Origin of the sequence: Moorena sp. SIO4A1 (assembly GCF_010672065.1) — a bacterium.
In the GTDB taxonomy this organism is placed as follows: domain Bacteria; phylum Cyanobacteriota; class Cyanobacteriia; order Cyanobacteriales; family Coleofasciculaceae; genus Moorena.
Map to the genome: position 1 here is coordinate 1 of NZ_JAAHHX010000009.1, position 115,343 is coordinate 115,343.

Sequence of the window (115,343 nt, forward strand, 5' to 3'; positions counted from 1 at the left end):
GAAAATCCGTTCTAGAGGTACCAATGTCAGTGGTTCCGTTTGATGAGGAGCCGGATGATGTGAAAATGTCACGTCCGGTTCTGAAGACGAGTCGGTGAGGCGACTCACCGGCTTAGTTTAATAGTGGTTAGAGTATTTCGGCCAAAAGTTTGGTCGGATAACTGTCGCAGTTAATCCAGGCTACACAAGCCAAAATTGTTCCAGCTGTGGTGAAGTGGTCAAGAAATCTTTATCGACTAGAACCCATGCCTGTAAATGCGGGTGTCGGCTGGATCGTGATGTTCCTTCGGAACCGCTTCGCGAACACAATGCTGCTAAAAATATCCTAACCAGAGCCTTGGGTACCGTGGGGCACACGGGAACTTATCAAAACGCTTGGGGAGATCTGTCCTCTACTCTTCCTGGTTCCGGCCTGGTTGAGCAAGACGGGTCTGTGAGCCAAGAATCCCCTGCCTTCTAGGCATGGGGAGTGTCAAGAGATTTATTCCGCTGCCTACGAGAAGATCTGATCAGTAATGCAGAAAATTCCAGGGGCTTCTTCAAAATGGCGTGAGTTCACTAATATCTAACGACTAAAATAAACACAACAAGCAGTGACTTGCTAGAGCTTGTCAGCTGGTAGCGCCTTGTCTTTCGTAGTGATCCTGTAAAACATGGAAATTTTCTGCACCCGTCCTGGCTGCCCAAATCCCCATAATTACTTTGATGATCTAGATAACAGAACCACTCTAACCACCACGGAGCAAAGGTATTGTAATAGCTGCGGCATGCCCCTGATTGTAGCAAGTCGCTACATTCCCTCCCAGCTGCTGCGCAAAGGAGGATTTGGAGCGGCATTTCTAGCACGCGATCGCTATACCCCTACCTTGCGTCAATGTGTCGTTAAGCAGTTCCAACCGTCTGGGAGAATTAGCCAGAGGGAACTACAAACTGCCCACAGATTGTTTGAGCGGGAGGCAACGGTTTTAGAGAAATTGGGCAGGCGTCACCCCCAAATCCCCGATTTGTATGCCTACTTTCCGTTGACGGTGCCGAGTCGGAAACCGGGTAAACAAGACCAGTTTTTCTATCTGGTACAGGAATATATTGATGGACAAAACTTGGAGGAAGAACTCAACACCTTAGGAGCATTCTCTGAAGCCAAAGCCATAGAAGTGTTAACAGAAATTCTCAAAGTCCTCCAATTTGTCCATGACAATGGCTCCATTCATCGCGATATCAAGCCTTCCAATATTATGCGCGATCGCAATGGGCTTCTCTATCTATTAGACTTTGGTGCAGTTAAGCAACAGGTAAACCCAGGAACAACAGCGGCGAGGTCTACTGGTATTTATTCCATCGGATTTGCACCACCGGAGCAAATGACCGGTTCTCAAATTTACCCTTCAACGGATTTGTATGCTCTGGCAGTGACTGTGATGGTTTTGATGACTGGCAGAGAACCTAATGAACTCTACGAACCTGTTACCCATGAATGGAACTGGAGAAGTTATATCCAAATCAGCAATGAACTTGAGAGTATTTTCAATCGACTACTTATGCCAATGCCCAATCAACGCTTTCAGTCTGCTCAGGAGGTTCTTGATGCCATAAATAGTTTAAACATTGCTCAGACAACCCCTCAACCCCGTCACGGATCAGTTCTACCAGTATCCCCACCCTCCCGGCCCCACACCAGGCAACCACAAACCCACTCACCCCTATCCAAACCCCTTAGAGCAAAATTCTCTCTACTTGAGGTACTAGGGGCGGCTGCTTTTACTGGATTTGAGGGAGCTTTATTATTCCTTGCGGCAACTGCTTTTGCTACGCTGGTCTCCTCCAACCCACTCGGTATGCTTTTATGGGGAATGAGTTTGGGAGGGCTAATTTATGCTCAATATCGCAGGTTTATTGAAAAAATTGACCTAGTGATTATAGGAGGCATCAGCTTGGCACTGTTGATACTTTTCCCGGTGTTGCGAGTCCAGCAGTCAATCCAGTTAGTTATCATAATATCAGTTCTAGCAGCAGCAGCAGCGATCGCTCTGACGGCACTTTTCCGGCTGGTATATCAACTGTTATCTCGAATACTATAGCAGGGGCGTTGCTGATTAATGGAATGATGCAGGGTAACTGACAACGGAACTTATGTCCGATGAAAAACGAAACGAGTGTTCTTTTGCTATCGATGGTGATTACGGTAGCTATGGTGTTGGGAGGCTTATGGTGGCTTCAGAAAAGTCAGATAATCACACTGCCATTTCCGGAGGAAACGGAGGAAGATGAACCTAGGGCTAAGGTAACTCCAAAAACTACAAACATTAAGCCTGAGATAATCATCGCAGAGCACCTTAGTGCCGGAGATAGAACCTTAATATCAACAGAGGTAACACCAGCCAAACAGGCAGCAGTCAAAGCATTTGCTTCTGGGAATTATGGTAAAGCGGCTTCCTTACTGGAGGCATCGCTCAAAGCTAAGAAAAACGATCCAGAAGCTGTGATTTACCTCAATAATGCTCGGATCGGTACATCTAAGTCTTATACAATTGCGATCTCAATACCTATTGGTGTAGAGGTAAATGCAGCCAAAGAAATGTTACGGGGTGTTGCCCAAGCCCAACAGGAAATCAATGCTACGGGTGGTATTAATAATGTACCCTTAAAGGTGCTAATTGCTAATGATGACAATGATACCAAGGTTGCTAAAAAAATAGCTAAAGCTTTTGTGGATAATCCAGATGTTTTGGGGGTTATTGGTCATTTTAGCAGTGAGGTCACCCTGGCAGCCGCAGAGGTTTATCAAGAGAATCAGTTGGTGGTGATTTCTCCGACTAGTACCTCAGTAACTATTTCAAGACTGGGTAATTATGTCTTTAGGACTATCCCTAGCGATCGCTTTTTTGGTAGCGCCCTGTCTCGCTACATGCTCAATCAATTAAATGTACGCAAAGCAGCTGTCTTTTTTAATTCCCAGAGCAACTACAGCCAATCTCTTGCCGATGCATTTACCACTGCCTTGTTTGCTGATGGTGGCGAGGTAGTGGCAGAGTTTGACTTTGCTAAACCTAACTTTAATGCTGGTGTTGATGTCAAACAGGCGATCGACAACGGTGCAGAAGTGTTGATCTTAGCTCCCAATTCCGCCACCCTTAACCAAGCGTTACTAGTCGTGCAGGTCAATGATGGACGTTTACCCATGCTAGCAGGGGATAGTCTTTACAAACCCAAGACCTTGCAAATCGGTGCTAAGGATGCGCGTCGTATGGTGTTGGCAGTCCCCTGGCATATTTTGGGCGCTCCAAATTCCCCCTTTCCCCAAGCCGCCACGAAATTATGGGGTTCAGATGTGAACTGGCGCACTGCCTTAACTTACGATGCTACTCAAGCTTTAATCGCAGCCCTCAAACAGCAGCCAAGCCGTTCCGGTGTACAAAAAGCCCTATCCGGATCAGGTTTTCAGCCCCAAGGAGTATCCAGCAAAATTCGGTTTTTACCATCAGGCGATCGCAACCAGGCTGTCCAGCTTGTCAAGATTGAAGCAGGTAATCGTTCCAGCTTTGGTTATGACTTTGTGCCGATTCCTAGCAAGTAGAAACCGGGCAATATAGAAATAAGAGCGTTGCCCAATTTTGGAATAACTGATCAATATTTTTGCCATTTTGTCACCTGATCAGTGGTCAAATCTTGTACCATAAGTTATTTAGCTAAGTTATTTAGCTAAGTTATTTAGCTAAGTTATTTCCCTAATCAGGAGTATCCAACAAGGGCTTTTGTTAACTAGTTGTATTTAATTGTATTCAGTTGTATTCAGTTGTATTCAGTTGTATTCTACAGGGTCACTATGTGAACCACCGTTGATGGTTTTTCGTTGACCTTCAATTGTCAACGGTTAACCATCAACCATTCCACTCATCAATTACCTTGAAAGATTACAAAACAAATTAGTATTAAGCATTAGTCCGGGTAATCAACAGGGTTTGCCTGTATAAAAATTAGCACTAGCGTATGTATCAGAACAACGAAACTAAGCTTCTTGGGCTATCATTGATGATCTCCTTAGCTTTGGTATCTGGGTGTCTGTGGTGGTTTAAAGTGACCACATCTCCCTTATCTATGCTGGTATCGAAAAATACATCTTCAGAGAAAGCAAGCATACCAAATTACCTTAGTAGGGGAGACCATATTTTATTTTCTGATTCAACAACACTGGAAAAACAGCTAGGAGTAGAAGCGGTTACTGCTGTTAATTACGACGAGGCAGTGGTTAAATTCACCGAATCCTTAGACCTCCACGCTGATGATCCAGAAGCTCTCATCTACCTTAATAACGCTCGTATTAGGGACAAACCCTCTCACACCATTGCTGCTGTTGTGTCCATTAGTGATGACTTAAATACTGCCAAAGATATACTTCGGGGTGTGGCTCAAGCTCAACAGGAAATCAATCAAGCTGGTGGAATTAAAGGTATTCCTCTCAAAGTACTGATCGCTAATGATGATAATAATCCAAAGGTGGCAAAAAAATTAGCATCAAAGTTGGTGAGTAATCCAGAGATTTTGGCAGTTGTTGGTAATTTCACAAGTAAGGTGACCCAAGCGACAGCAGATAGTTATGAATCCGGTAAATTGGTAACAATTTCTCCCATTAGTACCTCAGTAAAGTTATCAGGAATTAGCGACTTTGTTTTTCGTACTGTCCCGAATGATTTCCTGGCAGGTAGAGCATTAGCTAAACACATGGTGCAAGACCTCAAGCAGCATAATGTTGCTGTTTTCTACAATTCTCAAAGTGAGTCTAGTCAGTCTCTTAAATCAGAGTTTGTAACCGCTGTCTTCTTGAAAGGAGGACGAGTAGTTAGTGAGTTTGACGTGTCTGATCAAAATTTTAGTGCTGCTAAAAGCTTTAAACAAGCGATTAATCGTGGTGCTCAAGTGCTGATGTTAGGTGCTGATTCTAGCAGCCTTGATCAGGTACTAAATGTGGTTCAGCTCAATAGCAAACACCGCAATAGCTTGGGTCAACAATTAGTGATTTTGGCGGGAAATCAAGTTTACAGTACCAAGACATTGACAGTAGCAGGTAAAGATGCTGAAGGTATGGTAGTAGCATTACCCTGGCATCCCCTAGCCAAGCCTGGTTCTGAATTTCCCAAAACCGCTTATCAGCTTTGGGGTATTGATGTTAACTGGCGCACAGCCATGGCTTATGATGCTGTGCAAGCCTTAAGTGCTGGGATTAGACGTAATCCTACTCGCACCGGAGTTCAACAAGAACTTTCAGCACCGAACTTCTTTGCTAGAGGTGCTGCTGCTCCGATTCGTTTTTTTCCATCAGGCGATCGCTATCAACCGGTCAAATTGGTGACAATTGAACCAAGTAATAGTTCTAGCTTGGAGTATGAATTTGTGCCAATTCCTTAACCCTGATACCAATTTTATTTATGCCTGCTAGGGATGATGATGGGGAGATGGGGAGATGGGGAGATGGGGAGATGGGGAGATGGGGAGATGGGGAGATGGGGAGATGGGGAGATGGGGGGATTATTAATCTGTAGGAATATTTTTTATAATTGGTAAGCTGATGTGTATTGAAATTGGTTATTTCCCGTTCCCTGTTCCCAGCTCCCCTGTGTGGAACGGGCATCTTGTGTGGAACGGGCATCTTGGTGGAACGGGCATCTTGCCCGTTTCAATTTATTGTTTATCTCAACTCCCCAATCTCATACTTAAATCCAACCAACTAGAGCGAGTAATGGGAGCACTGCTGGAGATGTAATCTACTCCTGTTTCGGCCACTGCACGAATCGTCTTTAAGGTCACATTACCCGATGCCTCAATTTTAATGTTGTTGTTGCTTACACGAATTAGCTTAACTGCTACCTCCATCTGCTCAACTGGCATATTATCCAACATGATAAGATCAGCATTGTGGGCGATCGCCTCTTCTACTTCCGCGAGAGTTGTTGTCTCTACTTCTATGGTCATAGGATAGGGAATAGTATTACGAATTCGAGCGATCGCTTCCCCAATTCCCCCAGCGGCTTGAATATGATTATCCTTAATCATCACCGCATCATCCAACCCCATGCGATGGTTAATGGCTCCTCCCACTTGAGTTGCATATTTTTGCAATAGTCTTAAGCCTGGAGTAGTTTTGCGAGTATCCACCAACTGAGTAGGCAAATCAGCAATTTTTTCGGCATACTGACGGGTTAGGGTAGCAATGCCACTCAGACTCATAGTTAGATTTAAAGCTACCCTCTCTCCCATCAACAAAGCATCAAAAGGTCCGTGAAAACGAGCGATGGCTTGGCTTGGCTGACAACTTTCTCCTTCTGCTACTAGCGGGATAAAGCTGACCTTTTCATTTAATAAATAGAACACCCGCGCTGCTATTGGCAATCCCGTGATTACACCTGCTTCCTTAGCGATCCATTGTCCGTTTCCAGAACTAGCTTCTTGAGTGAACAAACCTTGGGTGGTGCGATCGCCTCTACCAATATCTTCTTTGAGCCATTGATGCAGTAGAGGGTCTAACACTATTGGGGGAGGTAATATCGCCATAAGTCTTACCAAAAAACCTGGTTATTTTTTTTAGTTTTTAGTTTAACGAGTTATTATCTCAAGTTATCCAATAAATCATTTAATTTAATGTTTTATTAACTTCATCCTTGTTTTTTAAAATTTTTTCTACCCAAATTGTATCAGCTTTTGATAAACCAGGAATATTTTTTTGTTTGTAGTCAATCATTAAATCATAGCGCCCTTGGTCATAAACTTGATGTAAAATCATTTGTAAATCTAGAAGCATTTCTGGATCTTCTGGACATAAAGGTAAAGGAAAAACAGGAATCACATCTTGAAGGTTAAAAGCATATAGATAGGCTTGAGGCCGTTGATGACTAGGACTAACTAAAATGTGATAGTCACGCTCGATATTCTGATTTAAATTAATCAGTGAATTACCTTGACGTAGTAAATCTATTTCTACGAAATTTGTTTTACTATTTAAAATAAGCTGACGTTTGTTTTCATATTTTTTCCGACCTTCTCCTACATTTTTATTGATAGGAGAAATAATTTCAATAGCCGTAACCACTTTTCCGGTACCAACTCTCCTAACTTCTAGATATCCTTGCTTAATAGTTTCTGTCAGAGCAAGTTCTATCGTTAAAGGTTCGGTAGAAGGAACTGCAACAGCTACATTAGACTCGGGATATCTGATCGTATTTTCAGAGCTTTTAGCAATGACATTATCAGGAATACCAATAAGCGTGGACTTTTCTCCACTAGTTTCGTAGATTCGCACTTCTACCGCAACTACATATTTAGGGGCTAACTGTTGGTTTAATAAGCGAGCAATTTCCGTAATTAGCCAATGATGTACGCTTGACCAATAGGCTGAATCTTCTAAATAGGGATTCATTCCAGGGAATGGTGAGGGCATGGTTATTTATACTTAAACTTACGGGGTAACATAGAAGCTAAAAGGAAGAAGATAAAAAGACATGAAGGCTGTTAAAAAAAGGTTAGTTTTACTTAGTTTTGAACTTGGGATTGGTCACATCAAAATTGTAGAAGCAATGAACGCTCCACGCTCTGCCATAGTGTATAAACCAACGTGATGAGCAATTTTCTGGGGATGAATTGCCGTCTTTGGCAAACCCTGCTGGGCTGCCATCTCTGCCGAGAGGTCGAAGGTGGAACAGCCTTCGGTATAAACGGTAATGTCTTTTAACGTTGGTACCATATCATGATTGCGTGCTGATAGCATAGTAACCACGAAGTCCATGACGCAAATATCGGTACAGATTCCTACGACTACTAAGGCTTCCAGTTTGTGCTGGTTTATCCAGCTAATTAAACTATTGTTGCCAGTATCTACATCAATGGAACCGATAAAACCATTGATGCAGTCTTTTTGAATTAAAGTAGCGTGGGGATGAGTTTCTAGCCATTCCAGTTCAGGAACGAGCTTTTCTTCCCCAGACCCTTTTTCACAATGAGGAGGATAGGGAGGTTCTGGTTTGCCTGGTTCGTGGGTATCTAGAAAAGCTAAGACTGGCCAACCTTTGGCGGTGAAAGCTTTTGCTAGGCGATCGCTTTCTGATACCATGGTGGCTATTTGCTGATTTGGTTCTGTTGGAGCCAAAGGACCAAAACCAACAGTGCAAAAGCCATTGAGCACATCCACAACGATCAAACCGGTGGGACGATCGCCAATAGTATAGGGCTGAGGGTCAATGGGTAAGGCGGCTTCAATTGCTGCTAAGGTGGCATCGGGAGTAGTTAAAGAAGTTACCATCAAAACCTCCTGGTTATTCTTGGTATCGACAATTTAAAAAGCTAAGTTATGATTTCTTACCCTACCGCGAATTCAGTAAATTTCCTAAGGTAAGGGGCATGATAGGCCAGAACAATATCTTGGTGAGGGACACCGCGTTCAACTAAGACGTTGGCAATCCCAACTTCTGTACCATCATTTTGAATCCAAATCTTATTATCTTTAAGGTCAATGTGAATTGTGGAACCATAAATACGGCGACGATTACTCCATCCGGCATGGACAAGCTGGTAGCGGTCTCTTTCGGTATCAAAGATTAATTCCACTTCTACCTCACCATAAGCGGGTTTGTGGCTGCTGTATTCGGTTAGAATCTCTTTGACGAATTGCCGATATTGCTCTAGTTTTGCCATTGAACAATTTCCTCCTTAGTTGGCTCGAATACAATCAATTTTAGTTGATACTCTTGGGTAATAAGTTGAACGAAGCGACGGGCAAAGAAGGTCTCGTAAATTTCAAGAGGAATAGCTAAATACAAGAATCTATCTGGTTCTTCTGCTTTGAGGGCAAAGCGATAATTAAGGAATTGTCCCAAAACCGTATGGAATTCAGAAATTGCCGAAGGCTTGAGAAAGGTTTTAATTTCAACAGCTATTTTTGCTTCATCTTTTTCGGCTGCAATGAGTCTTTCGGCACCCAAATCGATGTAAATTTCAACTTCAGCAAAATTGATGTAGAGAGGATCGTGAGTAATACACCAGCCGTCCTTCTGTAAAGCTGATTTTACGGCTTCATGGAAGGTATCTCTGGCTGCCATTGTTGACCTCTACTTTAAAGTTGTGGGAATTAGCGATCACTCTAAATTATATCAATTAGATAGAGCCTCTTCTTGACTTATTACTTATTACAGGGTGACTTTAGGCAACTGCAAACCCTGTGTGCTTCCTGACTCCTGGTGATTTGAAGCCTAGAACAATACGCTCTTTAGGAATGCCTGCTTGTAGGAGTTCCCCAGCGATGCCATCCTCTGTCCCATCCCGATGAATCCAGATTTTGCCATCGATAATTTCCACATGAATGATACAGCCGTGAACTTGACGTACTCCCTCCCAACCAACTATCATTAATAGGTAGCGATCGCGATTAGAATCAAACACGCTATTTCGTTCAATTTCTCCATAAGAATAAGGAATTTGTGCGTAGTCAGAGATAATTTTTTGAATAATCTGCCGGTATCGCTCTAAAGTGTCCATCTAATAATATCCTCCGCTTCAGAATCAAAAACCAAAAGACGAACTCGATTGTTTTTTATCAACAGCTCACCAATAGGTTCTTCAAACAATCCACTGGCAACCTCTTGGGATACGGCTAAATAAAGCTCTCGGTCCGGTTCAACTTCGGCGAGAACGTCATGATATACAATATACTGACCAATTGCTTTCTCAAGATCGTTCATTTCCGATAGACCCAGAAAACTTTTAATTTCAACAGCGATTTTGCGTTCGGCTCTCTCGGCTGCTAAGAGTTGCTCTGCTCCCAAGTCAACATACATATCCTTCTTACCCCATTTTAAACTGAGGGGATCGTCGGTAATTGTCCAACCATCTTTAATGAGAGCATTTTTGACACACTCGTGGTAAATGTCTTTAGCTGGCATATCTCCTTAAACACCTCATCCACCTTCATATTACAGTGCGATCGCGTAGCGTAGCCCTTCGGGCTAATCGCCTTTGGCGCGCTCTGAAGAGCGATCGCTAATAGTATTGGGATTAGGGTCAATAGGATTTTATTTTTTGGATCGATTAACCAAGCTACAGCGGTTTTCAATTCGGTGAGGTACAAACTTCTGGGTTTTAGGGAGCAGGGAGCAGGGAGCAGGGAGCAGGGATGTATTCGGGGGCATCTCACTTTTGCAAAAATACGACCATTGAAGGCTAAAACACAACTCCTGTTCCCTGAGTTATAGATTTACAACTTTGAGATTCACCCTCTGTATTCTGGCATCAGCTTGATTTTTGAAAGTAAACGGCTCTGGAATTATGACTTAGATACTGTAAACTTTAAAGCTGCATAATCTCCATCTCTATTCAATCAGCGTTAAATTATCAATTAAGATTTCGCATTGATTTAAAGCCTACTGGCTGGTTATTTTGTTACTAATTTTCCAAGTCCAACAACGTTACTCTCACTTTAACAAATACTTTTTTGCTTCATCAAAACTTTACGAAAGTTATCCTGATATTTGACTGTGTATTGTGAAAAAGTAACTAAGTAAACATATTAAATTAAATCTGAGAGATATTTTAAATGCCAGTACCACAAGACTTACAAAATTATTTAACAGAGATTCAAGATTTCTTGGAATCACAGAAAAATAGATTAGAGGAAAAATACAAAAAAAAGAAAGGAAAGTCACCAACAAAAGATACATTCAAGGAATTAACTCAAGCTATCAACTGTGTCAACAATCTAAAAGAAATCCAAAACCAGATTTATAAATATTTGAATGATCTAGAAAGTTAGTTATTGTCCCTTTACCGAACTTGCTATGTAAAACTTTTATAAACTAATCATAATTAGTGGGCAATAAGTGTGTTTTTAGGCATACTAGATTCGGTATATATGTTAGTATTATTATACAGTATTAATTATTACATTAATTAATACTGTAATAACTTATTTCAATATTAGTCAGCAAAAGATACTGCTATTATTTTCTTATAATAGGGATCAATAAATCTATACAATTTTGAAGTTCCTTATAAGCAGAATGGCTTATTTGACCGCCAATGAGTCTGTCCTTAATATATATGAGTACATCCACATATTCTTTACTACATACACTCTTTGTATCTTCCCTAAAAGAACGATCAGATTCAATACCCCTTCCTGATTCTAGCATTATAGTTAAACGTTTTAAATACTGTTCTGTACTCTTTTTAACTTCCTTTTTAACTTCCTCATCTGTACTATTTTTAACTTCCTCAGGAGGTGCATCTGTTCTCTTATCCAAGATATATTCTGCTACTGAAGTTACTAAATAATCACATTGTCTGTCTAGCCAATCCGCTGCTTCAAAACGAAACTTCTGGCTATCAACTAAGCCCACTTTAATTTCCATTTCCAGATATTCTTGCATCTTTTTTACCTCTTCACTTAAAGCATCATCCTTATCCCGGACTCGATTTTCTATATATTTCAGTAATAGTTTAAGCTTTTCTAAGATAGTAGTTCCTTTGTCTATATCTGCAAAGTTTATAGCATAAAAACTCTCCATTCTTTTGATTCTGTTTTTGAGATGTTTTATATCAAATTCTTTTTGTTTTAATACCAGTTCAAGAGCTCTTTTTTCTGCTTCATAAGATTTTTTTACACTATCCAAATTTCTATCAAATCCTTTTGTGTACTGGTCAAGACGAGCCTTATACACATCTGATTGGTTTTTCCATGCCGCAATAAGTCCAGTAAACACACCCATCAAAGCAGTCACAGCAGGAACAATAGCACTATATTGCGTAGACTGTGTAGCTTGTGATGCAACTGCCTGCGGAGTTTGAGTAGACTGACCTAGAAATAAAGTAAATAAATTAATATATTCGCCCATAAAACTTTCATTAGAATAAAATTTATCTCTCTTCTGTCACTGTCGGAACTAGCGATCGCCACAACCATTATGGTAACAAGGATTCAGTGATTTGAGCCTAGTTTTGATTTATTATTAGGAAATAATGTTGCGTTCGCGTAGGGTCACCTACGGTCAATCCCTTGTTGTGTAAGAGTTACAGAACCAAAGAAATTGCCAGGGTTATACCCAGTTTGACAGAAGAGGGATAGGTTTGCACTGTTATCAGTGCTTTTTAATAAGTGCTATTTATACCGCTATTTCCTTGGATTCTAACATTAGAGAAAGTTGTGCAGATTTCCACCAACGCTCCCCCTGTACTAAGGTATGAACTTGCCAACTGGGTGAAGTTTGGGGATAATCCCTGCGGTAATGTCCGCCCCGACTTTCAGTACGCAATGCTGCACTTTTGAGAATTAAATGGGCGATATCCAGGAGATTGAATGTTTCTGCAGCCGTTCGCAATTGCTGCTCCGCTAATGGTGACTCAAATTTAACGGTTTGGTTGGGCAGTAAATCAAGCAGGTATTGACTCACTTCTAAGCCAGCCAATTCAGAGCGCCAAGAATTAACTTGGGCAAGGGCTGACTCTAAAACTTCCTGGGAGCGACAAATTCCTGCACTTTGCCACATCAGGGAGGGCAAACTTTGCCTTACTGAGGCTATCTTCTCGATGTCCCTTTCCCAGTCACCTTTCTCTTTTATAAAGGGTAGGGATTCCGCCAGAACTGGATTAGGAGCTGTTTGAATCTCAGCTAATTGAGCCGCAAAAACCAAGCATTCCAATAAGGAATTACTCGCTAAGCGATTGGCACCATGAACCCCTGTACTAGCCGTTTCGCCAATGGCATATAGCCCTGGAATTGAAGTGCAACTGGTCAGATCGCAAGCCACTCCTCCCATCCAGTAATGGGCAGCAGGTGCAACGGGAATGGGCTGCTTTAAGATATCAATGCCCCAATGTTGACATACGTTAATAATATTGGGGAAACGATAGCGAATTCGCTCTGGCTCAATGGGTTGCAAGTCTAAATAAACATGGGCGTGGCTAGGATCGCCGGAGGTTTTTTCTAAGTGACTAAAAATTGCCCGACTTACCACATCTCTAGGAGCCAACTCCCCGGCTGGGTGGTAATTAAAAGCAAAGCGATCGCCTTTGTGATCTACTAAATGTGCCCCCTCTCCCCGGACAGCTTCTGTAATCAAAAAGCGAGGTGCCCCTGGTTTGGTTAAAGCTGTGGGATGAAATTGGAAAAACTCCAAATCTCTGACAATTGCGCCAGCCCGCCAAGCCAGTGCTACTCCATCTCCTGTACTTACGGCTGGGTTAGTGGTCTGGGCAAAAACTTGACCGCCACCACCTGTGGCTAGGATTACCGCAGAGGCTTTTAGCCAAGATATCTGACCTTGATAGAGGAGGCTAATCCCCTGACAATGACCAGTTGCTGGATTGAGCCATAAACTCAAAGCCACTGCGTGAGAAAGCACCTTAATATTGGGACGCTCTAAAACTTTGGCAGTGAGCGTATCTACAATTGCTCGACCTGTGGTGTCTGCCGAATGGAGGACGCGGGGACGAGAGTGAGCTGCTTCTAGGGTCATGGCTAGCTTTTTGCCTTTGCGGTCAAAGGCTACCCCCATCTTGACTAGAGAGTCAATGGCAGCAGAGGCATTTTCTACCAGAAACGTTACCGCCTCGCGATCGCAAAGACCAACACCCGCTCGCAGGGTATCCTCTAGGTGAAGCTCTGGGGAATCTGATGGGTCAATCGCCGCCGCAATCCCTCCTTGGGCCCAGTTGCTAGAGCCTGTTTTCAGAGTGTCTTTGGTAATTAAACCTACCTGCAAATGAGCAGGTAGACAAAGGGCTGCATATAGCCCAGCCGCACCACTGCCCACCACTATGATGTCAAATTGGGAGGGAGTGTTGGCAGATGGGAAAGACTCGTCAGGGGATGATTTAAACTCTTGCACGATAGGTCATATTTCACTAATCTGTGATTAATTCCTAAGCAGTTCTTAGTTTTAACAACACAAATTGCTTATAAACGCTCCAATATAACTTATAAAGGATATTTTTGTCAAGTAATTGTGTCAAGCTGCTCAGGGGCAGTACAGCACTACACTGATAACTCCAACATCCGTTGAATTGGTCGCAAGGCGGCTACTCGGATGTCCTCGGGCATAGTAATTTCTGGTGTTTTCTGCTTCATGGCTAGATACAGCTTCTCCAAAGTATTGAGCCGCATGTGAGGGCATTCGTTACAGGCACAATTGCTATCCATACCTGGAGCAGGGATGAAATTTTTCTGGGGTGCCCTCTTTTGCATTTGGTGAATAATTCCTGGCTCAGTAGCCACGATAAATTCTTCCGTTGAACTTTGCTGGATATACTTTAATAAACCTGTTGTGGAACCAATGTAACTGGCATGACGCAATAGAGGGGGTTCGCATTCTGGATGGGCAATAAACTCCGCTTCAGGATGCTGTATTGTGAGTTCCACGATCTTTTTCTCAGAAAAGGTTTCATGGACAATACAACTCCCCTCCCACAGGACTAACTCCCGTCCGGTTTGCTCCATGACATAGCGACCTAAGTTCTTATCTGGAGCAAAAATAATCGGCTGGTCTTCCGGAATTTGGTTGACGATCTTAACTGAGTTAGAACTGGTGCAAATGATATCGCTCATCGCCTTAATTTCAGCGGAGCAATTAATGTAAGATACCACTAGATGGTCAGGATGGTCTGCTTTGAAGGCGGCAAATTCTTGGGGAGGGCAACTGTCAGCTAGGGAGCAACCTGCGTTTAAATCGGGGAGTAGTACCAATTTATTGGGGTTAAGGATTTTGGCAGTTTCTGCCATAAAGTGAACCCCAGCAAAGACGATAACATCTGCATCTGTAGCCGCCGCTTGTTGAGAAAGACCTAGAGAATCGCCGAGATAGTCAGCAATATCTTGAATATCTGGCTCTTGGTAATAGTGAGCCAGAATAACTGCGTTTAATTCTTGTTTAAGGTCTTCAATCGCTTCAAAAAGGTCTTTGGGCGGATACTCCAACTCTAGGGTTGGTTTTGGGAGTACATTTGTAAACATCGTATTCTTTCCCTATTTATGACTATTTTAGTGCTTTTTGAAAATTTTATTTCTTTAATAATTATTAAATCTTCGGTAGCCCACTGGGTGTTGTACTACTAAACTTTACTTAAGTTATGCTATTTTAATCCTGTCCTCGACTAGGCTGACCTCATGGGATCGCCAAATCAAATGATCTAGGGCGGTTTGCATAACTATCAGGTACACAGGATTGTTTTCCCACTTCCCTGCTCCCTGCTCCCTGCTCCCTGCTCCCTGCTCCCTGCTCCCTGCTCCCTGCTCCCTGCTCCCTAAAAACCTAGAACTTTGTACCTAACTGAATTTAAAACCGCTGTATGTGCATAACTTCAGCAGCCAGCTCGATTAGGTTTGGGTGCATCTCAATGATGGAAATTAGGCAAAACTGAGATGCACCCGATTAGATTTAACTATTATTATCTCCTATATGTTTTGTCCGAATTGGTTGTTCGTTAATTTTCAATTACCAATTTACCCACCTAATTTAAACCTTATTTCCTTAACCCCTCACCAATAGTATGACCCTTGGATTTGAAAACACTCTTCATTAACACCTCATGCACCAACACGGCTACAATAAAGCCTGGACAAACTTCGGATAGGATGTTATTAAATCCTAAAACTCGCCAGAGGATAGCAGTACTCAATCCCGCCAACATCATAGAGTTCAAGGCTAAATAATGAGTGCGCCTTTTCAATAAGATAATCAGCATGGCTGGACCGAGGGAACTGGCCACAGATCCACTAGCAAAAAGAACCAACGAAAACACTGTGGAGGAAATAGAAATCGCCGCAATTACAGCGAGTATTCCCACCACTAAGGTCATGAATTGCTCGTATTTCACGCCATATTTCCGGGACATCCTCCGATGCAAACCCGGGGAAATATCTCTAGCGATGGCACTGGAACAAACCAGAAGTTGGGAATCTGCTGTAGAGGCAATGATAGAAAAAACACCAGCCAACACAATACCGACTAAAAAGGGATTAAACTGTTGTGTAGCTTAGAAGGGCAAGGCTTGTCCTCCCGTTACGCAGTAGACTAGAATCGAAGCTGCTGCGATCAAAGCTCCAATCGTAGGGTCAACTCCAAAAAATACATCAAGGGTCTTGGCAGCTGCAGCAAATTGTGCGGCAGTATAGGCTCCAATAAATACAACAGTGATCACAGCAACAATCAAGGTGATTATTCGTCTGCCTTGAGGTTTTTTGACTGTAAAGCCTAGGAATTCCGGAATAGTTTGGGAGTTTTGCTCTCTGGACATCTGGTTAATTTTATCAGGAAAAAAAGTCCAAAAGGTTAAATCACCTAAAAACCAGGCAATTACCATCAGCAGAGCAGAAACTCCGATGGAGTAAGCCATTCCCACGGCTCCGATCATAATCCATCCACTGTTTCCCGTTGCGCCAGCACTCAGACCGACAAAGACTTTCCCAAAAGAGCGTGAGCCAAGTAAGTAGTCTGATTCTGTATTATCGGAAGATTTAGCAGCTAGAGCCCCAATCCACAAAAAAATTACTATAAACAGTCCAAAACTGAAAATTGTAATACCTGATTCCATTAGTTTTTATCTAAGGTTTTTTGAGGTTTAACTGCTCCGGTTGGCGAACTACCAAGCTATGAATACCATGTATGAATACCATGGAATCAAACTGATTCGAATTCTCCAGGGTGTCTGCCACAAATTTTTATTCGCTTTTGGTAATGGGTAATGGTCGTCCAATTAACGATTAGCCATGACGCCATAATCAGCTCTCTAATTTCTTTTATAGAAAGGGGATTAGAGAGCTTTAAAATTTTAAGGCGATACCGTTTCCTACAAGCTATTACACCGATCAGGAAAAAGTTTTTCCTATAGTATCATATTCGATTAAATACCGATAATTTCCGGGGGTTCCTTAATAATGGAATGATTTTAAGAGTGAGGTGGAATAGGCATCTTGGTGGAACTGGCATCTTGCCAGTTTCATGCTTATTTTGGGGCGGGCAGGATGCCCACTCTACTCCTATTCATTCAAAGACTGACGCAACGCCATAATTTCTGGGGGTTGCTTATACCAAGTTGTGTTCTTGCCATGTTAATCCCCTTGTTACTCGCCTTGGAATAATAAGATGATTGCAAAGCTTAGTGTTCAATGCTTAGTGTTCAGTGTTGTGCAGGAAGCGTAAAGTAAAACGTACTTCCGACTCCAGGCTCAGACTCTACCCCAATCTGTCCCCCGTGATTTTCCACAATCTTCTTGCAGGTGGCTAGACCAATACCAGTGCCAGGATAGTCTTTATTGCTGTGCAGACGCTTAAATATTTCAAAGATATGCGATCGCTGATCGGGTTCCATGCCAATGCCATTGTCATGCACCCCAAACAGCCAGTAGTTACCACCATGCTCCAAACTATTCCGCCCATTCTCCTGAAACCCAGTTGCATTGATACTAGAAACTCTTCCTACCTCTGGCAATATCCCATGCTCACTGTCCCTGGATTCGAGCATCCCCCTGTCTTCCCCACCACAAACATCACTGTTGTCTACGGGCTTTACTGAAACCTTGACTTGGGGGGATTTCCCTGGTGCTTGAAATTTAATGGCATTGCTGATCAGATTTTGAAGACTGTGGGTGCATTAATCAAGCCAATCCTATTCTTGATCCCAATTGAACGCACTATTTGGTCTGTACCACCGGTATTTAGATTGTGGCAGCTAGCACAGGAGATAGTGTTATCCTGTGACAGTTGGGGGTCATGAAAAAGCGTCTTGCCCAGTTTTACCTTTTCTTTGTTTAGTTCTAATTTGAGTGGTATTGGCTGAATTTGTTTATCAAATAAAATACTATATTCAGAGTATTTTTGCATATATTTGTTTGATTAATCTGGTAGGTTATGATGGTGAAGCTTGGAAATTATAACTATTAAGAAAAGCAATAAATTTTTTTAAAAATAACTAGTAAATTAATTTTAAATTGTTGTTATATTACAGTTTACAATTGTCCATGGATTACAATCGATTATGCCAATTTAAAAAACTATTGCTACACATTAATTTGCTTGTTCGCCGGATAGGGTCCCTTGTAGGGTAGGTTGTTCGCGTAGCGTGGCCGAAAGGCCAAGGTTCAGAAGATAACCCGAGCACCGGCTAACCGACTAACCGAATAACCTACACCTGTTCAGCATCTGTAGCTCGAATAAATTAAATTGGTATTAGTTAGTATGTATGCCCTATTTTAAGTTCATCAAATAACAGAACCACAACTCAACCGTAAGAACACTTATAATTCGTAAGTTTGAATTCATAATTACGGAAAAATTACCGATTATACCCAATGGGTTTGACTAATTATCATATCTCTTCTCGGGGAATTGGTACTTGGTAATTGGTACTTGGTAGTTGACGATTATCAATTACCGATTGCCCATTTCCAAAACAGGAACTATTTAGTAAGTGATTAACCGGACTTGATCTAACGACTAACCACTAACGACTAACCACTAAAAAAAAAATTACCCGGACTGACTATAATTTTCCTGGTAGAGATTAGGCGAGATCATATCAAAGCTATATCCGATTTTATTATGGAAACATCTGAATACACTCAGCTCAATCCATTTCTCCAGGCTCGTGAGTACTTTGAAGAAATTCTTAATTGGCTCTGTTCTGAGGAAGCGCACCGTCTCACCTATTACCAGATAGAAGAAAACCTCTGGATCAATGGTATGGAACTGTTGCGGCAACTGCTACAAGGTTATCTGGATTGGCGGGGAGACAATCAGCCAGAAGCACTGTACCCAAGAAGGCAGGGTAGGTACTCTACCCAGGTCAATCCCCAGCCTGGAAGTGATTGGGGTATTGTCCACAATAGGGATAATTTGTACTCCGATGCAAGAGGGGGAACAGAGGGCATCAGGGGAGAAAGGGGAGGTAAACAATGGTCATCTTATCCCACCAGTAGGCAACCCAGCCTAAGGACTATCTTCGGAACAGTGAGACTTAATCGTTTTAATGCTAGTTCCCAGAGAAACTCACCTCCGGATAATTCCCCACTCAAGGTTTACCCACACGGGTACTGTCAGGTGAGCGGTATTCCTTTAGCATCAGAGGTGGACACCAGTTGCTCCGACCCCACTATCCTAGCCCAACCCCAGGCCAAAGCTGCTGGAGTTTCTCAGGAACAACAGGAAGGATTTTGCATAAGAGATATGGGAACTTGGTTTAGACGCCAGTGGTGGCTTAAGCACAATAGTTATCAATCCCTATGGCAGCCAAGGCGTTCTGTTCCCCGGTTGTTAATTAGTGGCACCATTGCGCTAGTGGGAACAGCAGCTTTCACCAGTTATTGGGTGGTTCGGAGTCTGATTCTTGAGAGTCTGAAGGATAATGCTGAATTGAAGGTCAAGATGGCGGGACATCAAATTGATGAATGGTTGGCGGTTCTGATGGCGAAGGTGGAAACAATTGCGAATACTCCCCAAGTTCGGTCTTTGGACTGGGAGGTTGCCCGACCCTATCTGCAACTCGAGCAAGAACGATTGCCCGATTTTCATATGTTTGTCATGGCTAAGGGAAATGGCTCTTACTACACCACTCGTGCAGGTTTTATTGAGGGGAAGAATCTTAGCGATCGCACTCACTTTCAACGAGCCATGCAAGGAGAAACCTTTGTGGATAATCCGGTAGTCTCTCGTTCTACTGCTATTCGCCAAGTCAATATTGCAGCTCCTATCTGGTCAGTTCCCCCCAAAAATGACACGGAAATTATTCCAGAAAAACTGGCTTTGCCCAACCTAACCAACGAGAATGTGGAACTCGGGGATACTTACCAGCCAAAACCAGGAAAGTTGCCTGGTCTATTGTCTTTCCCCATAGGAGAATTTGCTGGACCGGTTTCCTTAGACCGAGTGTCAGAGGTAATTACCAATACTACTTTGGGAGAAGGGAGTTATGCCTTTGCTTTGGACTCGAAAGGAGTACCCATTGCCCATCAAGATCCAAAGGTAATTCAATTTGGTAGGAGTTTTTTAGACTCCCCTAACCCCAATCTAAAGCAAATTGCTCAAGAGATGATGGAGGCTAGGAAAATAGCCAACCCGCAAGAGTCGGTAAGGCTACTGGAACTGGATGGTCAGTGGGTGTATGTTGCCTATGCTCCTCTGCAAAAGGCTGATTGGTCTGTGGCTTTGGTGATTCCCCGGGCTAATGTGGAGCGACAACTCAATTCTCTCAATCTGTTGGCATCGGTGTTGGGAGTGATGCTGATCATCGCCATGGTTATTGCTTTACTACAGATTCAAACTTTCGAGCAGGCCAACGCTAGAGCTCAGCAGGAGGCGCTGCTGAATCGGCTGACTACTCGTATTCGTGAATCTCTGGATTTGGAAACAACTGTGCAAACTACTGTCAATGAAATTGCTACCCTCTTGCGTCTCGAGCGAGTGACTTTTGGCTGGTATCACCAAGACCAACAATGCTTGGAAATTCTGTGTGAACATCGAAAAGCTGATTTACCGTCCCAAGTGGGATTAATATCTATCGAATCTTGTCATGATTTATGCGATCGCCTAAGCCAAGGACAGATGGTTCACTTCCATGATAGTGGTGATCAACTCATTTACTCCCAGACAGGGAACTATCTGGCGTTACCAGTCATGATTCGGGGGTTGCATCCTCCTGGCTATTTAATTTGTATGCGCCGCAAGCCTTGGAGCTGTAGTGATTTGGAATTGGAGCTACTACAAGCGGTGAGCAATCAGTTAGCGATCGCCATCAACCAGGCAGATTTATACACCACTACTCAAGAACAGTACAGAATTGTCAGTGAACAAGCTCAGTGTCTCAAAACCACCACGACTCAATTACAGCATACTCTGGCTTACGTGGATGCGATGATTAGAAGCTTAGCAGATGGATTACTGGTAACAGATACCAAGGGCAAAATTACTCGCATCAATCCAGCTTTGGTGAGCTTGTTTGATTTGGGGGAAATCGAGTTAATCGGTCAAGGGTGTCAGGGAGTGTTGGGGAATGCGATCGCAAACCTAGTCACTCTTACCAAGACTAACCCTCAACAAGTCTTTACCGCTGAAGTAGAACTGACCAATCAACGGATTGGCAAAGCCGTAGCCACTGCTATTCTAAAAGATACTAAGGCGACAGATAACCCTGATAGTCAGGACGGCTTTATGGGTTCGGTCATTCTGATCCGAGATATTACCTTTGAAAAAGAAGTAGACCGGATGAAAACAGACTTTATTTCCACAGTTTCCCATGAATTGAGGACTCCTCTAACCTCAGTAATGGGTTTTGCCAAACTGATTCAGAAAAAACTGGAAAAAACCCTATTTCCCTTAATTCCTACCAATGACCACAAGATTCAGCGCACCCTGAAGCAAGTGTCAGAAAATGTTAACATCATTATCTCCGAAGGGGAGCGTCTCAAAGCTTTGATCAATGATGTCCTGGATCTGGCTAAGCTAGAAGCTGGTCGAGTAGAGTGGAAAATGCAACCCCTCTCAGTTGTAGATGTCCTAGAACGATCAATCATTGCTACGACTGCTCTGTTTGAACAGAATGATGTGGAATTAATTAAGAGTATAGACGAGGGCTTACCTCAGATAATTGGTGACCGAGACCGACTAATTCAGGTGGTGATTAATCTAATCTCTAATGCAGCTAAGTTTACAGATAAAGGGTTTGTCTACTGTAAAGTAATGCGAACTAGTTCAGAGATTACCGTTAGTATCATTGATAGCGGTATAGGCATTTCTGAAGCGGAGCAGGCCCTGATCTTTGAAAAATTCAAACAGGCGGGTAATACTCTAACTGACAAACCTCAAGGTACCGGGTTAGGACTCCCTATTTGTAAGGAAATTGTGGAACATCATGGAGGACAAATTTGGGTCGAAAGCGAACTGGGCAAAGGGAGTAACTTCTCCTTTAGGTTACCCATCCCGGTTGAGTCTGAACCTGGAGTAAAAACCATAGCTGCTGAAACCCTGCTCACTCAACTAAAGTCATCTATGACCACCTCAACAATTACCATAAATTCCAGGAATAAAACCATTTTGATTGTGGATGATGAAGCTCCGATTCGAGAACTACTCAAGCAGCATCTTAGAGCAGAAGGTTACAGAATTCAGGAAGCAAAAGATGGTTGGGACGCAATTGAACAGATCAAACAAGAACGTCCTGACCTAATTATCTTGGATGTAGTGATGCCCAGAATGAATGGGTTTGAGACAGCAGCGGTGGTTAAAAATGACTTGCACAGTATGGATATTCCGATTATCATTTTGTCCATCACTGAAGAGCAAAATGCTCTAGGAGTTGAGCGATGTTTGAGCAAACCGATTAATCTCGAAGAACTGCTCAAAGAGGTTGTTCGACTGACCTCTCAAGAAAAGCCGACTAAGCAAGTTTTGATAGTGGAGGAAAATCTCCCTCAAGCTGAAATGATTACTCAGGCATTACGGAAAAGAGGAATCGGTATAATTTCTGCCAGCAATGGGCAAGATTGTATTTCTAAGGCAATTTCCTTAAAACCTGACATGATTCTGGTTAACTCAGGGATTGTGAAAGAACAATCGTTGGTTAAAAATGTGCGTTTTGAACATAAATTAGCCACGACATTTTTTATTTTATTATATTATTAATACTAAACTAATACATGCATGGCCGCTATTAAAATTAAAAAAATAATTGCAAAAAAAGACATCTCGTCACTGCTCAATAACCTGATAACTTCCCTGGGAGGAGATATTAGTATTCAAGACATTGATGAGCAACTGTTATTCGGAGATGAGCCTGATGATTCATCTGGAAAATACAAGATAGACCTGAAAGGAACTACTTTAGGGTGGGTTAGAGGAGGAGAGAATGCTCGTCCTATTGCCGCTCTAATCAATTATTTAGCCAATCAAGAACTAGAACGCCGATCAATTGCTATAGAAACCTTAGATAACTATCGAGAAATAAACTTACTCTACAATCTATCGGGGAAATTAACTGCCAACTTAATGCCTCAAGACGTTGCTCAAATTGTGATTAATCAAACTAGGGAATTAATTCCAGTAAATCGGGGATTTCTCTTTTTGCTAGACCAAGACCAATCCCAACTGGAAGTACTCGCTAGCTTTGAGCCAAAAATGGGGTATAGACCCCAGAAGCAATCGATAGCAGGTATTGTTCGCAGTGTGATTATGACTGGTGTAGGAGAAATCGTTAACGATGTCTCATCGGATCCCAGGTTTGTGCCATCTGATTATCCGATCAGTTCCCTAATGTGTGTCCCACTCAAGACCAAAGATCAGGTAATTGGTGTGATTCAGCTCAGTAGTGAACAACCTGTAGACTATACAGCCAGGGATTTGAAATTGATCAGTGCTTTAGCATCTCAAGCCACATCAGCCATATCTAATGCTATCCTCTATGAAAATATGCTTCGAGAGGAACGGGTGAGGAGTAATTTGAATCGATACTTTTAAGCCAACTTATAATATTACCACAAAGTATGGCATCTGTCAGTCTCAAAAAAATTATTTCTAAGCCAAAAGCGCTAGGGGTCATAAGTCAACTGATTGACGCCATAGACACCGCTGTCCAGATTGAGGATGTCCACGGAAAGTTGCTGTTGGATAATCCTAGGAAAATTCCGGTATTGGGACGTTGTAACTTAGCTAATAAATATCCCGTTGAAGCAAGAGGTCAGGTGATTGGCTGGGTCAAGGGTGATCAGAAAGCGATCGCAATTAAAGAACTCCTGAATTATTTGGCTAATCAAGAATTAGAAAAAAAAGATCTAGGCAGTGCTATCTTAGATCAATACCGAGAAATTAATTTACTCTATAGAGTTTCGGAACGGATTCCATCCTGTTTAGAGCTGTCCGCTATTGCTCAGCTTTTCCTGGATGAAGCGAGAAGACTGATTCCAGGAGATTGTGGTTCAGTCTTGTTAATTAATTACGAAACTGAGCAACTAGATATAATCTCAGCCTTTGGCAAACAGTATAATCCAACAGAATTTTTTCAGCTGAGCAATAGTAAGACCAAGAATGGGTTAGGAATTGGTAAGGCTGAGATTGTAAATCAGGTTCAAGATGATACCAGGTTTATTGCTACTGTGAAGTCCATCAACTCTCTGGTTTGTGCTCCTCTAAAAACCCAAAAGGGTCTGCTGGGGGTGATTAACTTTTGTAGTGAGAAACCGGTTAATTATACAGCTCAAGACTTGAAATTTTTAACGATTCTTGGAGCTCAAGCAGCAGGAGCTATTGAAAATGCCTTGCTCCATAGAAATAAACTACAGGAGGAGCGGATTAAAAGCCGACTGGAACGCTATATTCCTTCCCAACTTGTCCAAGCTATTATTGATGCCAAGGGCAATATCTCCCTGACTCCAGCCAAGAAGCCTATTACTATATTGTTCTCTGATATTCGGAATTTCACAACTCGGTGTGAAGAATTAGAAGCCCATAAAATTGTTGAATACCTGAACGAATATTTTACCTCCATGGTGGATGTCATCTTCAGCCATGAGGGAACAGTCAATAAATTTGTGGGGGATATGATTGTGGCTATGTTTGGTGCGCCCTCTAAGCTAAAGGATAATCAGGGACAAGCGATCGCAGCTGCTATTGCTATGCAACATCAACTTAAGACTATGCCTACCCCCTGGATCCGGGAGAATTTTCTAACCGGTATTGGGATTAGTTCAGGAGAAGTCGTGGTGGGAAACATCGGTTCTCCCCAGCATATGGACTATACAGCCATTGGTGATGAAGTCAATATCGCTGCCAGATTACAAGCTATGGCCAACGGGGGTCAGATCCTCGTCAGTGGTAGTGTCTATGAAGCGACCAAGCACCAGTATACCTATCGGGAATTGGGTCAGGTTTCAATCAAAGGAAAACGGCAAACAGTAGATGTATTTGAGCTGATTAACTGATACGATGTTCAGCATTGAGTTTGGGATATCTAAATTACTCAAAGGGAACAGGAAACAGGGAACAGGGAACAGGGAATGACCAATTTAAAAGCAGATCAGTTTACCTAATATCTCCGATAGTTAATCATTTCGTATTTAGATAAATTGTTACTTGTTACTTGTTATAGCGCTACGCGCAAGTCAGAAGTCAGAAGTCAGAAGTCAGAAGTAAGCTATGACTAAGTTTCGGAGTTTAGGAATGTCCTAATCTTAATGCGTAGTGCTATATCAGTACTTAGGTAGTAAATATACTTCTAGGGGGTGTTATTAAGGGGCTGCATCTCACTGTTGCAATTAGGCAAAAATTATAATAATATTCCCACACTTCCCACACTTCCCACACTTCCCACACTTCCCACACTTCCCACACTTCCCACACTTCCCCTTCTGTTTTACAACTATGAGATGCACCCTCCGATATTCCTGCTCCTAGTTACTGCCTGGGACATTTTCTGTGTTCAAGTTCTGATTTTTTGCGATCTTTTCCAACAGACATCGGCAAAAATGATTGCTTAAACTATTCACATCTCCTGCCGTACTAGAAGCCTTATTGATGAATCTATTGAAACCTGAGAGCCTTCCCCCTGCTCTAAGTCAGGGTGTCATCTTCCAGAATCTGGTTGCTGAACAGAAGCTATTCTACCAGGGAAATTCCGCATCGTCTTTTTTTGTAGTGGAAACAGGGCGATTCAAACTTGTTCACTACACTGAATCAGGGAAAATGGTTACACTTCAGGTGGTTAGAGCCGGTGAAAGCTTAGCTGAAAGTGCTCTTTTCTCAACGGTCTATCCTTACACAGCAATTGCTAAGGTAGCTTCACGAGTAATTGTTTATCCCAAGCAACTTCTTTTGTCAAGCCTTTGCCTTTATCCTGAGTTGGCAGAGAATTTCATGACCATTTTGGTTAGACACATTCACTCCCTCAGAGTCCGTTTAGAGTGGCGAGAAATTCGGACTGCTCACGACCGGGTACTTCAATATCTACACTACTTAGCTCAGTTCCGTAATCAAACGGTTCTCAGCTTAGACCAACCCTTCAAAGAAATTGCTGCTGAGCTAGGTTTGACTCCCGAAACTGTATCACGAGCTTTGATGCAACTGGAGAAAGCAGGAGCAATTACTCGTAAGAGGCGTTTGATTACCTTAATTGAAAATTAAAAATTGAAAATTAAAAATTGAAAATGGTTAATTGTCAAGAGTCAATTAACCATTAAGCATTAACTATTGCCGTGAATATGAAGTGATTCACCGGACAAGCTATGACCTGTGTAAAACTTGATTTGAATCAAGTAAGTCTAATTTGTTTATAATTTTTATCCTTGAATAAGAATTTATAATCGCTCCGTATAACACTTGATTTTAATCAAGCAAGTCTAACTTTTTTATAATTTTTTATAATTTTTATTCAATTATAAAAAATTATAGTTGATATCAATTCCGGTTAAACACTCATCCAATCAGGTAGTATTTGAGACTGTTTACTCATAGTTAATTGTTGATGGTAACTTCCATTAATTCCCATTAATTCCCATGAACTACCATTAACAATTAACGATTTACCTGAATACAACGTGATTAACCGAGATCTTGCACCATTGTCATTAATCGTAGGGTGGGCAGTGCCTACCAACGCGCTTTGCAAGCTTCATTATCTGTCTGGTGCACTGCCCACCCTACATCAACTGTTAGAGAAAATTCAAGCTAAAACAAGGAGAGAATTAAATGGCAGCAACATTAAGTCCAGGTAGCACAGCTCCGCTATTTATAAGCGACTTTGAGGGTGCAATGTTTTTTGATAGCCCTCAAGAAGGTGGAGGTGTATTCGCCGTAGGACAAGAAGATCAAACTAACATTTTTATTTTTGGCGACGGTAATGATGTAGCAGCTGGCGGCGATGAAGTAGATATACTCATGGCTGGAGCAGGAGACGATAACATCATGGGTGCTGGAGGAACTGACTTTGTCTTCGGCGGTCTGGGAGATGATATTGTTCGAGGCGGCTTAGGAGATGATGTTGTTGTTGGCAATGAAGGATCCGATGTTCTGATCAGTGGCGGCGGCAGCGATATCTACGAGTTTTTCGCAGATCAGTTCTTAGAAGGAGACTTGGATATTATCCTCGACTTCGAGGTAGGAAGTGATGCGATCGTAGTTGTAGGCAGCACTGATGTAAGTTACGATGCCTTCACTGGCTTTTTATCGGTTGATGGATCGGAAGTTGCAGTGTTAAATAGGGGGTTAGATATAGACGTCTTTACCAGAACCAATTCCGCTGTAGTCTTCTAAAGTAGTGTTATAAAAAAGTTTTCCTCAGATGCAAGGGTTGTGTTTTAAACACTGAAAAGACTGTTGGCTTGATCAGGTTTTTATACAGGGTATTATTAGCTTCCGGCAACTAGAACAACTCCAGTATGTCCCCATTACCATTTGGTGTGGGGACTTTTTTGTCCTACTTTAGCTACAGCTACTCTCACATCCTGTCCGCTTGAATACTTATTTTTAATTAATTAATAAATGCGTAAATGCTCTAACTTAGCAGCAAAGCATCCGGAATAGCTAACTTGATCAAGTAAATTAATTGGTGTAGAAACAGGTAATGCTTTACCCAGCAGACTGCTCTATGACTAAAAAAATCTTGATCGTTGATGATGAACCTTATATGAGACTACTGATCGAGCAAACCCTGGAAGACCTGGAAGATGAAGGGGTAGAATTACTCACCGCTGAGGATGGTGAAGATGCTCTAGAGCAAGTTAAGTCAGAGCAACCTAATCTGGTATTTCTGGATTTAATGATGCCGAAAATGAGTGGGTTTGATGTCTGTAATCAGATCAAAAATGTTCTGTATATGAACGATGTTTATGTGATCATGCTAACGGCTAAGGGACAAGAGTTTGATAAACAAAAGGGCAAAGAAGTCGGCACAGATATGTACCTCACTAAACCCTTTGACCCTGATCAAGTGTTGGAAAAATCTCAAGAAATACTTGGTATCACCGCTACTAGCTGAAAGCAGGACAGATTTCCCTAGCCATCACCAATTTCCCAATAACTAATCTGTAAGCATATGCGCTACTTGAGGTGCGTGCGCGTTCAGCCGTCAGCCGTCAGCCGTGAGCTAAAGGCTCACGCTGCGCGAACAGCAGACTTAACTCAGATTAAACGAATGCTTACCTCTTTTATTCAAAATGCTTTCCTCATCAATAAGCGTGCCCATAGCCCATAGCCCATAAGCTGATAGCTGATAGCTGAATGCTTACACTAATCTACTGTCCCGGCTTAAGTGGATAGCAGTATAACTAAATCCATCATCCTTCAGCTTCTGAGTTCACCGTAAGCACGGATCATTGCTTGAGTTCCCTGTTCACCTCCTGTACCAGTGTCAAGTTGTTGAACAACTTTGAAAAGACGGTCAGCTAATTCAACTCCAGCTAAATCCAGACTAGAAGACTGGAGGCTTTCGAGTACAAGCCTGAGGTCTTTGACCATGTGCTTAATCATGAAACCAGGCTCAAAGTCAGACTCAGCGACTTGTTGCCCTAAGTTGGATAACGCCCATGACCCAGCAGCACCTGTGCTACAAACCTCAATAACTAAATTAGGGTCAATTCCTTGATGTTCTGCCAACTTCATTGCCTCGCATAGCGCTACCATATGGACAGAACAAAGCACCTGGTTGCACAGTTTAACTGCTTGACCGCTGCCCACCGGACCACACAGGCGAATGGTTTTGCCAAGAATTTCCAGTAGGGGTTTACACTGCTCGAAGTCCGTCTGCTCACCTCCAAGCATAATTGTTAGGGTACCATTTTTGGCTCCGATATCCCCACCGGAAACTGGTGCATCGAGAAAACGTAGGTTGTGCTTCTTTAGTTCCCCACTGATTTCCTGGGCTGCATTTGGTCCAATGGTGGTGAAATCCACAATTAGGGTACCGGGTTTGGCATACTCAGCCACTCCCTCAGCTCCCAGCATAACCGCTTCCACATCTGGGACATCCCCCAAGCAAGAAAAAATTATGTCAGCTGACTCGACGGCTTCCCGGATCGATGAGACTACCTTGGCTCCAGCATCAGCAGCAATCTTGACTCCTGGACGATCGGGGGTGCGATTCCAAGCCATAGTGGGGTAATTACTGGTGGAGTAATCACTACGGGCAAGATTGGCTGCCATATATCCACCCATAACGCCGAGACCAAGAAAGGTAAGATTGGTGTTCATGCTGATTCCATTAAGTCCGCTTATAATATTCTTACCTGAAAGAAGACGGGAGTTTGAAAGCCCGTGTACTTTAGCGGGGGATGAAAAACGACTCGGCGAAACGGTAGTGGTACACAATTCGTGATTTTAGCTCCCGTTACCTTGACCAGACCAACGCCTACATCACTACATCTTTACCACTACCTTTTTTTTTACACATATCTAAAGCTTGTTCAAAGGTAATTTTTGGAAAAATTTGTAGTTTACCATCAACTGTAGCATCATAAATCTCTCTACCAGATCTATTAAAGTTAAATCGAGCCATATGATAGGCTAATTCAGAGCCTTCTAGGTCTGGCAGATGCCATTCTTTATTCCCAAAATCCCCAGGGGTAAAATGGTTTGGGTCATCTCCTTTTAGGAACTGTTTTTCGTTAGGATTACCTACAGCAGTAAAGTTATGATCGACTCCTATCAAGAAAATTCTCTTAAAGCCCATATAGAATGCTAGCTGCATTGCTACATAAGTTACAGTGTATCCTTCGCAAATTAACTTCGATGCATCTGTCTGAAAAACGAAAGGACTACCTGCTGTAAAAATTTTAGAAATATGATCCCTTTTATCTACCACATTATCAGCGGATATAGCTGATAAAAAAGATGGACAGTTTTACTTTTAAAACTATCTCGCGCTTTGCTCGAAAACCAAATGGTTTACTGCAACATGATAGCTAATATTTAAATTTACTTTATCAAATATTAAGTATATTTTGTTTAAACCAAACGTATAATAATTATTCAGTAATGATAAATCAATTTTATTAAGGTAAGGACCATTGCCAATAATAAAACAGTCCTCTTTTTTATGAAGATTTTTAAATTTTAAAAGGCGCTTATAATCATTAAAAGACCATTGAATGTACACTGGATATGAGTAATTATTAAGATACTCAACAATTGAATCTATTGCTACTCCTAATTGTTTTTGAAGCATAATCAATTCAGCCGTAAAAGGGTTAATTAGCTGGTTAACTAGTTTGGGCTTTAGATATGCGGATAAATCTTTATTGTTAACCTATATAGGATCGTGTAAACGTCCTCCAATGCCACCATCAACGCTTAAAGTTGCACCAGTTATGAAACTTGCTTCAGGCAAAGATAGAAACAATGCCACTTTTGCTACTTCTGCTGGTTCTGCAATCCGCCCTAAAGGATGCATTTGAGACAAGTTCTCAAACTCTTCCTTCTTCCCTTCAAACCCAGCCATTAACATTGGTGTCGCTACTGCTGCTGGACAAATCGCGTTTACCCGGACTCTTTCCCTAAGATCCACTGCCATACTTTTGGTTAAACCCACCAAAGCTGCCTTACTGGTTGCATAACACACAAACCCAGGCTTGGTAAGGCTTGCGTGAATACTGGCAATATTTACTACTGAGCCGACCGCTTGTTCCAACTCTGGCAGCAATGCCTGAGTTAACACAAAAGGAGCTACCAAATTAACATCTAGTGTCTGATGCCAATCTTCTACTGTGAGTTGGTTTGTGGGCTTGAGGATTTGCACTGCTGCATTGTTAATTAAGGTAGTCAAACCTCTGCTTTGCAAGTGCGATCGCACTTGCTCAACAATTTCTGAACAATAAGCTGCATCACTGCACATTTTCTGCAAATTGCCGACAATCATAACATCGCAGGATGCAGCCGCTGAAACTACATCAAGACCAATCACAAAGTGATTAGCTTCTTTAAAAACCTGGCACAAAGCTTGCCCAATGCCACCCGCAGCTCCAGTAATTAAAGCAGTTTTCACGTATTCAATTCCTAAGCACATCCAAGAAAATCAAATAGCAAATGCATTGCCTGATAACTAGCACGACGCACAGCATCCACCGTATTAGAAGCATTATGGGAGCCAAAAATACACTGTTCAAAAGGCCGTAGCGCAGAGGCTTCCGGTAATGGTTCCATTTCAAAAACATCTAAGGCTGCCGAATGCACCTGTCCAGAGGACAATGCCTCCACCAATGCTGCTTCATCAATCAATGGACCTCGGGCAACATTGATCACCCGCACCCCTCGCTTTGCGAAAGCAAATGTTTCTGAATTCAGCATATGACGATTTTCACTAGTTAACGCACAGGTCAGCACAATCAAGTCGGCTTCTTCCAAGCGTGCGGGCCAAGTAGCAGGTTGTACTGCTTCTAATCCCTCCACTGCTTGGAAATAAGGATCGTAAGCAATTACCCGCATGTCAGCTGCTAACAGCCGCTTCGCCGTATTGCGCCCAATATCCCCAAACCCAACTAAAGCAACCGTCTTATCCCCTAGAGAAATGCCTGCTGGTTTTAGCCATGTTCCTGCTCTAACGGCTCGGTCAATCATGAAAGTCTGTCGTGCTAGGGCAATTACATAGCCCATGGCAATATCGGCTACTTCCGCACCAAACATACGAGGGGTATTTGCTACTAAGATACCATTATCATTCGCTGCTGTAAAGTCCACATTATCAACCCCAACACCCCACTTGACTGCTGCTTTTAGCTTCCCAGATTTCCCGTTCTCAAACACTTCGCGAGTGGCAGGATCATCGCCAATAATCCAACCGTCATACTGAGGAATGAGGGACTTTAGTTCTTCCACGGATAGGGTTTGCACTACTGGAGGACAATCAACTTCAATGGCTTTTGCTGCAAAAAGTGGTTTGAATTCATCCATCAAACCTAACATGGGTGGACAGGTAATTAATACTTTCATTGCTCATGCCGCTTGTACAACAGAAGAAGGGTAGAGATACTGGGCAACTGCTTCAGCCATTTGCCAGTCCACTTGATCGTCAATATCAATCGACTCTAAGGGAGGAGTTTCAAACATCATAGGTTGCTTGCCAATCCTAGCTTGGGTGGCAGCGAAGCTTAAAGGTGTAAAAATGTAGAGATTAGAATTTTATTCGTACCAGGGTTCCAAGTCCTGAGTTCTAATTAGGTTATTGGGATTGTGGTTAATGGCAGAACCATCTTGACGGTAGAAGCGAGTTTGGAAGCGATTAACTGTAAATAGCGAATCAGCAGTTCCCCTAGCCCTAGCCTCCAGAAACTGCTGAAGTGCCTTGCGAATTGTTGTCCCACTGAGGAGGGGATTTGTAGTGTGGGTCATCAAGTAAATATCGGCAGGTTCATTTGCTATGTCATCTGCCAGAATCCGGTTCATGCTGACGAAATCACCACACAATTCTGGTTTGCGATCGCGAATCTGAACTCGATCTGAATCGACCAATCCGTGTTCTGCCAGAATAGAGCGAGCATCTGTATTTATAATCACTTTTGAGACTTCGTTTAGCTCAATAAGTGCATTTAAAATTCACTTGAATAAAGGGTTACCATTCAATGGCTTAAAATTTTTACCCTTGACTCGCTCGCTGTTAGCTTTCATTGGCAAGAGAGCAATAATTTTCGGTTCAGTATTAAAATAATTCATTAAAAACTAATATCTAAAAATTTTGTAGTAAAATGTAAATACTTAATCAGATAAGTTACGTAAAACTACCCTAGCTGGAGCTCCTTCTACTCCCTTGAGCTTAATTGGAAACATAACAACTCATACTTTCCAGTTGAAATATCCGTTAAATTCAAGCCTTCAATAATAACAACCTCGGATTTTAGCAGAATTTGATGAGTTTCCGGACCATCATCAAAACGTTGGACTGACAAATAATCCACCCCAATTAACCTAATTCCCCGTTCAACTACCCATTCAGCCGCATCTGCTGTGAGCGCCACAAAGTCCGGCTGAAATTCCCGCACTTGCGATCGCCACAGCCGATAGTTTCGCGTGTGCAAAAGCAAACGCTGTATGTTGGCAGGTAGAGTTAACTGCTTTAATACCTCTGCGGTGATTACATCGACATCATCGGGCACAACTACAACGTAAACCTCTCCGATTAGAACATCCAGAGGTAGCTGTTCCACACTTTCCCTGGGATGAAATGCATTGGAGCATCAACGTGAGTCCCCGTATGTACACTAAAATGCAGTGTTGTATCGGTAGCAATATCACCATGTTCTAAATCGAGGTGACGGTGAAATTCAATTGCTGGGCTACCAGGCCAGGTGGGAAGGTATGGGGATACGGGTACTGAAATGTCAATATACTTGCTCGGAGGATTTTGCAGAGGAGCCATAGTCAATGAGTCGTCGATTGTCATAAGAAAAGGTGTTCTGGTAAGGTGATAGGCTGCGTGGATAATAAAAGGTTTGTCGCAGGCGGTTGCTGACTAGTCCCCTTTGGGCAAAGCCTTGGTAGGTACCCCAGAATTGCATTAAGCGGAATATAGGAATTGAAAGCAAATTTGGCTTGAAAACACCGTCATGGAATGCATGATAGTAGTCACTGACAACATTTGTGGTGAACAGGCGCAAAAAATCCCAAAAATGGAAGTGTTCTTGGGGATAAATCTGTTTAAGAGCAATGGCTTCTCGTTGATAGCGGTTGTAAATGCGTTTGGGGGTTTCCTCATGAACATGAATAATTTCAGCTGCGGGAACGTAAGCAATGCGGTAGCCTAAGGGCATAATCCGTTTTGCCCAGTCCAAATCCTCTAAGCCTGTGAGGGTTTCGTCGTAGGGAACGTCTTCCCACAATGATCGCCGGATCGCAGCATTAGCATTGTTACAGAAAGGATAGTCTTGATTCCTGACATGAACCGACTGATCGGGAAACCAAGTAGCAAATATCTGGTGTTCTGAATACTTGCTTGTTTCGTTACCGCGTTGTTTTCCGTAGGTTAAAGCAATCTTAGGATCTTTAAAGGGAGCTAACAGCTTTTCAATCCAATCTTGGTAGATGGGATAAACGTGAGCACTGGCAATAACGATGAATTCCCCGGTGGCAGCCTGACATCCAAGGTTGAGCGCTCGGCCAAAGGAAAACTCTTCCGGTTTGATGGATAATAGTTTGACGGGATAGCGGGATGCAATGGATGGAGTGGCATCAGTAGAACCTGAGTCAACAACAATGATTTCTACATCTTGGATTGTCTGCTGCATGATGCCACTGAGCAGACGACCGATGTGTTCTTCTTCGTTATAGCAACGAATGATAATGGATATTTCAGGCACTTTGCTTAACTATAATGGGGTTTATAGTACAGCGTTGAGTATGTAGCAATTCTCAGCGACGTTTGAGGTGCTTTCGTCCTGGGTTTTAGGGAGCAGGGAGCAGGGAGCAGGGAAGAGGTAAGACGGAAGAGGCAAGAGGCAAGAGGCAAGAGGCAAGAGTGAAAAAATGCTGTGTACCTAATAGTTATGAAAAACGCTGTATAGTGTTTTTTTAATCCAACAAACATTAGCATAATGGTTATTTTTGTATTGGTATTTTTAAGATAAACTTACTTTTTGTTTAGGTAAAACCGGTTGAGGTTTATTGGATTTTTAAACTCAAAAATTCCCCATCACCAGTAGAACAATCTCACTGTAAGCAAATGTGCGCAAGGCATCTTCTGGTGTATTCACAATTGGTTCACCCCGTAAATTGTAGGAAGTGTTTAAGAGGACGGTAATTCCAGTTGCCTCACCAAAATTTTCGATTACTTGATAATAGAACGGGTTAGATTCTTGGCGAATAGCTTGTAGGCGACCTGTGCCATTATGACAGACAGCTTGAATTTGCTCTTGCTTATCTTCAAGAATTGGTGCCACCATCTGCATATAGCGAGGCAGATATTGGTTTTGTAAGTTAGAACCGGAAAAATACTGATTTACCTGTTCGGCTAAGATAACTGGTGCAAAAGGACGAAATGCTTCTCTAAATTTAATTTTGGTATTGACAATTTCCTTCATTTCTAGTTGGCGTGGATCGGCTACAATCGAGCGGTTTCCTAATGCTCTTGGACCCCATTAACCACGCCTTTCAGGGGTAGGTTTTTAATAAACTGGAAAAAAACGCGATGCTCTTAAACAGCGGCTAAGGGAACACAGCCATGAAGAAGAATCAAGATTACCAAAAATGGTTGAGGACAGTGACTAAAAAAATGCCCCATCTGAGCAAACCTCAAGCAGAGGTTTTAGGGATGTGGAGTTTTGGCATTGTGATGACCGGCTCTTGTGGACTGACCACAGTGGCAGTTTTTCTAGCGGCCTTGCTCGGCAAAAAAGAAAACACTGTACGTCAACAGTTGCGGGAGTGGTACAGAAATCAGCAAGACAAAAAAGGGGATAAACGAGCTGAACTTGATGTCACCAGCTGTGCAAGCCCCACTCCTGCAATGGGTGTTAAATGGATGGCCTCCCCAGAAAAAATCGATGGTTTTAGCTCTTGATGCTTCGTTCCTTTTGTTGCCGATTTACCCTCTTAGTTGTGAGGGTTGTCTATCGCGGCTGCGGTATTCCTGTGGCTTGGAAAGTGATCGAAGCCAAGGCTAAAGGCAGTTGGCAACCCTATTGGCTGGATTTACTCTCCCACCTTACAAACACAATTCCCCAGGACTGGTTAGTTTTGGTGATGGCTGACCGAGGACTGTATGCCAAGTGGCTCGTGCGTTGCAATTCAACAACAGGGTTGGCATCCGTTTTTACGAATTAACCAACTTCGACAGTTTCATCCGGTGGGTCAACCCAGCTTTGTTCCTTTAACCACAGTGGTGACCCAGAACGGTCAAAGCTGGTCAGGTCGAGTAACTTGCTTTTCTAGCAATCCCCTCAGTTGTACCTTGCTGGCTCGATGGGACTCTGGGTACTCAGATCCTTGGTTGATTGTCACCGATCTCGACCCAGATCAAGCTGAGGGTTGATGGTATCGAATGGGTTCTTGGATTGAGTGTCTCTTCAAGGATACGTTGGCGGGGAGGTTGGCAATGGCACCAGACGAAAATGACTGACCCCCAAAGGGCTGAGCGTCATTGGTTGGCAATTGCCATCGCCACCTTTTGGGTCGTCAGTGTTGGAGGGGAATCTGATCCTGATCTATCCTTCAACGACTCACAACAGTTACCGGCAACCCCTGTCGAGAGTCAAAACTCTGACACCGGTACACCGAAACCCCGTGTTTTGAGCTGTTTTCGTCGGGGCAAGTTAGCTGATTCTTGCTGCTCTACTCAATCATCTTCCGTTACCTATCGGTCAATTTTTTCCCGATTTTTCTCCAAGTATTCCTTTTCTATCCTCAGCCCTTTATCTTAAAAACCTACCCTTGAAAGAAGGTAGGGTCGCCTTAATCAATAAGTTTCAACCAAAGGTGCCCTTGACCCGTAATTAAATTCGCCACGGGTCGCACCTCTTTTATGCATAGCCTGCCAACCCTAAAGGCGACCCTATCCTTACGGTAACTTCAAGACGCTCACCCTACCGGGTAGAGCGCGGGGCTTCTCGCGGTTCGGCTAACGAAGGCACCAGCTTAATTTATATCCCACAAAGCGCTAAAATAAGCCAGTGACCCTCCCCGTCCTATTCATAGGATTGGGAGTATCAAGCTCGAAATTGATACAATGCCCAAGACTTACACCGTCGAATTTAATCACAAAGGCAACACATACACTATAGAGGTGCCAGAGGATCAAAAAATTCTTGAAGCTGGCCATGGGGCGGGGATAGATTTACCCAGTTCCTGCACCGCTGGAGTCTGTACCACTTGCGCTGCCAAACGAGTAGCAGAAGGCAGTGTAGACCAAACCGATGGGATGGGTTTAGGGCCAGAACTCCAAGCAGAAGGCTATGTGCTGCTGTGTGTAGCTTATCCCCGCTCTAACCTGAAATTTGACACCGAAAAAGAAGATGAAGTGTACGACCGGCAGTTTGGTCAGCCGTGATCAGGTCAGTGCTGCTATATAATCTTAAGTATTTAGCTGTCAGCTATCAGCTATGAGCTATCAGCTATCAGAGGCTTTAACTGCTCCGGGTTTGATGAGTAAAACAAGCAGGGATTTTCAAGCAGCCGTATCAGCAGCCCCAGCTTGTTTACTACCGACCGTTGATTAGCTGACGACTGACGGCTGATAGCTGAATGCTTAAATATAATCAAATACCATTAGCCTAATAGCGAGAAGTAATGGTTAGATAGATTAGGATAGCCAGATTATCCTAATTAGAATTAGGGAGAAAACTATGACAACCCATTTCATTACTGCAGAAATTGACCTCCAAGAGTCCCCTAAGGAACTGCACCAAGCTATTGAAGCAGAACTACAAGAACGGGGAGAACCCCTGCGCTGGGCAGTTACCCATGTAGACCCTGAGCAGGAGAAAGCTACGGTAGAGGCGATTGTGACTAAAGAGCGCAAATAGTAAGTGAATCAGCGTGCCTATACCGTTGTTTTAATCATTCCTACTGGTGTAGGAGCGTCGATTGGTGGGTATGCCGGGGATGCCTTGCCAGTAGCTAGAGCGATCGCACAAGTTTGCGATCGCTTAATCACCCATCCCAATGTCCTCAATGGTGCCCAGTTGTACTGGAACTTACCCAACGCCTTCTATGTAGAAGGCTATGGACTTGACAAATTTGCGGCTGGATGCTGGGGATTACGCCCTGTACATCAGAACCGAGTGGGATTACTCCTGGATCAGGGGATTGAACCGGAACTACGTTTGAGACACCTACAAGCAGCAGATGCCACCAGAGCTACCCTAGGACTGAATCTAACCGACTACGTAGTCACAGATGCTCCCTTAAATGTAGAACTGCGCACAGCAGCATCTGGAGCGAGTTGGGGAACAATTGGAAATCCCGATAGTTTATTGCGAGCAGCCCAAGTCCTGATCGAGCAAGCCGGAGCAAATGCGATCGCAGTAGTCGTGCGTTTTCCCGATGACATTGATAGTCAAGCATTGCAAGATTACCGTCATGGTCGAGGCGTAGACCCCCTCGCTGGTGCTGAAGCCATTATCAGTCACTTGATTGTTCGTACCTTTCAAATTCCCTGTGCTCATGCACCAGCATTGATGCCTTTACCCATCGATCCTAATTTGTCACCTCGTTCAGCAGCAGAGGAATTGGGCTATACCTTCTTACCCTGTGTTTTAGTAGGATTGAGTCGCGCTCCCCAATTTGTCGTTAACCAAACAAATGCCCCCTCCTCCGTTGCTAATCCAGATTCTCAAACGATTTCCTCAAAACCAGGGGACATCTGGCCTGATGATGTAGATGCGATTGTCATACCAGCGACCGCCTGTGGTGGTAGTGCAATGTTAAGCTTTAGCCAGCTGCAAACCCAGATCATTTCCGTTGAAGAAAACCAAACTACCATGGAAGTACCTCCAGAACCTTTGGGAATTAAAGCAATACGAGTAAACTCATATTTAGAGGCTCTAGGCTTGCTGGTTAGCCATCGTGCTGGGATCAGTCCTAAAGCTCTGAGTCCATCCCTATCATCCCTGCGTCGCTTAAATTTTTCCTAGTGACAAAACAAATTCCCGATAATCCCGAACTTGAACCCCTAACCCGCATCCAAGTACTAGTGGCAATGGGTATAACTGCCGTAGTCTTACTAATCTTTGCCAAGCTATGGCTGCAACTAGGCAAGCTGACTCTCCTGCCCATCAAATTTACCCCCAATGCCCTAGTTATAGGACTAGCCATGGGGTTGGGAATTACTGCAGCCAGTGGCTTAGTCTATCGTCTTTGGCCAGCTTATCGCCAGAGTGCAGAAGTATACCTAAAGTTAATTCTCAAGCCCCTAATCATACCAGATTTAATGTGGCTAGGACTGTTGCCCGGTATGAGTGAAGAATTACTGTTTCGGGGTGTCATGTTGCCAGCAGTAGGGTTGAATGCTATCGGTATCATAGCCTCCAGTATGCTATTTGGGATTTTGCATCTAAGCGGTATCCAACAATGGCCCTATGTAGTTTGGGCAACCCTTGTTGGTTTGCTTCTCGGGTATAGTGCAGTAGCAACAGACAACTTACTCGTACCAATTGTAGCTCATATCGTGACTAACTTTGTCTCTAGCTTGGTATGGAAATTAGGTAATCTAGAAAATACAACATAGACTAGAAAAGACTATTAAATTTAATTAAAAATTAAATAAAAATTAAAAATTAAATAAAAATTAACAACTAAATAACAATTAAATAATAATCCTCAATAAATTGTGATAATTTTTCTGCCCTGTTCCCTACTCCCTACTCCCTACTCCCTACTCCCTACTCCCTACTCCCTACTCCCTACTCCCTGCTCCCTTTGCTAAATAACAATTAACAATTGATTAATGCGATCGCTTCGACTAGAATCCGATGTTCTTGGACTTGAATCCGGGCATGGAGGGTTTCTGGGGTATCATCGGGTAGCACAGGAACAGCTGCCTGGAAAAGGATTGGACCACTGTCAACATCTAGACTGACCACGTGAACCGTACACCCTGTAATTTTTACCCCAGCCTCAAGGGCTTGTTCCACAGCGCGCACACCTTTGAAAGTAGGTAATAAGCTGGGATGGATATTGAGAATCCGATTAGGGAAAGCGTCTAGGAGTACCTGTGTCACCACTCGCATCCAACCAGCCATCACGACCCACTCCACCTCATACTGTCGTAAAGTTTCGACAATTTGTTGATCGAAATCTTCCCGTTTTTTGGTGTGCCGGTGATTATGTAGAACCGCTGGAATGCCGTATTTTTCAGCTCTAGCTAACGCTTTAATGCCTGGATTATTGTAAATGAGCACGCTGATTTGGGCATTGAGTTGGCCGTTTGCGATCGCACTAGCTATCGCTTCAAAGTTACTGCCACTTCCGGAAGCCATCACTCCCAGTTTCACAGGGGAAGTAGTCGGTAAGGAGTCTACGCTCTGTTGGGAGGAAATGTTAGGGGAAATCAAGCTAGGGCTGGAATCTGGAGAAGTTATATTGGCAGTCATATCGGGAAATGCGATCACACCTTCATAAGCATTACCTTATACATACCAATTTTATAGGAATGTTGAGATAAATGAGTTTCTGTAAACTTCCTACACCTCTGTTACTTGTAAGTGTAGGCTGTCAGTAGCTGTGAGCCAAACATGCACCGGCACGCCTAATTAATTGCATACAAAGCTTAATTTCCGAGTCAAGGTATATGAGAGTCATACAATAAGTAATTTTACTTATTTTTTGCAATTTTGTCTGAGTAAGGCTTATAGAATTTAGATGGGTTTGCCATGATTTCCGAGTATAAATTCCTATTAGCTTGGGGTAGTCAAAACCTTTGCTAGGAGAAGATTTAAGCATTATCCTCACTCTGGGAGCCGAAACCTAATAAAAATTGAAATTTATCATGAATATGCGGATTTTGAATGATATGATCGCGGTGAAATTAAGAGTAGGATAAAAGGCGATATGATGAGGCAAGCACCTGTTTCTCCTGTGGTGCTAGTTATCTTAGACGGTTGGGGTTACCGCGAAGTAACTGATGCCAATGGGATAGCCCTAGCAAACACCCCTGTAATGGACAGCCTCTGGGCGGCCTATCCGAGTACATTAATTCGCACCTCTGGAAAGGACGTGGGACTCCCAGAGGGTCAAATGGGCAATTCGGAAGTGGGGCACTTGAATATAGGTGCTGGGCGTGTGGTGCCTCAAGAACTTGTGCGCATCTCTGATGCGGTGGAAAATGGCACTTTAAACGATAACCAAGCTATTGTGCAAGTATGCCGAGAGGTTAAATCTCGGGGTGGGAAGATGCACATCGTGGGTTTGTGTTCTGAGGGTGGGGTACACTCCCATCTCAATCACCTCCTAGGATTGCTAGCGCTAGCCAAAGCCCAAAATCTATCTGAAGTTTATATCCACGCGATTACCGATGGTCGTGATACTAAACCGACCGACGGCATTGAAGCAATTCAAAAAATTCAAGATTATATTGATCAAGTTGGCATTGGATGCATAGCCACCATTAGTGGTCGCTACTACGCCATGGATCGAGACCGACGCTGGGAAAGGATTTCAAAAGCCTATGAAGTTATGACTCAGGATGGTCCTGGAAATGCTATCTCAGCAGTACAATTCCTCAAGGAGTCTTATGAGTCAGAAATTACTGACGAGTTTATCTTGCCCACACGGCTTACTCCTGGAGCTGTGACAGCAGGAGATGGAGTAATTTTCTTTAACTTCCGCCCAGATAGAGCCAGACAGCTGACCCAAGCCTTCGTGGATCCTAACTTTGATGGCTTTGAGCGGGAACAGATCAAACCCCTAACCTTTGCCACCTTTACCCAGTATGACCCCAGTTTTCCGGTATTGGTCGCCTTTGAACCTCAGAACTTGACTAATATTCTGGGGGAAGTTATATCCCAGCATGGGTTGCGCCAATTCCGAACTGCGGAAACAGAAAAATACGCCCACGTCACTTACTTTTTTAATGGTGGTCTAGAAGTTCCCTTCGAGGGTGAAGACCGGAAATTGGTGCAAAGTCCGATGGTACCAACCTATGATAAAGCACCAGCCATGTCAGCTAAGGAAGTGACCGATGAAGTGATCGCAGCCATCGAAAAACGCATTTACTCCCTGGTAGTGATTAACTATGCCAACACTGATATGGTGGGCCATACTGGCAATGTGGAAGCCTGCATAGAAGCAGTGGAAACCGTAGACCGCTGCCTAGGACGCTTAATTGATAGGATTATTAAAGTTGGTGGCACTACCCTCATTACTGCTGACCACGGCAACGCCGAGACTATGCGTGATGAGACAGGTAATCCTTGGACAGCTCACACGACCAACCCAGTACCCTTTATCCTAGTAGAAGGGGAAAAATTAAAAATCCCTGGACATGGTACAGAAGTTGCATTGCGCTGTGATGGATGTCTGGCAGATATTGCCCCGACCATCTTGGAAATCTTGCAACTTCCCCAGCCAAAAGAAATGACTGGGCGTTCTATGATCCAACCCGCTAAGTTGGAAGTCCGTAATAATCGGACACCCGTGCGAGTTTCTCTATAACACAGGAAGTTGAGAACCCCTTTGTTTTAACCGAGGGAGAGTTCAAAACTTCTCAATGCCGTAATATTGTCAAAAGAATGGTTAATCAAATCCTGCAAATTATTTGGGTTTTATCTGGCTTGGGTCTGATTATTTTGGTTTTGCTCCATAGTCCCAAGGGAGATGGCCTTGGCGGTATCGGTGGTCAAGCTCAGCTGTTTACCAGCACCAAGAGTGCTGAAAAAGCCCTGAACCGGGTGACCTGGATCTTGGCGATTACCTTTATGAGCTTGACAGTGATTTTAAGTGCAGGTTGGTTAAACCAGTAAATAATTAGAGTTAAACCTTGGGGAGTAGGTGGGATAAAAACGATCAGCAGCTATGGATAGCCCTGTTTCTAGGGGGTGTCACTTGTCTGTTAGTTATGTTGATTCAGTCCAGCACCGCAGCCGGTTTATACCTAAAGTTTAACCAATTAACAGAAGCCTCCTCTGCTATCGTGGCTTCGATGCCAGTCACCTCACCTGCCCTACCAGCTCCTAAGCCTCACCCTCTACCAAATCCCCTTGCCCAGTGGCAAGACCCTACCGGCAGCGGTGATTATTTTGCTGAAATCAAGGGGACTCCCTTAGGTTATCTGATCTGGTCTCAGTTTCCCGTGAAGGTTTATGTGGAACACCCCCAAGCACCTGCTGTGGTTGATGCTAAGCACCAGCGCTTCCAACAATGGGTTGATGCGGTGTTAAAGGCGGTGGCAGAATGGGGGGTGTATTTGCCCCTAGAACTAGTTGACCAGCAGGAATTAGCAGATATATCGATTTTGCGATCGCGCCCTCCTCTAAAAGTCTCCTTGAATCGTGAGACTGGAACCTTTGATTGGTCTCGCGCTCGCTCAGCCGTTACTCGCTATGAATTTTACCTGGGGCAATCCATCAGGGCACCAGAGCAAATAGTAGATAATCTATTATTACATAAGTTTACCATACTTCTCTCCCCTGAGCAATCCATTGACTACACCCTTGCCACTGCCCGTCACGAACTCGGTCATGCACTAGGTATTTGGGGTCATTCTCCTTTAAAAACTGATGCGCTATACTTTTCCCAAGTTCGCAATCCCCCGAGAATTTCTGCTAGAGACATCAATACCCTCAAACGAATATACGAACAGCCAACTCGGTTGGGATGGCCTTTGATTAAGATAAAAGGTAAAAGGTAAAAGGCTTGCATCCATAGGACAAGCCCCAGCTAATATCAAGTCAGGTTGAATACCCATAATTAGAGGGAGGGTGGGACCCACCCCTAACCCCTCCCAGGAGGGGAAGTGTGGGGAGGGTGGGAAGTGTGGGGAGATGGGGAGATGGGAAGATGGGGAGATGGGAACCCACCCCTAACCCCTCCCAGGAGGGGAAGATGGGGAGATGGGGGAGATTTTTATTAAGGGTAATTATCCCGACATGATATAAAACGAAAAATCAAGGTTTTTACTAATAGGTTTTTACTAATAGGTTTTTACGAATAAGTTTTACTTAATAATTTTAAACGAATAGGAAAAAGCGAACTTCGGATCACAGAACTTCAGATTTACAGAGGTTGTACACGGAAAGGGTGCATAAGTCCTGATCCAAACGAGAGTGCAATATAGATTCGTTGTCAGGTCCTACTTTCGGCGAGTATTGGGGAAGCTCGAAGCTAGTGGCTGTGAGCTTCAGTCGGTAGGAATACTTACCACTGTGCCAATAGCTCGAGCAATTGTCTGGTTTTAAGGGATTACACTATACTAGTAAGTTTTTAAGAAATGGCACAATAGTAGTTCGAATACTATGCTATAACACTCAGTTATGGGTATGACGTTTTCATAGCCATCAGCATCTGAGTTAGTTACTTAGCTTTACCAGAGTGCTCGTACCAAGTTGCAGCTTAAATCGTAACGAGAGGAAATAAGGACTTGGGAATTTTCACCATTGTCCGATAAGTAAATTGCACTTGAAAAACGCAACTTGGTCTTAGCTTTCAGCCCACTTGTCTGATTCATTAGTATCGGAGATTTTTGTGGGTAAGATTTTTATTTTCGGTCGTCAGGTGTACATTTACTATTCGGCAAAATACCGTAACCCTAAACTAATAGCCTGAATGTGTCAATCTAGCATCATGCAGACTACCGAAAAAACTCAACCGAAACTTCTCAACCTCAAAAAACGCCTTAGTGAAATTAACGACTTAGAAGCAGCCGCATCTTTGTTGTACTGGGATCAGGCAACCTATATGCCTCCCGGTGGTGCAGCTGCTAGGGGACGTCAGCTGGCTACTCTACAAAAAATTGCCCATAGTAAATTTACTGACCCAACCATGGGCGAACTGCTGGAAGGGTTACGCCCCTATGAAGAAACTCTACCTTACTTTTCTGACGAAGCTAGCTTAATCCGCTGCACTAGAAAAAATTACCACAGAGCCGTGCAGGTGCCAGCGGAATTTATGGGAGAATTCTCTGAACATCGGACAGAAACGTACAGTGTTTGGGTAAAGGCAAGAGCTACCAACGACTTTGCAGCGGTGCGTCCTTACTTAGAAAAAACCCTTGACCTCAGCCGTCAAATGGCTTATTTTTTCCCTGGTTACGAACATATCGCTGACCCGTTAATTGACTTTGCTGACTATGGGATGAAAGTCTCTATTTTGCGGACGCTTTTTTCTCAGTTGCGAGAGGAATTAGTGCCAATTGTGGAGGCTATTACTGCCCAAAGTCCCACGGATGACAACTGTTTACACCAACGATATCCTGAAGAGCAACAGTTAGATTTGACTCTCAAGGTCATGAAGCAAATGGGATATGACTTTGAGCGGGGAAGGCAAGACCAAACCCATCACCCATTTATGATCAACTTCTCTACCGGTGATGTGCGCATTACGACCCGTGTTGATGAAGATGACCTGAGTCAAGCTCTATTTAGCAGCATCCACGAAATGGGTCATGGTCTTTATGAGCAAGGAATTAGACGAGATTTGGAAGGCACTCCTCTTGCCTGTGGGACATCTTCGGGTGTCCACGAGAGCCAGTCCCGACTTTGGGAAAATATAGTTGGGCGTAGTCGGGGCTTCTGGAAATTTTTCTATCCCCAAGTACAATCGTACTTCCCCTCTCAACTGGGTAATGTTTCCCTCAATGCCTTTTATCAGGCCATCAACAAGGTGCAGCGGTCTGTAATCCGCATGGATGCTGATGAGGTGACTTACAATCTCCACGTCATGATCCGCTTTGACTTAGAACTGATGATGCTTGAGGGTCGGCTGCAGGTGAGGGATTTACCGGAAGCCTGGAATGAACGCTATCGTGAAGATTTAGGGGTTGTTCCCGAGAATGACAGTGACGGGGTGTTGCAAGATGTTCACTGGTACACTGGTCAGATTGGGGGAATGTTCCAATGCTACACCTTGGGTAACTTGATGAGCGCCCAGTTTTTTGAAGCTGCAGTAACGGAACAACCTGAAATTATACCAAAAATTGAGCAAGGAAACTTTAGTACGCTCCATAATTGGTTGAAGGACAACATTTACCAACACGGTTGCAAATACACAGCAGCTGAATTGATTAAGAGCGTCACTGGTACTGCTTTACGCATCGATCCATTCATCAGCTACATCCGGCAGAAGTATGGGCAGCTTTACATGCTTTAATATTTGTTTGTGCCAAAAAAGTGGTTTTGCGAGAACGTTGTCCATATATCTAAAAGAATATCTATTCCTGATCTGTAGTGCGCGGGAATCACTATTCTTTAGAGGAATTTTTTATAGGGTTGTTGGTTTAAATATAGTTGACTTGTATTTGGGGAGTTTCAATGCTCAACCTAATTCAGGATGTTCTCGAAAGTGACGAAAAGAGCGATCTACGTCACTTTACCAGCCAGTTAAAAACCGCAGAACCCAGGTATTTACTGCGCAACGAAATTCTGGCTGCTTTTAACAAAATAGGGGGAGTTTGAGGGGGCGAAATTCTCCCACCTGGCCGTAGGCCACGCTACGCGAACGTTCAGGTGGGGGATGGATAGCCCCTTGGCCAAAGGCCACGCTACGCGAACAAATACTAGAAACCTGTTTCCTGACCCAACTCTCTATATATTCTCCAACGCTTACCCCGGAGTCTTTAGCTGCGAGCTGTAACCATTTCCAAGTAGTGTCTGTAAGCCAGATTCCGTGTTGTCTTTTTAGCTCGTCATAATGAGCAGGTGCTCCTCTCATTCTTTTCTGAGGTTTTTTCCTTCTTGTACTTGACATTTCTATTTATCATCAACTATACTAATAGTATAACAAACAAAAAACACAAGATTCAAGGGGGTGATTCCACTTATGGCGACTCTCAGGCAGACATTCCGTCTATATCCCAATAAAACGGCTGCATCAAAGATGTTTTATGCAAGAAAACTTCACCAATTACTCTACAATGCCGGGATAGCTGATCGCCGCTATGAGTGGAAAGCAAACAAAAAATCTATTGGATACCTTGAGCAACAAAATTGTTTACCCGATTTCAAGAAGTGTTGGCCGGAATACAAGGAGTTGTATAGCACTTCTTTGCAGGCCACTCTGAAGAGAGTAGATTTTGCCTATAACCGCTTTTTTCAAGGGTTAGGTGGAATTCCAAAATATAAGCCAATCCGAAAATACTCTGGATGGACTTATCCCAGTAAAGCTGGGTGGAAAGTTAATGCTGATGGGAAGAATGGTACCTTAACTCTAAACGATCTTGACCTAACTATAAAAATGCGTGGTCAGGCAAAATATTGGGGGACTCCAACGACCTTAACTATCACTTACAAGCCTGGTGTCAATACTTGGTATGCTTCAATAACTGTCAAGACAGAAACTCCTAATCCTAAATATGGGTCAAAATCTGACTTAACTTACGAGAAGATTGTAGCCTATGACCTAGGAACTGAGACAGCTATTACAGCTTTTAATGGCAGTGAGTTTGAGGAAATAGCTAACCAGCGCTTCACAAAGACTCTAGAAACCAAGGTGAAGGCAGCCGGGAAGGAGAAACGGAGGAAACAGGCTCCTAATTTTAAAAAAGGCATAAAAGCGTCTAAGCGTTGGAAGAAAGCGAACAAAAAGGAATCTCAGCTAAAAAGAAAAGCTGGATTAGCGCGCAAAGATTGGCAACATAAGGTTACGTCAGATTTATCTAGTCGTTATGACATCGGCGTAACTGAAAAACTCAACACGAAAGGGATGACCCGAAAAGCAAAAAAAGGGTCAAAAAGAAAGAAGCAAAAAGCTGGATTGAACAAAGCCATTTTAGATGTAGGATTTGGCACTCTAAATAAAATGCTGACCTACAAAATCAAACTAAAAGGTGGAATTGTCCTTCAACTACCGACCAGAAAATTAAAGCCATCTCAGCGTTGTCCAGAGTGCGGAAAAGTTCACAAATATTGGGCTGAATTGTCAAACAGATACCATGTTTGTAACGCTTGCGGGTTTGAGTTTGACAGGGACAAGACAAGCACAATGGTAATGTTCAATGCAGCTAATGGAAAGCAGCCGGGGTACGGGACTGACCTCGAAAAACGTGGATTTTCTAGCTCTACTTCAAAGGCCAGTAAGCATACTGGATCTATGAAGCAACTAGGAAAGATGAAGCGTCAAAAATCACGCTCTAAAGACGGGTCTGCTGACACCCCGTCCTGGCCGTAGGCCACGCTACGCGAACGTCCAGGGCGGGGTAGTTCATTGAATACTGCACTAACCACAAAAAATCCGAATACTTTTATCATTCTTCTCATTTAGGGAAGCTGATTTATTACACCCAAGAAATTATTCTGGAAGATGAAAGTCTATGCTTGATTATCCGACCAAAAATTGCGGCTAAAAGAGCTTTCCGTCTGTTTGAAGACTTAAGGGCGCAAGAGGTTACACCAGAGGAACTGCTGAATATACGCGATCGCTTTGTCAATCGCTACAACCCCAAGGTCGGGGAGGTTCTCCAGCTGGATTTTCAGCCGTTTTATGACTACAGCCCAGTCATTCGCGATCCCAAGAATATTGGTAAGGGAGTCCGCTTCCTAAACCGCTATCTCTCCAGTAAACTCTTTCAAGACCCTGAGCAGTGGTTGGAGTCGTTGTACGGTTTCTTGAAAGTGCTTTATTTCCAAGGAAACCAGCTACTGATTAACGAGCGCATTCACAATCACCAGCAACTCTCAGAACAGGTGAAGTTGGCCTTGGAATTTGTAAGCGATCGCCCAGACAGCGAATCCTATGATAAATTCCGCTTTAAGCTGCAAGAGATGGGTTTTGAAGCAGGCTGGGGAAACACGGCTAGTCGGGTGCGGGAAACCTTGGCAATGCTGGATGAATTGATTGATGAACCGGATGATAGGGCATTGGAACAGTTCCTATCCCGCATCCCAACGATTTTCCGGATTGTCCTGGTATCGGTTCACGGCGTTGTTCCATCTGATTTATAAGCCTCGGGCTAAAAAGCTTTTGGAGGAGCATATGCGTCGATAATAGGATTAAGTGCGTCAGTGCTCAGTGTTCAGAGTAAAAACTCACCAGTGTCAACTACCGCACACTGAGCCATTGATGGCACTTATTTCAGGAAACAGAGAATTGAACATCGAATGCAGCGATCGCATAACTATACCCAGCAGCCAAAGGAAGAAGACTACAGCGAAATTATTGATGTGCGCTCCCCGAGTGAGTTTGCTGAGGATCATATGCCAGGTGCGATTAATCTACCTGTGCTCGATGATCAGCAACGGGCTAAGGTAGGGACTATCTATAAACAAGTGTCTTCCTTTGAAGCTCGTAAAATTGGTGCCTCTCTAGTTGCTGGGAATATCTCTAGACATCTGGAAAGTCACTTTGCTGCTAAGGATAAAAATTACCATCCCTTGGTCTATTGTTGGCGGGGTGGACAGCGTTCCCAGAGTTTGGCAGCAGTGTTAGTTCAAATTGGCTGGCAAGTTACAGTTCTCGACGGGGGATACAAAACCTATCGAGCTTATGTAAGGGAAGAATTAGAACAGTTGCCACAACAGTTTACTTACCGGGTATTGTGTGGACTAACGGGTAGTGGGAAAACCCTGATCTTGCGGCAACTTGCTAAGCAAGGTGTCCAGATGCTGGATTTGGAAGAGTTAGCAAATCATCGAGGTTCGCTGCTGGGTCAAGAGTGGGAAGGTGAACCATTATCTCAACCGTCACAAAAATGGTTTGAATCCCTGCTATTGGAAAAATTGCAACGCTTTGATGTCGATAAGCCAGTATGGGTAGAAGCAGAAAGCAATAAGATTGGAAAAATTTATTTGCCTCATTCAGTATGGCAAAATATGAAGGATGCTAGGTGTGTGGAAGTTGAGTTACCCCTGGCACGTAGAATTGAATGGTTGTTGCAAGAGTATCCTCACTTGCTTACTAACCCTGAGTTTTTCAAAAGTAAGCTAGAGTGTCTAAGGTTTCGCTATGGCTGGAAAAAAATTAACCAGTGGTATGGGATGATTGATGGGGGTCAAGGTCATGCTTTGGTAGGAGATTTGCTTGAAAGTCATTATGATCCAGCTTACCGCCGCTCGATTAGTAAGTGTTATGGAAATGTAGTATCGACGTTACCGATTGTGGATTTATCAGAGCACAGTGTTCAGACTTTTGTCAATAGTTTAGTGTCTTGGACAGAATTATGCTCAGGATAGTTAATCAGCAAGTCAATATTTTATGTCCGAGGACTTATCAAATTCGGATGATTACTTACTGATAAAAAAGAATGATATCGTGTCCGGTTGTTTCGGTTAAGTTCATAGTTGAAGTTTTTTACTCATTACCCTCAATTATTGCACAATTGGGCAACGCTAAATTATGACTCATGTAACGCTTCTGCCCGTTCCCAGTCCTCTGGCACCCCATAGTTTTGAGACTTTTGGCAGCGTTTGACATAGAGCATGGCTGCTTTATCCTGGGGATTAGTTTGTAAAACTGACTGAAATATCTGTTCAGCTTGGGCGAAAGCTTGCCGATGGTAGAGAAATGCAGCTTGTTCAAAGTTACTCTTAGTTTTTATCTTTAACTGCTTCAGTTGCGGCTGATCTTGATCAAATAGCTCAAATACTGCCACCGGTTTATTTTTTACTTTAACTTTGACTCGATCCAGAAACCTATAACTGTACTTTTGAAACTCATTCAGGTTATAGAGGGTTTGTTGGCTAATCATAATCCCTGCACCATAAAGTTTGGTTAATCCTTCCAAGCGGGAAGCAAGATTCACTGCATCAGAAATAACCGTACTTTCCATCCGCTTTTGTTCACCGATTGTTCCTAGCATTAAGCTACCTGTATGTAAACCAATACCGATAGTAATCGGAACATAATCACTTTGGCACCGATGCTGGTTGTAGACCGCCACTGTTTGTTGCATCTCAAGTGCACCTTGAACCCCATCATCCGCTGACTCAGGAAAAAGTGCCATCACTCCATCTCCAATGTACTTATCAATAAACCCGTTGTGAGCCCGGATTGCTGGACTAACTCGACTCAGATAACTATTAATAAAATTAAAGTTTTCTTGAGGAGATAACTGTTCTGATCAGCTGGTAAAAGATCGAATATCAGCAAAAATAACAGTCATTTATTTTTGAACATAGTTCCCTAATTTAACATCAACAATACTGTCATATCCCAGGAAGCGCAAAAAGTCATGGGGGACAAACTTACCATAAGCAGAGGTAATTTTATAAAGCCGTAGATGACTTTTAATTCGGGCTAACAATTCATGCTTATAAAAAGGCTTAGTCAGATAATCATTTACCCCACAAGTAAACCCTTCCACCAAATCAGAAACTTGATTGTTGGCGGTTAACATGATCACCGGAAGTTCACTGGGCAAAAACTTCTGGCGAATTTTTTCACAGACTTCATAGCCGGTCATGCGGGGCATCATCACATCCAGTAATATCAAGTCAGGCTGGAAACGACTTGAGAGAATTTCTAAAGCTTCTAAACCATTAGTGGCTGTAGCGATCGCATAATTTTCCATGGAAAGATAATTGCTAATAACCTGGCGGTTGACTGGTTCATCGTCCACAATCAAAATTTTGATATATCCACTGTCTGCTGCTAAGGCTCCAGTGAAGTTCGGGGTTTCATTGGTGAAGTCGGGGACTGGAGCGATGGATTCAATTGGTGGAAACTCTTAGTATCAGTGTACCATCATCTAATCGTTCTGCTCCTAGGTTGTCTTTATTCTCTAAGCCTAATCCAGTAAATGTAAGGGTATTAAAGATCTGAAGCTGCTGCCAAAAGTAACGCTCTAATTCAGGAATATCTTGCAAATTCAATTGACCTAGATTAATGGCAGTGGCATTAATCTGATTAACTAGATGAGGAATGGTTAGGTAAGCCTCCAAATTCTGCTCAACCCGAGCATTGACTTCTTCAAGCAGTTGAGTCGCAACATCATTAACCGCTGTCTTGCCGTTTCTATAGGACAGATATCCCACAAGTCCCACTGCTGCGAAGATTTGCAGGACAAATGGTATGACCAAGATCAGGGGAAGGGTAACTTTCCCAGAAACCTTGGAAACCCCTTGGGCTAAAGATTTGAATAACATTTGCTTGTGCCATCCTGCTTGACTGACAAATCGTTAGGAGTTACATTCACAGAATTCCCAGAAATCAAGAAAAAGTAGCGTCAGCACCCTTGACTGAAGTAAGGAGGCTTAAAGTCCTTTATTTCCTGATGCCTGAATGCTTAAAAAGGACTTAATAAATCTTTATCTGGAGTATTGCCTTTTTTGTGATAAAATTCTCTCACCGAAGTATAATAGAGTTATTTTTACATTAACTCTAATGTTAGTTTTGGTTTGGAACTATTAAAATGCTTACTTTAAAAGGGTTCTCAGTGGCTACAGTTGCCGTCGTTTTGAGCAGTTGCTTAATACCTGAAAAAGCCTTGGCTAGTCGTCTTGATTTCACAGCTGAAGCGATTGGCAGTTCAACTCCTTCTACAATACTAAATGCCAGTATTGGTCAAACCCTACAAAACGGCGATTTTACCATAGAAAGGACTGGGGATAACACCACCCTTGGTAATGGGATTGATGAAGATACCAGTTGGAGCTTTGATTTTTCTGACTTGGCGACATCAATCAATGACTTATCGCAAGCGGAACTAATTTTAGACCTGACACCACACAACGCCCTGATTACTACCGATTTATTTGGTATCATAGGATTGGATACTATTACTATTGATCTGATCCGCAATCTCCCAGTAGGAACTAAGCAATCGCTGTCTTTAAATTTACTGGAGTTTTACGACTCAGGAGAAATCGTGAACGTCTTTAATGCCAATAGTGGCAAAATTCCGGTATTTTATGGAGATGATGCCATTGTATCTCGTGCTGAGCTGTCATTGTCTACAGGTGAAAGAGTTCCCGAACCTGCTTCTACCCTAGGAATTTTCGCTTTGGGGGCTTTAGGAATTAGTTCAGTATTGAAGCACGAACTCAAACAGCAGAAACAAGCAAAGCAGTAATCTTCATCAAGATTGATAACTAGTCAACCGGACACAATATAACTAAAAATATAATAAAAATATAACTAGTGTGTTGTTGACGGTTGATTAGTGAACTGTTAACTGTTAACTTTTCACTTTCAATCGTCAACCATGGCCTTAAGGCCGTAGGCCACGCTGCGCGAACGGCCACGCGTGCGCGTTCAACAAAAATTTCATCAACGTAGCAAAGCATTCCAAGTAGCAGGACCAACAATGCCATCAGGTTCTAGTTTGAACTTGCGCTGAGCCGTTTGTACTGCGGCTTTCGTAACCTCTCCAAATACCCCATCTACTGTGGCTTTTAAAAAACCAAGAGATTTCAGTCGCCTCTGCAATTGCTGGACTGCTGGACCACGCATACCTTGTCGGAGAATTGGTAAGGTTATAGCGCTAGGCTTAGTTCTCTCAACAGTGACCGCATTGCCTGTTGTCGTAGTGCGATTACCAAAGCTAGTGCTGGTTGCTGGGGAGGAAGGGTTGGAACTAGTTGTGGTGGTTTGGGTAATAGCTTGTGTGATGGAAGGCGTCGGAAAGGATGAAGCTGAGATGCCATCAGAGGTGGTCGGGGGTCTTATACTTGCTGAGGGTAAGGGATTTGAAGTAGAGGTTGAGGATGTTGGATTGGGTGGGATGCTCGGAAACAGAAGATTCCATTCAGCAGCTCCCATGATGCCATGGGGAGTCAAACCCGCTTCTTGCTGCAACTTGGAGACAGCCATCGCAGTATTATCTCCATAAAACCCATTTACCTCTCCTGTGTAATACCCTAATAATTTAAGAACTGCTTGTAATTCAGATACTCTTTCCCCCTCACTACCAATATCGAGAGTTGGTCGGTTGATTTTGACTGGGGTAATTGCTTGAGCCAGTTTTGGGACAACGCCATTGGCTTCAAGGGCAACTGCTGGCAAGTTCCCTAAGCTAAGGGCTACTGATCCAAAGATAGTTATACCGATGATGCTGTTAGTGGTGTGTATAGAATCCATATCTTTACAGCCAATTAAATCTTGTCACGACTTAATTTAACTTTATCGATTCAAGCGGATTTATAGACAACAATATATTGAGATCTCCCCCGGTTAAAAGGTAAAACACGGGAGAGACCTCAAGTTTTTAGTTTGCTCTGTTAACCGAGGAAGTTGATTGCTTCAGCAGGTCCGACTAGAGAAATATAAGGTTCAATGAAATAACGATTAGCTGCTGCTTGAGCCATCTCTGGAGTAACCCTTGTCACATCCTGTTGAAACAGGGTATCAAACTCAACTCCTAGCCCGATCGTCTCATACCAGCCATAGACTTGAGCTAGCTGACCATTAGTTTGTTTACCTAGTGCATACTGACCAAGAAGCTTATTTTTGGCAACTTGCAATTCATCCTGACTCAGTTGTTGAGAACAAAGACGTTCCACTTCGGTAACCAGACCAACCAGGGCAGTTTCTGTATTTTCCGGTGCTGTCCCCATGTAGGCTATAAACGTAGAAGCCGACTGGCGTGTCGGAAACAATGCTGAGACATCATAGGCTAAACCCCGTTTTTCTCTGAGTTCTACAAACAAGCGGCTAGAAAGACCATTGCCCAGGTAGGTATTCAGGAGTTTCAGCGTAGCAAAGTCAGCCTCTTGTACGGCTGAGGTAAGATAACCCAGCATCACAATGGACTGCTGCGTCTCTTGGGCAGTGGTCACTTGGCAGGGTTTTGCAATCGGGGAGGGTAAGGAGGGTTTGCTCAGGGGTGTATCGGGAACTTGCCAATCCCCAAACACTTGCTCCACCTGCCCAATCGCATCTTCTGAGTTAATACGACCTGCAATACTAATTATGAGGTTATCAGGGCGGAAATAAGTCTGATGATAGTGTTCTAAGTCAGCTCGACCCAGTGTAGATACGGTAGCTTCTTCTCCCAACACTGAAAAGCCGTAGGGATGGTCTTGATACATTGCTTGTCGCAATTGCTTATAGGCAATGTTAAAGGGTTGCTCCTGTTGCGCACGAATAGTTTGAATGGTTAGGTACCTTTCTAGGTCTACTTCAGCATCTGGGAAACTAGGCGATCGCAAAATCTGCCCTGCTAGCTGTAACATTTCAAACCAGTCAGCTGCAACGGTTTTCAGGGAGAGTAGAAAATAATCGTTAGCCGCATCAGCACCAAGTTGAGCCCCCATAGACTCGACCCGTTCGGCAATGTCTATAGAGGATAAGTCTTGGGTTCCCTTGGTCATAACTGCTGAGACGAGGTGAGATAGCCCAGCTTGGTTTGGTGGATCGAACTGACTACCTGCCCGAATAAATAGACGGCTGGCAATGATATCAGCAGCAGCATTTTCAACTACAATCACCACGATGCCATTATCTAGCACTGTGCGATGGATATTCTGTTGTTGCTTTAGTGTGATATTAGGCATGATAGTCTTAAGTCTTAGGCTGGATAGTTTTAGGTTTTAGGCAAATTTCAAATTTCAAATTTTCAATGCACGAATTTCAACTTTGACTACATGCCTTTGTGAGGATTTACTACCTTTAATTAGTTACAATATAAGCTATCCTGTTGATGATTGTGATAGCTCAGGCGATAGATATAAATATACCGCATCGGCTAAGTGCATTAGGTCTAAATCTCTGAGCTTTTGAATCTCAAAATGAGTTACGATTTCAGCTATACTTTAAGCCATACTGTTGAGGATTGTGATAGCATAGCGATGGGGAGAAAGATACCGCTGGGCTAAGTGCATTACGTCATTAGCTGTTAGCTTTTGAATCTCAATCGGATAACTATAGGCTGCTTCTGCTGTAGCAATAATGTTGTAGTAACCATACAAACCAGCAAGTTGACCAGCAGATTCTGTGGAAAAAATATAGTCGTTATAGAGCTGACGTTGACAGCGTTTGATTTCTGTGGTTGACACTGGTGTCTGTTGCAATTGCCACAGGTGTTCCCTAATTATTGCTTCTACCTGTTCTAGGTACTCGGGTTCTAGGTAGGCGGTAATAGTAAACAAACTCGAATCACGCTGTAGAGAGAAGCTACTACCAATGTCTTGCACTAATTGTTTCTCTTCCCTTAATTCTCTTACCAAGCGAGAAGAGCGTCCATCAGCCAGGAGCACAGAGAGTAAATCCAAACCACAAGCATCCCCAAGCTGATCTATCCCTGGTCCGTGCCAAGCCATCAATAGACGTGAGTGCTCCAGGCGAGGCAAGTTTAGTTCCTGACGCCTAATTCCGATAAATGGTGGTTCAGCTATCACCTCTGGTTTAGGACAATCAGTGGGGGAAGGAAAATCTTGAAATGACTGGTTAACTATAGTTAATGCTGATTCTTGGTCAATATCACCTACAATCACCACAGTCATATTTTGCGGCTGGTAATGGCATTGGTGGAAACAGCGCATTTGTTGGGGAGAGTGAGCCATCAAATCCGCTTCAGTACCCAGAATCGGTCTGCCATAGGGGTGACGTTGGTAAACGCTCTCAGAAAGAGCCTGAAATCCAACCCAATCAGGATTATCGTAGCTGCCACGAATTTCTTCTAACACCACACACCGTTCCCGGACAAATTCTTCTTCAGGAATAGCAGGATGCAAGAGTAATTCTGCCAAGGGAGGCAGGGTGTGTTTTAAGTACTCAGAAGCACTGGTTACGAAAAAATGAGCAAAGTCATGGCTAGTAGCCGCATTCGTTACACCACCGTGGCTTTCAATCACATAGTCAAACACACCAGGAGCAATGGTCTCGGTGCCTTTAAAAATCATGTGTTCCAAGAAGTGAGCCATGCCATACCATTCATCTGGTTCTGCGATCGCACCAGCACCAACCCACACATCCGCCACTACTACTGGTGTAGCGCTTAGGTATTGATGAATGACATTCAAGCCATTGGTCAGTTTGAAAACACTAGCAGGAAACTTTACTTGAGGTAGGGGCTCAGATAACAATGCTTCTAATCTCAATGTGTAACTTTTTACATGATATTACTTAACGTTAATTTTGATTAACCCAGTGTTAAAGATCATGATTACTACTTCACACTTCCCTAAACTAAGTCCCAGGACTGTGTACCTGAATCAGAGCCCCGTCAGCGGTATAGATTTCCATAGGGATATCGGAATTATAGCTAATCCCTTTGAGGGCATCTTCTAAAGTCAATACGTGATTGACGATGCCAGCGTGAGCCTCTACATCACCTCTGACTTGAGCCGTAATGGCTGTTTGTCTGACCTGATACATATAAGTAGGTGTTAATTCTACTTTAATCAGACTTTCATGAATGGTGTAATTACAAACTCGAGTTTCCCCAGTACAGATTTGTTCAAGATCACCACCAATTTGTTTTAACTTTACCTGCAACTGCAACTTGCTTTGAACTGCCTTAAGGGCGTTTTGATAAGGCTCAATTAAAGACTGTGCATTTTTGTGGTAGTACGTAGAGTTTGGAACTTGCTTCACGTAAGTTAAAGCGTTGCGCCAATGAATCGCAGCCACCGACCATTGCTGCTTTCCCTGAGCTTTTTGAGCCAACTGAGCCAAACGTAGTCCCTGATTGTAGGCGTTGGTAGCAATTTTTTCCTGGGTTTTGCGATCGCGCGCCCTGGCCAGATTATTTTTATAGAATTCCTCCAGTCGTTGCTTGTCCTCTTCAACGGTTGTTCCTTTAGGAATTTTGTTCAGACGGTCTAATGCGGTTTTCCAAGTACTATAGACTAGTTGCCATTCCTCTAAAGTCTGGGCTACACCCTGACGAGCTTGGGCAATCTGAGCCGCTTTCTTAGCTGCTTTCATAATCTGATTACCCTGTCTTTCTTTGAGTAATCGCCGATTAACTTCCTCTAAATTGACCTTATATAGCTTAATTTTCTGTTGCGCTATAGCATTCAGGCTACTCTCCTTAGGCATTTGTTCAAGGCGGGCAATTGCCTCTCGCCACAGTTTTTGAATTGCTATCCACTTTGATGCCTTATGGGGAGGATTTTTCCCTTTATGACCTGCCCTAGCCGCCATTTGCATGGCTGTCACTAACTGATCTAGGTCTTTACCTCTGACTTGATAGGCTTGAAGCAACTCTTGTGCTGTGTCATGCTTCATTGACCAAAACGGAATTGCTTTGAGTGCTTCAATCGCTGTCTTTAATTGCTTCTGAGCTTCGAGAATCTCCTTTCCCGATTTGGGTTTTTTCAGGGTGTCTGCTGACTTTTTACTCAATAGCTGAGCTTCATTCAGTGAACTACAAGACCCAAATACGCAGGGACGGGTAAAAACATAAAAGCCGCCGGTTAAAAATACTAAACCCAATCCCATGCCCACCACCACCAACAAAAGAAACGTACTTTTAGAATTTCCTTCATGGGGTTGTAGTGTTTCAGGGAATGGCTCATCGGTTTGAGCCTCGGGATCAGAAATTGGTTCGTCCCAAGGATGGGCTGCAACGTCAGAATCCATTGATTGATCGTTGCTTTGGTTAGACTCAGGGGTTAACTGGTTAGAATCCATTGCCTGTAGCAGGAGGAAAGCCAGGGATACCAAAAAAGGTACTTAATCTTAACCCAAAATATCCTCCTATGCTGCCAGTGGTTAGGCAGGAATTGGTGAGATATTAAGGCAACAGTGAGGAATTATAGGGGTTAGGGGGAAATTATGAAGAATCAAAGAAGCAAGCAGTGACATCCTCCGACACCGTCATCTTTGATTGGGTCTAGACTTCCAACCTTACGATTAGACATGCCAAGATCCGCACTTATCTAGAACCATCAACAAACAGCTACCGTGATCTGGCTGCGGCGGTGATCTGGAGTTATCAACTCCTAACTCCTATCATGGATTAATAACTCAGTGATGGCGTTTAAAGCGATCGACACCTGCTTCCCTTCTACCTATTCTACCTAGGGGCTACTGGGGGAATAATTTTCCTGTTTTTAATAACCAATTTCAGGCCGCTTCAGCTGGCAGACACTTTCACGGAAGTGTTTCTACAGCATGGACCAAGTGGCAAAAGATTTGAAATGTCGTGCTTAGGATTGTTCGCGAATCATGCATCTACTAGAATACCAGGCTAAAGAATTATTCCGTGAGATTGGCATTCCGGTTTTGCCTGCTCAACGCATTGACCATCCTACCGACATCAAGGGATTACAGATTCCCTATCCGGTGGTGCTCAAATCTCAAGTATCTACTTATGGAGACAACCCAGCTCGTCGCATCCGGTGTGTAGAGAATACCATCGATGCGATCGCAGCAGCTAGGGCAATTTTCAAACTCCCGATTCTGGGTAAGCATCCTCAAGTGCTGCTAGCAGAATCCCGTTACAATGCTGAACAAGAATTTTATCTAGCCGTGTTCCTAGACTACAACTTGGCCCGTCCTGTGCTATTTGGTTCTTCCCAAGGGCGTATGGACACCAAAGCCTTGATCACCGATATGCAAAAGGTTGTGGTCGAGCAAAACTTTTCACCCTTCTATGGGCGGCGTCTTGCCATCAAAATGGGACTTCATGGTAACCTGATTGAGTCAGTGAGTGGGATTATTAATAAAATGTACCAACTTTTTGTCCAAAAAGATTTGGACATAGTGGAAATTAATCCCCTCGGTGTTAGCCCGACTGGTGAACTCATGGCTCTTGATGGCAGGATTGCTATCAACGACAAGGCTCTGAGACGTCATCAGGATTTGATCAACTTGACATCGACCATGGCTGACAGTGGATTTTACCAAGAGATGCCCACTAACTCAAGCCATAATTTCAATGGTTGTGATCTCAAAGGTCGTGATCTCAAAGGCAACATCGGGATTATATGCAACAGCATGTGTCTAGCTGCAACAACAGTTGATCTGGTATACCAAGCAAAGGGTAAACCAAGACAGTGTCATCTCGTTCCAACTATCAACTCTAACCAATACTGGCCAATAACCCCTGCTGCCATAGAGGAACTGCAAGAGGCTTTGCGAGAACTAACCACATCCGAAGGGATTAAAGTGGTCTTAGTGAATATCTTGAGCAATAGGGCTACCAGCAATGCCGCAGCTGAGATGATTGCCAACTATCTACTGTCTCAAAGTTGGGAAACAGCTGTACTCAATTCAGAGAACCAGGAGCAAAATTCCACCAGTCATCCCCTTAGCTCCCTTCACCAAGACCTGTTATCTAAGGGCAAATCTCCTGGATCAGCCTCTGGGATTGAGAGACCTCACCTTGTGATCCGTTTAGTTGGGACAAATTTTCACTCGATTCAACAGCGTTTGGCTCAGCTCCCGGTACACTTTACAGACAATTTAGATGAGGCAGTCAAGCAAGCTGTATCTCTTGCCAAGAAGGGGTCACGACGTCCTAACCTAGTCAGCTAGCTGAGTGCGTCAGTGCTCAGTTACGATTCTTTTGTTCCTTATCCTTTTTGATTAGCCAGAGTCTTCTGGCAACTCAAAATGATCAATGATCATTGATCATTGATCATTGACCAATGACAAACAACAAATGACTAAGGATCAATCACCAATTAACTTGAGCAGCGATAGCAAAGTCCTAGTACAAGGTATTACACAACCCTTAGGTTTGTACTACGCTGCCCGGATGAAAGCCTATGGCACCAATGTCGTAGCCGGAGTTAGTACTGGTCAGGGAGGGCAAACCTTACATGGCATTCCTGTATTTGATTTAGTAGAGCAGGCTTGCCATCATGTCGAAGCTGTAGACACAACCATTATTTTTGAAGAATCTTACCAGGTCAAAGATGCTGCCTTGGAAGCGATAGATGCTGGGATAGGGCAAATTATTCTAGTGACTGGTGGTATTCCTCCCTTGGATATGGTATAATTGATAGCTATTGCCCAAGCTACTAAGACAATTATTCTTGGTCCGAGCAGTTCTGGAATTATTGTTCCAGGAAAAGTTTTGCTAGGGACTCACGAAAGTGAATTTTACACCCCTGGCTCAGTGGGATTAATTACCCGTGGTAGTTATCTGATCTACGAAGTGGCTTTTGGCTTAACTCAAGCCAACCTAGGACAGTCAATCGCGATTAACCTTGGCAGTGAAGCAATTGTTGGTTCTTCGTTTAGCTATTGGCTGGAGGTTTTGGAAAAAGATAAAGCTACAAACGTTATTGTCCTAGTTGATCAGACTGGTGGCGGCTACGAAGACGTGGCCGCCGCTGCCTATATAGCCCAGGAAATCCATAAACCAGTGATTTCCTACATTGCAGGACGTTATACACCAGAGACACAACTAATTAGTAACCCTAGTGCTATGCTATCGACTCACCTACCAGAGGCTATGAGTAATATGACTAAAGTGTCTACGGCACAGGGAAAAGTGGCAGTATTTAAGCAAGGGAGAATCCCAGTAGCCGAACGCCCTTCCCAAATTCCCATCTTGGTTCAAAAGGCTCTCGAGCATTGACAGGCATTGATTCGCCACCCCATTACCCATTGGTCGGATTTACATCATACTTTGCATACTACAAACTGACATGGGTAATGTGGGTTATAACCGGTAACCTACAACCTACAACCTACAACCTTTAACCTACAACTTTTAACCTTGTTAAGCCTAGTTTTTTGCAAAGTATCGTTAAGCGGGCTGGAATTTGGTTGAGATTGTTTACTAGAAAACAATCCTTTGGAAATAAATCGATAAAATAGAGGATGTAGGGTTTATGATAAGACCCAACTAATCGTCGTTTTCAACTGACCTAGTTTAAATTTCAATTAATTTATGGAACTTAGTGGCTCATCTGCCAACTCTTCTGACCCTCACCCATATAGATGGGCAGAAGTCTTGGGTACGGTAATTGCGCTGTTGACCTTAACATTACCTTTGTTGATCATCGCTTACTACTCTTCTTCAAATAACTACGTTAATGTTTTGCCACAACCCACCTACTCGCCTACGAGATTAGAAAATTGACATACAAGTTTTTTAGATAACCAAAGAAGGATATGTGGGTGCGCTGATTTAAAAACCTTCAATAGCTCAGGTGTAATAGAAAATGCCAGCGTCATGTCTCCTAGGCAATGGCGTAAGGGGGATTCTGTGAAATCTCAGCTTTATAGAAAGTTTGAGTTGAATGGTATACCACTTGCCTTGGCTCCTTGATGATAGTTAACAGCGGACTTGGAAAAGGAGAAAGGGGAATCAGAGGAGATTGGTGTCGTCTCTTTCACCCAGGCTACCTCTGATCAAGCAAAGGGAAGGGAGACAAGGGAAAACCATCAACAATGAACAACAATGAACAATTACCAGTCTCCGTCGCTATATGCCAGCTTAAGTTGGTAGCCTTCACCCATAACCTTTCACTTTTCACTTTAACTAAATCTCTAAGGCAAAAAAACCTTTAATTTAAAGAGAATGAAAAAAATATAACTAGAAAATAAAAGAGTTTGTAAAGTTGCGGAATTTCCCGGTTTAGGGATTGAAAATTATGTCAATGTGCGTAAAGATTAATTTCGCCTAACTCCATCTTTGGGCGTATTCCCAAAATGATTTTCATCGCAAAAGGATTCTGGCAACACTTAACTAATGTAGGTTTACTGACTTTGGTTTACCTTGGGCTGGCAAACTTAGTCCATGGATTGATTGGAGGGAATACATTAGTACCACCAGTTTGGTCTCCCACAGGAATTACCCAAGCAACCGTATTACTACTAAGGGAGCATCTTTGGTGGTTAACCGAACACCAAGGAGTTTTGCCATCGGTTTCTTGGGGACAATTTTTCTGGACTGTGTCGCCTCAGAGGTTCTGGCCAGTTTCTGGGATCACTGCTTTAGGCTATATCTTGTCAGTATTGCTCTCGATAGGATTGGCACTGTGGTGGCAGCTTCGTCCTTCCCTAGAACGGCGACGAGATGTATTGGGTTTCCTAGGGGTGTCGATGTTTGCCACACTCATCGCTCCGACTGTCAGTCTAACTCACTTACACCTGAGTGGTGAATTTGATGGTAGGAATTTCGGCTGGATGTGGTGGCAATGGTGGTTAGGGGACTTAATGGTGGTTTTAGTCGTAGTACCAGTGTTTTTAGTTTGGTGCTACCTAGTGAAGGAGTTGAAGGTTGGCAGGTTCAAGGTTGAGAAAGTTGAAGAGTCAACCCAAACTAACCTCCAACTGTCTAACCAACAACCGTTAACCCCTCAAGCAAGCATAAAGATAAAGCAAATTATTTTGGTAGCTATCTGGCTGATTTCACTCTTGACAGTGAGTTGGGGAGTGTTTGGGTCGGACATTGCGCCAGAAATGGCAACCTATCCCCTCGCCTGCTTGATATTTCCCTGGCTGATTTGGGCTGCCCTCCAATTTGGTCAACGCCTGACCACCCTAGGCTGCTTGATGGTATCGAGCATTGCCATTGTAGGAACCAGTTTGGGTACCGGACCGTTTCTTGCCAGCACCGGGAACTTGAGCGAAGCAGTTCCCCTACTACAGGTTTTTATGATACTGATGGCGACAATCCCTTTATTCTTGGCAGCGACTACATCAGAACGAAACTCAGCAGCAGAGTTGTTGCGCTTAAGCGTTGCCAAATACCGCAGCATCTTCGAAAATGCTGTCGAGGGCATTTGTCAGACCACACCTGACGGACGCTATATCAGTGCTAACCCCGCACTAGCGAGAATATATGGCTATCAATCACCGGAAGAACTCATAGCAAGTGTCACCGATATTGCCCACCAACTTTACGTTGATCCTCAACGACGGGCAGATTTGCTTCTACAGCTACAGGAAGATGGTGTTGTTTCAGGGTTTGAAGCACAGATTTATCAAAAAGATGGTACTATAATTTGGATTTCCAAAAACGTGCGGGCTATCCGCGATAGTAGTAACTTTCTACTCTACTACGAAGCTACTGTTGAGGAGATCACAGAGCGCAAGCACGCTCAAGAGGCACTCCGTAACCAGAATGAACGGCTGGAACATCAATTTCAAGAGCGAACAGCTACCTTGAGGCAGCTCAATCGACAATTAATCGCGGAGGTTCTTGAACACAAGCGCATTGAGGATGCACTTAGGGAGAGTGAGGAACGGTTTGCTCTGGCTATTCAAGCTAACACCAACGGACTCTTTGAAATCAACCTGAAAACCTATGATCATTACTACTCGCCCCAATTTCTCAGCCTGATTGGCTACCCATTGGATCAAGAGGGACCGACCATTAATGAATTACTGGCGCTGATTCATCTTGAGGATCAAGATCAGGTCAAAGCCATCCTAGATAACCTATGTGCTGGACGAAGTTCTCAGCGATGCAGCGCGGTCTTGGGGGTTTCCCCCATGAGCGACTGCATCAAGAAGTGGAAACAAAGGTTTCGTCTGCTGCGCAAAGATGGCTCAATTTCCTGGATTCTCTCGACTGGTCTAGTGATCTCAGATGATCAAGGTAAAGTGGTTCGTCTAGTCGGTACCTTTACTGACATTACTGATAGCCAGAGAGTTAAAGCCTTATTAGCTGGACAAAATCGTATCCTGGAAATGATTACCCAGTGGGAGAAGCTGCCAGATGTACTAGACCAACTGGCTCGATTGATTGAGCAGCAATTTCCCAAAATTAGGTGTGCCTTCTTCCTGGTGGACAAAAATGGGGTTAATTTGCGTTATACTGCCGCTCCCAGCCTTCCAGAATCCTACATTCAGGGGATTGATGGTATGGTTATTGGTCCATATATGGGTTGCTGTGGCACTGCCGCCTATTGGCGAGAACCGGTCATGGTTAAGGATATTGCCACTCATCCCTTGTGTCGAAGTATAAGGGATTTGGCACTTTGCCACAATCTCAGAGGGTGTTGGTCTATCCCGATTTTGTCCACTCAAGGGACGGTGCTAGGCACCTTCTCAACCTATTACACTGAACCTCATACCCCAAACCGCGAAGAGCAAGAACTGGCGGATAAGGCCACCCAACTCGCTAGAATTGCCATTGAGCGCTCTGTGGCACAGGAGGATGTGCTCCGTACAAATGCCATGCTCAAAGCGCAACAAGAAGCTGCCATTGATGGAATTTTAGTGGTTGATGAAAATTTTCGGGTGGTTTCCTACAACCACCGTTTCTGTGACTTGTGGCAGACTCCAGAACAGTTGTTTCAAGCCAATCATATTAAAGAATTGCTCAAGCAGGTGAGTTCTCAACTGAACCATCCCGAAGAATTTCTGGCTCAGGTGGACTATCTTCAGGCTCATCCCAAAACAACGAACTACGATGAACTTTTAATCAAGGATGGGCGTATTTTTGACTTTTATTCAGCACCAGTGCTTACCAGTGGTGGGGATTACTATGGTAGAATCTTCTGTAACCGAGATATCACTGAACGCAAGCTATCAGAGGCAAAACTACGGCAGGCGGAACAGAAGTATCGCAAATTAGTTGAGTCAGCTGGTGATGCCATTCTGATGGCAGATGCGGAAACCGGAATCATCCTGGAAGCCAATCAGATGGCGGAACAGATGCTGGGCCGTGGGAGATCTGAAATTATTGGGTTACATCAGAGTAAGATTATTCCACGAGAACGATTCAAAGCCTACTCCCAAATTTTCCAGCAACATGTGGAGGCAGGGGGTGTATTTCAAGTAGAACTGGAATTACTGCATCAAGTTGGTACAACCGTGCCTGTAGAAGTTAGTGGGACTACTTTAGAGCTGCAAGGGAAGACAGTTGTGCAGGGAATTTTTCGAGACATTAGCGATCGCAAACAGGCAGAACAGGCGTTGAAGCAGGCTAAAGTTGAGGCGGAAGTAGCCAATCGGGCTAAGAGTCAATTTTTAGCCAACATGAGCCATGAATTACGTACCCCCCTTAACGGAATTTTAGGTTATGCCCAAATCCTCCAAGAGGAACCTAATCTGAGCGCTACGCAAAAAGAGCAGCTGAGTATTATTCAGCAAAGTGGTCAGCATCTGTTAACCCTACTCAATGACATCCTGGATCTATCAAAAATCGAAGCCAGAAAAATGGAACTGGATGTCAGAGATTTTCAGTTTCCCAAGTTTCTGGAAGGTATTGTGGAAATTGTGGTGATCAGTGCTAAACAAAAAAACATTTCATTCCGTTACGAATTCCTTTCGCCCCTCCCTGAATTTGTCAAGGGTGATGAAATAAGACTGCGACAAGTTCTGATGAACCTTTTGGGAAATGCTGTCAAATTTACAGATACTGGCGAGGTAACGTTTAAAGTTGGTTATTTGGGGTGTTCAGAGTTGAACGTTGATCGGTCTTTAACCGAAAAGCAAGGTACTCAAAAAATGCGCTTTGTCATAGCAGACACTGGCATTGGTATCCCACCAAAACAACTAGCAGAAATATTTTTGCCATTCCATCAAGTGGGTAACACTGACCGTCAGGTTAATGGTACAGGCTTAGGACTATCGATTAGTAAACGTTTAGCGGAATTAATGGGTAGTGAATTAAAGGTTAAAAGCACTGTAGGTCAAGGTAGTATTTTTTGGCTAGATTTAGATTTACCAGATGTTTCCCAGGAACAACAAGGAGGACAAGGAATTGTAGAATCCACTAAGGAAGAGAAAGCTGAAGAGGTTATGCCTGTAGCGCCATCGCCAGAGAAAATCTCCGTTCTGTATGAACTCGCCATCATCGGTGATATTAGAGGGATCCAAGAGGAAGCTAATTTGATTGAACAGTTGGATGATAAATTCATCCCCTTTGCTCAAAATTTGCGTCAATTATCAAAAGGCTTTCAAGAAAGACAAATACTGGAATTTGTGGGCCAGTACATGGATAAAAAATACCGCGAATAACCTCGTCAACCAAATAATTTAAAAAATAGATAAACTGAGTTGAAATAAAATACAAAAATTTTGTAAAATCAAGCCATTAAAATGATTGTTTAATCCAGAAATAATTTATTATATTTTTAGGGGTGTATTTTGAAGGTTTATTTTAAAATGTCAATAACTATTTTTTTTGGGAGATGATATCCGATTAGTTTGACTTTTAGAATTAGCCATTGATTAGCGACAAACCCCAATAACGAGTTCATGTGATTATGAATATTTCCTCAGTAACTCAAACTAATAATTATTCCTCTTCCAGGAAAATTACCCTAACTGAGAGCTATAACAAAATTGGCTATAAAGGTGTAATTGTGATTGTTGATGATAGTCCGACTAATTTAGGGGTGATGTTTGAGTTGTTGAGCAATTCTGGCTTCAAAGTCTTAGTCGCTCAAGATGGCTATAGTGCCCTCCAGAAAGTCAACTATACTCAACCGGATCTAATCTTACTGGATATTATGATGCCCGGAATTGATGGGTTTGAAACTTGCCGTCGCTTGAAAGCTCAAGAGTCAACTAGAGACATCCCAGTTATTTTTCTGACGGCTCGTACTGATACTCTCGAAAAAGTTAAAGGTTTCAAACTCGGTGCAGTAGATTATCTCACCAAACCAGTGCAGCAGGAAGAAGTAAGAGCGAGAGTCAACACTCACTTGAAACTCGGGCGTTTACAAAAGCAACTACAAGAACAAAATTTTCAACTTCAACAGGAAATCAAGCAGAAACAAGAAGCTGAGCATAAATATCGCAGTATATTTGAAAATGCCACTGAAGGCATTTTTCAAGTTACACCAGAAGGACAATTTATCACCGCTAATCCAGCACTCGCAAGTATTTTGGGCTATCAGTCGCCAAAAGAACTGATTAATCAAGTCACCGATATTGGGACACAACTCTACCTCGAACCGATGCGTCGTGACGATATATTAGCCCTAATCCACAAAGAAGAAACCTTATCAGACGTTGAGTCCGAGGTCTATCGGAAAGATGGTATGGTAATTTGGATTTCGGAAAATATACGAGCAGTCAGAGACAATTTTGGTGATTTACTCTACTACGAAGGGACAGTTAGCGACATTACAGAGCGAAAAAAATATGAAGATGAACTTCGTCGTGCCCGAACCCAAGCTGAGCTTTTGCTGCTTAATATCTTGCCCCAACCGGTTGCAGAACAGTTAAAAAAAGGAGAACGTACCCTGGCAGAAAGTTTTGAAGATGTAACTGTTTTGTTTGCTGATTTAGTTGACTTTACCAAACTATCAACCCAAACCTCTCCCACCGAACTGGTCGAAATTCTGAATGTAATTTTTTCAGAGTTTGACCAACTAGCTGAGGAGCATGGTGTGGAAAAAATTAAGACGATTGGTGATGCTTATATGGCTGTTGCCGGTCTGCCAAAACCCTGCAAGTATCATGCGGACGCGATCGCTAAAATGGCATTGGATATGCAAAAATTAATTGCCCAGTACAATGCTCAAACGAATCAAAATTTCCGTCTCAGGATTGGCATCAACAGTGGACCAGTGGTGGCTGGGGTAATTGGAATCAAAAAATTCAGCTATGATTTGTGGGGTGATACGGTAAATATGGCTAGCCGTATGGAATCTCAGGGTATACCAGGTGGCATTCAGGTTACAGGTACAACATATGAAAAATTAAAAGATAAGTACCTGTTTGATAAACGGGAACCGTTTGAAGTCAAAGGCAAAGGGAAAATGACTACTTATCTGCTCACAGGTCCATTAGCAATGGGTAATGGGTAATGGGTAATGGGTAATTGACCTAACTATACATGAGTTGACCCTTGACGGATTTCTTTAGTTCAGCCTTTAGATCAGCAGTTTAGCAACACCCTAAATTAAACTAACCCATGGAAAAATAACCCAGATTGAGCAACCTGTGCTACTATCTGGGAAAATCCTCCTAGCTGAGATCACCAATGGGTAAGGTTCTGGTGTTAAACGCCTCCTATGAGCCGCTCAACATCACCAACTGGCGACGGGCGGTTGTGTTGTTGATCAAGGGTAAGGCAGAGCGTATCGAACATAACGGCAAATACGTTTACGCAGATTTTCCACTGCCTACAGTGATTAGACTGCGCCATTACGTCCGGGTACCCTACAAAGAGATTCCCCTTACCCGTCGTAACATCCTGCACCGTGATGGTCACTCTTGTCAATACTGCGGTTACAGTGGTGATGACTTAACGTTAGATCATGTAATTCCTCGTTCTCGCCATGGAGGTGACTCCTGGGAAAATCTTGTTACAGCTTGCGTGCGCTGCAACGTCAAAAAAGGGAATCGCACCCCTAAAGAAGCCAACATGATGTTGCGAACCCAACCCCGGAGACCTTATAGTAGTCTCCACTTTGAAATTGCTAAAGACTTAAAAACTGGACGGCATCAGGAGTGGCGGAAGTATGTGATTGGTGCTTAGTCCGCTAATTCATCCCACGATTAATGAAGCCAAAAGGGGGTTGAGCAATGGCTAATGAGTAATGGCTAATGAGTAATGACCAATGGCTAATCACCAATGGCTAATGACTAATGACTCATAACTAATGACTAACAATTTACTTAACAGTGGTGCATCTAGCTTAGATTCAGAACAGGTTGATGCTAAAGCGCAACCGTCATCTACTCAAGATGTAAATCCTTCCGTGGGAAATTCCCAAACAACAAGGCGGCAGTCTACATCAGGTTCAAAAGTACATTCAAAAGTACAACAGTTCCAAGAGACTCTAGAGCGTCATCAAAATGAGCGGCAACTGATCATCCTACAAGATTTCCCTGACCCAGATGCTCTCTCTAGCGCTTGGGCTTACCAGCTGATTGCCCAGGAGTATAATATCCAATGCGATATTGTCTATGCTGGGACCCTCTCTCACCAGGAAAACATTGCCCTGGTTAAGCTGACTGGTTTACCAGCCAAACGCTCCAGTGTCGAGACCACAAAAAATCAAGATTTATCGGTGTATCAGGGCTATGTGCTGATTGATAACCAGGGTACAACCACCCAGCTATTACCGATTGTTACCAAGGCGAATATTCCTCTAATTGCCATCTTTGATCATCACAGTAGTCAAGGGGAGTGGAAAGCAGAATTTATTGACCTTCGTCCTCAAGCAAGAGCCACCGCGACGCTATTAACCCATTACCTTCAGGCTGGGTTACTACAGCTCGATAGTAGCATTAGTGAACATATCAAATGTGCGACAGCTTTGATGCATGGTCTGCGCTCTGATACTAATATGCTGATGCAGGCTCAGGAAGAGGATTTCTTGGCAGCTGGATATCTGAGCCGCTTCTATGACACTCAACTCCTTAACGCTATACTCAAGACATCTCGATCTCGTCGAGTGATGGATGTTATTGAGCGATCGCTTAAATATCGCATTCTCCAAGATAACTTCTCTATGGCTGGTGTGGGCTATCTTCGCTATGAAGACCGGGATGCTATTCCCCAAGCTGCTGACTTTTTAGTTACTGAAGAAAATGTTCACACTGCTGTGGTTTATGGGATTGTTTACGATGAAGACCAAGAATTAGAAGTGGTGATTGGTTCCTTGAGAACCAATAAGTTAACCCTCGACCCTGATGAATTTATCAAAGAAGCTTTCGGTCAAGACAGTCATGGGCGTTTCTTTGGTGGTGGACGCATGATGGCTGGTGGCTTTGAAATTCCGACGGGATTCTTGAGTAGTTTTAATGACAAATCGGAGTATGCCAAGCTCAAGTGGGAGGTGTTTGATACCCAAGTCAAGCAAAAACTACTGCGATTAGTTAATCCCCAGGATACTGTTATCTAAACTCACATCTTGCACCATTCTCAATAAGCTTGGTTCATGTAGGGTGGGCAGTGCACCAGACAGATAATGAACCTTGCAAAGCGCGTTGGTAGGCACTGCCCACCCGAAGATTAATGACAATGGTGCAAGTACTCAGTAAACTAACTAATACCAACTGATGAACTCAGGAGTATTTTAAGTGTAGCGATCGCATTTTAAGCTACTGTTAACAATCAGCCCATGGAACTCTACTTAATTCGCCACGGTATTGCTGCTGAGCGAGGCACCTACAACAACGATCGAGAGCGGCCACTGACCAAAATTGGCCATGAAAAAACTAGTAAAGTAGCAAAGGAGCTCCATAAACGAGGGCTAAACTTTGACCTAATCTTGACTAGTCCATTGGTCAGAGCTAAGGAAACCGCTGCTATCCTCCAAGATGTTGGTTTAGGCTCATTGGTTGAAGAGTCGGATAGTCTCGCTCCTGAGGGTGACATTCACCAATGGCTCAGCTGGCTACAGCAGAGGTGGAGAAAGACTGATGTTCAAAGACGTTTGGCTCTAGTTGGTCATCAACCGGATTTAGCTAATTGGGCGGAAATGTTGGTGTGGGGAGTATCCGATCAAAAACTAGTGCTAAAAAAAGCTGGAGTAATTGGGTTAAAGCTTCCTAATACTGGGAAGCCCTTCGGTCGCAGTGAGCTATTCTTGCTGACCTCACCCAAGTGGTTAGTATAGCAATCTTTCAGGGTTGATGGTGTTCGGAATCTCCCCCCATTCATGGGTCAGAGAAGTCAAAGAGTGCTATAATATAGTCATCACAGTAAAAATAATCTTTGTAGCACGGAAGACTTAAGCACTAATCTCTGGTAAGTTGGCCTGAGATGAATGAAGATTCTGTAGGTAATAACATGATAGCTTGCGAGTACCAGCCAGGTTTAGAAGGCATTCCAGCAGCTCAATCCAGTATCAGCTACGTTGATGGGCAGAAGGGAATACTAGAGTATCGTGGCATTAGGATCGAAGAACTCGCATCAAAAAGTACTTTCCTAGAAGCCGCGTATCTACTGATTTGGGGTGAGCTCCCTACTAAGAACGAACTTTATGAATTCCAGGAGGACGTTCGCCTCCACCGACGGATCAAGTACAGCATCCGGGACATGATGAAATGTTTTCCAGAAACTGGTCATCCGATGGATGCTCTACAAGCCTCTGCTGCTGCTTTGGGTCTGTTTTACTCCAAGCGGGCTTTAGACAATCCACAATACATTCGGGGAGCCGTGGTTCGCCTGTTGGCTAAGATCCCTACCATGGTAGCAGCATTTAAGCAGATGCGCAAAGGGGACGATCCAGTACGCCCTCGGGATGATCTTGACTATGCAGCTAACTTTCTGTATATGCTCAATGAGGAAGAGCCCACTCCCCTAGAGGCTCATGTCTTTGATGTTTGCCTGACACTCCATGCCGAACATACTATCAATGCCTCTACTTTTTCGGCTCTGGTGACTGCTTCTACTCTTACTGACCCCTATGCAGTAGTGGCATCAGCGGTGGGAACTCTAGCTGGTCCGTTACACGGAGGGGCGAATGAAGAAGTGATTACCATGTTGGAAACCATCGGCTCAGTGGAGAATGTCCACCCTTACTTGGAGGAGCGCTTGCAGCGCAAAGAAAAAATTATGGGTTGCGGTCACCGAGTCTATAAGGTAAAAGACCCGCGAGCAACTATACTTCAGAACTTAGCGGAACAACTGTTTAAGGAATCTGGCACAGACAAGTACTACGACATTGCTTTGGAGTTGGAGAAAGCAGTGGAGGAAAAACTGGGTCACAAGGGGATTTATCCCAATGTGGATTTCTATTCCGGCTTAGTTTACCGGAAGCTGGGTATTCCGAGTGACTTGTTTACACCAGTGTTTGCGATCGCACGGGTTGCAGGTTGGCTAGCTCACTGGAAGGAACAGCTAGCCGTCAATCGAATTTTTAGACCTACTCAAGTCTACACTGGCACTCACGATGCTCCCTATATTCCTATGGAAGCTCGTTAGTCGTTAGTCATTAGTCGTTAGTCATTGGTCATTGGTCATTGGTCATTTGGGCGTTGGTGATTCTTGAGGGAAGTCCCACGAATAATCATGTACTCGGCTCCCTCGGCCAAATGCCTAAGTTTTTATACCTAGTTTTCCTCCTTTTAAAAGCTGACAGCTGAGTGCTGATAGCTGTTCGCGTAGCGTGCGTGGCACAGGCTTCTAGCCTGTGATAAGTGCGCATATGCCTAGGAAAATAATAATTACCAATTACCAATTACCAAGTAACTAATGAAATTTCCATTAACCAAAAAATTCAATAAATTTATAATTTGGACATTAATAGGAGTGGTAGTCCTGGTAGGAGTTAACACTATCATTCCTGCCCCTCGCCATACCCCAAAAACCACCAATAAAATTCAAGGAATTTGGCTAACTCATGTCGGTAACAACTTTCTATCCTATACAGGACAAACTGACAATGTATTTCACCAGTTATCTGGTCTGAATTTTAATCGAATTTACGTTGATGTTTATAATGGTGGAACTACCTATCCTAGTAACTATTCCCTCAAAAATAACTGGATTACCTTACCCTTCACCGACCCCCTAAAAGCCGCTATCAAAGAAGGTGAACGTCAAGGCTTAAAAATCTATGCTTGGTATGAGCATGGCATGATGCTTCATCTTAATTCAAAATTTGCTAAGCAGCATCCCAATTGGCTCCTGAAGACGTCAACAGGAGAAAAAGCTATCGATCAACATCTGTGGCTAAATCCAAACCACCCAGATGTTCAACAGTACTTCATTAATTTATTTACTGAAGTTGCTAAGAACTATCCCAACCTCTATGGTATTCAACTAGACGATCATTGGGGCATTCCAACTCAATTTGGAAATCACGCCAGAGTGATGACGGAATTAACCCGTAAAATTTACCAAGCGGTTAAAAAAATTAACCCTAATTTAATTATATCTCTTTCTCCCAATTCCCCAAGCTTTTCCTACAGAAAATATTCTCAAAATTGGTTGTATTGGATCCGCCAAGGCTTGATTGATGAAGTGATTGTCCAAATTTATCGCAAGACCAGCCAAGAAGTAATCAATACTCTAAGATCGTCTGGTTTACGAGAAGCTAGTTATTACGTTCCGGTAGCCGTAGGTATCTACAGTGGAGAATTCTATCGCCCTAAGCCCATAAATGAACTCAACAAGCAGATAGAAATTGCCCAAAACAATGGTTATGGTTATTCTCTTTTCTGCTGGGAATCTACCTATAGTCCTTTTCGTCGTCTAAAACCAGAGCACAAAGAAGCATTTGTTAAAACTTACTTGAGCATAAAGAAGCTTTTTTTTAACCTTATAAATTTTTTGTAACTATTAGTTTAAGCAGTCAGCTATAGCAAAGGTAAAAGGGAACAGGGAACAGGGAACAGGGAACAGGGAATAGGGAATAGGGAATAGGGAATAGGTAATAAGGAAAAAAAATTTCTGTACCTCATAGCTATCAGAAACACTATAGATGAGGCGAAACGATTTACTTAACTGACCTGTTTTAACCCATTAATCCTCTTTATCCTCTTGCCTTGTCTATAGATAAATCCTCAAAACCAATTAAATTTAGTAAAATTTTATTAAGTTTAATTAAGCTATGCCCTACCATGAAGCAAAACCTGATTGAAGGGAAGGTGAGCTCCCAGCTAACCCGACTAACGATACCGATGATTTGGGGAGTGTTTGCAGTTATTGCTTTCAACCTGATTGACACCTATTTTGTCGGACAACTGGGAACCAAACCCCTAGCAGCTATGAGTTTCACCTTTCCCGTGGTGATGACTTTAGGTAGTCTAGCGATGGGGTTAGGGGTGGGAGCATCCTCTGTGATTGCCCGTGCCATTGGAGAAGGGGATCTCCAGAAAGTGCGGCGACTGACAACAGATAGTCTAACCCTGTCTCTGCTAGTAGTAGCACTGTTCACGTTCCTGGGATTAGCAACTATCGATCCCCTATTCACGGCCTTAGGAGCTGATGCCGATTTGCTACCACTGATTCGTAGTTACATGCAGATTTGGTATTGGGGAATGATTTGTCTGGTTATCCCGATGGTGGGTAACAATGCTATCCGCGCTTCCGGCAATACTGCTATTCCCAGCGTGATAATGACGGTTGCTGCATTCGTCAATATTGCCCTCGATCCAGTATTAATCATCGGACTGGGAGGATTTCCTCGATTAGAACTGGCAGGGGCAGCGATCGCAACAGTAATTTCCCGCGCCACCACCCTAGTTGTAGCCTTGTGGTTTCTCAACAATCGGCTGCAGATGCTTTGCTTCAACCTGCCCAAGCTGAGAGTAATTTTAGAATCCTGGAAAAAAATTCTCTATGTGGGTTTGCCTGCTGCTGGAACCAGCATGGTATTTCCCATATCTATTGGTGTGATCACTGGGTTGCTAGCTGGTTACGGAACTATCGCAGTCGCAGGTTTTGGCATTGCCTCACGAGTAGAATCCTTTAGCCAGATTGTCCTAATTGCAATCTCTGCCAGCATTGGACCGTTTGTAGGGCAAAACTGGGGGGCGAAAAAATACCTCCGTGTCCATCAAGCCTTGCGTCTAAGTTTCCTATTTTGCTTATTNAACCAAAACGGCCAACAATTTGGGCAACAGCTCTAGTTAGTTTGATCTCAGTAGGACTAATTACGCCCCAGCCCACAGTGGGAGAAACTACTATTGCCCAACAACAGGAATCAGCACAAGAACAACTCGCCAAAGCTAAGCAACTGAATCAGCAAGTTATTGATCTTAATGAGCAAGGGAAATATTCGGAAGCGATTCCCCTCGCCCAGGAAGCTTTGATAATTCGACAGCAAGTGCTTGGGGAAGAACACGCAGATGTGGCAGAAAGCCTCAATAATCTGGGGTTACTCTACAAATCAATGGGGAGATACCAACAGGCTGAACCCTTGTATACCGAAGCCTTGGAGATGACGAGACGGTTGCTGGGGAACCAACACCCAGATGTGGCATTAAGCCTGAATAATCTGGCGACACTCTACTATTCCATGGGAAGGTACCAACAGGCGGAACCCTTGTTAACCGAAGCCTTGGAGATGAGGAGACGGTTGCTGGGCAAGGAACACCCTGATGTGGCAACCAGCCTCAATAATCTGGCGGGACTCTACGAATCCATGGGAAGGTACTCAGAAGCCGAACCCTTGTTAACCCAAGCCTTGGAGATGATGAGAAGGTTGCTGGGCAACGAACACCCTTCTGTGGCAACTAGCCTCAATAATCTGGCTTTCCTCTACCAATCCATGGGAAGGTACCAACAGGCGGAACCCTTGTATACCCAATCCTTGGAGATGTGGAGACGGTTATTGGGTAAAGAACACCCAGATGTGGCAACTAGCCTGAATAATCTGGCTTTACTCTACCAATTAATGGGAAGGTACGAGCAGGCGGAACCCTTGTTAACCCAAGCTTTGGAGATGTGGAGAAGGTTACTGGGTAAAGAACACCCATCTGTGGCAAGCAGCCTTAATAATCTGGCTTTACTCTACCAATTAATGGGAAGGTACCAACAGGCGGAACCCTTGTATACCCAATCCTTGGAGATGTATAGACGGTTGCTGGGGCAGGAACACCCCTCTGTGGCAAAAAGCCTCAATAATCTGGCGGCACTCTACCAATCCATGGGAAGGTACCAACAGGCGGAACCCTTGTTAACCCAAGCCTTGGAGATGTGGAAACGGTTATTGGGTAAAGAACACCCAGATGTGGCATTAAGCCTAAATAATCTGGCTTTACTCTACCAATTAATGGGAAGATACCAACAGGCGGAACCCTTGTATACCCAAGCTTTGGAGATGTGGAGACGGTTACTGGGTAAAGAACACCCATTAGTGGCAAAAAGTCTCAATAATCTGGCGGCACTCTACCAATTAATGGGAAGGTACCAACAGGCGGAACCCTTGTTAACCCAAGCCTTGGAGATGTATAGACCTTTGCTGGGGGAGGAACACCCAGATGTGGCATTAAGCCTCAACAATCTGGCTTTACTCTACCAATCAATGGGAAGGTACCAACAGGCGGAACCCTTGTTAACCCAAGCTTTGGAGATGAACAGACGGTTGCTGGGGAACCAACACCCAGATGTGGCATTAAACCTCAATAATTTAGCTGTTTTACATCACAGTCAAGGAAACATTCCGCAAGCTCTGGAGTTTCTTGAAGCAGGATTAAATATCCAAGAACTCAATCTAGAACGTAATCTCGTTTCTGGTGCTGAAAAGCAAAAACGAGACTACATGAAAACTATTTCTGGGACAAGAGATAGAGCTATTTCTCTACACCTAAATTCAGCTCCTGATGATGAAAAAGCAGCTCGTCTAGCGTTAACAACTATACTTCGTCGCAAAGGTCGTTTACTGGATTTCTTGACCCATAGTCAGCAACTGTTGCGTAAACGCTTAGATTTCCAAAGCCAAAAATTACTAGACCGACTAAACAATACTCGCACCCAACTCGCTAACCTCACCTACAACCGACCGGATAAGCTTTCCCTTGAAGAATATCGTAATCAACTCAATGAATTAACTAATCAGGAACAGGAACTAGTCGCAAAAATTAGTCGGCGCAGTCGTGAATTTGCCCAAATCAATCAACCAGTCACCATCGAAACCATTCAACAACTCATTCCATTGGATACGGCACTGGTAGAATTTGTAGAGTACAAACCCTTCAATCCCCAAAAGAGTAGCTGGGGTAATCCCCGTTATGCCGCCTATGTACTCCGTTCTCAAGGCGCACCCCAAGGCATTGATTTAGGGGAAGTAGATGCTTTGAAACCTCTGTGGGAGATACTTGAATTATCCCTTCAAGACCGAAAAACTCGCATCCCTCAGTTAAAACAAGCAGCCCGCAATCTGGATCAGAAGCTGATGGCGAAAGTCCGTGCTTTGTTGGGAAATAGCCGCAGGATTTTACTGTCTCCAGACGGCTACCTCAACCTCATCCCTTTTGAAGCTTTAGTAGATCAAGACAACCGGTATTTAGTAGAAAGCTATGGTTTTACCTATCTCACCTCCGGTAGGGATTTACTGAGATTATCCAATCCTAATCGCAAGCTCACCCAACCAGTACTTTTGGGAGCACCAGATTTTGATAATTCGGCTCAAACTACTGCCCTTGGGGAGGAAAACCAGATAGTAGCAACCCGCAGTTTACGTGACTTTAATCCTTCAGAGTTGAGCTTATCCCCTTTACCGGGTACTCTTGAGGAAGTAAACGCGATCGCAAAGATGCTGGGTGTGGAGCCGTTGTTGGGTGCTCACGCTAATGAAGCAGCATTGAAACAGGTTACTCGTCCCAGAATACTACATATCGCTACCCATGGTTTCTTCCAAAACAGACCTGAAAAGGAAGAGTTGACTAATGGGGATAATGCCTTACTTTGGTCATGGTTAGCATTAGCAGGAATTAAGAACAACAAGCCAGACAATGATTTAGAAGATGGCATCTTCACAGCCTTAGAAGCAACCGGATTAAATTTATCAGGTACAAAGCTAGTGGTGTTATCAGCCTGTGATACAGGTTTAGGCAATATCAGTGCTGGCGAAGGAATATATGGATTGCGTCGAGCGTTGGTAATTGCCGGGTCAGAAAGCCAAGTCATTAGTTTGTGGAACGTGAATGATGAGGCTACGAAGTATCTAATGGTGTCTTATTATCAAGGATTGAAGGATAACCAAGGGCGTTCTGAAGCTTTGCGAAGGGTTCAGTTACAAATGCTAGGAAGTCCACAGTATCAGCATCCCATTTATTGGGCGAGTTTTATTCCTTCTGGGAATTGGCGCTCTATGGTTGAGGAGTAGGGAATCGGGAGTCGGGAGTCGGGAGTCGGGAGTCGGGAATAGGGAGTAGGGAGTAGGGAGTAGGGAGTAGGGAGTAGGGCATGTTGGTGGAATAGGCATCTTAGTGGAACGGGCATGTTGGTGGAACGGGCATCTTGCCCGTATCCTGCCACAACCTGACAACCAAATAACCTTCAACCAAATAACCTTCAACCAAATAACCTTCAACCAAATAACCTTCAACCTTCAACCTTCAACCAAATAACCTTCAACCAAATAACCTTCAACCTTCAATCTTCAACCTTCAACCTTACAACCTTCAACTATTCCCGCTCATCCCTAGATTCTTCACCTATAAGATCACCTAGATCAAAAATAATCACGAATTTAGCATCAGGCATAAGCCGTTTCAGAGCTTGCATATGCCCCTCAGCATCAGAGCGATTGCGGTAACGACCAACAACAATTCGTTGCATTTTGGGCAACAGGCGAACGATTGCCCACGGATGTAGGCGATTGGCATAAGTCATAATAAATCAGGTCCTTTTCATAAGGGATTTAAAGCCAGCCTTGTGACCGTCGAAAATCCTTAGGCTGGCTTTTGTCATGGAACATTGCTAGTGTTTGATGACGTGATTTTATTATAACATAAAAATAAACCTATATTATAACATATTTTTAGAATTTTTGTTAAAAATTTTTTAGGCAGCAGGGAATCGGGAATCGGGAATCGGGAATCGGGAATCGGGAATCGGGAATCGGGAGTCGGGAGTCGGGAAGAACGGGAAATGGGGAGAATTATCCCAGCTGCGATGAATGCTTACAAGATTTAATCAACTAAATCAGAATTATTGTTAATACAAAAAACTGTAATTATTGTATTGACGCAGTCGTTGCTTGAGTAAAAAATCAATAATATATATAAATTAATTAATAATGAGTGAATTGATTAAGCAGTTGTGTATTTAAAATGTCTATTATTAAAATTAACTAAAAAAAGTTAACCTAGTCACATTTTGCCTATTGCCTATTGCCTATTGCCTATTGCCTATTGCCTATTGCCTTGCTAAAAAACATGTTCCATGGGTTTTAGCTTACCCATTACCAACCCCTGACCAAATAAATGCTCCCCGACATGATACTATTAATAAAAATACTGGTATTGTTGTGTTGAAATCCTTGACTCTATCTGTTTTTGCGATCGCTACGAGCCAAGGAGGTCTAGATATTCTACTGAACCCCTTTGAGCTTTATACCTTACCCCTCCAGCAGTGGATTACTGCAGCAGTGAATTTCCTGGTTGACAATTTTCGTCCTTTCTTTCAAGGGATTAGTCTACCGATTAGCGTCACCCTTGAGAGTATAGAATGGCTGTTGCTATCGATTCCTCCATTAATTTTACTGATTCTGATTGCCTTGATAGCATGGCAACTGGCTGGTGGAAGAATTGCCATTTATAGCGTTGCTGCGTTGAGCTTGATAGGCTTTTGCGGAGCCTGGAACCAAGCCATGGTATCTCTTTCCCTAGTGGTGACTGCTGTAGTGTTTTGCATGGTGGTGGGCATTACCGTTGGTATTGCCTGTGCCAGTAGCGATCGCATTGAGAAAGTGCTGCGACCCCTGCTCGATGCCATGCAAACCCTACCGTCATTCGTCTATCTTGTCCCAGTAGTGATGTTGTTTGGGATTGGTGCAGTGCCTGGAGTAATGGCAACCTGTGTCTTTGCCATACCGCCGCTGATTCGCTTGACTAACCTCGGGATTCGGCAAGTGTCCACAGAAGTTGTCGAAGCTGCGATCGCATTTGGCTCAACCCCGACACAAATGTTATTCGAAGTCCAAATCCCCCTAGCCATGCCAACCATTCTGGCTGGAGTCAACCAAGCCATCCTCTTAGCCTTATCCATGTCAGTGGTCACCTCCATGATTGGTGTAGGAGGACTTGGACAGATGGTATTGCAAGGACTAGGTCGGGTGAATGTGGGATTAGCTGCTGTCGGAGGATTGAGCATCGTTCTAATCGCAGTCATGCTGGATCGGATCACTCAGATAGTCAGTCAAGGCAACAACCAAATCCCTTGGTTGGAACGAGGACCAATTGGTTTGGTGCGCTCTTCGACAGGTCAACAACTGGCTTGGGCTACTGTTGCAGGAACCGTTTTATTGGCACTCCTGGGTTTTATCACTTGGCAACAACCCTCCCAGGTAACCACAGACTCTAATCTAGCCATGCCTGGTAAAGGGGTGAGCGTACAATCGGTCTATAGCAGCTTGCAAGAAGAACAATTCCAAACCGAAATTGTAAACATCGGTCTGGAAAAGCTTGGTTACACCATCAAAGAGCCAAAACAAATTGAATACGTCACCGCGCACCTGGCTTTAGGCAACGGCGACCTAGATTACACTGCTGTCCATTGGGACATAGGTCATAGACCCTTTTTTGAACAAAGTGGTGGTGATCAGAAGTTAGAACGACTCGGAGTAATCACGTCTAACCTGTTGCAAGGTTATCAGATTGATAAAAAAACTGCTGATAAATACAACATCACTAGCCTTGAGCAACTCAAAGACCCAAAAATCGCTAAACTCTTTGACTCAGATGGTGATGGTAAAGCCAATTTGATTGGCTGTAATTCCGGTTGGTTTTGTGAAATTATGATTGAGCATCATCTTAAAGCTTACGGACTCGAAGACACCGTTGAGCAAGACCAAGGAACCTACTCCGCCTTAATTGTAGATGCCATTACTCGCTACAACCAAGGACAACCAATCCTCTACTACACCTGGACTCCCATGTGGATGGCAGCAGTGTTAAAACCAGATCAAGATGTAGTCTGGCTAGAAGTTCCCTTCACTGATCTACCAGAATCACAGAAAGACTTGACCGCAAAAGATACCTCGATAGATGGTAAAAATCTGGGATTTGCCATCGATCGGATCCGAATCGTAGCTAATAAGAAATTTGTATCTGCTAACCCAGCCGCCAAACGCTTGTTTGAATTGATTCATATTCCCGTTGAGGATATCAATGCCCAAAATGAATTACTCAATAAGGGTGAAGATAGCTCAAAAGATATCCGTCGCCATGCCGAAGAATGGATTGAAAACCATCAAGACCTGTTTGATAGCTGGGTCGAAGACGCTAGAAACGCTTAGAGCGATTAATATCAATCAAGTAAAGATCGGTCTTGTGGCAAGCTCGAACTAGCCATCGGGACTATCAAGAAGGCAAGGCGAGTCCGCAAGACCTGGCACAGCAATGAGCCGTTGTGTCGGGTTTTTTGTAGATTATTGCGAGACAATAACCATTTTACTGTAAAATAAGACCGGTAATTTTGGCTAAGTGCTGACTCTAAATAGAAGTCGGAACTTTGATCCATGCTTATCCGTAGAGATTAACCCTCAAGCAGATAACATACAAAATTTTCCGTTGTTCATTCGTTCAATTTCTAGACAAAATGGTCAATCAATATACAGAGATTACCAAATATTACGATTTGTGGGTGACATCTGGTTACTACGACTATCAGAGCCTAGCTAAGGAAGCCCACTCGATAGTGGGTGATGGTCGTCAGGTTCTAGAGTTGGGTGTAGGAACAGGACTACTGGCTCAAAAGTACATCGAACTCGATCCAACCTGCGAGTTTACGGGAATTGACTTTACCGCATCCATGCTTGAAATTGCCAAACAACGGTTGGTAAATCAGGTTAAATTGATTGAAGCTGATGCGGTAACAATGGACTTAAACGCCAAGTTCGATGTAGCGATATCCAATGGAGGAGTTTGGGGAATTCTTGATAGGGGGGATCAAGCTCAATGGCAATTTGGGGGTCACGTTCCCGGTCTTGAAGCCAATCGTCAAGGGTTAGCAAATGTAGGTCGCCACTTAAAAGAAGGGGGATTATTATTGCTACACCTGCAAAAACCCCATGATGACTTTGACAAATCCCTGGGTGAAGGGATTGTTTATTCCCAGTGTATTGAAGAAGGGGAAGATACCCCAAACTATTATACCTTTGAAAAAAGGTATTTCTTTAAGAAAGATGGATAAATTGTAGCTCAAGAACAAATCACAATTACCGTTTTTAAACCGGAAACTACTCGTCAAATGTTAACAGAATCGGGATTTTATTTTCAAGGCACGAACAATGGCGATCGCTTTGCAATTTACAAAAAGCGGTAATATTCAATGACGGTTTAGAAAACGAAAATTAAGCGTCTCAGCCCTCTGGTGGCTCATTTTCAACTACTCACGATGACCAAATTCCGTTAACAGTGAGTCAGTCCTATTTTCCTGGGCTTTATCGAGGGAAATTGGTTAAAAATTTCCCAGTTTTAACAGACTAGAACAAAAAGACTATCAATGACCATTTCCATTCAGCAGGTTAGCATCTCTGAGGAATTAGACCTTTGCCATCAAATGCAGGTCTCCATCTTTCACCAGGAGTTAGAGTTGTTCGGGATGCAGATACCTGATGACTACGATCCTGTCTCAGTTTATATACAAATTGTTGATTCCAACGCTGTTGTAGGAACCTACCGAATTGTCTTCCCTAACAACTCTCTTGGACTACCGATAGAGGAAAGTGGGTTTGACCTCAAGCAGTTTGATCAAAAAAAGGTCTGTGAAATGTCACGTCTGGTCGTCCTCAAAGAAAAGCGAGGAAAAATCCCCTTTAATCAGATTATCTCTTCTGCTGTTAAGGTCGCAAAAGAGCATAATGCCTCGATTATGCTGGTTGCGCTTCTACCTCATAATCTTCCGCTGTTTAAAAGGTATGGCTTCTCACAGGTGGGACCACCACTCTATGATCCCTCTGTTAAGTCTACCTACACCAAAGACCCGAGCATCATCCCCATGCAAATCCATATTTAATTAGTCAGAATAATGTCGAAAACTTCAATTTAGATTCCCCTTGAGCTGAGGTGGGTTTGTAAATAAATATTAACAATAATTTACAAACACCACCTCAGCTAACTTTTTGCCTTATAATAGTGATATCGGAAGAGTAAAGGAAGTCCACTGATGAACAAGTCCGTTTGTACTACTGAAGCCGCCTCTCTCTTAGGTATTTCTTCTCGACGTTTGCGCCAACTCCTCAATGATGGTCGCGTCCGGGGTGCTTATAAAAGCGGAAAATTCTGGATTATTCCTCTGTTCAACAATCTGCCCCAAATCATTGAAAAGAAGCGTGGACCAAAGGGCAAATGGCGTACTACTCGTCCTCCTGCTCTGGCCAAGATCAATGTCAACCGCAATCGCATTGGCAGCAACAATCACAAAAGTCCAGAAGAGCGTCAGCCAGTGATTTCAGTAAAACGAAGCGGCGACAATCTATACGGCAATCAAGTAGAAATCCTCGGTCCTTGTCGGATTGTCTATCAGCCAGATAATCCATTGCGTTGTGGCGCTCGTCTGTGGATTGACCTACGGTCACGCTACGCGAACGAAACCTTCAGTGATATCCATTTCATTGGTGGCAGTTTTCCTGCTACTGCCTAATGCTCACTACCAAAATTAGACCTCTTGCAAAAGTATTTTTCTAATACTGTTTGCGTCAATTATTGTCCACTGTTCCCTGTTCCCTGTTCCCTGTTCCCTGTTCCCGACAACTGCCGCGAAGTCTATTAAATCAGATAGGGATCCGTTTAGGAATTGTGATAATTTTTGTTCCCTGTTCCCTGTTCCCTGTTCCCTGTTCCCTGTTCCCTGTTCCCTGTTCCCTTTGCTATACTGAACAGGAGCAAAAGGATAGTTCCGACTAATCCCAGATGGGACGGTAAGATAAAAAACGCGCTATTAGAAAAAATAATTAAATTAACACCAATCGATATCGGAATAGAAGTGCTCAGTAATCCTAGAGCAAATTCCGTATCAAATGTCGGGTGAGTACGCCGATATTGCTCTTGGTCGAGCATATTAATCTGGGAAGCATACAACAACGGCCACAAACTCAATCCGCTTTGGGGTAAAACTACAGCTAGTAACGTTTCTGCCAATGTATCTGGTTTAAACAAAATCAGTACTCCTGCACTAAACCAGAATCCTGCTGCTGAGCGGACGAGTAAAATTAGTAAAATTTCCCGTAATTTCAAGGTTTTAGGCTTCAGAGAAATCCCTACAAAAAACAGAATCAGGGGAGTAGTGCAAGCCGCTAACCGTTGCAGGGCCTGCAAAACTATTTCTGGGATAAGTGTGTTACCTAGATTTAATGCTCCTATCAACAAACCCAGTAACAACGCCAAATTTGCTGGTTCTTGGATCAGAGTCAGTCCAATAGTTTTGAATTTGCTGAAATTGATGTGGGAAGTATCAACACTGCGTTGGTGTAGATAGATCGCTAAAGCATAAAGACCGATTAGCACAAAACATTTATTCCCCACATCTACCAACCCGGCTAGAGCTAGTCCTTGCTCACCTAAAAATTCCTGAGTAAACGGATAAACTGTTAAACCAGGAGCTAAAGAGGCAAACATCAATATCAACGAGCGGGCTTTGGCTTTTTCTTTGCTAGGAATTACCAAACCTGTTAATAACCATCCAATTCCTAACAAGAAGAGATTGATAGCAAGTCCGAATGCCGGTAGCGACAGTAAACCTTGACCGATATCAATTTTGATCGTGGATAGGAATAGAGCGGCAGGAAGTAAAGCATTGATAATTAACGTTTTAATAGCACCAACTGCTACAGGTTTTTGAAATTTCCCTCTCAGGGCATAACCAACAGCAATGAAAAGCACCAGCGGGATGACTTTATCAATCGCCAAAGTCCTCAACCTCGACCGGATTCAACAGTTTCTTGACGCAGCAGTACCAATTCTCGATGCAAATCGTCGTAAAATCCCTGACGAGCTCTTACTGCCATTGCCACCCCTTGCCTAACTTGCCAAAGGGTTTGGGGACAATTAGCGATCTGCTCAATCACATCTAAGATTTCCTCAGCATGGTCTTGATCACAGTCGCAGTGAACGGCAAAGAATTCTTGTCCTTTCGTGGAAATACCCAGTTTTTTCAGACCTGCTAAAATCAGTTGGTTTTCATAGGGTAGGATAGATTCCGTGAAAGCCAGTATCCCCAATCCAAAGGCAGCGGGGTATTGGAAGCAAGCAGTGGTGTAGATTTGCAGGAAGCGTTGGGTTCCTGGTAATAATTCTTGTGATGACTTTGGTAGAGGTATCGACTCACCTGGTGCGATCGCGTAGCGTGACAGTAGGTCCATCGCTGATAATTCTTCAAATAACTGCTGCCACATTTGAGGATGGGGTTTGCTATGACCAGATTTCCCCGATAATCCATGTTCTTCATACAGATTCTTTAATAAAGGGATTCGGGTTTGGGGTGTAGGTAGCTTAGAAGCAACAGCAGTCAGCCAATTGGGGAAGCACCAACTAATCAGATAACGCTGCTTGAGCCAAGTTTCTAGATTACGACTGACGCCAGTTTCCCTGATTAAACCGGGTAATCGGGGATGATCAGCCACTAAGACTCCTAATTTTTGATCAGTAGTGGCTAAATCCTTTAGGTGAGTGTGCCTTAACGGTCGATTTTGGAAACTCAGCAACCAGGGATGCTGGAGTAGAGCATGATTTCGGGCATAATCGGGAATTTGCTGGGGAGATCCCAGACTTTGGATGGTAGCGATGGAAAAGCTGTTGGGTGATTCGGCTTGGGTGGGTCTATCTAACTGCTGCCAGACCTGTAGAGTCCGCATATATTCTAGAAAGTCTTGCATGACCTAAGTTCACTAGTAGTAATAGTGTTTTTACAGTTTTCTACAATGAAAGCTTAGGCCCAACAGGAAGAAGTTAGCAGATCAAGGAGCAGTGGGCAGATTTCATGACGGTCAAGTCAGATCAACGGTTTTACTATACCGATAAAGCACGGATAAATATGGCGTTGCTGATTCTTGGAAAGAATGCGCAAACGTCTGATTTAGGTCAAGCCCCCGTGGGTCCCCCAACTTTGGGGGACTTTCAAAGTCTTGTTCCCCCCAAAATTGGGGGGCTAGGGGGGCAAAACGATACCCAGCCCCCCTACCCATGGATTGTGTGCGTAAGTCCTGAAATAAAGGAATTAAAAGCACACTGGTTTACAGCGATGACTTAACCATGCAGCATTCTGTTTCCCCTGTTTGCCTTGTCCTTCTTATGGTTCCCTTTTTTCCTACCTACCTAGTCAATATCTCTGACAGACTTACGCACAATTGCTTAGCAGCTTGTAGGGTGGGCAAAAACACCTTGGTGGTTTGGAGTAGTCTAGATCATCTAAATTTTGCCCACCACTGCCCACAAGTTCCTTACTAGAGCAATCCTAATTCATACCTTGCGGATTTATCCGTTGCTGGTGGGCAGTGCTTACATTGACGCTAGGCTTGCGGTACAGTACTTGCTGATGCACTGCCCACACTACATCTGCGCTTTTCTTACCTTGCGGATTTATCCGTTGCTGGTGGGCAGTGCTTACATTGACGCTAGGCTTGCGGTACAGTACTTGCTGATGCACTGCCCACCCTACATCTGCGCTTTTCTTACCTTGCTGATTTATCTGTTGCTGGTGGGCAGTGCTTACATTGACGCTAGGCTTGCGGTACAGTACTTGCTGATGCACTGCCCACCCTAAATCTACAACCACCCGTTCATCTACAGCGCACTCATAAGAACGAATTACCACCTCTGATTAAGGTTCAATTTTCGATTTCCGTCTCTTAATACATCTTGGTGGCACTCACGATACTTGATAAAATCTCATCTTCAGGGGATGTTTTCAGTCGCTGATCTACAACAAAGCCCTTTGGCATACCGTCTGGTTGGCTAATAAGATCATTCATGCTGGGATTGGTCCAATGTGTGATTAATGGTGCCCCGTTGGGACACCGCTGAGAACTACCGTCGCGGATGTGAAACCGATTTATATGATACTTCACCCTGCTCATCCGTTAGGCTTATTGTCATGACTTCCCCTAGGGTGTAGAATTCTTTTTCTTCAGTGACATCCTTATACTGTTCTGTGTTGTAATTATACGTGATCGCATAAGTTGCTTTTCCTTTTGGGGTCACATAAAGCGAATTGGGATGCATCCATCCTGAGTGTACGATTAATTTTTCTCCTTGTTTTAATGTCCCCTCACAACTCGGGGTGTTTGCTTTACATTCTTGGACGCTAGATGCGTTGGCAGGGGTGGCATACAGAATCATCGCAAACAACACTACCATCATGAACTGCACTAGTTTTTTGGCCATTTCTCTTTTTTCCTCTCTTTTTTTGTCTGTGCATTTAAACACAATATCATCATCTGACCGCAATATTCATAAAGGGAAATTTTTTGCGTGGCATTTTCGGGGTCTGGTTTTGCCCCTCTTGCCCCACAATAATGGGTGAAAAAAACTCTCCTATTCATCCTAAATTGGGTACTTTTTGGGGCAATAAGTTACTTAATACTCGCTTTCTTTCCTTAATTCCGCAACCCCTAATTATTATGGGATTTAGATTGAAGCTGACATTCCTTGTTGACCAGGGTAAACGCATCTAATTTTTTCAATCCTATATTTAGATAGTGTTTTTTAAATTAACTAAACACTATCTGTTGAAAAGCCATTGTCAATAAGCACAATAATGCCTGGTTTATTGAGAACCCCCCCAGGTTTATTGACAAGATGCGTAAACCGCTGACCTTCATACTTTAGCCATTGCTTTATTTGGTCTTCACCGTAACATCTGCTTTGACATCACTTTGCTTGATAATTTGGAGCGGTTTTACCTCTGTCCCGTATTCAAGTCTGAGGGGCTGACCATACTCTATCTCATACTCCTCCTGCTGTTTTTCACCTAACTCGCTGATCGCTATCTTCTATTTTTCGTGTTCCCACTTTCCCTCACTCACCTCTATAGATATTCCTTGTTTCCTTGGTGGGATAATTGTTAATCCGAACGGGGTCAGTTTTTTATTACATTCACTTTGCTTGCGTAGGTCGCAAGTTATATCATTGTACATGTCCGCTTGGGCAGGCAAAGCTATTCCACTTATCGTTACCACCACTACCATGAGGGTAATTACCAGGTAAGATATATATTTTATCATTCCTTTCTGATTCTCTCTTTAGTACTTCGTTTTCAACCATACCACGTACAATCTTTTTATTTCTTTTTATTTCTTTTTTTTATAATTTTTTCCGGTATTTTGTACTTACATCTCCGGCAAACCCTTTTACTCCAATTTGCACTACCACCCATACTAGGGAGCAGGGCTATTTCATTCTAAATTAAAATATTTTATGCATTGATAAGGATACGTCATTTCAGCCTTCGATAATTCAGGTATGGGATGCCTAAAAGCCTCTAAACTCGTTACTTAGATCCAGAATGAAACAGCCCTGCCCCAGAATTGGGGTATTTTAGGGGGCTTTAATAAAACTAGATGGTCGCGCATTCATTCTATAATTCAGCAACGCCCGAAAATAAGGAGGAAACTGGCAAGATGCCAGTTCTACACAAGATGCCAGTTCCACGGAATATGCCCATTCCAGAAAACTCTTAAAATCATTCCATTCCACGAGCAACGCGATTCATTTTGCCATTGGTCAATTTTGGTTTGGGCTCCATTGAAAGCGGCACATCTCGTGAGAACATCTTGTGCGATTGGCCGTAGGCCACGCCAAAGGCGAACGCATTTGCCCCCTTGATATTTCCTGCCTGATAGTTTTCCACTGCCCTTGCCAAAATTAGTGAGCCTTTACACGCCTATAGCCGATGTCTGGCAGGTCAGACGATGGTGGCATGAGAAAAAACCCCAGATACAAGCGCAAATTCGTTAGTATTGTCTCATTATATTCTTGTATGCTTCTATACCTAACTGCTCTTCTAATTCTGATCCAATTCCTGCAAACACCACACTTCCTTCAATTGCGCGGATCGTAGCATAATGCCACTCCGGCGTGATCGAATATTCCTTTTCTTCTCCACGGTGTAGAATATGTCCATCATCTACACGGGTATAACTTTCACCTTCCTTCCACACCTCTACTTGGCTACTTTCTTTGGCTATTATGATCACCTTGACTCTGCCATGGACCCGATTTTTAAGTAACACTTTATCATCACTAAGAACCATCGGACCACAAGCATAATAGGTTGAGCCAAAATCGCAGATATATTCCTGATCTATTGCCCATGCTTTCCTTTCGATTCCCATCGTGAGCATTAGCACTATTACCACTAGAACCAATAACGATCGTAAATGACCCATAAGTATTTTTTTATCCTTACTTTTTCCCGTCGGTTTCTTTTTACCCCTGCACCATGGTGATCAGAAAATTTCACAGGGTTCTTCTCACCATTGCGGGTTTTTTCTCCTGATACAATAGTATTACTGAACAACATCCCCTTGTATCTATACTATATTACGATTTATTACGAAAACTAGGTTTTCCACCTATTTTCCTTCCTCAGCTCTATTCCATAACTGGGTCTGGATCAAGGGATATAAATAGAAACAGACATTCCCTGTTGACGTAGTTGGTTTGCCAAAGCATTTGCCTTCGCTTCATTTCTGAATGCTCCCATCTGAATTCTCATACCTTGTGGGAATCGACCCAAAAAAGCACCAGGTACAATTTTCCTGGCTTTTGCTAAACCACTAGAACTCCCGTCGTCCAGTATCACGTAATAGTTGATTTTAGTAGATTGAGACGGTGGTGGCGCAGTAGTTTTATGACCGGTAACCACTTGCTGTTTAGGCAATGGTGCGGCAATAGAAACCGGTCGTGAAGCAGGCTGTGAATTGTTTTGAATTTCTTGCTTTGCTCTAGAGCCAATAAGATTGCTGTACAGCGAGTTGCTTTCTTTGAGCTTCTAATGCACGCTTGTTGCTGCCGAGCTTCATTGATGATTCGATTTAACCTCTGACGCCAATGTGCTGGCAAATTGCTGTTGCGGAGCATAGTTCAATACATCAACCCACCGACCCTGTTCTAGTCGCTGGTTTAATCTTATCAAACTTGCGTTCAAAGGATACCCATTCGTTGTGCCATTGGTCAATTTTGGTTTGGGCACCATTGAAAGCGGCACTACTAGGGCTGGCAACTGTTAAGGATTTTCTCCAATAATGTTGCACTATCTACAAAGATGTGTTAGACTTTAAACATAGATTCAGTTTCATTAGAGATACTTTGCGACTTACATTAAAGCCGAAAACCAAGGGTTTAAGGGTTGCGTTTTTTGTAAATAGTGGAATCAAATTTATGCGCTAAGCCGGGCATAGTCCTGGTAAAGCCTTGGGAGATACCCCCTGGCTGGCAAAATCCAGCTTGCATTAGTGAGCCAAAATCTGATTTGTAGATTTTGGTAGCTAAAAAGTATCGGAGAACATCTTGTGCGTACGCATTTGCCCCCAAGATATTTCCTGTTGGTTTTGACGTGGTGGCTAGGCTATTGGTTTTCGACCTCGGGTTTAGGAATCGCTCGGAAGACCGTGGAACGGATGCTTGAAAATATGACTCGGCTTTATGAGCTCTGTGCGCCCAGTGAGCGCATTGAGGCATATTTTCAACGCTGGTGGCGATGGGTGAAAGGTGGGATATCGGCGAAATGGCTGAGGGGATTTCACTCTTGTGTAACCCTTCGGTTGAGCCTAAAGTGTCTTATACCCTGTTCAGGGTCAACCTGGGGGTCTGGGTGAGCTCTCCTTTGATTCAACTCACACCCGTTTCCGGGTACCTCTTTTTCTCTCTGGTGTTTTGTTCGGCCTGATGGGGCTTATGGATAGGTAAGACTTGTTAAACTACGCCTTATCCATGGCCCTTTCCACCGCCTGGGTTGGTGGACCACGCTTCGACCCACCGCCTCGGTTTACCCCTACGAACGTTCGGACGCACTTGTCTTGGTTATCTGCCTCTTCATCGACTTCGGTAAACGCCCGATGCCACCAAGTCGAGCGGTGCCGGTCCCTTATTCACTATGCGGATCTCTGTCCAGAGCCCATTCGCGTAAAGATACCATGGCTCTCCCTTGCTCACCGGTTCTTCTATCCACCTCGGGGGGACCTCTGCTTTCAAGTATCTCACCACTGCGTCCTGCCAGATCTGGTTCTCGGGGACAGTTAACTGCATATGAAAGCACAAAACCTTTCCCGCACTTTGATCCCTTCCTCTCACCGATATCTCATCCTGGGGCGATAGTCGTTCCACACAGAACGGGTCGGTTTTCGTAATAACGCAAGGATCTTTTTTGTTTACCTGATTCTGGGCCATGGCAGATGATGGGGTCCCAAGCATACTGAACGCGCACAGCACCACCACTAGCCAAAGAACGGCATGCCTTTGATGGGGTTTTCGGTGATATTCTCTTTTTTCCCCTCTTAACGGTTGATTTTTTGTCTTCATTTGATGTACCCACTGATGATATTCGTTTATTCGTCGAACGGGGTAGGGTCGTGGTCGCTTACTCAACCCTACCCACCCCTATAATCTACTTTACTGTTCCTTGTTTTTCCAGGCATCATGTTTCCGATACTTTTTAGCTACCAAAATCTACTTTGCAGATTTTAGCCCACTAATGCTAGCTGCTCTCGCAGCCAGGGGGTATCTCCCAAGGCTAAACCCAGACAAAGCCCGGCTTAGCGCATAAATGAAACTCCACTCTGGACAATTAACGTAACTACCAAAACCTTGGTTATCGGCTTTAATTTAAGTTACAAAGTATCTTTAATGGAATTAAATCTATGCTTAAAGTCTAACACATCTTTGTAGATAGTGCAACATTCTTGGAGAAAATCCTTAACAGTTGCCAGCCTTTTCTTCTTTATCCGCACCCTAAATCTAGTCGTCCGTCGCGTACTGGCCTTTAACCAATGCGGGGGATTAAGTAATACAACCGCCTTGAAATATTCGGCTCACCCGAACCATTACATGGCTCCACACCGGAAAATACCTCGCCTACTCCTGAAAAGAACGCCTGGTTACATATACATGTCTATCCCTCGTGGGGACATTTGAAATATAGATTGGGTGATGGGAAAACCTTTTCATACCACAAAAAAAACCCATACCGGTCATAAACACATCATCCACACCTACTAGTCAACGGATTTTTTTCCACGCCATGAACCGGTTATCCTATGGCCAAACTCGTCTAAGTTTCGGTATAATATCACGCCGGTCACTGGGTGCAATGGCTATGCCTTCGAAAGAGTATTTCTAATGACGGGGCGATTCGACCATGGATACACGACCCAACCGGTCTCATGTTTATGCCCGCCGGCGTTGTTCGGACCCTTGCCCTGCGACCAAAGTCACCGTACGCAACCTAATATCGGATCAAAAAAACAAACCTTTTTTATATGCTTATAAGAAGTCTGATCTTGCCGATAATTCTATATAATCCAACGAAAATCTCATTTTTGTTAACGCTACTAGACATATGCAGCCAGCATTAGGCGCGACAAACGCCGACAGTACCAAAAGGCCAGTACGCCCTTTTATCCACAAGTGAGGTTGCACAACAGATGCATTGTCGGAAATCCCTACCTACTTGGTGATGGTGGTACATGAGTTTGGTCGTTTGTGTGCTTCGTCTGTATTTAACTGACTCTATGGCAGGTCAGTCGCCACCCGTTGGATGGGAGTTTCTCTTTCCTCGGCTATTTCGTAAACATCCTCTTTCCAATCAAACCGGGCATGGGCAGAGACGCCAGCAGACCATAGTTCTGGTTTCCCATATGCTGACCCATACTAAATCAACCCATCGAGGGTCACAGGTTTTCCTTGGCCAAAAGGCCACGCTACGCGTTCAACAAAACGATTAAGGTCTATAGATTGAAGCAGACATTCCTTGTTGACGTAGTTGGTTAGCAAAAGCATTTGCCTTGGCTTCGTTTTTGAATGCTCCCATCTGAATTCGAGACCCTTGTGGGAATCGACCCAAAAAAGCACCAGGGACAATTTTCCTGGCTTTTGCTAAACCACTAGAACTCCCGTCGTTGAGTATCACGTAATATTTGATTTTAGTAGATTGAGACGGTGGTGGTGCAGTGGTTATCTTTCGGGTAACCACTGGCTGTTTAGGCAATGGTGTGGCAATAGAAACCGGTCTTGGAGCAGGCTGTGAATTGTTTTGAATACCTTTATTTAAGTCTGGTTGTGACCCAGAAATCGCTTGGTTTGCTCTAGAGCCAATTTGATTCTGTACAGCGAGTTGCTTTCTTTTAGCTTCCACTTGAGCTTGTTGCTGCCTAGCTTCAGCAATGATTCGATTTAACTTCTGACGCCAATAGCCTCCTGATGGCAAATTGCTGTTCTGAGCATAGTTCAACACATCTTGCCACCGACCCTGTTCATAGGCTTGTTGAATCTGATCAAATTTGCGTTCAAAGGATACCCATTCATTATGCCATTGGTCAATTTTGGTTTGGGCACCATTGAAAGCAGCACTACTAGGCAACACATCTTGTGCGATCGCAATTGCCCTCTTGATATCTCCTGCCTGATAGTTTTCCACTGCCCTTGCCAAAATTAGTGAGCCATTATCAACAACCGGTGGTGCTGGTGTTGGCTGACGGGTCTGTGGTGGTGATGGAGCCCTCTTGACGACAGGTGTTGGTTTTGGGGACACTTTTTGCTTAGGAACGTTTCTCTTAGGAACGTTTCTCTTGGGAGCAGTTGCCACCACTGGCTCAACCGTCGATACACAGTCAGTCAAATTTGTAAACACCCACCCGTTAACCGGTGAACTAATTTCTACCCAGCCAGGTTGTCCACTACCAGTTAGAACCAGACTGGTTCCCTGATTCAGCTTACCAACTTTTGACCCGTTCGGCTCGGAGCGCACATTCAACCTACTACCTGTCACCTGGCAATTACCTGGGGCAGCTGGGGCTGGTGGCTCATATACCACCGGAGCTTGACGGCGATTGGGTGTACTCCTATTAGGAATTGGTTGCGCTATTCTAGGTGGTGACCAAGAGCTAGAACGCATCGAGTAGACCATACCAGCTATCGAGGAAGTAACTAGGGCAATGCCAGTGCCAATGATCAGAGACAAATTATCCGATCTATCCGCCTTAGTTGGAGGCAACGGAGAAGGTGCTGGTTTATTTGGAGTAGAACCCCTATCAACATTTGCGTCCCAAGTTTTTTGCTCTGAGAACGGGGTTGGTACTTGCTCCGGTGGGAAGTTTTCTTCAACTGTAGGGATATTGTGAATTGAGTAGTAGGTCGGGGAATTGATGGAGTACGGTTTTGAATTAGTACTCAATTTCTGTAAGTCTCGTAAAACCTGCGATCCCGACTGGTAACGGTCTTTGACTTGATAGCGAACCATTTTAGTAAGGACATTCGCCAATCCTACACTCACAGACACCAGGGATTGCCAGTTTACTTCACCAGTATTGAGGTCTTCGTGAAACTGATCTGGTACCATTCCAGTTAGTGCCTGAATCCCAATAATCCCTAGGGCATAAATATCACTGCTGGGACAGGGCTGACCCAAAGCCTGCTCACTGGACATATAGCCAGGAGTGCCTATTACCACAGTATGGTGAGTTTGTCTATAGGCACTAGCCAGCTCAGTTTGAACTTGCTTAACTGCACCAAAGTCCACCAACACTAACTTTTTATCTGCCGTGCGTCGGATCAGGTTGTCGGGCTTAATATCGCGATGAATCACACCGTGACGGTGGACAAATTCCAAAATACCTAAGACTTCCTGCAATAGCCCAATCACCTGTTTTTCCTGCCATCGGTGACCAGGGGACAACTCTTGGCTCAAGAGATGCCCTTCGATGAACTGTTGCACCAAGTAAAACTCATGGTCTTCTTCAAAGTAGGCAAGTAGCCGAGGAATTTGGTCATGATTTCCCAGCTTTTCAAGGGTTTCAGCTTCCCTACTAAATAGGCGTCGAGCAGTTTCTAAAAATGTCTGAGAGCCATTGGGAGGCTGAAGTTGCTTAACAACACAGCTTGGGTTACCTGGACGCTTCGTGTCCTTGGCTAAATAGGTTTTGCCAAATCCCCCGGAACCGAGGACTTGAGTCACTTGGTAACGCCCGTCCAGTAACTTGCCTAACATAGGATTGATGTGCCTAAGAGTTCACAAAAAGGAAGTTTAAAACTCCGCACCAAGGGGGCGGGGTGCTAACTGTCTCATGTTTAACATACGCTGATCGGTATTATTGACCAGGATTGTGACAATTTATATTCTGATTATCATTCAGCTATCAGTTATCAGCATTCAGCTATCAGTTATCAGCTATCAGTTATCAGCTATCAGTTATCAGTTATCAGCTATCAGCTAGAGGCTATCAGCTAGAGGCTATCAGCTAGAGGCTGAGGGCTGAGGGCTGAGGGCTGAGGGCTGAGGGCTGAGGGCTGAGGGCTGAGGGCTGACCGCTAAAGGCTGACCGCTGACCGCTGACCGCTGACCGCTGAACGCTTACGATTATCGGTATAGTATTAAGAGCGACGGATAGCCTGTGAATAATTGCTGTTTTATTATATGTCTGGTAGAATAACCCCCTTCAAGGGATGTTTGGGAGTTAATTAATGAAACCCTTATTTAAGGATACCCTGGCATGGGAACAAGCTCAAGTGCTGATGCAACCTACGTTTATTCGTATAATAGACCAAATTGGGCGACAGTTGGAGCCAACAAACTGGAAAGTCACCTATAAAAACGTTACTACACCCATACCGGGCTATGAGTTGTGTTTAGCACATCAAGATACTTCAGTTGCCATTAATTTATGGGATTTGTGTTTTCAAGTCTGTTTTCGTGACTATAGACCAACCCAGTCTGAATTAGATACTCAGCCAGTAGAAATTGATCCGATGCTGATTGATCAGGCTGGTGTTGTGGATTGGCAGTGTCTAGATGCTAAAGCCAAACAGCTAGTAGAAGAAGTTGTGGCAGGATTGCCACTGGTAGATAACAATGAAAAATGACCAATTGCTAGATGTCCAGCGCCTGGCTGGGGCAAAGTTTGAGTCGGTGGCTTCACGGATGATTCCAGTAAGCTTTGGCAATGATGGAGCAGAGATTGAAGCAGCCCGTCAGGGAGTTGCCTTAGTTGATTGTTGCCATTGGGGGTTGATAAAAGTATCTGGTGATGACCGACTACGCTATCTACACAATCAAAGCACCAATGACTTCCAAACACGACAGCCAGGCCAAGGCTGTGAGACGGTTTTTGTTACATCTACAGCTCGGACTATCGACCTAGCTACTGCCTATATCTTAGCAGATGCGGTGCTATTGCTAGTTTCTCCAAATTGCCGTCAGCAGATCATGGAGTGGCTGGATCGTTATATCTTTCCCATGGATCGAGTCGCATTGCAGGATGTATCGGATCACCATGCTGTTTTCTCCTTGATGGGACCAGAAAGTAATGCCCTCTTAACAGGGTTGGGTGTGGAGATATCAGCAGAAGATGCTAGTCACCAGCAACTGATGCTCGGGGATAATCAAGTCCGCATCGCTGTAGGGAGTGGCTTAGCAATGCCTGGATATACTCTAATTTGCCCTGCCGAGAATGCTGCCCAGGTTTGGCAAACCTTAACCACAGCAGGAGCAATCCCCATAGGCGATCGCGTTTGGGAACAGTTGCGTATCCAACAGGGACGCCCTGCGCCTGGTCATGAACTGACAGAAGATTACAATCCTCTCGAAGCTGGTTTGTGGCAAACCATTTCCTTCAGCAAAGGCTGTTACATTGGTCAGGAAACCATTGCGCGCTTGAATACCTACAAAGGAGTTAAGCAACGACTATGGGGTATCCGCTTAAGTGCTCCTACTGACCTAGGGAGCGCCATCACCGTAGATGGGGAAAAAGTGGGCAAGCTCACCAGTGTGACCGAAACTGACCAGGGAGTCTTTGGTTTAGCTTATATCCGCACTAAGGCTGGTGGTGCAGGATTGAAAGTTCTGTTAGGGGACATCGAAGGGGAAATTGTCGCTGTACCTGGTTTGAGTCATGATTATTATGAGCCCAGCCCTGAGTAATCCCTACTCCCTACTCCCTACTCCCTACTCCCTACTCCCTAGGACAAGTGACCTGACCCAGTTGAGAACTGCGATAGAATTAAAGACTAAAGCATTCACACTCCTCATTTGAGGACATCCAGTTTATGGCCCTGCCAATTGTTGCAGTTATCGGACGCCCGAATGTGGGGAAATCAACCCTGGTCAATCGTTTGGCAGGAGTGACCGATGCTATTGTCCACAACCAACCAGGAGTAACCCGCGATCGCACTTATCGCCCAGCTTTCTGGCAAGACCGAGACTACCTGGTTGTGGATACTGGCGGCTTGGTCTTTGATGACAATACCGAGTTCTTGCCCTTGATTCGAGAACAGGCAATGGCAGCTTTGGCTGAAGCGAGTGCAGCAGTGTTAGTGGTGGATGGTCAAGCAGGACCGACAGCTGGAGATGAAGCGATCGCGCAATGGTTACGTCAACAACATGTGCCAGTTGTGCTAGCTGTCAATAAATGTGAATCGCCCCAGCAAGGAATTATCCTAGCCTCCCAGTTTTGGGAACTGAATTTAGGAGAACCCTTCCCGGTCTCAGCAATTCATGGCAATGGTACAGGAGAATTACTAGAGAAGCTGGTTACCTACCTGCCCAATGTAGACACTATCCCAGAAATCCCAGAGATTAAAGTTGCTATTGTCGGACGCCCCAATGTCGGAAAATCCAGCTTATTGAATACCCTCACTGGGGAGAATCGCTCGATTGTCAGTCCAATTTCTGGCACCACTCGTGACGCCATTGATATGGTAGTACAACGGTCAGCAGATCCAGAAAAGGGTACTGATGCCCAAACCTATCGCTTGATTGACACCGCTGGCATTCGCAAAAAGAAAAACGTTACTTACGGACCGGAATTTTTTGGTATTAATCGTGCCTTCAAAGCTATTCGCCGCTCAGATGTAGTGCTACTGGTGATTGATGCTATAGATGGGGTGACAGAGCAAGACCAAAAACTGGCAGGACGTATTGCGGATGAAGGACGTGCTGCGATAATTGTAGTCAATAAGTGGGATGCTATCGAAAAAGATTCCTACACTATCTATGAATACGAAAAACTGGTTAAAGACCGACTGAGTTTTATCGAGTGGGCTGAAATCATCTTTGTCAGTGCCCTAACAGGCAAGCGGGTCGAAACAATTTTGGATTTAGTTGATACCGCTGCCAATCAACATGGACGTCGTGTCTCTACCTCTGTGATTAATGAAGTCCTACAAGAAGCCGTTAGCTGGTACACTCCTCCCACCAATCGCCAAGGGCGTCAGGGCAAAATCTACTACGGTACCCAGGTAAAAACTAAACCCCCCACGATTGCCCTGTTTGTCAACGACCCCAAACGCTTCAAAGAGAACTACCGTCGCTACATAGAGCGTCAGTTCCGCCAACAATTAGATTTCACTGGTACACCAGTACGATTACTGTGGCGAGGCAAAAAAGTCCGTGATGGAGAAGAAGCTCAAATCAACCTCAATCGAGCTACCCGCGTGTGACAACTGACCCCCTCGACTACTACCCACTCAGCACTCACCACTAACATGGACTTATTGCGATCGCTTCCTATCGGACTATACTTGGAACAACCAGTCACCTGGATGCATCACCTCGACTCCAGGGTAAAGATGTTTTGGTTGACCAGTTTTCTGATCGCACCCCTGTTGGCAAATCCCTACTGTCGGCTCGGGCTATCCTCCTTACTGATTCTAATCACCTTATCAGCTAGGATTCCCTGGCGGGTGTGGCGTCAGCAAATGGGTTGGTTGTTGATGCTAGCATGTTTTGTCTTCCTGATCACTACGATCGCTCCAGATGGTATGGCCATTGACCATCAAGTCAGACTACCTCCAGAACCTCAAGAGCACACCCAACTTCAAACTAGTGACTACCGTTATGTCATCTGGAGTGGTAAAGCGTTTACTATGATTAGTCTTACTATTACTCGTCGCTCAATAGATTTAGCGGTCCGGATCAGCACAACTCTATTTATCCTAGTTTACAGTTCCAGTCTCTTTCTGCTTACCACAGCACCAGAAGAAATTACCGCAGGTTTAGAAAGCTTAATCAAACCCTTACGGCGTTTCAATGTTCCGGTTACCGAAATTCTGCTCACCTTAACCCTTTCCTTGCGCTTTATCCCCCTAGTGCTCGAAGAAGTACAGAATTTAGGTCGTTCCATACGCACTCGTGCTATCAACTGGAAAAAACTCGGTCTGAGCCGAAGCTTACAAGTTTGGTTAATGGTTGCGGAAAAGCTTCTGGAAAATCTGCTGTTACGGGCTGAGCAAATTGCTAGTGCTATGACTGTCAGGGGCTTTACTAGTCCCAATGAGCATCAAGTGGAGTGGCATCAACTGCGTTTACGCTGGTGTGATTGGTTAGCACTGGCAAGTTTACTAGTATTTTGGGGAGTAAGATTAACCTGGGGTTGGAAAATTTGAATCTTTTGTGAAAAACATAGCTATGGTTTAATCTAGGTAAATTCAAGCAATCCCTGCCCTTTAAAGTCAGGGACAGCAGTCAAAAGATTTGTATCTCAGCCATCCTATGACAAATCAATCACCGTCCGAGCGGACATCACCCCCAACAGCTCCTCAGCCAAGCCGCAAACCAATTCTAGACCTTGATGAATTACTGGCAATTATCGTAGCCTTCGCCACTATTGGTCTAATTCTGTTTTGGGGCACTAGGGGCAACCGGGGAAAATTTAGCTTCAAATCCCTTGAGTCTCCCTTTGCATCATCTGAGTCAACAGAGTCAACGGGAGAACTATCACTATTCCCAAGCCTTAAATCAATCACGGGTGGGGGTAATTCATCATTTGCGCGCTCCTCATCCTCCAAATCAAGAACGAGTTCTTGGTTCAGGGGATATTCAGTTGATCCAGCCACGGGTTTAATGCTCGGGTCAGCTCAAGGTAACTCACCAGAGGAGTCAGAAACTAGTCCATTCCTAGGGCTATTCTCATCAGGGTACTCATCCACAGGATATCGCGACCGCACCATGGCCAAGGGCAAAGCCGGATCAGATGGTAATACTGACGGTAGCACAGGTCCTGACCAAGCCAGATCAGATGGTAATACTGACGGTAGCACAGGTCCTGACCAAGCCAGATCAGATGGTAATACTGACGGTAGCACAGGTCCTGACCAAGCCCAATCCTCATCACAAACTATCCCTATAGATGTTAGCGATTTCCGCTCCATTCAACCAGCAGAGATTCCTAAAAATCATTGGGCAAGTCCTTTCATGAGACCTCTAGCCAAGGACAAAGTATTAATTAACTTACCTGATCAGGAATTTCTACCGGACAGACAGGTAACACGGGGAGAGTTAGCTGCTCAAATTCAAAAAGCGTTTCAAGAGCAGAAGAAGCGACAACGAGTAAATTATAAGGATAAACCTACTGATCAATCAGCATCTAAAGCAATTGATGAAGCTACCGAAACCGGCTTCATGTCAGGATATCCCGGACAGGAGTTCCGTCCTGAGCAAAAAGTTCCTCGTGTACAGGTTTTAGTTAGCCTGATTAGCGGTCTTGATCTTCAACCTTCATCCAATCCAGCCGAAACGTTAAAGATTTACCGAGATCAGGATGACATTCCTGAGTGGGCGATTGAGAAAGTAGCAGCAGCAACAGAAGCGGGTATAGTTGTTAACTACAGTGAAAAAACTATGCTCAGACCAAATCAGCCTGCTACTCATGCTGAGATGGTTTCTATGCTTTATCAGGCTTTGGTCACATCAGGTAAGGCTCAAGGGGTTTCCTCTCCATATATTGTAGCTCCGAAATAGAATTATCGGATTACAGATCAGGTAATGATCAGCCCATTTTAATCGACGTTATTGATTAGCCCGGAGTTAACACTCCGGGCAATATTTTTTATGGGAATAGAGGGAGAAGGGAGCAGGAAGCAGGGAGCAGGGAGCAGGGAAAAGAGGACTGGAAAAAAATCCTGTTTACCTCATTACTATGACAAACCCTTGTTAAGCATCAAGGCAACCGTTAACTATCAACCATTGTGTTAATGCAGTCGTTCATGGTTTGAGTTCTGTATGCGATCGCATCTTGTCAGCCCCCTGGAAATCCCCACAGGTAGGCGCACCCGTTGCTACCACAGTGCTCTGACAGGTAGCCCAATTGGGGTTCGAGGAGGAGTTGTCACTGTTGGCTGTACAGGAGTGGAAATGACAGTTCTCCGAATACGGTTCATCCGTTCGATACGCCTCTGTTGGAGAGACTCTAACACCTCGGTAACACTACTGGTAACCCTCCGAGTCTCTGAACTCGCCAAATCACTTGAACTAACAACATTAAGGATACGATTCCCAGCCATCAAGACTTCCTTACCTTCTGTCAAATGCAATTGCCTGAGCTTGGAAGTCGGTAGCCAAACAGTTTGGCTGTCACCGTTGTCAAGCTTAACCTTTACCATATTGCCAACGATACTCTTGATAGTACCTTTGTCAAGCTCTTGCCCCCGATCTTGTTTGAGGATCCGGTTTTGGGCGTGTTCACCCATTGGGTTAGCCTGAGCGGGAGCCATAGCAAGGGTACACAGCAGCAGTGACAAAGTAGTCCCTGTCCATACATTCAAGTTTTTAATTTTTATCATCAACTTAATTGATATTTCTGTTACTCGAAGAATTTAAAATTAACGGATCTACTGTAAAATCTACTGAAAGAATAGATTATTTCCGGAATAGTTTATCAGTCTATTTACTAAGATTGTTTTCTCCAAACCTCACTCATGGCCTGGGGTTAACGTTTTTGCTAATGTTGCTTTTCAAGTATATTAAAGTGATGTTATAAAGTTGTTGTAAATAAAAAAAAATTAGTAATGGTGAGAGGTAAATTGCTATCTCGGAGCTTAATGCTACTCTGCTTGAGTATAGTAATTCCAATACTTCATGAGCAACAGCAGGTAGCTGCCTCTGAAAAAACCAGTAGTCCTGACGCTACTACCAAAGAGGTTTTACATCAAAATCAATTGCCTGGAATTGAAGCCCCAAAATTGCCACTTCTTGGAGACCTGGATCTATATCTTCCTCTAGAAGAAGACATCCCAGCAGAGGCTACTCAAATTACTCGTTTGGTGATTAAATTGAGTGAACGTCGTGTTTATGTCTATCAAGCGGCTCAAGTACTAAACACTTACCCCATTGCCATTGGTAAAGCGGGTTGGGAAACACCAACAGGCAATTTTGAAGTGCTCCAAAAGCTTCAGTATCCAGCTTGGGAGCATCCTTGGACAGGTGAAGTAATTCCTCCAGGGCCGAATAATCCCCTTGGCGATCGCTGGATTGGTTTTTGGACTAATGGGAAGAATTATATTGGATTTCATGGAACAACTGCTGAGGAACTCGTCGGACAAGCTGTTTCTCACGGTTGCATCCGAATGCTCAATAAAGATGTCCGAGATTTATTTGAAAAGGTGGCTATAGGAACACCGGTAATCGTAAAGCCTTGACATCCTCTGCCGGAATAGGTTAATCCCCATAAGATCAAGTCAGGTTGAATACCCATAATTAGAGCGAGGGTGGGAAGTTTGGGAAGTGTGGGAAGTGTGGGGAGATGGGGAGATGCGGGAGATTTTTATTAAGGGTAATTATCCCGACATGATATAATTAGAGAGTTGAGCCCCTAGCTCTTCATAATTATTAATTTTTAAGATAGCGATTAGTTAAATAGAACCCACGCTTAGCGCACTCCCAATTGATTTGCGCTCAACTAACCAATGGTCAAATTATTGCCCCTCTTCCCCGACTTCTGGTCTGTTGCTCCACTTCCGGTCTTGGAGAGTTTCACAACTAAAATCGGATTGTTATAGTTATGATGGTGTAGGTTAAACTAACCGAAAACTATCTAGAGAAACTATCTAGAGAAAATATTAAGGTCAGCACCCCGCTGTTGCCTAGACAGGGCTTCAAGCCTTCGAGGCTAGGTAGCAGGGTGAAAACCGCACTTGACGTTCGTGTTTCCGACCTGGCCCCCCATAAACGGGGTGTCCAAACTTCAAACTTGTTTTTTATGAGTAAATCAATAATTGAGTTAGTTGATGAACTGTCAACCGATAGCCTAACTGTAAAAATCCTGAACGCACTGGATTTTGTGATCCCAGGGGAGTGGGAAAACCTAGTGGGGTTTAACCATACCATTCGCAAGCTAACTGGGGAAGAGGATTACGAGGTGATTACGAAAATTCGCGATCGCGCCCTCGCCATCTACGAAGACCCCAATGAGGGATACCAAAAAGCCGTTGGGATTTATCAAAAGTTTGACAGAACTGACAAAGCGATCGCAGCAGCGGCAATAGCCGACAAAGTCGGGGATACCTTTAGGTGGATCCCGTTTTTAGAGAAACTGACTCCCAAAGCTGACAAGCTGCAAGGGGTTGACTTGGGTCTGAAATTGGTGGGGGAACTACTTGCCCATAGCAAAATTCACAAGGTTGGCTTGAATCCCTTCGAGTTTGCCAGTTCTATCCGGGAAAACTATGATCAAGCTGCTCTGATGCGGATGGTAGCTTTAGTTTGTATTGATGGGGTAATCCCTCTTGGTGCAGACTTCGTGTCTAAAGTACGAAATACCCTTGAAGAAGGAGATCAATCATCCTTTTCCAACAATGATGAGTTTGAAGCCATCAGGGACTCAATCCCAGATGGCGATAAACAGGGATTCATTACTCAAACCTTTGATGCAGTTGGTGGCTGGATGGATAATCTAGTATCCTCTGTTGGATTAAGCCGTGATTCACTGTCCGACAGTCTCGGGGGTTTTGTAGAAATTGCCGATGACAAGTTAGACTATGTGGCGGCATTTCTAGACGCTAGCACTAACTACTATGAGCATACTGGTATTCAAACCGTTGCGCGTCATTTAATTCTTCGTGCTGCTGAAGAAATTGACTAGCCTAGAGTGAACTACTATAGCGTTTTTCATAGTGATGAAAAACGCTATAATACACTAATAAAATTTTGCTCTCATCGAGTTAAGTACTAACCTTGACAATGCTGCAATACAAAGTTGATAAGCTGACTGAATCCCCTAACTTTGTATTAGTTGCTGCTGGATTAATAATGGCTTTAGCGGTAACAGGCTGTGAGCAATGGGATTCATCTGGCAGGATAAGTAGACCAACACCAGACAATTTTCCTACTCGTACCTTACCGAGATCGAACCCTAGCCAGTCGCCGCCAGCGATAAAGCAAGTTTTGTATGTGGATTCTCAACAAGGTACAGATAGCGAAAACGCTGGTCTAACCACTGCTAATCCCTTCAAAACTATTACCTATGCCTTAAAGCAAGCTCGTCCCTTAGCTACTATCCACCTAGCTCCAGGTCAGTACACCGTTGAACAGGGAGAAACCTTTCCCCTTAAACTCAAACCTGGCATGATTCTCCAGGGAAACAAGTCCGCTAGAGGTGAAGGAGTAGTGATAATTGGTGGCGGTCTTTACCTCAGTCGCACTTGGGCAGGTCAGAATGTGACGATATTGGCAGCTCAAGATACTCAGATTCTGGGACTAACTATTACTAATCCTAATACCAGAGGGAGTGGTGTGTGGGTAGAATCCACCAATCCCATCATTCGTAACAATACCTTTATCAATAGCGATCGCGAAGGAGTGTTTGTTAGTGGTAAAGGAAATCCTCTGATTGAAAATAACCGTTTTGCCAATAACCAAGGAAACGGTATCTCTGTAACTCGGGAAGCAACAGGAGAAATCCGGGGTAATATTATTGAGCAAACCGGTCATGGTTTGGCGATAGGGGGCAACAGTTCACCCTTGGTAGTAAATAATCAGATTCGTGACAACATTGACGGGGTAGTGATTGAAGGGTCTGCACGTCCTGTGCTGCGCGAGAACCAAATTATCAACAATAGTAGGGATGGCTTGGTAGCGATTAGCCAATCTCAGCCAGATTTAGGCACTGCTAGTACTCCTGGAAATAACCTTTTTGAAGGCAATGAACGTTATGACATTTATAATGTTACTGGCAAAAAGCTATTAGTAATTGGTAATCAGCTCAAGGGGGATGGGGTTGCTGCACTGCTAGAAGCTCAACCAAGTTCTCCTGAATTTCCTGAAGACTTTGACGTTAATTAGTATTGCTCAGTATGCTACCTAAGCAAAGCTGATAGCTTACAGATTTTTTTCATGATTCCTTCACAATTGACATTTAAAATTGTGTATGTTTTCGTGAGAGAAGTTTATAATTAAAACAACTGAAAATGGGTCAATCAATTATTGAATTAGTTGACGAACTTCCAACGGATAATATAACCGTAACAGTACTGAATGTCCTGGATTTTGTTGTTCCGGGGGAATGGGAAAATCTCGTCGGTTTTCACAATACAATTAGCGCAGTTACAGGGGAAACAGATCAAGATGTGATTGAGTCAATTAGTGCCCGCGCACTTGAGCTGTACGAAGACCCTGATCAGGGATACCAAACAGCTATCTGGATTTACCAAACTCTTGACAATACTGACACAGCGATCGCAGCAGCAGCTTTAGCTGACAAAGTCGGGGATACTTTGAGTTGGATCCCATTCTTAGACAAACTGACTCCCAAAGCTGACACCGTTCAATCTTTTGATTTGAGTATAAAACTGGTCGGAGAACTGATCGCTCATAGCAAGATTCACGGCCTTGGCTTTAATCCGGTAGATTTTGCTGCTTCTGTGACAGAAAACTATCATAAGGAAGCTCTGATGCGGATGGTAGCCTTAGTTTGCATCGATGGTCTAATTCCTCTGGGTGCTGACTTCATCTCTAAAGTCCGAAATAGCTTGGAAGAAGGAGGGAAGTCCGCTCTAGAAGATAATCCTGCCTTTGAAGCCCTCAGTGACTCAATTCCTGAATCCGATAAACAGGGATTTATCAGTAACACCTTTGATGAAGTTGGTGACTGGATGAATAATTTAATTTCCTCTACTGGGTTAAGCCCTGAGTCACTGTTTGAGCGTCTGGGTGGCTTCATAGAAGTTGCTGATGACAAGTTAGACTATGTAGCGGCATTTCTAGACGCTAGCACTAATTGTTATGAGCATACTGGGATTCAAACTGTTGCTCGTCATCTGATTCAGCGGGCAGCTCAAGATATTTGAGATTAAGTCTGGTTAATCACTTATCAAATAGTCCCTAAATTTTGGGTAAGCAGTCAGCTATCAGCTATCAGCTATCAGCTAATGGCCTACATATGGTGCTACAGATGGTGCTACAGATGGTGCTATCAGCTATCAGCTGACGGCTGCATGCTTACTACCGAGACTTTGAATTCGATAAAATCTCGAACTATTAAGTGCGACCCGTGGCAAATTTAATTCTTAATGGGTCAAGCGCACCTTTAAATTCTCCCAAATGAGGTTTATTTTAAGCTGACCGCTGACTGCTGACCGCTTACAATTTTGGTAATTGGGATGAGGTAATGGGGTATCATTAATCTGATTACTATTCCCCATTGCCCCAGTACCCATTATCCATGAAATATAGCGCTACGCCCAAGTCAGAAGTCAGAAGTCAGAAGTCAGAAGTCAGAAGTCAGAAGTCAGAAGTCAGAAGTCAGAAGTCAGCTATGACTGAGTTTCGGAGTTTAGGAATGTCAAACATCTGAATGCGTAGTGCTATATAAAGATTATTTTTGAATTTATTTGTGCCTATTTATTTTTGTTTGTGGCGTCTATGGTTTCTTTTACGGGTTAAATTCAAACGTTTAATCATTCTATCGACTGTGGAACGACCAATTAAAACTCCCGTTTCTTCGGCTAACCAAATCCGGAGTTCATCTAAGGTAGCATCATTGTTTTTGATGACAAGATCTCGTAGAATATCTAATTGCTCTGGGGTAAGTTTGATCGGAGTTTGTTTAGTTCGAACTTTGGGAGCAATATTTCCGGTTTCTCGATACTGTTTGAGTAATTTTTGAACAAAGCTTAAGGCAACATTAAACTGTTGAGCAAGCTTACGTTGAGAGATATTGCCTTGATTATAAGCATCAATAATTTTTTGTCTAAGATCAACAGAGTAGGCTTTCATGGTTCTTGAGCAGAATTATCTGAGGTATCCTTATTGTACCTTACCAGCTTGGTAAACGCTAGATCCGATTGCCTTAACATTCGAGGCTGGTAAGCATTCAGCCGTCAGCTTAATGCTGTCAGCTTTTGAATCAGCGATGCAGCAAGGGAACAGGGGAGGTCACGTTACCTGAACTTGCTAATGGTGCTTGAGATGACCGTGAGCCAGTGCCGACCTGTGGGGGTTCCCCCTATTAGCAACTGGCGTGGTTTCCACGGGGCAAACAGCGGTGCGGACGCAGGTGACCCACACAGACCCAAAACCACTCGCTATTGGATCAAGACAACAGGTAAGCATTCGAATAATGCTGAGTTACGGAATGCTGACGGCTGAATGCTGATGGCTGAATGCTGATGGCTGAATACTGACGGCTGAATGCTGACGTTGTAAAGTAATGTAAAGGTAGTTAGATGGACAAAGAGCAGACACTAGCAGCTGGGTGATTCAAAGCACGTTTATGATGCAATATCGAAGATTTGGGCGTACAGAGTTACAGATGCCAGTCTTTTCCTGTGGTGGTATGCGATACCAGTTCAAGTGGCAGGATGTTCCCAAGGAGCAAATTCCCCGAGATCATCAACAGAATGTCGAAGCAACAATCCGCCGTTCTCTAGAGCTTGGCATTCATCACATAGAAACTGCTCGTGGCTATGGTACTTCTGAGATGCAATTAGGAGAGATTTTGCCCAAATTTACCCGAGAACAACTGATTGTTCAGACTAAAGTTACTCCTAAGCCTGACCCCAAAGAGTTTCGTCGTAAGTTTAATCAATCCCTCGCTTTCCTACAACTTGACTATGTTGACCTACTGGGAATCCATGGGATTAATACCCCTGAGTTGCTAGATGATACTATCCGTCCCGGTGGTTATTTAGATGTGGCGCGACAGCTTCAAGCAGAGGGTAAGGTACGGTTTATTGGCTTCTCCACCCATGGTCCTACAGATGTAATTGTTAACACCATTGAAACCGACCAGTTTGACTACGTTAACCTGCACTGGTATTACATTAATCAGTTAAATTGGCCTGCTATTGAAGCCGCTACTCGTCACGATATGGGGGTGTTCATCATTAGCCCTTCCGATAAAGGGGGTATGCTCTATAAACCACCACAACGGTTAGTGGAACTTTGTGCTCCCCTTAGCCCAATGGTGTTTAATGATTTGTTTTGTTTGAGCCATCCCCAGGTCCATACCTTGAGTCTAGGCGCATCTCGACCATCAGATTTTGATGAACACCTCAAAGCTGTAGAACTTCTGGAGCACTCAGAGGAAATATTACCACCGATTTTAGAGCGTTTGGAGTCAGAAGCGATCGCAAAATTGGGAGAAGACTGGTTCCGAAGTTGGCACATTGGTTTACCCACCCATTCAGAAACCCCAGGCGGTATAAATATTCCAGTGATTTTGTGGTTGAGGAATTTAGCGATCGCGTACGATCTGGTTGAGTATGCAAAAATGCGCTACAACCTTTTAACTAATGCGGGTCACTGGTTTCCTGGGGCCCAAGCCAATCAGGTCAGAGAATTAGACCTGACGGAATGTTTGCGTAAAAGTCCTCATGCTGATCTAATACCAGCTTTTCTGGAAGATGCCCATAACTTATTAGGGGGTAAACCAGTCAAACGCCTATCCCAACAATAATGAATGGCTCTAAAACGACCCTAATTTTTTTGTGTAGATTTTTTAAGAACTTTCGGAATCTCTGTAATAACTCGTGAAGCCACCTCTGGTGCAGTCTGCCCAGATTGTTGACAGATGTGAAGGTCAGCTAATTCATAAAGACTCCGTCTTTGGTCAAGAATTTTCTGCAATTCTAAAGCAGGATCAGGTTTCTGTAATAAGGGGCGAGTGGTATCCTCTTGCAAGCGTTCGATTAACATTGCCACAGGCACATCCAACCAGACCACCAGACCATAATGCAGATAACTCCAATTCTGGGGTTTAATTACAATACCGCCTCCTGTAGCAACAATCAATTGCTGATAAGCCGATAGTTCCGAGAGTACCTGAGTCTCCAGCTGTCGAAAGACTTCTTCACCGTCGTCAGCAAATATTTGGTTAATCGTTTTACCTGCAATTTGCTCAATCAGGGCATCTGTATCACAAAAACCATAGCCTAGCTCACTAGCTAGTAAACCTCCAACAGTAGTTTTGCCAGCGCCCATCATGCCAATCAGAAAAACATTGATGCCCTTCAACAAGTCATTCACGCATGCCCTCTCCAGTTTAATCAGTGATTACCCTTAGTTCACTTAATAAACCGTACCACTATAGGGTTCCCACTGGGAGACAGCCTTTCACATTTATGTTATTATCCACAATAGCTTCATCTAAACTTCATCCCAAAAAAATCGATGTACCGTGGTTTTGGGGAGCCAGTGAGGCCAAAGGGGGTAACCACTGGGCCTGACTTTGGTGCTTCGGTAAGCCTTAGCACACAGCCTCTCCCTATGAGCAACTGCCGTGGTTTTGCTCATCTGCGACTGCATCAAGACAACGGGAACGTGGAAACCGTCATAATTCATGTGGCTATGTGGCGGAGGAAGCAAGACAAGGCGGTTAAAACCGCCATCATTAGAAAAATAGCCAGAAACTTAGGCTTAGACCTAAGCCGACTGGGTAAGCGGTGTTTGACCACCGTAAGACTGGTCAGGCTCTGGACTGAATAAAAGTCCAAGCTTGGCACGAGGGTAAAATAATCCTCAATTTTTTAGACCAGGGAGACTCAAATATGTATAAAGCATAGTTTCTAATCCCTGGCGCTCAACTACCTGATGAAGCAGCTGATTTCGGTGTTTCACAAAACTATCAACTAGTGGAACCGATCTACTGGTTTTCACTAGTGGTCACTCCATCTATAGTAGGGGTAACAAAGTAAATGTTGCTAATTCGTGACATTGTCAAACAAGCTCTCACCACCGGTTATCTTACCATAGAAGCCGAGGATAAATTACGCAGGATGCTTCATCAAAAACATAAAAAGTACGATTTGGCGGATCTGGATGCCTTTATGGTCTTACAAGAAGCCGCTATGACTGGTCGCGTGAGACAGCAATCTCGCGAACAAATGAACAATTAGCTTCATCCGCTCTTATGGCTCACAACGAACATGCGCAGCATAAGTGTCAGATGAATTGCGGACAGGGTTTATAATAGTTTATAATAGTAGGGAAAATAAATTAAGAGCTAACCGCCACCTACGTGCTTAAAAATAGAACTTATTGTATTGTTCCGGCGGGTCGGGGCATCCTGTGTCGTTAATAAAGTAACCCGTGTATCCGTTCGCAATAGCTGGAGTTGCTAAGAAGCACACACTGAACCGTACTTGTCAGTGTGGGAGTATGTTACCCAAATGGATAATTATTGAGTAACTATCTAACAGTGACAGCCAAGAAGTGACCTTTCACTGCCTTGGCTGCTATTGTTATGCTAGTCTTGAACTTCCCCATCCGTCGCCGGAATGGGGATTCTTAGGCACAACCTAATTGGCTGTTATCGACCTGGGCGTAACTTTCCCCCGCACGGTCGGTAGCTGGTAGGGTCAATACCCAGTTTTTTTTTGAGACCCTTATTTCTTATATTAACACCACACTGGGAAAATTAATCCCCGACCTAAGAGGACGGGGTATTCAATTCCGTCTCAAACTCTCTCCAACGAGCAAGAAAATCAACCGTCAGTAAGGTTATTCAAAGTCTTCATCATCCTCAAACCCCCAGTCCTCTTCATCCTCTTCAGGCTGCTTAGCTACTTTCTTGTAAGGTGGATTAATTACTCGATACTTGGCATCGTAAACTGTTTCGGATTTACCAACACCTGAATTACCAGGTTTGCGATAACTATAGGAATAAACAGAGCCACTTTGATCACTACTTTCGGGTTCTTCGCTCAGGTCATAGCTAGTGGGATCCCCTTTAGTGGTGTGTGAGGTCGAATCTTGCTTAACCCCTTGGCGACCTGATGAAACTCGATCTGAATTCTGATCTTCCTCAAACTCCCACTCTTGACTACTACTTTCTTCCCAATCCGAGCTTGTATCATCTTTTGACGTTTGTTTCGAGGCTGGACGCTCACGAGTTTTCTCCTGCCTCGTCTGGGTTTGATAACTTTCACGACGGCTATATTCAGAAAATAATGGCTCGTCGTCTGGTGGTTCAGAATTTCGACGAGAGTAACGCCAAGCCAGGTAATTGGGGAGTCGTAGGCTGATGCTAGTTAGAACTCCAGCTCCAATGGCACCAACAATCCACAAGGCTAGAGGTAGAGGTGGTGTCTTCATGCCGAGAAAGACTAACGGTAGCACTGGCAACCAATTATCAACAACAAACAGTGCCAATCCACCTATTACCAAACATAAGAATATAATAATCCTAAACATAAACCAAGGGATTGAAGGTTATAGGTTAAAGGTTGAGGGGTGATGAAGATTTATCAGCATATGTCCGGCTCAAGGCAGAAAACTCTGACGATTTAGCCTCCTACTACTCGGTCTTTTAACTCTGCCCTATTTTCCCCCATCTTTCCGATATCTTTATTTCCTACCTATCATAGTAGGGAATCATTACTTCTCCCCTGCCACCGTTTTAGGGGAATGCAGTCAATGTCTAACTGGTCTAAAGCACGAGCTACCACAAAATCCACCAAATCTTCGATGGTTTGAGGGTTATGGTACCAAGCGGGAATAGCTGGAACTATTCTAACTCCTGTTTCTGCTAATCTGGTCAGGTTACGCAGATGGATTAAACTAAAGGGTGTTTCCCGAGGTACGATTACTAGCTGACGCCCTTCTTTAATTTGAACATCTGCTGAACGCTCCAGCAGGTCAGTACTGAAGCCCGCAGCCATTTTCGCTACGGTATTCATACTACAGGGCATGATCACCATTCCTAAAGTACGGAAAGAACCACTAGCAATGCTGGCTCCCACATCCCCCCACCGATGACAAATGAGTTTGCCTCCCTGATCGACTGCCGCTTGCTGACGCCAGAATTGTTCTTGTAGATCGGGTTCTAGAGGCATGCGAATATTTTGCTCTGCCTGCCAAACCATATAGGTAGATTTCGATGCCACCAGCTCAATAGCATAGTCAGCCTCTAGTAAATACTTTAAAGCCCGTACAGCATAGATTAGCCCAGATGCACCGGTGACACCAAGAATTAAAGGAATTGTCATTAGTCAGTAGTCAAATCATGTCCGGTTTAATACTTATCATTGAATGGTGTTCGTCATTTGTTTATTAATTTTTAATTTAAAATTGTTAATTAACAAAAGGGAATTAACCCTATTATCATCAATACTATTATAAGTGATTAACTGGACTTAATATGATTTCATTGGTAGTGATTGGTTAGTGGTTAGTGGTTAGTTAACCTTCTAGTAACCTACTAACCAATCACTAATAATTTACTCCTCTAAATCTTCGTTACTAGCAAAACTACCGCCACTTACGGTGACCAGGTCAATTTGTTGACGGTAATAATCCACACTCTTGACTTGGACTTCGACGCGATCGCCTAAGCGATAGGCAGTGCGATTTTTGCGACCCACTAGGCAGGCGTGACGGGAGCGATACTCGTACCAGTCATCCTTGAGAGAGCTAACGTGAACTAATCCTTCTACTAACAAGTCTTCAATTTCGACAAAAAAGCCGTAGGATTGAACCCCAGTAATTAGACCGCTGAAGATATCTCCTGTACGCTCTTTCATTTGTTCAGCTTTCTTTAACCCCTGTAAATCCATCTCTGCATCCATGGTGATCTTTTCACGGTCATTGAGATGGGGAATTAATGTAGTTAACTGATTTTCTAACTCTTGGTGAATTTCTGGTGGTAAAACATTCCAGTTTATATTACCTTGACAGCTGCTATGATTGAGATTTACGCGGTCTTTGGAACGGGTAGAACGACGGTCTCTTCCTTTTTCAAATACCAAATGCAGTAACTGTTGTACCCATAAATCTCCATAGCGCCTCAGTGGTGATACTCCGTGAGTATACCCAGTATCCAATGCTAGACCAAAGTGGGATCCTGGTTTTGAACTATAACCTGTTGGTTTTAAGGTTGATAACAACAAATAGATCAATACTTTAGGTGCTATGGATTTGGAAAATAGCTGGGTAAAGCCCTGATAGTCTTGAGAGGTAATGGTTTCTTCTTTCTCAAGCTGCATATCTAGCTCTAGATTCATGCCCAACCTAATCAAATCCTGAAGCCCATCCCAATCCGGTAGCCCCTGGACACAGTAAATCCCTGGCAAACCTAGGGCTTGGATATGGGTAGCTATTGCTTGATTGGCTAAGATCACTAATTCCTTCAACAACGACTGCATTGGTACTGTTGAAGAAACCTCCAGAGCCCCCACTCTTCCTTCATCTTTATAGGGGTATGGAATCTGGGACAAATTTAGGTCAAAGGCACCCCGCTGCTTTCGTTGCGCCCTGACTGCTGGACTCAAGGTAAAAAACAGTTCCTTGAGTATGTCCACCACAGGTGCCAATTCTGAGTCAGCTTCCTCATGTCCCCCCAGAAGGGACTGAGCCTGCTCATAAGTGAGCTGGTAGTGTACCTGGATTATGGACGGTTGAATCTCATATTCTACTACCTTACCAGCTTCGTCTAGAGTGAGTAGTACCGACATGGTTAAGCGGTCTTGACCTGGTACTAGGGAACAAAGCTGGGCAACGGCTTCCGGTAGTAAAGGCAATATCAGATCGGACAGATAAACTGCTGTACCCCTTTTTCTGGCTTCATCAGCCAAGGGAGAGTCAGGGACAAAGTAAGCCACATCAGCAATATGTATCCCCAGTTGCCACTGATTTGCTTCGGTTTTTTCTAGAGTAAAGGCGTTTTCTACAATTACCTTCTCTGAGTTAGCTAGCTTATCTTCAATGGTAATGGTCAGAACTTTTCGCAAATCTAGGCGCTGGGTATAGTCTGATTTTTTCAGCTTTTTCGGTAAGTTATCAGCGGCTAGAAGTACCTCATCAGGGAAGTTAGAGCGTAAATCGTGCTTGCAACAGACAATGTCGGTGTCAGCCGCATCTTCTGCATCACTTCCTAAAATACGGGCAACTTTTCCCAGGGGAGGGTTTTGTCCGAGGGGGTAGCGTAGCACTTCTACATGAACCAGATGATCCACTGCTTTGTCTAAGGTTTCCTCATCCGGTTCAAGATCTAGTTCAAACAAGAGTCGGTCATCAAGGGGAAAGGCTCGGTAACCATTACCAATTTCCTTGACTCGCGCTAGCACTGAAGGATTTACCCGTTCGAGAATTAACCGCACTTCTCCTTCAGGAGAGCGGCGTCGGCTACCTTCTTTGGTAACTTTGACTAGGACGCGATCGCCATTCCAGGCAGTACTCAGATTGCTCTCCCGAATGTAAATATCATCGGCTCCCTCGACTTCTTGGATGGCGAAACAAAAGCCTTTACTGGAACAGCGCAGCTTGGCTTCCACCACATCTTCTTCATAAACACGCCGATACCTGCCGCGATCTTTGACCAGAATTCCTAATTTTTCCAGTGCATCCAGGGCAATCTGGAGTTTTTTGAGACCGTCTTTGTCTTGGCAACCAAGTTTTTTTTCTAAGACTTTGGGTGCCACTAGTTTATCATCGGTAAAATTAGAAAGTAATGTAGCGATTGAAAATTCCATCCAACAATCCTTTTCGTCTGATCGTGGTTTTTGCTTGTTGCCCTTAAGACTATGCGATCGCTAGGGTAGGACAGTCCCTGATGCGATCGGGTCATCGGCTGAACATTGAAAGGCAAGCCAGGTGTACACTTCCCCAACAGCAGAGAATAGTGCATCAGTATTCCCGGGTAGCTGAACTTGTTCCACCCCTTGTGTTTCTTTCCCAGGAAAGGGTATCCACTGATGGTTTGCCTAAACTGGTTAACCGACTCTGTTGTTTTTGTTCCGAAGCAAGACTAAGGTCAGGGTAACTTTTTAGGATAATGACTCACCTAACAAAGCTTGCGGGATTTTTGAGTCAGAGCTTGGTCAATAGCCAGTGATTCAAACGCCATGGCACCTTCTTTGAGTTACGGTTTGAGGCCCCCAGGACGATTGTTTCGTTGGCGAAGTTGTCATCAAACGGGTACTAATCAGGCAGTTATGTATAAGAAGCAACCGATTCCAAGAGCAAGAGTGAGAATGTCCAATGCCACCCAGTTTCTTTGGTTAGAACTCTTATGTTCAGACACTGCAATACTCGGAACCATTAAG

Annotated in this window: 106 protein-coding genes and 4 pseudogenes; 61 read left to right on the forward strand and 49 right to left on the reverse strand. The window is 43.8% G+C overall.

Annotated features, from left to right (window positions below):
* Positions 1-124: 124 nt before the first annotated feature.
* The 4 genes and pseudogenes from F6K53_RS09315 to F6K53_RS09330 all read left to right on the forward strand — a co-directional run.
* A pseudogene (locus tag F6K53_RS09315) lies at positions 125-460 on the forward strand (transposase); the annotation flags it as partial.
* Between the two features lie 193 nt (positions 461-653).
* The gene (locus F6K53_RS09320; RefSeq protein WP_293064161.1) at positions 654-2,078 is read left to right on the forward strand and encodes a serine/threonine-protein kinase; all 1,425 of its coding nucleotides are present in this window, start codon (positions 654-656) and stop codon (positions 2,076-2,078) included.
* Between the two features lie 59 nt (positions 2,079-2,137).
* Positions 2,138-3,574, forward strand: coding sequence for an ABC transporter substrate-binding protein (locus tag F6K53_RS09325; RefSeq protein ID WP_293064163.1), 1,437 nt, complete (start codon positions 2,138-2,140; stop codon positions 3,572-3,574).
* A 413-nt stretch (positions 3,575-3,987) separates the two neighbouring features.
* Complete coding sequence (locus F6K53_RS09330; protein WP_075903803.1) at positions 3,988-5,403, forward strand: ABC transporter substrate-binding protein; 1,416 nt, start codon at positions 3,988-3,990, stop codon at positions 5,401-5,403.
* A 285-nt stretch (positions 5,404-5,688) separates the two neighbouring features.
* Here F6K53_RS09330 and nadC read toward each other — a convergent pair whose 3' ends face one another.
* The 8 genes from nadC to F6K53_RS09370 all read right to left on the reverse strand — a co-directional run bounded on the left by nadC (position 5,689) and on the right by F6K53_RS09370 (position 10,174).
* A complete protein-coding gene (gene nadC, locus F6K53_RS09335; protein WP_293064168.1) occupies positions 5,689-6,546 on the reverse strand; it encodes a carboxylating nicotinate-nucleotide diphosphorylase in 858 nt (285 codons plus the stop codon).
* Between the two features lie 79 nt (positions 6,547-6,625).
* Positions 6,626-7,429, reverse strand: coding sequence for a DUF4058 family protein (locus F6K53_RS09340; protein ID WP_293064171.1), 804 nt, complete (start codon positions 7,427-7,429; stop codon positions 6,626-6,628).
* A 114-nt stretch (positions 7,430-7,543) separates the two neighbouring features.
* Complete coding sequence (locus F6K53_RS09345) at positions 7,544-8,287, reverse strand: isochorismatase family protein (RefSeq protein ID WP_293017618.1); 744 nt, start codon at positions 8,285-8,287, stop codon at positions 7,544-7,546.
* A 56-nt stretch (positions 8,288-8,343) separates the two neighbouring features.
* Positions 8,344-8,679, reverse strand: coding sequence for a XisI protein (locus tag F6K53_RS09350; protein ID WP_075903795.1), 336 nt, complete (start codon positions 8,677-8,679; stop codon positions 8,344-8,346).
* On the reverse strand, positions 8,667-9,083 hold the full coding sequence (locus F6K53_RS09355; RefSeq protein ID WP_075903793.1) for a XisH family protein: 417 nt from the start codon (positions 9,081-9,083) through the stop codon (positions 8,667-8,669). The genes F6K53_RS09350 and F6K53_RS09355 overlap by 13 nt, the downstream gene beginning before the upstream one ends.
* Before the next feature lie 100 nt (positions 9,084-9,183).
* On the reverse strand, positions 9,184-9,519 hold the full coding sequence (locus tag F6K53_RS09360; protein WP_293017614.1) for a XisI protein: 336 nt from the start codon (positions 9,517-9,519) through the stop codon (positions 9,184-9,186).
* On the reverse strand, positions 9,507-9,923 hold the full coding sequence (locus F6K53_RS09365; protein WP_293064175.1) for a XisH family protein: 417 nt from the start codon (positions 9,921-9,923) through the stop codon (positions 9,507-9,509). The genes F6K53_RS09360 and F6K53_RS09365 overlap by 13 nt, the downstream gene beginning before the upstream one ends.
* Positions 9,836-10,174 (reverse strand): hypothetical protein, encoded by a 339-nt coding sequence (locus F6K53_RS09370; RefSeq protein WP_293064178.1) that lies wholly within the window; start codon positions 10,172-10,174, stop codon positions 9,836-9,838. The genes F6K53_RS09365 and F6K53_RS09370 overlap by 88 nt, the downstream gene beginning before the upstream one ends.
* Before the next feature lie 399 nt (positions 10,175-10,573).
* On the opposite strand from F6K53_RS09370, the gene F6K53_RS09375 reads away from it, so the two are divergent.
* Positions 10,574-10,789, forward strand: coding sequence for a hypothetical protein (locus F6K53_RS09375; RefSeq protein ID WP_293064180.1), 216 nt, complete (start codon positions 10,574-10,576; stop codon positions 10,787-10,789).
* A gap of 187 nt (positions 10,790-10,976) precedes the next feature.
* Here F6K53_RS09375 and F6K53_RS09380 read toward each other — a convergent pair whose 3' ends face one another.
* From F6K53_RS09380 to F6K53_RS09400, 5 genes and pseudogenes are all read right to left on the reverse strand, one after another.
* The gene (locus tag F6K53_RS09380) at positions 10,977-11,870 is read right to left on the reverse strand and encodes a hypothetical protein (protein WP_293064182.1); all 894 of its coding nucleotides are present in this window, start codon (positions 11,868-11,870) and stop codon (positions 10,977-10,979) included.
* Positions 11,871-12,137: 267 nt separating this feature from the next.
* Positions 12,138-13,862, reverse strand: coding sequence for an L-aspartate oxidase (nadB, locus tag F6K53_RS09385; protein WP_075903785.1), 1,725 nt, complete (start codon positions 13,860-13,862; stop codon positions 12,138-12,140).
* Positions 13,863-14,008: 146 nt separating this feature from the next.
* Positions 14,009-14,983 (reverse strand): quinolinate synthase NadA, encoded by a 975-nt coding sequence (gene nadA, locus F6K53_RS09390; protein WP_293064185.1) that lies wholly within the window; start codon positions 14,981-14,983, stop codon positions 14,009-14,011.
* A gap of 509 nt (positions 14,984-15,492) precedes the next feature.
* Positions 15,493-15,981 (reverse strand): annotated as a pseudogene (locus F6K53_RS09395) (hypothetical protein); the annotation flags it as partial.
* 24 nt (positions 15,982-16,005) lie between these two features.
* Positions 16,006-16,563: a hypothetical protein gene (locus F6K53_RS09400; protein ID WP_293064187.1), complete on the reverse strand. Its 558-nt coding sequence runs from the start codon at positions 16,561-16,563 to the stop codon at positions 16,006-16,008.
* Positions 16,564-16,942: 379 nt separating this feature from the next.
* Here F6K53_RS09400 and F6K53_RS09405 point away from each other — a divergent pair, with 379 nt between their 5' ends.
* On the forward strand, positions 16,943-17,110 hold the full coding sequence (locus F6K53_RS09405; protein ID WP_293064188.1) for a hypothetical protein: 168 nt from the start codon (positions 16,943-16,945) through the stop codon (positions 17,108-17,110).
* Positions 17,111-17,148: 38 nt separating this feature from the next.
* Here the strand turns inward: F6K53_RS09405 and F6K53_RS09410 are convergent, their stop codons facing one another.
* Together F6K53_RS09410 and F6K53_RS45740 are read right to left on the reverse strand one after the other, a co-directional pair.
* Positions 17,149-17,493 (reverse strand): ATP-binding protein, encoded by a 345-nt coding sequence (locus tag F6K53_RS09410; protein ID WP_293064190.1) that lies wholly within the window; start codon positions 17,491-17,493, stop codon positions 17,149-17,151.
* A gap of 104 nt (positions 17,494-17,597) precedes the next feature.
* The gene (locus F6K53_RS45740; RefSeq protein WP_364300761.1) at positions 17,598-17,852 is read right to left on the reverse strand and encodes a cytochrome-c peroxidase; all 255 of its coding nucleotides are present in this window, start codon (positions 17,850-17,852) and stop codon (positions 17,598-17,600) included.
* A 717-nt stretch (positions 17,853-18,569) separates the two neighbouring features.
* On the opposite strand from F6K53_RS45740, the gene F6K53_RS09415 reads away from it, so the two are divergent.
* The 6 genes from F6K53_RS09415 (at position 18,570) to F6K53_RS09440 (ending at position 27,984) form a co-directional block, all read left to right on the forward strand.
* Positions 18,570-22,643 (forward strand): ATP-binding protein, encoded by a 4,074-nt coding sequence (locus tag F6K53_RS09415; RefSeq protein WP_293080445.1) that lies wholly within the window; start codon positions 18,570-18,572, stop codon positions 22,641-22,643.
* Between the two features lie 18 nt (positions 22,644-22,661).
* A complete protein-coding gene (locus F6K53_RS09420) occupies positions 22,662-23,474 on the forward strand; it encodes a GAF domain-containing protein (protein ID WP_293017598.1) in 813 nt (270 codons plus the stop codon).
* A 26-nt stretch (positions 23,475-23,500) separates the two neighbouring features.
* Positions 23,501-24,934: an adenylate/guanylate cyclase domain-containing protein gene (locus tag F6K53_RS09425; RefSeq protein WP_293080448.1), complete on the forward strand. Its 1,434-nt coding sequence runs from the start codon at positions 23,501-23,503 to the stop codon at positions 24,932-24,934.
* A gap of 547 nt (positions 24,935-25,481) precedes the next feature.
* The gene (locus tag F6K53_RS09430; RefSeq protein ID WP_293080451.1) at positions 25,482-26,132 is read left to right on the forward strand and encodes a Crp/Fnr family transcriptional regulator; all 651 of its coding nucleotides are present in this window, start codon (positions 25,482-25,484) and stop codon (positions 26,130-26,132) included.
* A 564-nt stretch (positions 26,133-26,696) separates the two neighbouring features.
* A complete protein-coding gene (locus tag F6K53_RS09435) occupies positions 26,697-27,260 on the forward strand; it encodes a calcium-binding protein (protein WP_293017592.1) in 564 nt (187 codons plus the stop codon).
* A 334-nt stretch (positions 27,261-27,594) separates the two neighbouring features.
* A complete protein-coding gene (locus F6K53_RS09440) occupies positions 27,595-27,984 on the forward strand; it encodes a response regulator (protein WP_293017591.1) in 390 nt (129 codons plus the stop codon).
* Positions 27,985-28,289: 305 nt separating this feature from the next.
* Here F6K53_RS09440 and F6K53_RS09445 read toward each other — a convergent pair whose 3' ends face one another.
* The 8 genes and pseudogenes from F6K53_RS09445 to F6K53_RS09485 all read right to left on the reverse strand — a co-directional run.
* A complete protein-coding gene (locus F6K53_RS09445) occupies positions 28,290-29,195 on the reverse strand; it encodes an NAD(P)-dependent oxidoreductase (protein WP_293064202.1) in 906 nt (301 codons plus the stop codon).
* Between the two features lie 157 nt (positions 29,196-29,352).
* The gene (locus F6K53_RS09450) at positions 29,353-29,805 is read right to left on the reverse strand and encodes a hypothetical protein (protein ID WP_293064205.1); all 453 of its coding nucleotides are present in this window, start codon (positions 29,803-29,805) and stop codon (positions 29,353-29,355) included.
* A gap of 444 nt (positions 29,806-30,249) precedes the next feature.
* Positions 30,250-30,984, reverse strand: coding sequence for an SDR family oxidoreductase (locus F6K53_RS09455; protein WP_198954210.1), 735 nt, complete (start codon positions 30,982-30,984; stop codon positions 30,250-30,252).
* An 11-nt stretch (positions 30,985-30,995) separates the two neighbouring features.
* Positions 30,996-31,928, reverse strand: a complete 933-nt coding sequence (locus F6K53_RS09460) for a phosphoglycerate dehydrogenase (protein ID WP_293064210.1) — start codon at positions 31,926-31,928, stop codon at positions 30,996-30,998.
* A gap of 189 nt (positions 31,929-32,117) precedes the next feature.
* Complete coding sequence (locus F6K53_RS09465) at positions 32,118-32,531, reverse strand: hypothetical protein (protein ID WP_364300882.1); 414 nt, start codon at positions 32,529-32,531, stop codon at positions 32,118-32,120.
* 203 nt (positions 32,532-32,734) lie between these two features.
* A pseudogene (locus F6K53_RS45745) lies at positions 32,735-33,375 on the reverse strand (cyclase family protein).
* The gene (locus tag F6K53_RS09480) at positions 33,314-34,288 is read right to left on the reverse strand and encodes a glycosyltransferase family A protein (RefSeq protein ID WP_293064218.1); all 975 of its coding nucleotides are present in this window, start codon (positions 34,286-34,288) and stop codon (positions 33,314-33,316) included. Before F6K53_RS09480 ends, F6K53_RS45745 begins: the two are co-directional and overlap by 62 nt.
* Positions 34,289-34,606: 318 nt before the next feature.
* Positions 34,607-35,053 (reverse strand): annotated as a pseudogene (locus F6K53_RS09485) (carbamoyltransferase C-terminal domain-containing protein); the annotation flags it as partial.
* Between the two features lie 95 nt (positions 35,054-35,148).
* Here F6K53_RS09485 and F6K53_RS09490 point away from each other — a divergent pair.
* The 8 genes from F6K53_RS09490 (at position 35,149) to F6K53_RS09525 (ending at position 39,150) form a co-directional block, all read left to right on the forward strand.
* Positions 35,149-35,487: a hypothetical protein gene (locus F6K53_RS09490; RefSeq protein WP_075903757.1), complete on the forward strand. Its 339-nt coding sequence runs from the start codon at positions 35,149-35,151 to the stop codon at positions 35,485-35,487.
* Positions 35,487-35,750 (forward strand): hypothetical protein, encoded by a 264-nt coding sequence (locus tag F6K53_RS09495; protein WP_143727837.1) that lies wholly within the window; start codon positions 35,487-35,489, stop codon positions 35,748-35,750. Before F6K53_RS09490 ends, F6K53_RS09495 begins: the two co-directional genes overlap by 1 nt.
* Positions 35,751-35,772: 22 nt before the next feature.
* Complete coding sequence (locus tag F6K53_RS09500) at positions 35,773-35,958, forward strand: hypothetical protein (protein WP_143727836.1); 186 nt, start codon at positions 35,773-35,775, stop codon at positions 35,956-35,958.
* Between the two features lie 79 nt (positions 35,959-36,037).
* On the forward strand, positions 36,038-36,346 hold the full coding sequence (locus F6K53_RS09505; protein WP_075903755.1) for a hypothetical protein: 309 nt from the start codon (positions 36,038-36,040) through the stop codon (positions 36,344-36,346).
* 305 nt (positions 36,347-36,651) lie between these two features.
* A complete protein-coding gene (locus tag F6K53_RS09510; RefSeq protein ID WP_293064224.1) occupies positions 36,652-36,972 on the forward strand; it encodes a 2Fe-2S iron-sulfur cluster-binding protein in 321 nt (106 codons plus the stop codon).
* Positions 36,973-37,267: 295 nt separating this feature from the next.
* Positions 37,268-37,447: a hypothetical protein gene (locus F6K53_RS09515; protein WP_075903751.1), complete on the forward strand. Its 180-nt coding sequence runs from the start codon at positions 37,268-37,270 to the stop codon at positions 37,445-37,447.
* 3 nt (positions 37,448-37,450) lie between these two features.
* Positions 37,451-38,557 (forward strand): DUF3326 domain-containing protein, encoded by a 1,107-nt coding sequence (locus F6K53_RS09520; protein ID WP_075903749.1) that lies wholly within the window; start codon positions 37,451-37,453, stop codon positions 38,555-38,557.
* Positions 38,557-39,150 carry a CPBP family intramembrane glutamic endopeptidase gene (locus F6K53_RS09525; protein ID WP_075903748.1) on the forward strand — a complete coding sequence of 198 codons (594 nt, stop codon included), beginning with the start codon at positions 38,557-38,559 and terminating at the stop codon, positions 39,148-39,150. The genes F6K53_RS09520 and F6K53_RS09525 overlap by 1 nt, the downstream gene beginning before the upstream one ends.
* A gap of 205 nt (positions 39,151-39,355) precedes the next feature.
* Here F6K53_RS09525 and purN read toward each other — a convergent pair whose 3' ends face one another.
* Positions 39,356-40,015: a phosphoribosylglycinamide formyltransferase gene (purN, locus tag F6K53_RS09530; protein ID WP_293064230.1), complete on the reverse strand. Its 660-nt coding sequence runs from the start codon at positions 40,013-40,015 to the stop codon at positions 39,356-39,358.
* A 460-nt stretch (positions 40,016-40,475) separates the two neighbouring features.
* Between purN and gpmI the strand changes: the two genes are divergently transcribed.
* The 6 genes from gpmI (at position 40,476) to F6K53_RS09560 (ending at position 46,030) form a co-directional block, all read left to right on the forward strand.
* Entirely contained in the window at positions 40,476-42,074 is a 1,599-nt protein-coding gene (gene gpmI / locus F6K53_RS09535; protein WP_293064487.1) for a 2,3-bisphosphoglycerate-independent phosphoglycerate mutase, read from the forward strand.
* Between the two features lie 77 nt (positions 42,075-42,151).
* Complete coding sequence (secG, locus tag F6K53_RS09540; protein WP_008191847.1) at positions 42,152-42,382, forward strand: preprotein translocase subunit SecG; 231 nt, start codon at positions 42,152-42,154, stop codon at positions 42,380-42,382.
* A 17-nt stretch (positions 42,383-42,399) separates the two neighbouring features.
* Positions 42,400-43,269 (forward strand): peptidase, encoded by an 870-nt coding sequence (locus tag F6K53_RS09545; protein WP_293064255.1) that lies wholly within the window; start codon positions 42,400-42,402, stop codon positions 43,267-43,269.
* 107 nt (positions 43,270-43,376) lie between these two features.
* Positions 43,377-43,511 (forward strand): hypothetical protein, encoded by a 135-nt coding sequence (locus tag F6K53_RS09550; protein WP_293024593.1) that lies wholly within the window; start codon positions 43,377-43,379, stop codon positions 43,509-43,511.
* A 690-nt stretch (positions 43,512-44,201) separates the two neighbouring features.
* The gene (locus tag F6K53_RS09555; RefSeq protein WP_293064258.1) at positions 44,202-45,725 is read left to right on the forward strand and encodes a carboxypeptidase M32; all 1,524 of its coding nucleotides are present in this window, start codon (positions 44,202-44,204) and stop codon (positions 45,723-45,725) included.
* A 161-nt stretch (positions 45,726-45,886) separates the two neighbouring features.
* A complete protein-coding gene (locus F6K53_RS09560; protein WP_293080456.1) occupies positions 45,887-46,030 on the forward strand; it encodes a hypothetical protein in 144 nt (47 codons plus the stop codon).
* On the opposite strand, the gene F6K53_RS09565 is transcribed toward F6K53_RS09560, so the two are convergent.
* Positions 46,008-46,286, reverse strand: a complete 279-nt coding sequence (locus tag F6K53_RS09565; protein WP_293064260.1) for a hypothetical protein — start codon at positions 46,284-46,286, stop codon at positions 46,008-46,010. The two genes, F6K53_RS09560 and F6K53_RS09565, sit on opposite strands and share 23 nt — an antisense overlap.
* A 108-nt stretch (positions 46,287-46,394) precedes the next feature.
* Between F6K53_RS09565 and F6K53_RS09570 the strand changes: the two genes are divergently transcribed.
* The 3 genes from F6K53_RS09570 to mnmH all read left to right on the forward strand — a co-directional run bounded on the left by F6K53_RS09570 (position 46,395) and on the right by mnmH (position 49,741).
* Positions 46,395-47,741 (forward strand): transposase, encoded by a 1,347-nt coding sequence (locus F6K53_RS09570; protein WP_293064262.1) that lies wholly within the window; start codon positions 46,395-46,397, stop codon positions 47,739-47,741.
* A 35-nt stretch (positions 47,742-47,776) separates the two neighbouring features.
* Complete coding sequence (locus F6K53_RS09575; protein WP_364300886.1) at positions 47,777-48,514, forward strand: hypothetical protein; 738 nt, start codon at positions 47,777-47,779, stop codon at positions 48,512-48,514.
* Between the two features lie 156 nt (positions 48,515-48,670).
* Complete coding sequence (mnmH, locus tag F6K53_RS09580) at positions 48,671-49,741, forward strand: tRNA 2-selenouridine(34) synthase MnmH (protein ID WP_293024597.1); 1,071 nt, start codon at positions 48,671-48,673, stop codon at positions 49,739-49,741.
* A gap of 161 nt (positions 49,742-49,902) precedes the next feature.
* Here mnmH and F6K53_RS45750 read toward each other — a convergent pair whose 3' ends face one another.
* From F6K53_RS45750 to F6K53_RS09590, 3 genes are all read right to left on the reverse strand, one after another.
* A complete protein-coding gene (locus F6K53_RS45750) occupies positions 49,903-50,592 on the reverse strand; it encodes an adenylate/guanylate cyclase domain-containing protein (RefSeq protein ID WP_364300889.1) in 690 nt (229 codons plus the stop codon).
* A 78-nt stretch (positions 50,593-50,670) separates the two neighbouring features.
* Positions 50,671-51,126 (reverse strand): response regulator, encoded by a 456-nt coding sequence (locus F6K53_RS45755; RefSeq protein WP_364300783.1) that lies wholly within the window; start codon positions 51,124-51,126, stop codon positions 50,671-50,673.
* A 91-nt stretch (positions 51,127-51,217) separates the two neighbouring features.
* A complete protein-coding gene (locus tag F6K53_RS09590; RefSeq protein ID WP_293024599.1) occupies positions 51,218-51,652 on the reverse strand; it encodes a hypothetical protein in 435 nt (144 codons plus the stop codon).
* A gap of 266 nt (positions 51,653-51,918) precedes the next feature.
* On the opposite strand from F6K53_RS09590, the gene F6K53_RS09595 reads away from it, so the two are divergent.
* Positions 51,919-52,578 carry a PEP-CTERM sorting domain-containing protein gene (locus tag F6K53_RS09595; RefSeq protein WP_293024601.1) on the forward strand — a complete coding sequence of 220 codons (660 nt, stop codon included), beginning with the start codon at positions 51,919-51,921 and terminating at the stop codon, positions 52,576-52,578.
* Between the two features lie 197 nt (positions 52,579-52,775).
* On the opposite strand, the gene F6K53_RS09600 is transcribed toward F6K53_RS09595, so the two are convergent.
* The 4 genes from F6K53_RS09600 to F6K53_RS09615 form a co-directional block, all read right to left on the reverse strand.
* Positions 52,776-53,585 carry a peptidoglycan-binding protein gene (locus F6K53_RS09600; RefSeq protein ID WP_293024603.1) on the reverse strand — a complete coding sequence of 270 codons (810 nt, stop codon included), beginning with the start codon at positions 53,583-53,585 and terminating at the stop codon, positions 52,776-52,778.
* A 140-nt stretch (positions 53,586-53,725) separates the two neighbouring features.
* Entirely contained in the window at positions 53,726-55,000 is a 1,275-nt protein-coding gene (locus F6K53_RS09605; RefSeq protein WP_293040457.1) for a pitrilysin family protein, read from the reverse strand.
* 258 nt (positions 55,001-55,258) lie between these two features.
* A complete protein-coding gene (locus F6K53_RS09610; RefSeq protein ID WP_293064270.1) occupies positions 55,259-56,545 on the reverse strand; it encodes a pitrilysin family protein in 1,287 nt (428 codons plus the stop codon).
* An 88-nt stretch (positions 56,546-56,633) separates the two neighbouring features.
* Complete coding sequence (locus F6K53_RS09615) at positions 56,634-58,031, reverse strand: hypothetical protein (RefSeq protein WP_293064273.1); 1,398 nt, start codon at positions 58,029-58,031, stop codon at positions 56,634-56,636.
* 588 nt (positions 58,032-58,619) lie between these two features.
* Here F6K53_RS09615 and F6K53_RS09620 point away from each other — a divergent pair.
* The 12 genes from F6K53_RS09620 to F6K53_RS09670 all read left to right on the forward strand — a co-directional run bounded on the left by F6K53_RS09620 (position 58,620) and on the right by F6K53_RS09670 (position 78,046).
* Positions 58,620-59,930 (forward strand): ATP-grasp domain-containing protein, encoded by a 1,311-nt coding sequence (locus F6K53_RS09620; protein WP_293024611.1) that lies wholly within the window; start codon positions 58,620-58,622, stop codon positions 59,928-59,930.
* Positions 59,931-60,057: 127 nt separating this feature from the next.
* A complete protein-coding gene (locus F6K53_RS45760) occupies positions 60,058-60,396 on the forward strand; it encodes a hypothetical protein (RefSeq protein ID WP_364300791.1) in 339 nt (112 codons plus the stop codon).
* Positions 60,397-60,981, forward strand: a complete 585-nt coding sequence (locus F6K53_RS45765) for a hypothetical protein (RefSeq protein WP_364300794.1) — start codon at positions 60,397-60,399, stop codon at positions 60,979-60,981.
* Between the two features lie 1,079 nt (positions 60,982-62,060).
* Entirely contained in the window at positions 62,061-66,323 is a 4,263-nt protein-coding gene (locus F6K53_RS09630; RefSeq protein ID WP_293024613.1) for a PAS domain S-box protein, read from the forward strand.
* 248 nt (positions 66,324-66,571) lie between these two features.
* Positions 66,572-68,122, forward strand: a complete 1,551-nt coding sequence (locus F6K53_RS09635; RefSeq protein ID WP_293024615.1) for an adenylate/guanylate cyclase domain-containing protein — start codon at positions 66,572-66,574, stop codon at positions 68,120-68,122.
* A 176-nt stretch (positions 68,123-68,298) separates the two neighbouring features.
* Positions 68,299-68,796, forward strand: a complete 498-nt coding sequence (locus F6K53_RS09640) for an HNH endonuclease (RefSeq protein WP_293024617.1) — start codon at positions 68,299-68,301, stop codon at positions 68,794-68,796.
* A gap of 124 nt (positions 68,797-68,920) precedes the next feature.
* Positions 68,921-70,168 (forward strand): bifunctional oligoribonuclease/PAP phosphatase NrnA, encoded by a 1,248-nt coding sequence (locus F6K53_RS09645; RefSeq protein WP_293037342.1) that lies wholly within the window; start codon positions 68,921-68,923, stop codon positions 70,166-70,168.
* Positions 70,169-70,387: 219 nt separating this feature from the next.
* A complete protein-coding gene (sixA, locus tag F6K53_RS09650) occupies positions 70,388-70,885 on the forward strand; it encodes a phosphohistidine phosphatase SixA (protein WP_293037345.1) in 498 nt (165 codons plus the stop codon).
* Positions 70,886-71,058: 173 nt separating this feature from the next.
* Positions 71,059-72,195 carry a citrate synthase gene (locus tag F6K53_RS09655; RefSeq protein WP_293062507.1) on the forward strand — a complete coding sequence of 379 codons (1,137 nt, stop codon included), beginning with the start codon at positions 71,059-71,061 and terminating at the stop codon, positions 72,193-72,195.
* Between the two features lie 270 nt (positions 72,196-72,465).
* Positions 72,466-73,551 carry a family 10 glycosylhydrolase gene (locus tag F6K53_RS09660; protein WP_293064279.1) on the forward strand — a complete coding sequence of 362 codons (1,086 nt, stop codon included), beginning with the start codon at positions 72,466-72,468 and terminating at the stop codon, positions 73,549-73,551.
* A 284-nt stretch (positions 73,552-73,835) separates the two neighbouring features.
* On the forward strand, positions 73,836-74,846 hold the full coding sequence (locus F6K53_RS09665) for an MATE family efflux transporter (protein ID WP_293080461.1): 1,011 nt from the start codon (positions 73,836-73,838) through the stop codon (positions 74,844-74,846).
* Complete coding sequence (locus F6K53_RS09670) at positions 74,801-78,046, forward strand: CHAT domain-containing tetratricopeptide repeat protein (RefSeq protein WP_293080464.1); 3,246 nt, start codon at positions 74,801-74,803, stop codon at positions 78,044-78,046. The genes F6K53_RS09665 and F6K53_RS09670 overlap by 46 nt, the downstream gene beginning before the upstream one ends.
* Here the strand turns inward: F6K53_RS09670 and F6K53_RS09675 are convergent.
* Positions 77,992-78,198: a hypothetical protein gene (locus F6K53_RS09675; RefSeq protein ID WP_293074009.1), complete on the reverse strand. Its 207-nt coding sequence runs from the start codon at positions 78,196-78,198 to the stop codon at positions 77,992-77,994. The two genes, F6K53_RS09670 and F6K53_RS09675, sit on opposite strands and share 55 nt — an antisense overlap.
* 150 nt (positions 78,199-78,348) lie before the next feature.
* Positions 78,349-78,555: a hypothetical protein gene (locus tag F6K53_RS09680; RefSeq protein WP_293039436.1), complete on the reverse strand. Its 207-nt coding sequence runs from the start codon at positions 78,553-78,555 to the stop codon at positions 78,349-78,351.
* A 493-nt stretch (positions 78,556-79,048) separates the two neighbouring features.
* Here F6K53_RS09680 and proX point away from each other — a divergent pair, with 493 nt between their 5' ends.
* The 4 genes from proX (at position 79,049) to F6K53_RS09700 (ending at position 83,529) form a co-directional block, all read left to right on the forward strand.
* Positions 79,049-81,181 carry a glycine betaine/L-proline ABC transporter substrate-binding protein ProX gene (gene proX, locus F6K53_RS09685; RefSeq protein ID WP_293071202.1) on the forward strand — a complete coding sequence of 711 codons (2,133 nt, stop codon included), beginning with the start codon at positions 79,049-79,051 and terminating at the stop codon, positions 81,179-81,181.
* 302 nt (positions 81,182-81,483) lie between these two features.
* Positions 81,484-82,077: a class I SAM-dependent methyltransferase gene (locus F6K53_RS09690; RefSeq protein ID WP_293071204.1), complete on the forward strand. Its 594-nt coding sequence runs from the start codon at positions 81,484-81,486 to the stop codon at positions 82,075-82,077.
* Between the two features lie 312 nt (positions 82,078-82,389).
* Positions 82,390-82,902: a GNAT family N-acyltransferase gene (locus F6K53_RS09695; RefSeq protein WP_293025587.1), complete on the forward strand. Its 513-nt coding sequence runs from the start codon at positions 82,390-82,392 to the stop codon at positions 82,900-82,902.
* 150 nt (positions 82,903-83,052) lie between these two features.
* The gene (locus F6K53_RS09700) at positions 83,053-83,529 is read left to right on the forward strand and encodes a helix-turn-helix domain-containing protein (protein WP_075901334.1); all 477 of its coding nucleotides are present in this window, start codon (positions 83,053-83,055) and stop codon (positions 83,527-83,529) included.
* Between the two features lie 146 nt (positions 83,530-83,675).
* Here the strand turns inward: F6K53_RS09700 and F6K53_RS09705 are convergent, their stop codons facing one another.
* From F6K53_RS09705 to F6K53_RS09740, 8 genes are all read right to left on the reverse strand, one after another.
* Positions 83,676-84,794, reverse strand: a complete 1,119-nt coding sequence (locus F6K53_RS09705; RefSeq protein WP_293080466.1) for a hypothetical protein — start codon at positions 84,792-84,794, stop codon at positions 83,676-83,678.
* 5 nt (positions 84,795-84,799) lie between these two features.
* The gene (locus F6K53_RS09710; protein WP_293080468.1) at positions 84,800-85,759 is read right to left on the reverse strand and encodes an iron-containing redox enzyme family protein; all 960 of its coding nucleotides are present in this window, start codon (positions 85,757-85,759) and stop codon (positions 84,800-84,802) included.
* 578 nt (positions 85,760-86,337) lie between these two features.
* A complete protein-coding gene (locus F6K53_RS09715) occupies positions 86,338-86,697 on the reverse strand; it encodes a hypothetical protein (RefSeq protein ID WP_293071211.1) in 360 nt (119 codons plus the stop codon).
* A 212-nt stretch (positions 86,698-86,909) separates the two neighbouring features.
* The gene (locus tag F6K53_RS09720; RefSeq protein WP_293025579.1) at positions 86,910-87,266 is read right to left on the reverse strand and encodes a hypothetical protein; all 357 of its coding nucleotides are present in this window, start codon (positions 87,264-87,266) and stop codon (positions 86,910-86,912) included.
* A 1,297-nt stretch (positions 87,267-88,563) separates the two neighbouring features.
* Entirely contained in the window at positions 88,564-88,731 is a 168-nt protein-coding gene (locus F6K53_RS09725) for a hypothetical protein (RefSeq protein ID WP_293071213.1), read from the reverse strand.
* A 103-nt stretch (positions 88,732-88,834) separates the two neighbouring features.
* The gene (locus F6K53_RS09730; protein ID WP_293025575.1) at positions 88,835-89,224 is read right to left on the reverse strand and encodes a hypothetical protein; all 390 of its coding nucleotides are present in this window, start codon (positions 89,222-89,224) and stop codon (positions 88,835-88,837) included.
* 272 nt (positions 89,225-89,496) lie between these two features.
* Positions 89,497-89,763: an SPOR domain-containing protein gene (locus F6K53_RS09735; protein ID WP_293071215.1), complete on the reverse strand. Its 267-nt coding sequence runs from the start codon at positions 89,761-89,763 to the stop codon at positions 89,497-89,499.
* Positions 89,764-91,182: 1,419 nt separating this feature from the next.
* The gene (locus F6K53_RS09740; protein ID WP_293025571.1) at positions 91,183-91,416 is read right to left on the reverse strand and encodes a hypothetical protein; all 234 of its coding nucleotides are present in this window, start codon (positions 91,414-91,416) and stop codon (positions 91,183-91,185) included.
* Between the two features lie 1,150 nt (positions 91,417-92,566).
* Between F6K53_RS09740 and F6K53_RS09745 the strand changes: the two genes are divergently transcribed.
* Positions 92,567-92,824, forward strand: coding sequence for a hypothetical protein (locus F6K53_RS09745; RefSeq protein ID WP_293025569.1), 258 nt, complete (start codon positions 92,567-92,569; stop codon positions 92,822-92,824).
* On the opposite strand, the gene F6K53_RS09750 is transcribed toward F6K53_RS09745, so the two are convergent.
* Positions 92,821-95,085, reverse strand: coding sequence for a protein kinase (locus tag F6K53_RS09750; protein ID WP_293025567.1), 2,265 nt, complete (start codon positions 95,083-95,085; stop codon positions 92,821-92,823). The genes F6K53_RS09745 and F6K53_RS09750 overlap by 4 nt on opposite strands.
* Before the next feature lie 473 nt (positions 95,086-95,558).
* On the opposite strand from F6K53_RS09750, the gene F6K53_RS09755 reads away from it, so the two are divergent.
* The 6 genes from F6K53_RS09755 to F6K53_RS09780 all read left to right on the forward strand — a co-directional run bounded on the left by F6K53_RS09755 (position 95,559) and on the right by F6K53_RS09780 (position 100,830).
* Positions 95,559-95,957, forward strand: a complete 399-nt coding sequence (locus tag F6K53_RS09755; protein WP_293025565.1) for a hypothetical protein — start codon at positions 95,559-95,561, stop codon at positions 95,955-95,957.
* Positions 95,947-97,014, forward strand: coding sequence for a folate-binding protein (locus tag F6K53_RS09760; protein WP_293025563.1), 1,068 nt, complete (start codon positions 95,947-95,949; stop codon positions 97,012-97,014). Before F6K53_RS09755 ends, F6K53_RS09760 begins: the two co-directional genes overlap by 11 nt.
* Positions 96,995-97,126, forward strand: coding sequence for a hypothetical protein (locus tag F6K53_RS09765; RefSeq protein ID WP_293025561.1), 132 nt, complete (start codon positions 96,995-96,997; stop codon positions 97,124-97,126). The genes F6K53_RS09760 and F6K53_RS09765 overlap by 20 nt, the downstream gene beginning before the upstream one ends.
* 13 nt (positions 97,127-97,139) lie before the next feature.
* A complete protein-coding gene (der, locus tag F6K53_RS09770; protein WP_293041508.1) occupies positions 97,140-98,531 on the forward strand; it encodes a ribosome biogenesis GTPase Der in 1,392 nt (463 codons plus the stop codon).
* A 45-nt stretch (positions 98,532-98,576) separates the two neighbouring features.
* The gene (locus F6K53_RS09775) at positions 98,577-99,476 is read left to right on the forward strand and encodes an energy-coupling factor transporter transmembrane protein EcfT (RefSeq protein WP_293027099.1); all 900 of its coding nucleotides are present in this window, start codon (positions 98,577-98,579) and stop codon (positions 99,474-99,476) included.
* 106 nt (positions 99,477-99,582) lie between these two features.
* Positions 99,583-100,830 (forward strand): S-layer homology domain-containing protein, encoded by a 1,248-nt coding sequence (locus tag F6K53_RS09780; protein ID WP_293027096.1) that lies wholly within the window; start codon positions 99,583-99,585, stop codon positions 100,828-100,830.
* A gap of 317 nt (positions 100,831-101,147) precedes the next feature.
* On the opposite strand, the gene F6K53_RS09785 is transcribed toward F6K53_RS09780, so the two are convergent.
* A complete protein-coding gene (locus F6K53_RS09785; protein WP_293027093.1) occupies positions 101,148-101,651 on the reverse strand; it encodes a hypothetical protein in 504 nt (167 codons plus the stop codon).
* A gap of 225 nt (positions 101,652-101,876) precedes the next feature.
* Here F6K53_RS09785 and F6K53_RS09790 point away from each other — a divergent pair, with 225 nt between their 5' ends.
* From F6K53_RS09790 to F6K53_RS09810, 5 genes are all read left to right on the forward strand, one after another.
* On the forward strand, positions 101,877-102,506 hold the full coding sequence (locus F6K53_RS09790) for a L,D-transpeptidase (protein WP_293027090.1): 630 nt from the start codon (positions 101,877-101,879) through the stop codon (positions 102,504-102,506).
* Between the two features lie 560 nt (positions 102,507-103,066).
* Positions 103,067-103,948, forward strand: a complete 882-nt coding sequence (locus F6K53_RS09795; protein WP_293027087.1) for a hypothetical protein — start codon at positions 103,067-103,069, stop codon at positions 103,946-103,948.
* 98 nt (positions 103,949-104,046) lie between these two features.
* The gene (locus F6K53_RS09800; protein WP_293027108.1) at positions 104,047-105,147 is read left to right on the forward strand and encodes a DUF1565 domain-containing protein; all 1,101 of its coding nucleotides are present in this window, start codon (positions 104,047-104,049) and stop codon (positions 105,145-105,147) included.
* A gap of 125 nt (positions 105,148-105,272) precedes the next feature.
* Positions 105,273-106,151 (forward strand): hypothetical protein, encoded by an 879-nt coding sequence (locus F6K53_RS09805; RefSeq protein WP_293027084.1) that lies wholly within the window; start codon positions 105,273-105,275, stop codon positions 106,149-106,151.
* Between the two features lie 353 nt (positions 106,152-106,504).
* Positions 106,505-106,657: a hypothetical protein gene (locus F6K53_RS09810; protein WP_293027081.1), complete on the forward strand. Its 153-nt coding sequence runs from the start codon at positions 106,505-106,507 to the stop codon at positions 106,655-106,657.
* A gap of 47 nt (positions 106,658-106,704) precedes the next feature.
* Here the strand turns inward: F6K53_RS09810 and F6K53_RS09815 are convergent, their stop codons facing one another.
* Entirely contained in the window at positions 106,705-107,079 is a 375-nt protein-coding gene (locus F6K53_RS09815) for a transposase (RefSeq protein ID WP_293027078.1), read from the reverse strand.
* A gap of 499 nt (positions 107,080-107,578) precedes the next feature.
* Here F6K53_RS09815 and F6K53_RS09820 point away from each other — a divergent pair, with 499 nt between their 5' ends.
* Complete coding sequence (locus F6K53_RS09820) at positions 107,579-108,760, forward strand: aldo/keto reductase (RefSeq protein ID WP_293027105.1); 1,182 nt, start codon at positions 107,579-107,581, stop codon at positions 108,758-108,760.
* 20 nt (positions 108,761-108,780) lie between these two features.
* On the opposite strand, the gene F6K53_RS09825 is transcribed toward F6K53_RS09820, so the two are convergent.
* A complete protein-coding gene (locus F6K53_RS09825; protein ID WP_293027075.1) occupies positions 108,781-109,329 on the reverse strand; it encodes a shikimate kinase in 549 nt (182 codons plus the stop codon).
* 144 nt (positions 109,330-109,473) lie between these two features.
* Here F6K53_RS09825 and F6K53_RS09830 point away from each other — a divergent pair, with 144 nt between their 5' ends.
* Positions 109,474-109,788 (forward strand): hypothetical protein, encoded by a 315-nt coding sequence (locus F6K53_RS09830; protein ID WP_293027072.1) that lies wholly within the window; start codon positions 109,474-109,476, stop codon positions 109,786-109,788.
* A 209-nt stretch (positions 109,789-109,997) separates the two neighbouring features.
* Positions 109,998-110,198 (forward strand): hypothetical protein, encoded by a 201-nt coding sequence (locus tag F6K53_RS09835; protein WP_293027068.1) that lies wholly within the window; start codon positions 109,998-110,000, stop codon positions 110,196-110,198.
* Positions 110,199-110,802: 604 nt separating this feature from the next.
* Here the strand turns inward: F6K53_RS09835 and F6K53_RS09840 are convergent.
* From F6K53_RS09840 to F6K53_RS09850, 3 genes are all read right to left on the reverse strand, one after another.
* On the reverse strand, positions 110,803-111,453 hold the full coding sequence (locus F6K53_RS09840) for a hypothetical protein (RefSeq protein WP_293027065.1): 651 nt from the start codon (positions 111,451-111,453) through the stop codon (positions 110,803-110,805).
* 209 nt (positions 111,454-111,662) lie between these two features.
* A complete protein-coding gene (locus tag F6K53_RS09845) occupies positions 111,663-112,289 on the reverse strand; it encodes a flavin prenyltransferase UbiX (protein ID WP_293027061.1) in 627 nt (208 codons plus the stop codon).
* 231 nt (positions 112,290-112,520) lie between these two features.
* Positions 112,521-114,770: a ribonuclease R family protein gene (locus tag F6K53_RS09850; RefSeq protein ID WP_293027057.1), complete on the reverse strand. Its 2,250-nt coding sequence runs from the start codon at positions 114,768-114,770 to the stop codon at positions 112,521-112,523.
* Between the last annotated feature and the right edge of the window lie 573 nt (positions 114,771-115,343).

Bases quoted from the DNA above. Each gene is read 5' to 3' on its own strand.
- F6K53_RS09320 (WP_293064161.1), top strand. From the start codon at position 654: ATGGAAATTTTCTGCACCCGTCCTGGCTGCCCAAATCCCCATAATTAC.
- F6K53_RS09325 (WP_293064163.1), top strand. From the start codon at position 2,138: ATGAAAAACGAAACGAGTGTTCTTTTGCTATCGATGGTGATTACGGTA.
- F6K53_RS09330 (WP_075903803.1), top strand. From the start codon at position 3,988: ATGTATCAGAACAACGAAACTAAGCTTCTTGGGCTATCATTGATGATC.
- nadC (WP_293064168.1), bottom strand. From the start codon at position 6,546: ATGGCGATATTACCTCCCCCAATAGTGTTAGACCCTCTACTGCATCAA.
- F6K53_RS09340 (WP_293064171.1), bottom strand. From the start codon at position 7,429: ATGCCCTCACCATTCCCTGGAATGAATCCCTATTTAGAAGATTCAGCC.
- F6K53_RS09345 (WP_293017618.1), bottom strand. From the start codon at position 8,287: ATGGTAACTTCTTTAACTACTCCCGATGCCACCTTAGCAGCAATTGAA.
- F6K53_RS09350 (WP_075903795.1), bottom strand. From the start codon at position 8,679: ATGGCAAAACTAGAGCAATATCGGCAATTCGTCAAAGAGATTCTAACC.
- F6K53_RS09355 (WP_075903793.1), bottom strand. From the start codon at position 9,083: ATGGCAGCCAGAGATACCTTCCATGAAGCCGTAAAATCAGCTTTACAG.
- F6K53_RS09360 (WP_293017614.1), bottom strand. From the start codon at position 9,519: ATGGACACTTTAGAGCGATACCGGCAGATTATTCAAAAAATTATCTCT.
- F6K53_RS09365 (WP_293064175.1), bottom strand. From the start codon at position 9,923: ATGCCAGCTAAAGACATTTACCACGAGTGTGTCAAAAATGCTCTCATT.
- F6K53_RS09375 (WP_293064180.1), top strand. From the start codon at position 10,574: ATGCCAGTACCACAAGACTTACAAAATTATTTAACAGAGATTCAAGAT.
- F6K53_RS09380 (WP_293064182.1), bottom strand. From the start codon at position 11,870: ATGGGCGAATATATTAATTTATTTACTTTATTTCTAGGTCAGTCTACT.
- nadA (WP_293064185.1), bottom strand. From the start codon at position 14,983: ATGTTTACAAATGTACTCCCAAAACCAACCCTAGAGTTGGAGTATCCG.
- F6K53_RS09400 (WP_293064187.1), bottom strand. From the start codon at position 16,563: ATGGAATCAGGTATTACAATTTTCAGTTTTGGACTGTTTATAGTAATT.
- F6K53_RS09410 (WP_293064190.1), bottom strand. From the start codon at position 17,493: ATGCTCGAATCCAGGGACAGTGAGCATGGGATATTGCCAGAGGTAGGA.
- F6K53_RS45740 (WP_364300761.1), bottom strand. From the start codon at position 17,852: ATGCAAAAATACTCTGAATATAGTATTTTATTTGATAAACAAATTCAG.
- F6K53_RS09415 (WP_293080445.1), top strand. From the start codon at position 18,570: ATGGAAACATCTGAATACACTCAGCTCAATCCATTTCTCCAGGCTCGT.
- F6K53_RS09420 (WP_293017598.1), top strand. From the start codon at position 22,662: ATGGCCGCTATTAAAATTAAAAAAATAATTGCAAAAAAAGACATCTCG.
- F6K53_RS09425 (WP_293080448.1), top strand. From the start codon at position 23,501: ATGGCATCTGTCAGTCTCAAAAAAATTATTTCTAAGCCAAAAGCGCTA.
- F6K53_RS09435 (WP_293017592.1), top strand. From the start codon at position 26,697: ATGGCAGCAACATTAAGTCCAGGTAGCACAGCTCCGCTATTTATAAGC.
- F6K53_RS09440 (WP_293017591.1), top strand. From the start codon at position 27,595: ATGACTAAAAAAATCTTGATCGTTGATGATGAACCTTATATGAGACTA.
- F6K53_RS09445 (WP_293064202.1), bottom strand. From the start codon at position 29,195: ATGAACACCAATCTTACCTTTCTTGGTCTCGGCGTTATGGGTGGATAT.
- F6K53_RS09460 (WP_293064210.1), bottom strand. From the start codon at position 31,928: ATGAAAGTATTAATTACCTGTCCACCCATGTTAGGTTTGATGGATGAA.
- F6K53_RS09490 (WP_075903757.1), top strand. From the start codon at position 35,149: ATGAAGAAGAATCAAGATTACCAAAAATGGTTGAGGACAGTGACTAAA.
- F6K53_RS09495 (WP_143727837.1), top strand. From the start codon at position 35,487: ATGCTTCGTTCCTTTTGTTGCCGATTTACCCTCTTAGTTGTGAGGGTT.
- F6K53_RS09505 (WP_075903755.1), top strand. From the start codon at position 36,038: ATGACTGACCCCCAAAGGGCTGAGCGTCATTGGTTGGCAATTGCCATC.
- F6K53_RS09510 (WP_293064224.1), top strand. From the start codon at position 36,652: ATGCCCAAGACTTACACCGTCGAATTTAATCACAAAGGCAACACATAC.
- F6K53_RS09515 (WP_075903751.1), top strand. From the start codon at position 37,268: ATGACAACCCATTTCATTACTGCAGAAATTGACCTCCAAGAGTCCCCT.
- purN (WP_293064230.1), bottom strand. From the start codon at position 40,015: ATGACTGCCAATATAACTTCTCCAGATTCCAGCCCTAGCTTGATTTCC.
- gpmI (WP_293064487.1), top strand. From the start codon at position 40,476: ATGAGGCAAGCACCTGTTTCTCCTGTGGTGCTAGTTATCTTAGACGGT.
- secG (WP_008191847.1), top strand. From the start codon at position 42,152: ATGGTTAATCAAATCCTGCAAATTATTTGGGTTTTATCTGGCTTGGGT.
- F6K53_RS09555 (WP_293064258.1), top strand. From the start codon at position 44,202: ATGCAGACTACCGAAAAAACTCAACCGAAACTTCTCAACCTCAAAAAA.
- F6K53_RS09560 (WP_293080456.1), top strand. From the start codon at position 45,887: ATGCTCAACCTAATTCAGGATGTTCTCGAAAGTGACGAAAAGAGCGAT.
- F6K53_RS09565 (WP_293064260.1), bottom strand. From the start codon at position 46,286: ATGAGAGGAGCACCTGCTCATTATGACGAGCTAAAAAGACAACACGGA.
- F6K53_RS09570 (WP_293064262.1), top strand. From the start codon at position 46,395: ATGGCGACTCTCAGGCAGACATTCCGTCTATATCCCAATAAAACGGCT.
- mnmH (WP_293024597.1), top strand. From the start codon at position 48,671: ATGCAGCGATCGCATAACTATACCCAGCAGCCAAAGGAAGAAGACTAC.
- F6K53_RS09590 (WP_293024599.1), bottom strand. From the start codon at position 51,652: ATGTTATTCAAATCTTTAGCCCAAGGGGTTTCCAAGGTTTCTGGGAAA.
- F6K53_RS09595 (WP_293024601.1), top strand. From the start codon at position 51,919: ATGCTTACTTTAAAAGGGTTCTCAGTGGCTACAGTTGCCGTCGTTTTG.
- F6K53_RS09600 (WP_293024603.1), bottom strand. From the start codon at position 53,585: ATGGATTCTATACACACCACTAACAGCATCATCGGTATAACTATCTTT.
- F6K53_RS09605 (WP_293040457.1), bottom strand. From the start codon at position 55,000: ATGCCTAATATCACACTAAAGCAACAACAGAATATCCATCGCACAGTG.
- F6K53_RS09615 (WP_293064273.1), bottom strand. From the start codon at position 58,031: ATGGATTCTGACGTTGCAGCCCATCCTTGGGACGAACCAATTTCTGAT.
- F6K53_RS09620 (WP_293024611.1), top strand. From the start codon at position 58,620: ATGCATCTACTAGAATACCAGGCTAAAGAATTATTCCGTGAGATTGGC.
- F6K53_RS45760 (WP_364300791.1), top strand. From the start codon at position 60,058: ATGACTAAGGATCAATCACCAATTAACTTGAGCAGCGATAGCAAAGTC.
- F6K53_RS09630 (WP_293024613.1), top strand. From the start codon at position 62,061: ATGATTTTCATCGCAAAAGGATTCTGGCAACACTTAACTAATGTAGGT.
- F6K53_RS09635 (WP_293024615.1), top strand. From the start codon at position 66,572: ATGAATATTTCCTCAGTAACTCAAACTAATAATTATTCCTCTTCCAGG.
- F6K53_RS09640 (WP_293024617.1), top strand. From the start codon at position 68,299: ATGGGTAAGGTTCTGGTGTTAAACGCCTCCTATGAGCCGCTCAACATC.
- F6K53_RS09645 (WP_293037342.1), top strand. From the start codon at position 68,921: ATGACTAACAATTTACTTAACAGTGGTGCATCTAGCTTAGATTCAGAA.
- sixA (WP_293037345.1), top strand. From the start codon at position 70,388: ATGGAACTCTACTTAATTCGCCACGGTATTGCTGCTGAGCGAGGCACC.
- F6K53_RS09655 (WP_293062507.1), top strand. From the start codon at position 71,059: ATGATAGCTTGCGAGTACCAGCCAGGTTTAGAAGGCATTCCAGCAGCT.
- F6K53_RS09660 (WP_293064279.1), top strand. From the start codon at position 72,466: ATGAAATTTCCATTAACCAAAAAATTCAATAAATTTATAATTTGGACA.
- F6K53_RS09680 (WP_293039436.1), bottom strand. From the start codon at position 78,555: ATGACTTATGCCAATCGCCTACATCCGTGGGCAATCGTTCGCCTGTTG.
- F6K53_RS09690 (WP_293071204.1), top strand. From the start codon at position 81,484: ATGGTCAATCAATATACAGAGATTACCAAATATTACGATTTGTGGGTG.
- F6K53_RS09695 (WP_293025587.1), top strand. From the start codon at position 82,390: ATGACCATTTCCATTCAGCAGGTTAGCATCTCTGAGGAATTAGACCTT.
- F6K53_RS09700 (WP_075901334.1), top strand. From the start codon at position 83,053: ATGAACAAGTCCGTTTGTACTACTGAAGCCGCCTCTCTCTTAGGTATT.
- F6K53_RS09710 (WP_293080468.1), bottom strand. From the start codon at position 85,759: ATGCAAGACTTTCTAGAATATATGCGGACTCTACAGGTCTGGCAGCAG.
- F6K53_RS09720 (WP_293025579.1), bottom strand. From the start codon at position 87,266: ATGGCCAAAAAACTAGTGCAGTTCATGATGGTAGTGTTGTTTGCGATG.
- F6K53_RS09730 (WP_293025575.1), bottom strand. From the start codon at position 89,224: ATGCTCACGATGGGAATCGAAAGGAAAGCATGGGCAATAGATCAGGAA.
- F6K53_RS09745 (WP_293025569.1), top strand. From the start codon at position 92,567: ATGAGTTTGGTCGTTTGTGTGCTTCGTCTGTATTTAACTGACTCTATG.
- F6K53_RS09750 (WP_293025567.1), bottom strand. From the start codon at position 95,085: ATGTTAGGCAAGTTACTGGACGGGCGTTACCAAGTGACTCAAGTCCTC.
- F6K53_RS09755 (WP_293025565.1), top strand. From the start codon at position 95,559: ATGAAACCCTTATTTAAGGATACCCTGGCATGGGAACAAGCTCAAGTG.
- F6K53_RS09760 (WP_293025563.1), top strand. From the start codon at position 95,947: ATGAAAAATGACCAATTGCTAGATGTCCAGCGCCTGGCTGGGGCAAAG.
- F6K53_RS09765 (WP_293025561.1), top strand. From the start codon at position 96,995: ATGAGCCCAGCCCTGAGTAATCCCTACTCCCTACTCCCTACTCCCTAC.
- der (WP_293041508.1), top strand. From the start codon at position 97,140: ATGGCCCTGCCAATTGTTGCAGTTATCGGACGCCCGAATGTGGGGAAA.
- F6K53_RS09775 (WP_293027099.1), top strand. From the start codon at position 98,577: ATGGACTTATTGCGATCGCTTCCTATCGGACTATACTTGGAACAACCA.
- F6K53_RS09780 (WP_293027096.1), top strand. From the start codon at position 99,583: ATGACAAATCAATCACCGTCCGAGCGGACATCACCCCCAACAGCTCCT.
- F6K53_RS09785 (WP_293027093.1), bottom strand. From the start codon at position 101,651: ATGATAAAAATTAAAAACTTGAATGTATGGACAGGGACTACTTTGTCA.
- F6K53_RS09790 (WP_293027090.1), top strand. From the start codon at position 101,877: ATGGTGAGAGGTAAATTGCTATCTCGGAGCTTAATGCTACTCTGCTTG.
- F6K53_RS09795 (WP_293027087.1), top strand. From the start codon at position 103,067: ATGAGTAAATCAATAATTGAGTTAGTTGATGAACTGTCAACCGATAGC.
- F6K53_RS09800 (WP_293027108.1), top strand. From the start codon at position 104,047: ATGCTGCAATACAAAGTTGATAAGCTGACTGAATCCCCTAACTTTGTA.
- F6K53_RS09805 (WP_293027084.1), top strand. From the start codon at position 105,273: ATGGGTCAATCAATTATTGAATTAGTTGACGAACTTCCAACGGATAAT.
- F6K53_RS09815 (WP_293027078.1), bottom strand. From the start codon at position 107,079: ATGAAAGCCTACTCTGTTGATCTTAGACAAAAAATTATTGATGCTTAT.
- F6K53_RS09820 (WP_293027105.1), top strand. From the start codon at position 107,579: ATGCAATATCGAAGATTTGGGCGTACAGAGTTACAGATGCCAGTCTTT.
- F6K53_RS09830 (WP_293027072.1), top strand. From the start codon at position 109,474: ATGTACCGTGGTTTTGGGGAGCCAGTGAGGCCAAAGGGGGTAACCACT.
- F6K53_RS09835 (WP_293027068.1), top strand. From the start codon at position 109,998: ATGTTGCTAATTCGTGACATTGTCAAACAAGCTCTCACCACCGGTTAT.
- F6K53_RS09845 (WP_293027061.1), bottom strand. From the start codon at position 112,289: ATGACAATTCCTTTAATTCTTGGTGTCACCGGTGCATCTGGGCTAATC.
- F6K53_RS09850 (WP_293027057.1), bottom strand. From the start codon at position 114,770: ATGGAATTTTCAATCGCTACATTACTTTCTAATTTTACCGATGATAAA.